This is a genomic window from Modestobacter sp. L9-4 (assembly GCF_019112525.1).
Taxonomy (GTDB): Bacteria; Actinomycetota; Actinomycetes; order Mycobacteriales; family Geodermatophilaceae; genus Modestobacter.
The window spans coordinates 1,309,992-1,424,227 of sequence record NZ_CP077800.1 but is presented as its reverse complement, the minus strand read 5'-3'; the positions used below and the strand labels follow the sequence as shown (position 1 = coordinate 1,424,227).

Genomic DNA, 114,236 nt, shown 5'->3' with positions numbered 1-114,236 from the left:
GTCCCGACCGCCGGCAGGAAGGCGTGACCGTGAGCGTGCAGCCCGAACCGACCCCCGTGACGGCGGGCTCCTCCAGCGCGCTGGGCACGGCGTCCGCGACGCCGGCCGAGCCGGCGCTGGTGCCCCCGCCGCCGCGCACCCCGGGGTGGCGCGGCTCGCGTCCCTGGGCCGTCGTGCGCGCACTCCGGCCGCGGCAGTGGGTCAAGAACGTGCTCGTGCTGGCTGCGCCGCTGGCCGCCGGTGAGGTGTTCCACTGGGCCGTCCTGCGCCCGACGATCGTGGCCTTCCTGCTGTTCTGCGTCTGCGCCTCCGGCGTCTACCTGGTCAACGACTCGATCGACGTCGAGGAGGACCGCCGGCACCCGCGCAAGCGGTTCCGCCCCATCGCCGCCGGCCTGGTGCCCCGCCCCCTGGCGGTCGGCCTGGCCCTGGTGCTGTTCGCGTTCGCGCTGACCACCGCGGCGCTGGCCACCCGTCCGGCCCTGGCCGGCGTGCTGGGCGCCTACGTGGTCATCCAGCTGGCCTACTGCCTGTTCCTGAAGAACCAGCCGGTCATCGACCTGGCCGTGGTGGCCTCGGGCTTCCTGCTGCGCGGCATCGCCGGTGGTGTCGCCGCCGGCCTGCTGCTGTCGCAGTGGTTCCTGCTCGTGGCCGCGTTCGGCTCGCTGTTCATGGTGGCCGGCAAGCGCTACTCGGAGCTGATCGTCGTCGGCGACGAGGCGGCCACCCGCAAGACGCTGCGGGAGTACTCCGCCAGCTACCTGCGTTTCGTGTGGAGCCTGTCGGCCGGCGTGGCCTGCACCGCCTACAGCCTGTGGGCGTTCGAGATGGCCGAGACCCAGGACGACGTGCCCTGGGCGACCATCTCGATCGCCCCGTTCGTTCTCGCGATCCTGCGCTACGCGCGGGACGTGGACAAGGGCGCCGCCGGCGCCCCGGAGGAGATCGTCATGCACGACCGTGTCCTGTTGGTCCTCGGTGCCCTGTGGGTGCTGACCGTCGGAGTGGGTGTCTTCAGTGCCTGAGCTCGCAACCGTGTCCACCGCGCGCCCCGAGGCGCCGGTGGTCCCGCTGGTCGGCTGGGGCCGCACCGCACCGACCCGGGCCGCCCTGACCCCGGTCACGAACGACGACGACGTCCGCGCCGCGGTGCTCGCCGCCGGTGGCCGCGGGGTCGTCGCGCGCGGGCTGGCCCGCAGCTACGGCGACGCCGCGCAGAACGCCGGCGGCACCGTCCTGGACATGACCGCCGCCGCGCGGGTGCTGCACGCCGACCTGGCGACCGGTCTCATCGACGTCGAGGCGGGCATCTCCCTCGACGAGCTGATGAACCAGTTCGTGCCCCAGGGCTTCTTCGTGCCGGTGACCCCCGGCACCCGCCTGGTGACCGTGGGCGGGGCCATCGCCGCCGACATCCACGGCAAGAACCACCACGTCGCGGGCAGCTTCGGCCAGCACGTGCGGTGGATCGACCTGCTCACCGCCGACGGCCAGGTGCACCGGATCAGCCCCGAGTCCGACGCCGACCTGTTCTGGGCGACCGTCGGCGGCATGGGCCTGACCGGCGTCATCCTGCGGGCCCAGGTGCAGATGAAGGCGATCGAGTCCTCCCGCTGCCTGGTCGACACCGACCGCACCGAGAACCTCGACCAGCTGATGACGCTGCTCACCGAGACCGACCACCTGTACGAGTACTCGGTGGCCTGGATCGACACCCTCGCCAAGGGCAAGCGGATGGGCCGCTCGGTCGTCACCCGCGGCCGGTTCGCCAAGCTCGACGAGCTGCCGGCCAAGCGCCGCACCGACCCGCTGAAGTACCACGGCTCGGTCAAGGCCTCCGTCCCCGACGTCTTCCCGCCCGGCCTGCTCAACCTGGCCACGGTCGCCGCCTTCAACGAGCTCTGGTACCGCAAGGCACCGAAGCAGAAGCGGGACCAGCTGCAGAGCATCCCGACCTTCTTCCACCCGCTGGACGCCGTCGGTGGCTGGAACCGCATCTACGGGCCCAAGGGCTTCGTGCAGTACCAGGTCACCGTGCCCTTCGGGCAGGAGGAGGCCATGCGCGAGGTGCTCGACCGGCTCAGCTCCTTCGGGACGGCGTCCTTCCTCGCCGTGCTCAAGCGCTTCGGCCCGGGCAACCCCGGCATGCTGTCCTACCCCTCGCCGGGCTGGACGCTGGCGCTGGACATCCCGGTGATGAAGGGGCTGGCCGGCCTGCTGGACTCCCTGGACGAGGTGGTCATCGCCGCCGAGGGCCGCACCTACCTGGCCAAGGACTCCCGGGTGCGCCCGGAGACCTTCGAGAAGATGTACGACCGGCTCGGCGACTTCCGCGCCGTGCGCAGGCGGGTCGACCCCGACGGCGTCTTCACGTCCGACCTGGCCAGGAGGCTCGCACTGTGATCGACGCACTCGGTTCGCCCAGCTCGCTGCTGCTCGTCGGCGGCACGTCCGACATCGCCGTCGCGACGGCCCGCCGCTACCTCGGTGAGCGGCCGCTGCGGATCGTCCTCGCGGCCCGGGACACCCCGCGCCGGGCCGTCGTGGCCGCCGAGCTCGAGACCGCCGGCGGTCAGGTCCAGGTCGTCGACTTCGACGCCGCCGACCCCGCGTCGCCGGCGCGGATGGTCGCCGAGGCGACCGCCGCGGGTGACATCGACGTCGCCGTGGTCGCCTTCGGCCTGCTCGGCGACGCCGACCAGCTGCGCAGTGACGCCACCGCGGTGGCCGAGCTGGCCCAGGTGAACTACGTCGCGCCCACGGTGGTCGGCACGGAGCTGGCCAACCAGATGCGCCGGCAGGGCCACGGGGTGATCGTCGCGCTGTCCTCGGTCGCCGGTGAGCGGCCGCGGGCCTCGAACTTCGTCTACGGCTCGACCAAGGCCGGGCTCGACGCGTTCTACTCCGGCCTGGCCGACTCCCTCGTGGGCACCGGGGTGTCCGTCCTCGTCGTCCGCCCGGGGTTCGTCAAGTCCAAGATGACCGAGGGCATGGACGACGCCCCGCTGGCCACCACGCCCGAGGCCGTCGCCGAGGCGATCGTGGGCGGCATCCGCAAGGGCCGGCACACGGTCTGGGTGCCCGGCGCCATGCGCTGGGTGATGAGCGGCCTGCGGCACACGCCGCGCGCGGTGTTCCGCCGCCTGCCCATCTGAGTCCCGCACCACCGCCGACGGCCGGTGGCCCACCCGAGAGGGGGGCCACCGGCCGTTTCGCGTACCCCCTGCGCGGCCGGCTCGCCGACGGGCTGGGGCAGCACGGCCGAGCGCCCGCCCGGTGGTCGGCCACCGGACGGGCGCTCGGCCCGGGCACGTGAGGCGGCAGCGGGCCGCCCCTGCTCAGTTGATGCAGGAGGTGTCCGCAGCGGTGCGCGGCTGCTCCACCGGGACGGCGCTCGCGGCGGGTGCGGCGGGGGCGGCGACGGCCTGGCCGACCGCGGTGAAGTCCGAGCCCAGCACCAGCTGCAGGGTGCCGGCGGTGACGTCGTCGTCCGGCTGCACCGACGCACCGGGTACCGCTGCCGCCAGCACGGCGGCCAGCGCCTCGTCGCCGGGGGCGTGCCGGATCTCGGTGGTCGTGTAGGTCGTCGAGTCGGCATTGCCGGTGTCGGCGACCACGAACCCGGCCTTCTCCAGGCCCTTCGCGGCCTTCGCGGCCAGCCCGGAGGTGCCCGAGCCGTTGCGGACGTCGACCGACACCTCCGCCGGGGTCACCGCAGGGGCGGCCGGCGCCGCAGGGGCGGCGGCGGGGGCTGCGGCCGGGGCGGCCGGGGCGGCCGGCTCGGCGGACAGCGCGGCGAAGAACGAGTGCAGCGTGCCGGTGTCGGCCAGCCGGACGATCGACCCGGCCTTCGGGTCGTCCACGGAGCCCAGGTTCGGCACCGTCTGGAACCCGATGCTGCCGGCGGTCACCGACTGCATCTGCTGGGCCAGCTTCATCAGGTCCAGACCCTGGTCGACCGTCAGCGCCTCGGACACCGCCCCGACGAGCTCGCGCTGCTTGCCGAGGTCGCGGACGACGTCGTCGGAGAGCATCTTCCGCATCACGCCGGCCAGGAACACCTGCTGGCGCCGGATCCGGTCGAAGTCGGTGCTGGTGTTCCCGATGTTGTGCCGCTGCCGGACGAACTTCAGCGCGTCGGCGCCGCTGATCGTCTGCGGGCCGGCGGGGAAGAACGCGCCGGACCACTGGCGGTCGTCGACGGCCTGGCAGAGGTTGACCTCGACCCCGCCGACGACGCTGCTCAGCTCGAAGAAGCCGAGCAGGTCGACCTCGGCGTAGTGGTCGATGTGCAGTCCGGTGAGCCCGCTGATCGTCTGGACGAGCAGCTGAGCGCCCTGGGCGGACTTCGCCTCCTCGGAGGCGTCGGCCGGGGCGTTCTGCCTGCCGTAGGCGTAGGCGGCGTTCAGCTTGTTCTTGCCGTACCCGGGGACGTCCACGTAGGAGTCGCGCGGGAACGAGACGAACGAGGCCGCGGACCCGTCCGCGGGGACGTGCACCAGGATCATGGTGTCGGTGTTCGTGCCGGAGTCCTTCCCGGCGCTGAGCTCGTCGAGCTGGTCCTGGGAGAGCGCGGCGCGGCTGTCGTTGCCGACCAGGAGCAGGTTCATCGCCGCGCCGGTGGTCACGGTCTGCTCGTTGCCGGTCCCGGGGATCGCGTCGGTGCGGTTGACCGAGGCCTCGGCCACCTGGCCCAGGTACCAGCCCCAGCCGCTGGTCGCCAGCACGGTCAGGGAGAGCAGGCCGGCGAGGACCCGTCCGGTCCAGGTCAGCCCGCGCTTGCCCGCGGTGGCGTCCTGACCGGGGCGGGGCGCCCGCGGGTCGAGCCGGGGCGGGAGCGCCGGGCGTGCCTCGGCGTCGTCGTGCTGCTTCATGTCCTGGTCCCTCACGTCGAGGTGCCGACGTCGGTCTGCTGACCCGGTGGTCAGTCGTCCAGCGGCGTGATCGAACTCGACGCTACGTCGCGGTCCGGTCCCGGGCAGTCACCTCGGGACCGGGTCGTCCACCGTGTCCGACCCGGTCGGCACACCGGTCGCACCAGTCCCACGCGACCGTCCCGCGCGCCGGTGACGGCCGCCGCGGACGCTGCGCCGGTCGTCGCCGGCAGGCCGTGGGACGGCGGAGACCCGACCCCGTCCGCACCACCGGGAACACCCGCCCCGGGAGCTGCCGGGAGCCCGCCGGAACCGCGACCGGTGTCAGGTCGTGTCTCTACAGTGCAGGCGGGTCGGGCGATCGCCAGGCCGGAGGGGAACAGGGATGAGCACTCACACCAGCACGTGGACGGCGGCGTCCGGGGCAGAGGAGCCCACCGGGGCGACGCGCGTCCCGGCCGTCGCGGACGGCGCCGGCACCGACGTCGGCACCGCGGGCCCGCGCAGCGGGCGGGGGCGCTGGCTGGCCGGTGCGCTCGCGGTCCTGGTCCTGGCCGGTCTGGTGAGTGCCGCGGTGCAGGCGATCGCCTCCCGGCTGCCCATCCCCACCGACACCAACATCCCGCGGGCGCTGATCACCTGGTCCTCGGTGGCGGCCGTGGGCCTGCTCGCGGTCCTGTTCTCCTCCTCCCGGCTGCCGGCCTGGGCCCGGCACGGGGCGGTCGTGGCGCTGCTGTCGGCCCTGGGCACCGCCACGGTCGCCATCCAGCTGCACGGCACGTACTACTACCTGCAGGGCCTGAGCATCGACCAGTCCTTCCGCACCCAGTACCTGACGCGGCTGACCGACAGCGCCGTCCCGGCGGACATGAACTACGCCGACATCGCGCCGTTCTACCCCTCGGGCTGGTTCTGGCCGGCCGGCCGGCTGGCCGCGCTGACCGACATGCCGGGCTGGATGGCCTACAAGCCCGCCGCGCTGTTCACCCTCGGTGTGGTGCCGGCCTTCGCCTACTGGCTGTGGGCGCGGCTGGCCACCCCGCGCATCGCGCTGTGCGTCGGACTGGTCACCGTCGCCGCCGGGCTGGCCGAGGGCGTCGTCGAGCCCTACTCGTGGGCCGTGGCCGCAGTGCTGCCGGCGATGGCCGTGCTGTTCTGGCGGTCGGTCGCCCCGGGCCGCACCCGTGACATCGCCCAGCTGGTGGGCGTCGGGGTCCTGCTCGGCGGGGCGCTGTGCCTCTACACGCTCTACGCCGCCTACGGCGCGATGTCCCTGGTCGTGCTCGCCGCCGTGGGCAGCTGGCTGGCCGGCGCGGGCCGGCGGAAGGCGGCGTTCCGCGCGGCGTTCGTGAGCCTCGTCGTCGTCGCGGTCCCCTCCGCGCTCATCGCCCTGGTGGTCTGGACGCCCTACCTGCTGTCGGTGCTCACCGACGGCGGCGGGGCCAACGTGGCCGCCCGCTTCCTCCCGCCGGACTCCGCGGCCTGGCCCGACCCGATGCTCGACGTCACCGCCTGGGGCGCGCTGCTCGCGGTCGGCTTCGGCTACGCGATCTGGCGGCTGGTCTCCGGCTCCGGCCACGACCGCGCGTACCTCGTGCCCCTGGCCGTCCTGGTGGCCTGCTGCTACGCCTGGTACGCCCTGTCGACGGCGGCCATCGCCGTGGGCACGACGCTGCTGGCCTTCCGCATGGAGACCGTCCTGATGGTCACCCTGGGCACCGCCGGCATCTTCGCGCTGCGCCGCGGCTGGCAGCTGCTCAACCGGCGGATGGCCGCCCGGCCGGGTGCGTCCGTGCCGCGCATCGGGGTCGTCGCGGGCGTGGCGACCACGATCGTCGCGGTCACCGTCCTGCAGCAGAACAGCGACCACCTCGACCCGTTGATCGAGACCGCCTACAGCGACTCCTACCCCAGCGGGCCCAACGCCCGCGGCGTCGTCGACGACACCCGCGACGAGCGCTGGTCCGACGCGCTGGCCGCCAGCATCGACGAGCGCACCGGCCGGCCCGAGGACGACGTCGTCCTGCTCACCACCAACTACGCGATGCTGTCGGTGCGGCCCTACTGGGGCTTCCAGCAGAGCACGCCGCACTACGCGAACCCGCTGTCGGACTACATCGAGCGCTCGCAGTTCATCACCGACCTGGCCGCCTCCGACGACGCGGCGGAGTTCGAGCAGCGGCTGGACAGCTCCCCGTGGGACGCCCCGACGGCCTTCGTGCTGCGCACCGAGGACGACGGCATGCACATGACGCTGCGGGGCGACGTCTTCCCGAAGTCGGTGAACGTCTCCTTCGACGACGTCGTGTTCGACCCGGACCTGTTCGAGGGCTGGTCGAGCGAGGAGGTCGGTCCCTACACCGTCTACGTGCGCGACGGGAGCTGACCGCGGCACCACCCCGGGCCGGGCCTGCTCGGCTTGAGGTGGTGCTGGTGGTGCCGATGATGCGGGACGGGGGCGTGCGGGCTCGCCGCACCCACCGTGCACCCCATCGGAGGACCCTCCCGTGCGCCACCTGCCCGTCCGGCCCTCCCTGGTCCGCCGCTGCCTCGTGGGGTCCCTCGCCGCCACCGCGGTGACCGGCACGTTCCTGGTCCCGTCCGCCTCCGCGGCGCCCCTGCCGGCGCCCGGGCCGGTGGCCACCTCCAGCGAGGTCGTCGCGCTGGGCTCGGTGGTCACGCCGGCGCCCGACGCCGCGGTGCGGTCGGGCACCACCGACCCGGTGGCCGGGGTGGCGGCCGGCACGCCGACGCTCACCGTCACCCGCACCGACGTCGACCCCTTCTCCCTGGTCGGGGTCACCTGGGCGCTGGACCCGGCGGTCACCGACACGGTCGTGTCGGTGCGGGTCCAGGACGACGGGGGAGCCTGGGGCAGCTGGACCGAGGTCACCGCCGAGACCGCCGACCAGCAGGCGGGCGCCCGACCCGGTGCCGTCCTGCGCGGTGGCACCAGCCCGCTGTGGACCGGCCCGAGCACCGGCGTGGACGTGGAGCTGGTGACCCGCTCCGGTGCCCGGCCGACCGACGTCCGGCTCGACCTGGTCGACCCGGGCAGCAGCCCGGCGGACGACGCGCCGGCCGCCCCGGCCATCGGGGCCTCCGCGCAGGCGGCCGTGCCGATGCCGCCGGTCTACTCCCGCGCGCAGTGGGGTGCCGACGAGAGCATCCGCACCTGGGGCCCGCAGTACGCGACGACGCTGAAGGCCGCGACGCTGCACCACACGGCGGACTCCAACGACTACACCGCCGACCAGGTGCCGGCGATCATGCGGTCGATCTACCGCTACCACACGGTGAGCCTGGGCTGGGGCGACATCGGCTACAACGTCATCGTCGACAAGTTCGGCCGGTCGTGGGAGGGCCGCTACGGCGGGCTCTCCACCACGGTCATGGGCGCGCACGCCGGTGGCTTCAACACCGCGACCTTCGGGGTGTCGATGCTGGGCAACTACGACACGGCGCCGGTGCCCCAGGCGACCGTCGACGCGGTGGCCGCGGTCATCGCCTGGAAGTTCTCCCTGTTCGGCGTCGACCCGCGCGGCACGACCCAGCTGACCTCCAGCGGCGGCGGCACGTCGCGCTACGCCTCGGGGGTCCGGGTCACGCTGCCCACGGTCTTCGGGCACCGCGACGTCGGCGACACGGTCTGCCCCGGGCGGTACGGGTACGCCCGGCTGGCCGAGATCCGCACCCAGGTGAGCAGCCGGATGGCCAGCCCCGTGCGCGCCCGCTACGACGCGGACGCCGCACTGCGGGCGAGGCTGGGTGCCCCCACCGGCGGGGAGCAGACCAGCGGCGGGGTGACCTGGCAGGTCTACGCGAACGGCCGGCTCTACTGGTCGGCCACCACCGGGGCGCACGCCGTGTGGGGCGACGTCCTCAGCCGCTACCTCGCGCTGGGCGGACCGGGCGTGCTCGGCGCCCCGGTGACCGACCACACGGACACCCCGCGCGGGGACGGCGCCTACGCCCACTTCCAGAACGGCTCGGTCTACTGGTCGCCGGCCACCGGCTCCCGGTGGGTGCGGGGCATGGTCATGGACCGCTGGTCGGTGCTGGGCCGCGAGCAGGGGGTGCTCGGCTTCCCGACGTCGGAGGAGGCGCCGGCCGCCGACGGGGGCTCCTTCCAGACCTTCCAGGGCGGGATGGTCTTCTGGTCACCGGCGACCGGGGCCCACGAGGTGCACGGCTGGGTGCTGGACAGGTGGTCGGCGCTGGGCCGTGAGCGTGGCTGGCTGGGCTACCCCGTCACCGACGAGGTCCGCACCGCCGACGGCGCCCACAGCTCCTTCGTCAACGGCGACGTCTACTCCACGGCCGAGACCGGCCCGGTCACCATCCGCGGTGCGATCAGCGCGCAGTGGCGGGCGCTGGGCGCCGGGAGCTCCGCGCTGGGCCGTCCGCTGACCGACGAGCAGCCGGCCGGCGACGGGGTGGGGGCGTTCTCGTCCTTCGCCGGCGGGGTCCTGTACTGGTCGCCGGTAACGGGTGCGCACGCGGTCACCGGGGTCCTGGCCCAGCAGTGGCAGGCGCGCGGCGGTGTCGGCTCGCGCCTCGGGTACCCGACCGCGGAGGTCCGGGCGCTGGCCGGCGGCGGCGAGCAGGCCGCGTTCCAGGGCGGGCAGCTGTTCCGGGCCCCCGGGGCCGTCACGGCCGCCGAGGTGCGCGGTGCCATCGGGGCCTCCTGGGCGGCCCAGGGCGGACCGGCGTCCCTGCTCGGGTGGCCGGTGACCGACGAGCAGCCCTCGCCGGACGGCGCCGGGGTGTCCCAGACCTACGAGCGCGGTGTCGGCTACTGGTCCCCGGCCACCGGGGTCACCCAGGTGTTGGGGGCGATCGAGGACCACTGGACGGCGCTGGGCGGGCTCGCCGGCCCGGGCGCACCGATCGGTGGGGAGGAGGCCCTGCCCGACGGTGTCGGCCGGCGCAGCGTCTTCACCTCGGGCACGGCCGTCTACTGGTCCCCGGCCAGTGGCGCGTGGTCGGTGCGCGGCGCGGTCCGCGCCGCCTGGGACGCGCAGGGGGGCGAGCGCGGCCTGCTCGGGTACCCGACGTCGGACGAGACGCCGCTGCCGTCCGGTCGTGGCGTGCGGAGCACGTTCCAGCGCGGCGACGTCTACTGGTCCGCGGCCACCGGGGCCCGCGAGGTGCACGGGGTGATCCGGTCCCGCTACCTGGAGGCGGGCGGGCCCTCCTCGTCGCTGGGCCTGCCCGTCAGCGACGAGCAGCAGGTGCCCGGCGGGGCGCGCAGCGACTTCGAGGGCGGCTCGATCACCTTCACCACCGGCACCGGGGTCACCACCCTCACCGTGCGCTGACCCCTGTCCCGCCCGGCTCGTCGTCACAGGCCGACGCGCCGGGCCGGGCGCGGGCCTGCGGGTGACCCGTGGGTAGCGTTCTGCCCATGACTGCCACGTCCGCGCCGAACCCCCGCTCCTGGGGCGCCGCCTTCGGGGACCTGGCCGCCGGCTGGGGCCAGCGCACCCTGTGGGGACACCTGGGCTGGCAGGACATCCGCCAGCGGTACCGCCGGTCCGTGCTGGGCCCGCTCTGGATCTCCATCACGATGGCGGTCACCGCGATCGCGCTGGGCATCCTGTACGCCGGGCTGTTCGACACCGACATCGACGTCCTGCTGCCCCACCTGCTCGTGGGCTTCATCGTCTGGAACTTCATCTCCGGCTGCATCAACGAGGGCGCGGAGGTCTTCACCTCCAACGTCGGCCTGATCACCCACCTGCCGGCGCCGCTGAGCGTGCACCTGTACCGGCTGGTGTGGCGGCAGTCGCTGTTCTTCCTGCACAACGCCGTCGTCTACGTGCTGATGCTCTTCTTCTTCCCGCAGCAGCTGCACTGGACGACGTTGCTGGTGCTCCCGGCCTTCGCGCTGCTGGCCGTCAACGGCGCGTGGGTGGCGCTGCTGCTCGGCATCGTCAGCACCCGGTTCCGCGACCTGGTGCCGATCACCCAGTCGATCATGCAGCTGGCGTTCTTCATGACGCCGATCGTCTGGATCTACCAGGACCTCATCGACAGCCCGAACCCCAAGATCGCCGAGCGGGCGAGGCTCGCCGAGCTCAACCCGTTCCTGCACTTCCTGGAGATCGTCCGGGCACCGCTGCTGGGCGCGGACCAGCAGCTGCACCACTGGATCGTCGTCCTGGTCATCACCGTCGTCGGCTGGGCGGTCACGCTCGTGTTCCTCCGCCGCTTCCGGTCCCGAATCGCTTACTGGGTGTGAACGTGTCCCGAGAGAACGTCACGGTCGGCATCACGACCACCAACGCCTGCGTCGACTTCCCGATCTTCGACGCCAAGAGCCGGTCGCTGAAGAAGACGGTCATGGGGGTCGTCGGCGGCAACATCGCCAGCGAGGCCCGGGTGCCGATCATCGAGGCGCTGCGCGACATCACCCTCGAGCTCGGCCACGGCGCCCGCGTCGGGCTGGTCGGCCACAACGGCGCCGGGAAGTCCACGCTGCTGCGGCTGCTGTCGGGCATCTACGAGCCCACCCGAGGGTCGGCGGTCATCAACGGCCGGGTCGCGCCGGTGTTCGACCTCGGCGTCGGCATGGACCCGGAGGTCTCGGGCCTGGAGAACATCATCATCCGCGGGCTCTTCCTGGGGATGACGCGCAAGCAGATGGAGACCCGCATCGACGACATCGCGGACTTCACCGAGCTCGGTGACTTCCTGCGGATGCCGCTGCGCACGTACTCCACCGGCATGCGGGTGCGCCTGGCGCTCGGCGTGGTCACCAGCATCGACCCGGAGATCCTGCTGCTCGACGAGGGCATCGGCGCCGTCGACGCCGCGTTCCTGGAGAAGTCCCGCAAGCGGCTGTCGGAGCTGGTCGACCGCGCCGGGCTGCTGGTGTTCGCCTCGCACTCCGACGAGTTCCTCCGCGAGCTGTGCGACACCGCGATCTGGATGGAGCACGGCCGCATCCGGCAGCAGGGCGAGCTGGAAGAGGTCCTGGCGGCCTACAAGGCGACCACCGCGTGAGCGCCGCCGGCCAGTCGGTGGTCGCGGTCATCGTGACCCGGCACCGTCGTGAGCTGCTGGCGCTCAGCCTGGCCGCGATCGCCGCCCAGACCCGCCCGGTCGACCACGTGATCGTGGTCGACAACGGCCCCGACGACCCGGCCGAGGACGTCGTCCGCGCCTCGGGGCTCGACGCCACCTACCTGCCCAGCCACCGCAACCTCGGTGGGGCCGGGGGCTTCGCCCTGGGCATGCTGGCGGCCCTGGCCCGCGGCGCGGACTGGGTCTGGTGCGCCGACGACGACGGCCGCCCCGCCGACGACCGGGTGCTGGCCACCCTGCTGGACTGCGCCGAGCGGCACGGGCTGGCCGAGGTCTCCCCGCTGGTCACCGACCAGGCCGACCCCGACCGGCTGGCCTTCCCGCTGCGACGCGGGCTGCGGTGGCGCCGGTACCGCAGCGACTTCGCCGGCATCGAGCTGCTGCCGAGCTACGCGTCGCTGTTCAACGGCGCGCTCTTCCGCGCCGAGGCGCTCGACGCGGTCGGGGTGCCCGACTACCGGCTGTTCTTCCGGGGCGACGAGACCGAGGTGCACCGGCGGCTGCTGCGCGCCGGTCTGCCGTTCGGCACCTGCACCGCCGCCGCCTATCTCCACCCCGAGGGGACGACGGAGTTCGAGCCGATCCTCGGCGGGCGGCTGTCGGCGCAGTACCCGGCCAACGACGTCAAGCGGTTCTTCACCTACCGCAACCGCGGCTACCTGATGGCCCAGCCGGGCATGCGCTGGCTGCTGCCGCTGGAGCTGGTGCGCTTCAGCTGGTTCTTCCTGGTCACCCGGCGGGACCGCGCGGGCTGGCAGGAGTGGCTGCGGCTGACCCGTGCCGGCCGGCGGGAGCGGTTCACCCGCGGCTGACCGCCCACCGGCACGACGACGACGAAGGCCCCCGTCCGCAACGGACGGGGGCCTTCGTCGTCGTGCTGCCGGCCCCGGTGCCCCACCGCGGGCGGTGGGGCACCGGGGTCCTCCTTCAGACCTGGCGCGAGCCCCAGTCGCGGAACGCCTCGCCCCAGCGCTCGACCGAGGTGAGCTCACCCGCCCCGGCCTGGTAGCGCTCCTGCAGCTGCGGCCACTCGCGGTAGATCCGGCGCAGCAGCTGCGCCGAGGTCGCGGACAGCTCGCGGAAGGCCTGCGGGTCGCGCTGGCGGAAGGTGACGCCACGACCGTCGGCGGTGCCGACGGTGGCGCTGTCGAGCCGGGCCAGGAGGAACCAGCGGGCGTCCTGGAAGGCCAGGTTCAGCTGCGGCACCTCCTTGTGCTCGGGGTCCACCGAGGAGACGTTGTTGGCGATCGCCTTCACCAACGTGGAGCCGATCTGGGTCGGCGTCACCGGGATCCGGCGGAACCGCAGCGCCTCGGCGGTGCTCATCGAGGGCAGCGGCAGGTCCGCCGAGGAGGGCAGCACGCGGCCGTCGGCGTGGGTGTTGCGCTTCTCCCGCGCTCTGCCCACCGAGCCGGCCATGCCCGCGAACAGCTCCGAGGGCCCGGCGAGGAAGTCGCGGTAGGCCATCTGGTGCAGCTCGACCGTCGAGTACTGCAGGTTGATCAGGAACCGGATATCGGTCTTGATCATCTGCGGGAAGAGCTTGCCGCCGTGCTTGTACGGGGAGTGCAGCGCCGCGGCGATGAGCCGGTTGCGGATGTGGAAGTACGCCTGCCAGTCGCTGGCGTCGTCCTTGTCGCCCCACGACAGGTGCCAGATCGCGGTGGCCGGCAGGGACACCGTCGCAAAGCCGGCGGCGAAGGCGCGCAGGCCGTACTCGGCGTCGTCCCACTTGATGAAGACCGGCAGCGGCATGCCGATCTCCTCGAACACCGTCCGGGGGATCAGGCACATCCACCAGCCGTTGTAGTCGACGTCGATGCGCCGGTGCAGCTCGGGGGACTCCCGCAGCGAGCGTCGGCCGAAGTCGTGGTTGTAGTCGGTGTGCGGGGCGTTGCGCCAGAAGAAGTTCGACCGGTCGACGATCTCACCCATGCTGTGCAGCACCGAGCGGTCCTGCAGGGCCAGCATCTGCCCGCCCACCAGCATCGGCTTGCTCGTGTAGCTGGCGAAGGCACGCGCCCGCAGGATGCTGTCCGGCTCGAGCTGGATGTCGTCGTCGAGCAGGATGTGGTGGGTCACGTCGCTGTTGGTGAACGACTCGAACATCGTGCGGGCGAACCCGCCGCTGCCGCCCAAGTTGGGCTGCTCGACGATCCGCAGCCGGTCGCCCAGGGCCTCGGCGACCGCCGGGTACAGCGGGGTGTCGGTGACGTGGTTGTTGCCCTGGTCGGCGACGGTGACCAGGTGCAGCAGGTCGCGCACCGTCTCGTCCTCGACCAGCGCGGTCAGCGCGGCCACGGCGTCGACGGGGCGGTTGTAGGTGCAGATGCCGATGCCGAGCTTGGGCTCCTGCTCCGGCGCCTGCGGCGCGTACCAGCCGGCGCTGCGCACGGTGGTGGCGTCCTCGGTGGTGACGTCGAACCAGTACCAGCCGCCGTCGATGAACGGCATCAGGTCCAGCTCGAACTCCAGCGTGCGCTCGCTGGCGCCGTCGTGCGTGGCGCCGGTGACGTGCATGGACTCGCCGTCGGCCTTGGACCGGTAGACGTCGATGCGGCAGGTGCCGGCGACGGTCACCTGCAGCACGATCGTCTTCAGCACCGTCCAGCGCCGCCAGTAGCTGGCCGGGAAGGCGTTGAAGTACGTGGCGAAGGACAGCTCCGAGCCGGCCGGCACCTCGGCGCTGAACCGGTCGCGGGCCTTCACGCGCTCGGCGGAGTTGACCTCGTCGAGGTAGAGGCTGCGGACCCTGAGCTGGTCGGCCGGCCGCGGCATGAGGATGCGCTGCACCAGCTCGACCGCCTTGCCGGGGGTGAGGTCCTCGGCGGCGGGCTCGCTGACGACCTCGAGGGAGACGGGGGCGTCGGCGGTGTCGGTGGGGTCTGTGGTGGTCGTCATGGCCTCGTCAGTCCTCCAGGCGGCCGTCGAGCGCGCCACCCTGGTCGAAGAAGGGTCGGATCCGGTTGTCGAACATGGTCAGCGCGGAGCCGATCGCCATGTGCATGTCGAGGTACTTGTAGGTGCCCAGCCGGCCACCGAAGAGCACCCGCTTCTCGGTCGCCTCCCGGGCGGCGAGCTCCCGGTAGGTCTCGAGCTTGGCCCGGTCCTCGGGGGTGTTGATGGGGTAGTACGGCTCGTCACCGGGCTCGGCGAAGCGCGAGTACTCGCGCACCACGACCGTCTTGTCGGTGGGGTAGTCGCGCTCGGGGTGGAAGTGCCGGAACTCGTGGATCCGGGTGTAGGGCACGTCCTCGTCGGCGTAGTTCATCACCGAGGTGCCCTGAAAGTCACCGATCGGCAGGACCTCGGTCTCGAAGTCCAGGGTCCGCCAGCCCAGCTCGCCGGCCGAGTAGTCGAAGTACTTGTCGATGGGGCCGGTGAAGATGGTCGGGACGTCGGTGGGCAGGGAGTCCCGGACGTCGAAGTAGTCGGTCGACAGCCGCACCTCGATGTTCGGGTGCGTGGCCATCGTCGTCAGCCAGGCGGTGTACCCGTTGACCGGCAGGCCCTCGTAGGTGTCGTTGAAGTACCGGTTGTCGAAGGTGTAGCGCACCGGGAGCCGGGCGATGACGGCCGCGGGCAGGTCGGTGGGGTCGGTCTGCCACTGCTTCTTCGTGTACGCCCGGATGAACGCCTCGTAGAGGGGGCGGCCGATCAGCGAGATCGCCTTCTCCTCGAGGTTGGCCGCCGACGCGGTGTCGATCTCCCCGGCCTGCTCGGCGACGAGGGCCCGGGCCTCGGCGGGGGAGAAGCTCTTGCCGAAGTACTGGCAGATCGTGGCCAGGTTGATCGGCAGCGAGTAGGTCTGGCCGTCGTAGATCGAGAAGACCTTGTGCTGGTACTTCGTGAACTCGGTGAACTGGTTGACGTACTCCCAGACCCGGGTGTTGGACGTGTGGAAGAGGTGGGCGCCGTAGCGGTGGATCTCGATGCCGGTCTCGGGCTCGGGCTCGGAGTACGCGTTGCCACCGAGGTGGTCGCGCCGGTCGATGACCAGGACCCGCTTGTCCAGCTGGCTGGCCACCCGCTCCGCGACCGTGAGGCCGAAGAAACCGGAGCCGACGACGACGAGGTCAGGGCGTGCGGAAGTCACGGACGGCGACGTTACCCGGCGCGACGTCCCGACCACGACCGCAGCCCGCGTGGCGTGCGGGTGTGGTGACCCGTTCCGTCACAACCACCCCAGGGGCCACGGACCGGCCCCGCAGGAGGCGCGCCGACCGGCCGCGCGGGTGGCGTCGGGCGGGTCGCGTCAGGGGGTGAGCGTGCGCAGCTGGAAGCTGCCGGGGCCGCGCCACGGCGAGTCCGCCGGCCACGCCCCCGCGGTCGCGGGGACGTGCAGCCAGACGAGCGCGCGGGTCGGGACGGCGGCCGGCACCACGTCGTGGTTGGCGAAGTTGGCCTGCAGCAGCAGCCGCATCACCGGGCCCGCGGCGGCACGCCGCTCGGCGATCAGCGGCTCCAGCCGTCCGGGGTCGGAGAAGCTGTCGACGATGTCGCACCGGCACCAGTAGGCCAGCGTGCCGATCTCACCCGGGCTGGAGACGACCTGTCCGGCCACCAGCGGGGCGATGGCCTCCCCGGTGCTGCGGTACTCCGCCGCGGTCGCCCAGTTGGTCATGACCGGGGCGACGTCCCAGGGCAGTGGGCGGGCCAGCGCCGTCCCGAGGTCGGCGACCACCAGCAGGACGCCGGCGACCAGCGGCGCGAGGGCGGGCAGCCGGCGGGCAGCGGGCGCCGGGGCGGCCGGCCGCCCACGGCCGGTGGTGCCGGCGGCGACCGCGGCCACCAGGGTCAGCGCGCCGACCGAGGGGGCGTAGTACCAGTGGTAGGGCGGCGGGCTCAGCAGCGTGTACGCCAGGAAGTGCAGGACGCCGGCGACCCCGAGCGCGGCCGGCACGCCGAGGCCGGCGAAGCGGGGCCGCTGCCAGGCCCGGCGCGCCGCCCACCAGCCCAGGGCGGCGACCCCGGCCAGCGCCGGCAGCGCCGTGAGCACCGCGGCGACCGGGTACTCCCGCAGGTAGAGGTAGGGGCCGTTGCCGAAGTGCCACTTGCCCCAGCCGGCGCTGGCCACCGTCTTGAGCACCAGCGTGTCGGGCACGAGGGCACCGAGCACCCACCAGCTGAACAGGTACCAGGGGGCGGCCGCGAGCACGGCGACCAGCAGCGACCGCCCGGCCCGGCGGCGCACCCCGGGCAGCGCGAGGAGCACCAGCGGGAAGAGCAGCAGGTCGACCCGGGTGAGCAGCAGTGCCGCGGTCAGCAGGCCGAGCAGCACCGGCCGTTCCTCGACGGCGGCGACGGCCAGCCACACCAGCAGGGTCACCGCCAGCGTCATCTCCATGCCGACGACCGAGAGCATCAGCGGGGACAGCACCAGCAGCGCCAGGCCCAGCGCGGTGGTCACGCCGGTCAGCTGCAGCCGCCGGGCCAGCCGGGACAGCCCCCCGCCCAGCGCCGCGGTGAGCAGCACCGAGGTCAGGCCCAGCCCCCACACCGGGTCGCGGACGACGAACGCCGCCGCGCCCAGCAGCAGCACGTTGAGCGGGGAGGTCGCGCTGTTCGCCGTCCGGTACGGGGTGAGGCCCCAGTGCAGGTGCTCGGCGAGGTTCCGGGCGTAGGACAGCGTGATGTAGGCGTCGTCGATGAGGCTGTAGCGCACCAGCAGGAACACCAGCGCGGCCAGCACCCCGCCGAGTGCGGCCCACCCGGCGTCGCGCCGCCGGTCGTCCGGGCCGGCGGCCGGGGGCGGGGCGGCGGGTGTCCGTGCGTGTGCGCCGGTCGCCGCAGCGGGGTCAGCCGACACGGTCGAGGTACAGCGTGGCGGGGCCGGTGGCGGGGGAGGTCGTCGGCCAGGAGGGGACGCCGGCGGGCACCTCGCCCTGGGTCCAGACCAGCCGGTACTGGGCGGGCCGGGGCTGCTGGTCGCGGTCGAGGTGGGCGAAGTTGACCGACAGCAGGAACCGGCCGACCGGGCCCGACCGGTCGATCCGCTGGTCGATGAGCTCCAGGGTGCGGCCGGGGTCGGAGAACGCGTCCACCATCGAGCAGTCGCAGCCGAAGGCCAGCGTGCCGATCTCCGGCGGGGCGATCACGGTGTCGGGCCCGACCAGCCGGCCCACCTCGGCGCCGATGTCGCGGTACTGCGCGGGCTCGGCCCAGTTGCCGAAGTACACCGGGTGCGTCCAGGGCAGCGACCGGCCGTCGAGGGTGAGGAAGGCCAGCGCCGCCACCACCAGCGCCGTCCCGAGCGCGACCGCACCCTGCCGCCGGCCGGCCGGCAGCTGCTGGCGGAGCAGCAGCGCCAGGCCGAGGACCCCGGTGACCCCGAGCGCGACCGTCGAGGGGGCGTAGTACCACTGGTAGGGCGGCACGCCCAGCAGCGCGTAGGCCAGGTGGTAGGCCACCCCGCCCAGGCCCAGCCCGGCCAGCGGCCACAGGTGCGCGGGCAGCCGGCGCCGGACGCCGGAGGCCAGCAGCGCGACGACGGTGACCAGACCGACCAGCGCCGGGACGAGCGCCACCCACAGCGGCAGGGCGCCGCGCGGGCCCCACAGCGTCCACAGCCCGTTGGCGAAGGTCTGGTCGCCGAAGGACCTCTGCAGCGTCTTGATCGCGAAGGTGCTCGGGATCGCGGAGCCGAAGTGGAACCAGCTGAAGACGTACCAGGGGCCGGCCGTCCCCGCGGCCACCGCGAGGGTGACCCAGGGGCGGCGGCGCAGCGCCGGGGTGCACAGCAGCACCACGGCGGCCACGACGGCCAGGTCCAGCCGGGTCAGCACCAGCAGCCCGGTGAGCAGCCCGGCGCCCACCCGGGCACCGCGCACCGCCTGGGCGAGCAGCCCGGTGAGCAGCGCCGCGACCGGCAGCACCTCCAGCCCCACCGAGGAGCTCACGAAGGGGTTGGCCAGGACGACGGCCAGCGCCGCCAGCGACCAGGCGGGGGAGACCCCGACCCGCCGGGCCGTCTGGGCCGCCCACACGGCCAGCGCGGCGCAGGCGGCGACGCTGAGCACGCCGAAGCCGGCGACCGGGCGCACCTCGCCGGTGACCAGCCGCACCAGTGCGGTGCCCAGCGCCAGCAGCAGCACGTTGAGCGGGGAGGTGGCGGCGTTGGACTCCTCGGTGGGGATGAGCCCCCAGTGCAGGTCGGTCGCGACGTTCCGGGCGTAGTCCAGCGTGATGTAGGCGTCGTCGATGAGCCCGCGGTGGGCGGCCAGCACCAGCAGCAGGCCGAGCAGTGCGCCGGGCAGGCCCCAGGCGAGGTCGGCGGGCAGTCGGCGCCGCGCCGGGCGGTCGGCGTCGGGGGTGCCCGGCCGAACGTCGGTGGGCAGGGCGGCCATGCGGGTCTCCCCTCCGGGGCGGTGGGCGGGCGGTGGACGCGGGCCGGACCCGCGGCCGCGGAACCGGGAGCCGGAGCGGCATCGCCGTGACCGGGCCTCTAGGGTCGGCGACGTGGCAGTCACGGTACCGACTCAGCCGCTCCGCGTCGTGGCGGTGACCTACTCGCCCGGCACCTCCCTCGACGGGTTCGTCGAGTCGCTGGCCGAGGCCACCGCCGCGCCCACCGAGGTGGTCCTGGCCGACAACGGCTCGACCGACGGCGCACCGGAGCGGGTCACCGCGGCGCACGCCCACGTCCGGCTGCTGCGCACCGGCGGGAACATCGGCTACGGCGCAGCCGTCAACGCCGGGCTCGCCGACGCGACCGAGGGGTGGGCCCTGGTGGCCAACCCCGACGTCCGGTTCACCCCCGGCTCGGTCGACGAGCTGCTGGCCGCCGCGGCACGGTGGCCACGCGCGGCGACGCTCGGCCCGGCGATCCTGACCCCCGAGGGCGAGCTGTACCCCTCCGCCCGCGACCTGCCCCGGCTGTCCACGGGCATCGGGCACGCCGTGCTCGGCTGGGCCTGGCCGGCCAACCCCTGGACGGCGCGGTACCGCCGCGAGCGCGAGGCCCCCCGCGAGCGCCCGGCCGGGTGGCTGTCGGGCTCCTGCTTCCTGGTCGACCTGGCCGCCTTCCACGCCGTCGGCGGCTTCGACCCCGGCTACTTCATGTACTTCGAGGACGTCGACCTCGCCGCCCGGCTGGGCCGCCGCGGGCACCTCGCCGTCTACGTCCCCTCGGCGGTCGTGGTGCACGAGGGCGGGCACGCCACCCGCCGCGAGCCGCACCGCATGCAGCGGGCCCACCACACCAGCGCGCTGCGCTACCTGTCCGCGCAGCACCCCGGGCCGGTGAACGCACCCCTGCGGGGGGTGCTGCGTGTCGGTCTGGGGCTGCGCATGGTGATCTCGTACGTCAGCGGCCGGGTGGCCGCCGGTGCCCGCTCCCAGCGCGGCGCCGACGAGCTGGACTGAAGGAGGCACGGCTGTGCGGCACGCGGTGATCATGGCGGGCGGTTCGGGTACTCGGCTGTGGCCGCTGTCCCGGCAGGCACGTCCCAAGCAGCTCCTGGACGTCGTCGCCGACGAGGCGGGTGCGCACAGCCTGCTCGCCGAGGCGTTCACCCGGCTGGAGGCGGTCCTGCCGGCCGAGCAGATCTGGGTCTGCACCGCGGCGCGCTACGCCGACGCCGTCCGGGCCGCGCTGCCCCGGCTGCGCCCGGACCGGCTGGTGCTCGAGCCGGTGGCGCGGGACACCGCCAACGCGGTGGGGCTGGCCGCCGCGCTGGTGGCCGACGTCGACCCCGACGCGGAGCTCGCGGTGGTCAGCGCTGACCACGTCATCCGCCCGGTGGCCGAGTTCGCCGCCGCGCTCAACACCGCCTACGACGTCCTCGCCGTCCGCCCGCGGGCGCTGGTCACCCTCGGGGTGACCCCGACCTCGCCGGCGACCGGTTTCGGCTACGTGCAGAAGGGCGCCCCCACCGAGGTGCCGGGGGCCGCCGAGGCGGCCTCGTTCCGGGAGAAGCCGGACCGCGCCACCGCCGAGGCCTACCTGGCCAGCGGCGAGTACGTGTGGAACTCCGGCATGTTCGTGTGGCGGGCGCAGACGGTGCTCGACGCCCTCGCCGAGCACCTGCCGGCGTCCGCGGCCGGGCTGGACCGGATCGTCGCCGCCCCCGCCGGCCCCGAGCGGGACGCCGTGCTGGCCGAGGTCTTCCCGACGCTGCCGAAGATCAGCGTCGACTACGCCGTGCTCGAGCCGGCCGCCGCCGAGGCCGGCCGGGTCGTGGTCGTCGACCTCGACGTCGACTGGCTCGACGTCGGCTCCTGGCCGGCGCTGGCGCACACGCTGGTCACCGACGAGGCCGGCAACGCCACCCGCGGCCTGACCGTGCTGCTGGACAGCGCCGGCAACGTGGTGCTCTCCGACGACCCCGAGCACGTCATCGCCCTGGTCGGTGTCCGCGACAGCGTCGTGGTGCACACCGCGGACGTGACGATGGTCTGCCCGGTCGCCGACGCCGAGCGGGTCAAGGCGCTGCTCGCCGAGGTCGAGGCGCAGTTCGGGCCGCGGTTCGCCTGACAGCGCCCCCGGCTCCCGGCGCGACCCTGGAGCCGGGCCGCTTGGGCGGGTTACCTTGGCCGGCATGAAGGACCTCGCTGTCGCCGCTGTCGTCACCGGTGGGGCCTCCGGGCTCGGCGCCGCCACCACCCGCGCGCTCACCGCCGCCGGGGTGGCGGTCACGGTGCTGGACCTGCAGGAGGAGCTGGGCACCGCGCTGGCCGCCGAGCTCGGGGGCGACACGACGTTCGTGCGCACCGACGTCACCGACGAGGCGTCGGTGCAGGCGGCGGTCGACGAGGCGTCCGGCAAGGGCCGGCCGCTGCGGATCGCGGTGAACTGCGCCGGCATCGCCTGGGTGGGGCGCACGCTCACCCGCGACGGGGCGCCGCACGAGCTGCCCGACTTCACCCGCACCGTGATGGTCAACCTGGTCGGCACCTTCAACGTGCTGCGGCTGGCCGCCGCGGCGATGGCCCGCACCGAGCCCTCCGCCGACGGCTCGCGCGGCATCGTCCTCAACACCGCCTCGGTGGCCGCCTACGAGGGCCAGATCGGCCAGGTCGCCTACGCCGCCAGCAAGGGCGGCGTCGTGGGCCTCACCCTGCCCGCCGCGCGGGACCTGTCCTCGGTCGGCGTCCGGGTCTGCACCATCGCCCCCGGCCTGGTCGACACCCCGATGGTCGCCGGGCTGCCGGAGGCCGCGCAGCAGAGCCTGGCCGCCGGCATCCCGTTCCCGAAGCGGCTGGCCCGCCCTGAGGACTACGCCGAGCTCGCGCTGGACGTCATCCGGCACGACTACCTCAACGGCGAGGTGATCCGGATGGACGGCGCCCTCCGGATGGCGCCCAAGTGAGCTCCGCGACCCAGCTCGGTCACGACGCCGTCTTCACCCCGGACTGGCCGATCGACGTGCGGCGGATCCTGTCCCGGGACCGGCGCGGCACGAGCGACCCGACGCTGCGGATGGCCGAGGACGGCGTCTGGCGGACGACGAGCACCCCCGACGGCCCGGCCACGGTGCGGCTGTCCGGCGGCGCCACCGCGGTGCGGGTGCAGGCCTGGGGGCCGGGCGCGGACTGGGCCGGGGCGACCGCGGCCCGCTGGCTCGGCGCCGAGGACTGCGTCGACGGCTTCGACGCCGCGGCCCACCCGCTGGTCGAGCGGCTGCACCGCAGCAGCCCGTGGCTGCGGCTGGGCAGCACCGGGCGGGTGTGGGACGCAGCTCTGCCCGCCGTCCTGGAGCAGAAGGTCACCGGCATCGAGGCGCACCGCACCTGGCGGGAGCTGCTCCGGCTGGCCGGCGAGCCGGCACCCGGCCCCGCGCCGGAGGGGATGCGGGTGCTGCCCTCCCCGGAGCGGGTGCTGGCCGTCACCGACTGGCAGTGGCACGCCTGCGGCCTGGACGGCGCCCGGCGACGCGCGCTGCGGGCGGTCGCCTCGGCGGCCTCCCGGCTGGAGGTCACGGAGATGCGCGACCACGAGGAGGACTGCGCGCTGCTGCGCCGCCGGCTGCAGTCGGTGCCCGGCATCGGGGTGTGGACCGCCGCCGAGGTCGTGCAGCGCGCGCTCGGCTGCCCGGACGAGGTCAGCGTCGGCGACTACCACCTGAAGAACCTGGTCGGCTGGTCGCTGGCCGGCCGCAAGACCGACGACGCCGGCATGCTGGAGCTGCTCGAGCCCTGGCGCGGTCACCGCCAGCGCGTCGTCCGGCTGCTCGGCATCGGCGGCAGCATGCCCCCCAAGCGCGGCCCGCGGATGGCCCCGACGAACTACCGGGGCTTCTGACCCACGACGCGAGGACCGCTGGTCAGCGACCAGCTGGCCAGCAGGTCCAGCGCCTCGCGGGAGGCCGTGCCGGCCGGTGCGGAGTAGACGAACAGCGCCTGGTCGGGGTCGCCGGGCAACGTGAGCGTCTCGTAGTCGACGGTCAGCTCGCCGACCACGGGGTGCCGCAGCCGCTTCTGGCCGTGCGTGCGCTGGTGCACCCGGTGCTCGGCCCACCAGCGCCGGAAGTCCGGGCTGGCCGCCGACAGCTCGTCGACCAGCTCCGCCGCCGCGCGGTCGCCGGGGTCGGTGCCGACGTCCAGCCGCAGGTTCTCCACCACCGCCCGCGCCTGCACGTCCCAGTCCACGAACAGCGCCCGGGCGGCCTCGGTGCAGAACACCCACCGGGCGTAGTTCCGCTCCCGCGCCGGCAGCCGGTCGAGGTCGGGGAGCAGCGCGTGCGCCATCCGGTTGGCGGCCAGCACGTCGGTGCGCCGGCCCAGCAGCAGCGCCGGCTGCCCGTCCATTGCCTCCATCAGCTGGCGCAGCCCCGGCCGTGCCCGCTGCGGGGTGGCGGCCCGAGGCGCGCCGCGTCCTGCAGGTGCGCCGACCAGGTGGCCCAGGTGCGCGCGGCCGGCCGGGCCGAGGTCCAGCGCGCGGGCGACGGCGTCGAGCACGCCGTCCGAGGGGGTGATCCGCCGGCCCTGCTCCAGCCGGGTGTACCAGTCGGTCGACACCCCGGCGAGCAGCGCGACCTCCTCGCGGCGCAGCCCGGGGACCCGCCGCACGCGCCCGTCGGCCGGCAGTCCGGCGCGCGCGGGGTCGACCGCGCCCCGCGCCCGGCGGAGGAAGTCGGCGAGCTCCTGGTTGGCGGCGGTCACCCCCTCATCGTGGCAGGAGGACGCCCCCGCAACCTGGGTCGCTGAGTCCCAGGCGGGCGCGGACCAGGGTGCGCAGGGCCAGCTGTGCGGCCCCGGCGACCCCGGCGCGGCCGGAGGGTGGTGGGCATCCGGTCCACCACTCGCGAGGAGCTCCCCATGTCCACCTGGTTCGTCACCGGCACGTCCCGCGGCCTCGGCCTCTCCCTCGTCCGCCAGCTGCTCGAGCGCGGCGAGGACGTCACCGCCACCACCCGCTCGACCGAGCGCCTCACCGCCGCCCTGGGCGACGTCGACACCTCCCGGCTGCTCGCCATCGCCGTCGACCTGACCGACGAGCAGGCCGTGGACGACGCCGTCCGGGCCACCACCGAGCGGTTCGGGGGTCTGGACGTCGTGGTCAACAACGCCGGCTACGGGTTCCTGGCCGCCGTCGAGGAGGTCACCGACGCCGAGGCGCGGGAGATGTTCGACGTCCAGGTGTTCGGGGTGTGGAACGTGCTGCGGGCGGTCCTGCCGCTGTTCCGCGCGACCCGCAGCGGGCACGTCGTCAACGTCTCCTCGATCCTGGGCCTGACCACGTTCCCCGGCTGGGGCCTGTACTGCGCCGGCAAGTACGCCCTCGAGGGCCTCACCGGGTCCCTCGCCGCCGAGGTCGCCGACCACGGCATCCGGGTCAACCTGGTGGAGCCGGGCTACCTGCGCACGGACTTCCTCACGTCCCGTTCGCTGGGCCTGCCGTCTGCGACGCGCAGCGGCTACGAGGCGGTCCGCGAGATGACCACGGCGCACCAGGCGATGCCCGGCACCCAGCTGGGCGACCCGGTGCGGGCGGCTGCGGCGATCATCGCCGTCGTGGAGTCCGGCGACGCCCCGCTGCACCAGCTGCTGGGCTCGGACTCCCACGGGCTGGCCCAGGCGGCCGTCCAGGCGCTGATCGCCGAGTTCGCGGCCGGCCGGGAGCTGGCGCTCACGACCGACGTCGTCCCGGCCTGACCGCGTCGGACGGCGGCCGCGCGGCCGCCGTCCGGTGCCTCAGGGCTCGCGGAGCAGCACCACGTGGCCGTGGCCCGGGTTGAGGTCCACGGGCCAGGCGGGTGCCCCGGGCGGGGGCACCTGCGGGTCGGGGAGGTAGACGAGGCGTCCGACGAGGGGGACGGGCGCCCGGTCGGCGTCCCGGTGCCGGTGGTCGACGTCGAGCAGCCCCTGCAGCCACGGTGGGCTCGACGCGCGGAACGCCGCGAGGTCGGGTCCCAGCAGCGCCGGGTCGGCGAACCCGTCGACGAGGCAGTCGCAGCTGTGCGCGAGGTGGCCCAGCTCGCCGAACGCGGCGACCCGGTGCACCCGGCCGTCCGGGGTGGTCAGCAGCCGGCGCAGGTCCGCGCCCATGGCCTCGTAGGCGGCGCTGGACATCCAGTTGCTCTGCACCGGGGCCACCCGCCAGGGCACGGCGGCGCGGTCCCCGGGCGCGAGGCTGCCCTGCGCCGGGTGGGCGAGGTCCACGTAGCCGGCGGGCAGCAGGAGCGCGGTGCACGCCAGGGCGACGACCGGCCGGGTCCAGGACCACCCGGTGGCGGTGAGCGCGCCGAGCAGGGCGACGACGGTGAGCGTCCCGGTGGCGATGACGAAGCCGAAGTACCAGTGGTAGGGCGGGACGCCGATGAACGCCAGCGTCGCCCAGTGCGCCGGGCCGGCGAGGCCGAGGGCGGTCCACGGCAGCAGCCGGAGCTCCCGGGCCCGGACGGCGAGCGCGACGAGGCCCAGCGTCGCGACCGCGCCCGCGGCCATCGGCCCCCACGCGGCGAGGACGACGAGACGGCTGTCGAACTGCGCCCACCACCCCCAGCCGTTGCCGACGTCGTAGCTGCTCCACGCCTCCTGCCCGGACTTGATGGCCAGCGTGTCCGGCAGCACCGAGCCCAGGTGCGTCCAGCTCCACCACGACCAGGGCAGCACCACCGCGAGCGCGACGCCGACCGCCACGTGCAGCCGGCGCAGCACCGCGGGGGAGAGCAGCGTGAGGACCACCAGCGCGACCGCGGTGTCCATCCGGGTCAGCAGGAGCAGCCCCGCGGCCAGCCCGTAGAGCGCCGGACGGCGGGCCGCCGCCGCGGCCACGAGGCAGGTGGAGAGCACGACGAGGAACTGGGTCTCCAGCCCCGTCGTGGACAGGACCAGGGGGTTCGCCACGACCAGGACCGCGCCGACCGGGCCCACCCACGACGGGAGACCGGTGTGCCGGGCCGCGGACCGCAGCGCGAGGGCGGCGCTCACGACCATCGTGACGTGCAGCAGCCCCAGCGCGGCGCCGGTGTCCCGGACGACCACCGTGGTCGCGGCCAGGAGCAGCACCCACGCGGGGGAGGTGGCCGCGTTGGACGGGACGTCGGACAGCAGGCCCCACGTGCCGTGCAGCGCCACGTTCTGGGCGTAGGAGAGCGTGATGTAGGCGTCGTCGACGAGCGCCGGGCGGGCCAGCAGCCAGGTCGCGGTCCCGGCGAGCGCGACCACGGCGACCAGGACGGCGTCGGCCCGGGACATCCGCGGGCGGGGCAGGAGCGGCCGGGCCGGCGCTGCCGCGAGTGTGGCCATCAGGCCGGGCCCGTCCCGGTCCGTCGTCCGGCGGTGGGCGGTGTCGTCCGCCGGGGTCGTCGTCTGGTCACGCCCGGGACCTCCTGCGGTGCCGCGCCGGCGCGGCCCCGGCGGTCACCGGTGGAGCGGGCGGTCCGGTGACCGTCAGGAGGAGGACACCGTCCCCGTCCGGATCCGTCAAGGGGTCGGCGTCCCGCGGGCGCGTCCGGGCGCCCGCGGGAGGGGTCAGCCGGCGAGCAGGCCGAGCAGGTAGTCGCCGTAGCCGCTCTTGGCCAGCGGCTCCGCGGCGGCGCGCAGGCCGTCGTCGTCCAGCCAGCCGTTGCGCCAGGCGACCTCCTCGATGCAGCCGATCTTCAGGCCCTGCCGCTCCTCGACCACGGAGACGAACTCGGTGGCCTGCCGCAGCGAGGTGAACGTGCCGGTGTCCAGCCAGGCGGTGCCCCGGTCCAGGACGGTGACGGTCAACCGGTCCTGGCGCAGGTAGTGCTCGTTGACCGCGGTGATCTCCAGCTCGCCCCGCGCGCTGGGGGTGATGCCGCGGGCGACGTCGACCACGTCGGGGCCGAAGAAGTAGAGACCCGGCACGGCGTAGGAGCTCTTGGGCACCTCGGGCTTCTCCTCGATGGAGAGCACCCGGCCGGTGTCGTCGAACTCCACGACGCCGTAGGCCCGCGGGTTGGCCACGTGGTAGGCGAACACGTGCCCGCCGTCGGGCTCGGGCAGCCGGGACAGCGCGGTGCCCAGGCCCGCGCCGTAGAAGATGTTGTCGCCCAGCACCAGGGCGGCGGCCTGCCCGCCGAGGAAGTCCGCGCCGATGAGGAACGCCTGCGCCAGGCCCTCGGGCCGGGGCTGCACCGCGTACTCGATCCGCATCCCCAGCCGGCTGCCGTCGCCCAGCAGGCGGGCGAAGGCGTCGCGGTCCTCGGGGGTCGTGATGACCAGCACCTCGCGGATCCCCGCCATCATCAGCGTGGACAGCGGGTAGTAGATCATCGGCTTGTCGTAGACGGGCATGAGCTGCTTGCTGACGCCGAGGGTGATCGGCCACAGACGACTGCCGGTCCCACCGGCCAGGATGATCCCGCGCATGGGGTGAACCTAGAGCCAGCAGCCCCCGGCATGCAGTGGTGCTCACCCCGGCGGATGACGGGCGTCCGCGACGTCCCCTGACGGTGCGGCTTCCTCGCTACGGTTCCCTCATGCGCGTCCTCGTCACCGGCGGTGCCGGCTTCATCGGATCCCACTACGTCCGGACCATGCTGTCCGGTGGCTACCCGGGCTTCGAGGACGCCGAGGTGACGGTCTTCGACAAGCTCACCTACGCCGGCAACCTGGCCAACCTCGCCCCGATCGCGGAGAACCCGCGGTACCGGTTCGTCCACGGCGACATCTGCTCACCCGCCGACCTCGACGCCGCGCTGCCCGGGCACGACGTGGTGGTCAACTTCGCCGCCGAGTCCCACGTCGACCGCTCCATCGGTGGTGCCGCCGCCGACTTCGTGCTGACCAACGTCCTCGGGGCCCAGCAGGTGTTCGAGGCCTGCCTGCGCCACCGCGTCCGCCGGGTCGTGCACGTCTCCACCGACGAGGTCTACGGCTCCATCGACACCGGCTCCTGGACCGAGGACCACGTCCTGGAGCCCAACTCCCCGTACTCCGCGGCCAAGGCCGGCAGCGACCTGCTCGCCCGCGCCTACGCGAAGACCTACGGGCTGGACATCTCCATCACCCGGTGCAGCAACAACTACGGGCCGTACCACTTCCCCGAGAAGGTCATCCCGCTGTTCGTCACCAACCTGCTCGACGGGCACACGGTGCCCCTCTACGGCGAGGGCGCCAACGTGCGCGACTGGCTGTTCGTCGACGACCACTGCCGCGGCATCCAGCTGGTGCTGGAGCAGGGTGCGGCGGGGGAGTTCTACAACATCGGCGGCGGGCGCGAGCTGTCCAACCGCGAGCTCACCGAGAAGCTGCTGGAGGCCACCGGCCGCGACTGGTCCTCCGTCGAGCACATCGTCGACCCCCGCGGCGGTGGCCACGACCTGCGCTACTCCGTCGACTACTCCAAGACCGCCGCGCTCGGCTACGCCCCGCGGATGGCCTTCGAGGACGGCCTGGCGCTGACCGTGCAGTGGTACCGGGACAACCGCGCCTGGTGGGAGCCGCTCAAGGCCGCCGCCGCCACCGCCCGGGCATGAGCGCCCCGACCGCCTGGCTCGTCACCGGCGCCACCGGCCAGCTCGGCACCGACCTGCAGGCGCTGCTCGCCGGTGCCGACGTCACCGCCCTGGGCCGCCGTGAGCTCGACCTGACCGACGAGGCGCAGGTGCGCGGGGTCGTCGGCGCCTGGCGGGACGACGCGCTGGCCCGTGGCGCCCACCCGGTGGTGCTCAACGCCGCCGCGTACACCGCGGTCGACGCCGCCGAGACCGACGAGGCCACGGCCGAGCTGGTCAACGGCCGCGCCCCCGGCTGGCTGGCGCAGGAGCTGGCCGGCCGCGGCCGGCTGGTGCACGTCTCCACCGACTACGTCTTCGCCGGCGACGCGACCCGTCCCTACCGGACCGACGACGAGCCGGCCCCGCGGACGGCGTACGGGCGCACCAAGCTCACCGGCGAGCAGGCCGTCGCCGCCGTCGGCGGCGACGCCGTGGTCGTGCGGACCGCCTGGGTCTACGCCGCGCACGGGAGGAACTTCGTCCGCACCATGCTGCGGCTGGAGCGCGAGCACGACACGGTGTCGGTCGTCGACGACCAGACCGGCAGCCCCACCTGGTCGCACGACCTCGCCCGCGGGCTCGTCGAGGTCGCCCTGTCCCCGACCCGTGGCGTCCTGCACGCCACGAACGACGGCGCCACCACCTGGCACGGGCTGGCCCAGGCGGTGTTCGCCGGTGTCGGCGCCGACCGGGACCGGGTCCTGCCCGTCCCGACGTCGGCCTACCCGACCCCGGCCCCCCGGCCGGCGTACTCCGTGCTGGACGGCTCGGGGTGGACCGCCGCCGGGCTCACCCCGCTGGGGGCCTGGGAGCCGGCGTTGGCGACCTGCCTGTCCCAGCTCGGCGTCCTGGCCACCTGACGCCCTCGCCGGGCCCCGTCCGGGCCCGGGCCCCGTCCGGGCCCGGGCCCCGTCCGGGCCCGGGCCGGGGCCGGTCAGGCCTGGGTGCGCTGTTCGGCGTAGCGGGCGGCGCACTGCTCCATCGTGGGCAGCAGTCCCTGCTCGCGCGCCTGCTCGAGGGTGGGGGCGGCGAGGTCCTTGGCCGACAGCTCGAACTCCACGTCGCCCGGCCAGGGCAGGTCCAGCGCCGGGTCCAGCGGGTGGACGCCGAACTCCCGGCCGGGGGAGTACCCGGTGGAGACCAGGTAGGTCACCGAGCTGGAGTCGGCGAGGGAGACGAACGCGTGCCCCAGACCCTCGGACAGGTAGACCGCCCGCGGCTGCTCGCTGTCGAGCACCACCGCGTCGTGCACACCGAACGTCGGGGAGCCGACCCGGACGTCGACGACGACGTCGAGGACCTTCCCGGCCGGGCAGTAGACGTACTTGGCCTGCCCCGGCGGCACCAGCGCGAAGTGCACACCGCGCAGCACGCCGCGGGCGGAGACGCTGTGGTTGGCCTGCGCCAGGGGCAGCGCGTGCCCGGTGGCCTCGGCGAGCACGTCGGCGCGGTACCACTCGGTGAACCGGCCCCGGGCGTCGCCGTGCGGCACCAGGTCCAGGACGTAGCTGTCGGGCACGGCGAGCTCACGGATCTCCACGCACCGACGCTATCGACCGCGACCGCACCCGGACAGCCGGACCCACCCCTCAGGGAGGAGGGGCGCCGAGCCGCAGCCGGCCGGCCAGCGAGCTGCCACCGAGGGTGCCGGCGGGCTGCCAGCGGGTGGCCCACCCCTCGGCCTGCAGCTGCACCAGCGCCGCGCCGACGACCGCACCGAGGGAAAGCGCCGCGGCCGGGGTCACCGGCTCGGCCAGGTGCACGTCGACCACGTCGCCGTCGCCGCCGTCCTCGCCCGGGCCGTAGCGCAGGACGACGTCGAACTCCGGCAGCGCGGCGACCGCCACCCGGAACGCCTCGGCGACCGCGCCCGCGGCGCCCGCCCGCCGGGTCAGCGCGGGTGCGGGGCTGCGGCTGCCCACCAGGTCGCGGGTGCCGGTGGCGAACAGGTCGCCGGGGCCGAGCCGGACCAGCGGGCGGGTGCCGGTGTCCGGGGTCGGCGCGGCCATCGCCAGGCCGCGCACGACGGCGGCCGGGACGCCGTCGAGCTTGCCCTTCACCAGGTCGGCCGCGGCGGCCAGCTCGTCGACCACGGCCACCTGGGTGGTCTCCAGCACGTTGCCGTGGGAGTCGACGCGGCCCCGGTGGTCGACCAGCGCCGGGAGCCCCGCCGCACCGATGGCCACGTCGGCGACGCCGTCCCGCCAGGGGCGACCGAAGGTGTCGCTGACGACGACGGCGACGGTCACGCCGAGCAGCTCGCCCAGCCGTGCGCGCAGCCGGCGGGCGGAGGCGTCGGCGTCGGCGGGCAGCAGCACGAGCGTGTCGGAGGCGACGTTGGAGGCGTCGATGCCGGCGGCGGCGACCACCCAGCCGTGCCGGGTCTCCACGATCCGCAGCGGGCCGCGGCGGGCCACCACCCGCACGGTCTCGTCGGTGATCGCCTGCTGGCGGACGGTCTCGCGGTCCGTGCCCGGCCCGACGTGCACCAGGTTGCCCTCGACCTTGGCCACGACCTTCGAGGTCACCACCAGGACGTCGCCGTCGGCCAGCCACGGCGCGGCCGCGGCGAGCGCGGCGGCGAGGTCGTCGCCGGGGGCGAACTCCGGCAGCCCCGGCACCGGGTGCACCGAGATGCCGGCCGGTGCCGTCATCAGCGTGCGGACCCGGCGAGCGCGGCGTCCAGGGCGGCCTGGGCCAGCGCCCGGGTGGCGTCGGGGTCGCTCATCAGCAGCGGCACCGACCGGACGTCGACACCAGGGACGTCGGCGGTGTCACCGGTGTGCACCAGCCACGCGTCCAGCACGCCGCCGGCCGAGCGGGCGCCGTAGTGCCGGCCCACGCCCTCGGCGCTGACCTCGACCCCGACGACCGGCAGGCACCGGTCGGCCATGCCGCGCAGCGGCGCGTCGGACACGATGGGGGACACGCCCACGACCCGCCCGGCGGCAGCCCGCACCGCGTCGCGGATGCCCGGCACCCCCAGGACGGTGCCGATCGACACCACGGGGTTGGACGGGGCGAACAGGACGGCGTCGGCGGTGGTGAGCGCCTCGACCACGCCGGGGCCGGGCCGGGCGTCGTCCACCCCGACCTGGACGAAGCGCTGCGCGTCGAGCGCGGCGCGGTGCCGCACCCACCACTCCTGGAAGTGGACCGTGCGCTCGCCGCCCGCAGGGTCGGCCACCACGACGTGGGTCTCCACCCGCTGGTCGCTCATCGGCAGCAGCCGGACGCCGGGCTGCCAGCGCTGCGCCAGGGTCGCGGTGACCTCCGACAGCGGGTGGCCGGACCTCAGCATCCGGGTGCGCACGAGGTGCGTGGCCAGGTCACGGTCACCGAGGCCGAACCAGGTGGGCTCGGCACCGTAGGCGGCCAGCTGCTCCTTGACCGTCCAGGTCTCCCCGCGCTGGCCCCAGCCGCGCTCCTCGTCGATCCCGTCACCGAGCGTGTACATCACGGTGTCCAGGTCCGGGCAGATCCGCAGCCCGTGCATCGTCACGTCGTCGCCGGTGTTCACCACGGCGGTGACGTCGGCGTCGGGGGCGGCGTCGAGCAGGCCACGGAGGAAGCGGGCGCCACCGACGCCACCTGCCAGTACGACGATGTGCACACCGCCATGGTGCCTGATCGTCAGAAGTGCACCGGGCACCCGGCCAGTGCACAGGTGAACTGCACGAACCGGGCAGCTGGGCATGGCAGATGGTGGCCAGCGGGACGGCGTGTCGCGGTGGCTGGTGACCACTGACGGACGCCGGGGGACGGGTGTGACCTGTGAGTCCCGGCGATACACCGGTCCGACTTGACCTCGACTCAACGACACGCGTGTAATTCCGATGTTGTCATCAGGCGCTGGCCGCTCGGGATCCGCCCGGGGACGCACGCCGTGACGGAGCGAGAGGGGACGCAACGTGATGGCCGAGGTCTCTTGGTTGAGCGAGCACCAGTCCACGACGACGCCCGCGCCGGCTGCGGACGCACTGCGCACGGCCGGCGTGCTCGACGTCGGCCAGGACGCCGACGAGCAGGGCTGGCAGGAGCGCGCGCTGTGCGCCGAGACCGACCCGGAGGCGTTCTTCCCGGAGAAGGGCGGCTCCACCCGCGAGGCCAAGAAGATCTGCACCGGCTGCGAGGTCCGGGCCGAGTGCCTGGAGTACGCGCTCGGCAACGACGAGCGCTTCGGCATCTGGGGCGGCCTGTCCGAGCGTGAGCGCCGCCGGCTGCGCCGCCGCGCCTGAGGAAGGACCCTCCTGCCCCCCACCCGCTCACAGGCTCGCGGGCGGGCCCCTGCAGGAGGGCCGCTGGACCGTCACCGCTGACGGTCGATCGACCCGGTCCCCCTCGGGTGTGGTCGACTGGGCGGTGTGCTGACCCGCGAAGCCGTCGGGCGTGCCCGGGTGGTCGCCGAGATCCGCGCCGCCGCGCCGCTCATGGCCGACCTCGCCGCCCCGGTGCCCGCGCGTGGGCCGTGGCTGACCGCCGCCCTGAACGTCCTGCCGACCGGGCCGCTGGCCAGGGTCCGCCCCTGCGCGGTGGTCGTCGCCCGCCACGCCGGTGACCGGCCCGACGCCGCCGCCCTGCTGGCCCTGCGCCGCCGCGGTGCGACCACCGCCGTCACCCTGCTCGGCGCCGAGCCGGGACCGCTGCCCGAGGGCCGGCCGCCCGCGCGGCTCCTGGCCCGCGACCCCGAGGCCGCCACCGCCCTGGCCGACGGTCTGGTCGACCTGCTGGACGGGCTCCGCGGCCCCTGGACGCTGCGGCTGTCCGGCCTGCCGCTGGGGGACCCCACGCTGGCCGCGCTGGGGGCGGTGATGCTGGACTCCCAGTTCGCCACCAGCCGCAGCCGCCGCCTCGTCGACGAGCTGGACACCGTGGCCGACGTCCGCCGCACCACCGACCCGGCCGAGCTGGAGCGGGCGCTGCCGGCCGTGCTGGCCGGGGTGCCCGACCACCAGCGTCTGTTCGTCCGCACCGCGGCCCGGCTGCACGCCGCGATCGGCCAGCTCGAGCTGGCCGTCGTCGCCGGCCCGTCCCCGGACCGGCCGGCCGCCGTCCTGCTCACGCTGCTGGACCGCGGCCCCGCCGGTGTGGACCGCTGGCCGTGGTGGGGGAGCAGCGACGTCGGCGGGCTCCGCCGGGAGCTCGCCTCCCCGTCGGTGACGCTGACCGCCTCGGCCGGGCTGGTGCGGCTGGGCCGGCGCTCGGGCGTCAGCCGGGGAACTGCAGCCGGTTGACCCCGGGCTCGGGCATCGACGGCGCGCTGTCGAGCCCGATCCGCACCACCCCGGCCGCCGCGACCGCGTCCCCGTCGCGCGGGCCGTCGGGCGCCATGGCGGCGGTGAGCTGGTAGGCCCGCCCGGTGTAGACCGGCGGGCTGCCGTTGGGCCGGGTGTAGGTGGCGAACAGCCCGACCAGCTCCACCCGGTCGCCGTCGCGGGACACCTGCAGGCCGGGGTCGGTGAGGTCGGCGTACTCGGTGAGCGTCGGGACGCAGTTGGCCTGCGTGGGGTCGGCCGGCGGCTCGGGGGTGAGGCAGTTGAAGGTCGGCAGCCGCACGTGCGCCAGCGCGCGCCGGCCGTCGGTGGAGACGCTGACGCCGGGGTAGGTGACGGTCAGCCCGACCGCCCGCTGCTCGAGCACCACGCCCTGGAAGGTCGCCGTGGCCGCGATCCCGGAGCTCCCCAGCGGCACCGACGTGAGCGCGAGCGACCCGGCGGTGGTCGCGCTGCTGTCCGCCGGTGCCTGCGTGGTGGGCGCGGCCGGGTCCAGTCCCGGGGTCGCCGGCCCGGACGGTGCGACGAGCGTGGACTCGGCTCCTGACGTGGCCGGCGCTCCTGACGAGGCCTGGGTCCCCGACGTGGCCGCCGCCCCGGGCGTGGGCTGGGCGGCAGGCGTGGTCGCCACCGCGGCGTCCGCGGCCGGGGAGGTGCCGGCGGAGCCACCGACGAAGGCGACCACCACCGCGGCGACCAGCAGCACGACCGCGGCGGTGAGGCCCGCCGTGCCGCCCGGACCCGGCGTGGTGCCCGGCCCGGCTGCGCCGTCGTGCCCCGTGGGCCCGGCGGCGTCCCCGGCAGCGGTCGACCCGGTGCGGGGCGCCTCGGCGACGGCCGGCCCGTCGACGGCCGCCCCGTCGGCCGGCGCCGGTCCGGCCGGCGGCAGCGTGGTGGGCCCGGCGTCCCAGCCGGGTGGCTGGTCGAGGAAGCCCGGCAGGTCGTCGACCGGGAAGCCGGTCACCGCGGCCGGGGCCTCGGGGCGCGGCTCGACCGCCGGGGGAGGTGCCGCGGCACGGCGGGCACGCACGGCGCGGCGCGCGCGCAGCACGCCGCCGAGGAGGACGCCCAGCAGCAGCGCCAGGGCCAGGCCCACCAGGACGCCGACGGTGATCCAGGTGCCCGGTTGTGCGTCCGCTGCAGTGCCCATGTCGCCGCCCAGCATGGCAGCGCACCGCCGGTCGCCTCCACGGACCGCCGCCACCGGACCGGTCGCGGTGGCCCGGTCACCTACAGTCCTGTCCGCACCCGGCTCACCTGGAGGACTCTTCGTGGCTGCAACGGACCCGGCCCGGACGGACCGCCGCGGGCTCATCGACCAGCTGGTCCGGTTCGCCGCCGTCGGCGGGTTCAGCGCGGTGGTCGACTACTGCGTCTACACGCTGATGCTGCACCTGGGCCTGCCCACCTGGGGTGCCCGCGCGATCAGCTTCGTCGTCGGCACCACCACCGCCTACGCGCTCAACCGGCGGTGGGCCTTCCAGGTCGAGGGCGGCCGGCGGCGGGCCGCGGGCTTCGCGATGCTCTACAGCGTGACGTTCTTCGTCATCCTCGGCGTCAACGCCCTGGCCCTGGCGGTGCTGCCGGAGTCCAGCTGGGAGGTCACCCTCGCCTGGGCGATCTCCCAGGGCTTCGGTACGGCGTGCAACTTCGTCATGCTGCGCTGGGTCGTCTTCCGGGAGTGAGCCGCCGGGCTCAGATGGGGTCGATCTCCTCCGGGTCACGGCCCAGCAGCACCGCCACCTGGTCGACGACGACGTCGCGCACCAGGTCGGCGAGGTCGTCGCGGTCGGCGGCCCGGATCTCCAGCGGGCGCCGGTAGACCACGATCCGGGCCGGGTGCTCCTGCCCGCCCTCGCGGTGCGCCGGCAGCACCCGCGCCAGCGGCACGCTGCTGTCGTCGAGCACGTCGGAGTCCAGCACCACGTCGTCCGGGCTGCTGTGGTCGACCCACGGCACGTCCTCGACGGCGAACTCGACACCGGCGAGCTCCCGCTCCCAGCGCCGCTCGAGGTCCTCGACGGCGTCCAGGACGAGGTCGTCGAACTGCTCGGCCCGGCTGCGGGACAGCGGCACGGTCGGGGGGACGAGGCGGCCGCGCAGGCCGCGGCCGTGGCGGTCGCGCCGGGCGCGTGCAGGGGGATGGTCCATCGCGGTGCGCAGCCTACGTCGCCGGACCGGCCGGCCGGGCGGGGAACGCGCCCCGCCGGTCGGTCGTCACCGGGGCAGCCGGCGCCAGACCGCCCGCGGCAGCAGCCGCATGACCGCGAACAGCCAGCGCAGCGAACCGGGCACCCAGACGACCTGGCGGCCGGCGTCCAGGGCGCGCACCGTCGCCTCGGCCACCTGGGCCGGCGTGCTGGACAGGGGAGCGGGGCTCATGCCCTGGGTCATCCGGCCGACCACGAAGCCCGGGCGAACCAGCAGCAGCCGCACGCCGCTGCCGTGCAGGGCGTCGCCGAGGCCGCTGGCGAAGCCGTCGAGACCGGCCTTGGCCGACCCGTAGACGTAGTTGGCCCGGCGGACCCGCACCCCGGCGACGGAGGAGAACGCCACGATCGCCCCGGTGCCCTGCGCGCGCATCAGCCCGGCCAGGTGGGTCAGCACCGACACCTGCGCCACGTAGTCGGTGTGCACCACCGTTACCGCGTGCGCGGCGTCGCGCTCGGCGCGGGCCTGGTCGCCCAGCACGCCGAAGGCCACCACCGCCACGGTCACCGGCGCCATCCGCCACGCCTCCGCCAGCACCTCGGCGTGCCGGGCGACGTCGTCGGCGTCGAACTCCAGCCGCTGCACCTCCACCGCCCCGGCAGCCCGCAGCCGCGCCTCCTCGGCGGCCAGCGACCCGCTGTCGCGGGCGGCCAGCACCACGCGGGAGACGTTGCCCCGCACCAGCCGCTCGGCCAGCTCCAGGCCGATCTCACTGCGCCCGCCCAGCAGCAGGAGCGTCTCTGTCGACTGCGTCATCGCGCTGCCCCTCCGTCGTCCCTCGTCCAGGACTGGTCGGGGACAGTCTGTGCCAGCCGGGAACGGTGGTGTCACTGGTGCCAGCTGCGACGTCCGTCTGGTGTCGGTGCTGACCGGACCGGCACTGCGGGATTACTGTGCTGGACGTGAGGAACCGGTGGTGAGGCAGTCACGGCGCTGCTCGCGTAGCGGCTGCGCGCAACCGGCAGCGGCGACCCTGACGTACGTGTACGCGGAGTCGACGGCCGTGGTCGGTCCGCTGGCGACGTACTCGGAGCCGCACAGCTACGACCTGTGCGAGTTCCACGCCGAGCGGCTGACCGTGCCGCGCGGCTGGGAGGTCGTCCGGCACGAGATCGACACCGAGGACTCCGGGCCCACCGGCGACGACCTGCTCGCGCTGGCCGACGCCGTGCGTGAGGCCGCCCGCCCCGAGCCCCCGCGGGACCCCGCCGACGACGGCAGCGGCACCCGCCGCGGGCACCTGCGCATCCTCCCGAACCTGCCCTGACGGCCCCGCCCGGGTGAACGTCCGGGCGCGCGGGCGGTGGGATCGGCGGGGTCCTCATAGACTCCCCCCGTGGCGGACCTGACATCGATCATCAAGGCCTACGACGTCCGGGGCCTGGTCCCGCAGCAGTGGGACGAGGGCGTGGCCCGGGCCATCGGCGCCGCGTTCGCGGAGTTCGTGCACGCCGAGACCGGCGCGACCTCCGTGGTCACCGCGCACGACATGCGCGAGTCCTCCGTGCCGCTGTCGCGGGCCTTCGCCGAGGGCGTGCTGTCCCGCGGCGTGGACGTCGTGGAGGCCGGGCTCGGCTCCACCGACATGCTCTACTTCGCGGCCGGCTCGCTGGAGATGCCCGGGGCGATGTTCACCGCCAGCCACAACCCGGCCCAGTACAACGGCATCAAGCTCTGCCGGGCCGGTGCGGCGCCGATCGGCCAGGACTCCGGCCTGGTGCAGATCCGCGAGGTCGCCGAGCAGCTCGTCGACGGCGCGGCGGTCTTCGAGCGCGAGGTGACGACGCCGGGCACGGTGAGCAGCCGCGACCTCGTCGCCGAGTACGCCACCTACCTGCGCGGGCTGGTCGACCTCTCCGGCATCCGCCCGCTCAAGGTCGTCGTCGACGCCGGCAACGGCATGGGCGGGTTCACCGTCCCGGTCGTGCTCGACGGGCTGCCGCTGGACGTCGTGCCGATGTACTTCGAGCTCGACGGCTCCTTCCCCAACCACGAGGCCAACCCGCTGGACCCGGCCAACCTCGTCGACCTGCAGGCCGGGGTCGTGGAGCACGGCGCCGACATCGGGCTGGCCTTCGACGGCGACGCCGACCGCTGCTTCATCATCGACGAGCGCGGGGAGCCGGTGAGCCCCTCGGCGATCACCGCCCTGGTCGCCGTCCGCGAGCTGGCCAAGGGCACCGGGACGACGATCATCCACAACCTGATCACCTCCCGCGCCGTGCCCGAGATCGTCCGCGAGCACGGCGGCGAGCCGGTCCGCACCCGCGTCGGCCACTCGTTCATCAAGGCCGAGATGGCCCGCACCGACGCCGTCTTCGGTGGCGAGCACTCGGCGCACTACTACTTCCGCGACTTCTGGCGCGCCGACACCGGCATGCTGGCCGCGATGCACGTGCTGGCCGCCCTCGGCGAGCAGCCCCGCACGCTGTCGGAGATCAGCGCCCAGTACGAGCGCTACGCCGCCTCCGGCGAGATCAACTCCACCGTCGCCGACGCCGCCGGGCGGGTCGCCGCGGTGCGGGAGACCTTCGGCCAGCAGGACGGCGTCACCTTCGACGAGCTCGACGGGCTGACCGTCTCCCTGTCCGACGGGTCCTGGTTCAACCTGCGGGCCAGCAACACCGAGCCGCTGCTGCGGCTCAACGTCGAGGCCCCGGACGCCGCCCGGATGGCCGAGGTGCGCGACGAGGTCCTCGCGCTGGTGCGGGCATGACCGCCGCGAGCGAGGCCACGCTGGGCATCGACCCGGCGCTGCTGGAGATCCTGGCCTGCCCCGACACCCACCACAGCCCGCTGACGGTGGACGTCGAGGCGTCCGAGCTGGTCTGCCCGACGTGCCGGCGGGCCTTCCCGGTGCGCGACGGCATCCCGGTGCTCCTGCTCGACGAGGCGCGGCAGCGCCCGGCATGACCTCGCCCGAGCTGGCCGAGGAGGTCCTCGACGACCTGGACCTGTTGCGCGCCCGCGACCCGCGCGGCCTGCTCCCGGCCGTCGCCGGGGCCGGGGCGCAGGTCCGGGAGACCACCCGGCTGACCGAGGAGGCCGGGCTGTCCCGGGTCACCGCCTCGGGCCGGCCCCGCGGGCTGGTCGTCGTCGGCCGCCGCGAGGGTGCGGTGGCCGGTGAGCTGCTGCGCGCCCTGCTCGGCCCGGCCAGCCCGGTGACCGTCGACGTCGTGCCCGGTCCCGACCTGCCGGTGTGGATGGGCCCCTCGGACATCGCGGTGATCGCCACCCGCACCGGGGCCGGCCGCTACGCCGTCACCCCGGCCTACGAGGCGGCCCGCCGCGGGGTGGCCGTGGTCGGCATCGGCGCCGAGGACGCGCCGCTGCACGCCGCCTGCGCCAGCTCCCGCGCGCCCTACGTCGCGCTGCCCCCGACCCGGGTCCGGCACGCCACGCTGTGGTCGCTGCTCACCCCGATGCTGCTGCTGGCCACCGAGCTGGGCCTGGTCAGCGCCGAGGTGGCCGACACCGAGCAGGTCGCCGCGGCGCTGGACGAGGTCGCCACCGAGTGCGGCCCGGCCCGCGAGTCCTTCGTCAACCCGGCGAAGACGCTGGCGCTGGAGCTGCTGGACGCCCTGCCCGTCATCGCCGCGGAGGGCCCGCTCGCCGGGGCCGCCGCCGGCCGGGTCGCCGACCAGCTGGCCACTCTCGCCGGGCTGCCGGCGACCGGGTTCCGGCTGCCCGACCAGCGGGTGTCGCTGCGCACCGTGCTCGCCGGCCCGCTGGCGCCGGCCGGCGGTCAGGACGACTTCTTCCGCGACCGCACCGACGACGTGGGCCGCCGGCTCCAGCTGGTCACCGTCCGCGACGAGCACGCCGCCGCGCGCGACGGCGACGAGCGGGAGCCGCGCTCGGCCGGGGAGGCGATGGGCGAGGCACTGCGGATCGCCGAGGCGCACAACGTCCCGGTCAGCGCCCTGGCCTCCACCGACCCCGGTCAGCAGCCCCGGCTGGCGCGGCTCGCCCGCCAGCTCGCCGTCGCCGACTTCGGTGCGGTCTACCTCGCACTCGCGCTCGACCACGAGAGGGCCCTGCAGCCATGACCGAGAGCTCGACGGCCGGCGCCTCCGGCGCCCACCCCGCCACCGCCGGACCCGGCACGGGCGGCCCCGGTCAGGCCGGTGGGGAGCACGGCGGTGGGGAGCACGGCGGTGGTGGGCACGGCGGCGGGACGACGGCGATCATCGCCGCGCTCGGCGCCAACCTCGGCATCGCGCTGGCGAAGTTCATCGCCTTCCTGATCACCGGCGCCTCGTCGATGCTGGCCGAGGCGATCCACTCGGTGGCGGACTCGGGCAACCAGGTGCTGCTGCTGGTCGGCGGCAAGCGCTCGAAGCGGGCCGCGACCCCCGAGCACCCCTTCGGCTTCGGCCGGGACCGCTACATCTACAGCTTCATCGTCGCGATCGTGCTCTTCAGCGTCGGTGGCTGCTTCGCCATCTACGAGGGCGTGCACAAGGTCCGCGAGGAGGGCGAGGTCGAGTCGCAGACGGTGGCGATCATCGTGCTGCTGGTGGCGATGGCGCTGGAGGGCTTCTCGCTGCGCACCGCGCTCAAGGAGACCAACGCCGTCCGCAAGCCGGGGGAGAGCTACTGGGCCTTCATCCGGCACGCCCGGGCACCCGAGCTGCCCGTCGTCCTGCTCGAGGACAGCGCCGCGCTCACCGGCCTGGTGCTGGCCCTCATCGGCGTGACGCTGTCGGCGATCACCGGCGAGACCCTCTACGACGGGCTGGGCACCATCGCCATCGGCCTGCTGCTGGTCGCCGTCGCGGCTGTCCTGGCGGTCGAGACCAAGAGCCTGCTCGTCGGGGAGTCCGCGACCCCGGACGCGCAGCGGCAGATCGTGGCCGCGCTCGTCGACGGGCAGTCGGTCCAGTCGGTGATCCACATGCGCACCCAGCACCTCGGTCCCGAGGAGCTGCTGGTGGCCGCCAAGATCGCCGTCCGGCACGACGACACCGCCGCCGCGGTGGCCGCCGCCATCGACGCGGCCGAGCAGCGGGTGCGGGCCGCGGTGCCCATCGCCCGGGTCATCTACCTCGAGCCCGACATCCGGCGTTCGGAGCCCGCGGCGCGCTGAGGCGTCACCCGGTCGGGCGGCACCGGGCCGACCGGGGCCGCCCGGTGGGCCCTGGCCGGTATCGTCCCCGCCGATGTGGCAGATGACGAACGCCGTGCGGCACTACCCGTGGGGTTCCCGCACGGTCATCCCCGAGCTGCTCGGCGAGCCGTCGCCGGCTGACCAGCCGTACGCGGAGCTGTGGATGGGGGCGCACCCGGGGCAGCCCAGCGTCCTGTCCGACGGCCGCTCGCTGGACGCGGCGATCGCCGAGGAGCCCGAGCAGATGCTCGGCGAGAGCGTCCGGCACCGCTTCGGCGACCGGCTGCCCTTCCTGATGAAGGTGCTGGCCGCGGACCTGCCGCTGTCGCTGCAGGCGCACCCGACCACGGCGCAGGCGCAGGTCGGCTTCGCCGCCGAGGAGGCCGCCGGGGTCCCCCTGGACGACCCGACGCGCACCTTCAAGGACCCCTACCACAAGCCGGAGATCCTCCTGGCGATCACGCCGGTCGAGGCGCTGTGCGGCTTCCGCCCGCTCGCGGAGTCGCTGCACTGCCTGGCCAAGCTGCAGCTCGCCGAGCTCATGCCGACCATCGCCGCGCTGGCCAACGGCGGTCTGCAGGCCGCGATCCCGCAGCTGCTGGCCCTGTCGGAGCGCCGGCGGGACTCCCTGGTCACCGCGGTGGCCGCCAAGGCCGCGAGCTTCGTCGCCGCGCACGACCCGGAGTTCATCAACACCTACCGGTGGGCGGCCTCGCTGGCCGAGACCTACCCCGGCGACCCCGGCGTGGTCATCTCGCTGATGTGCAACCACCTCACCCTCAAGCCCGGTGAGGCGGTCTTCCTGCCCGCCGGCAACCTGCACGCCTACCTCAGCGGGGCGGGGGTGGAGGTCATGGCCAGCTCGGACAACGTGCTGCGCGGTGGCCTCACCAGCAAGCACGTCGACCTGGCGGCGCTGATCGAGGTGCTCGACTTCACCGACGGCCGGGTGCCGGTCATCCACCCGGTGCTCGGCCCCGGCGGCCTGCGGTACCCGACGCCGGTGCGCGACTTCGACCTCACCCGCGCGCAGGTCGACGTCGACCCGGGCGTGCTGACCACCGCCGGCCCCCAGGTGGTGCTGTGCACCGAGGGCACGGCCGTGCTGTCCGGGCCCGACGGGGAGGTCGTGCTCCGGCAGGGCGAGTCGGCGTTCGTGCCCGCCGGGCAGCCGGTCACCGCCGGGGGCCCCGCCGTCCTGTACCGGGCCACCACCTCCGCCGCCTGACGGAGGCCCCCTGTGCCCGTCGGCAGGGGGGCGCCGACCCCGGCTCGACGGGATGAGGCGGCCCGGGGAGGCGCAGCGGTAGCCTGGGGGACGGCTCGAGCCCCGCCGAAGCCTCGGCATGCTCGCTCAGAGATCAACGACCGCCTGCGCCCACCGCGGCCGGGCCGGACACTGGAGCGACATGACCACCCCCACCCGTGTGCTCACCTCCGACGACTTCAAGGTCGCCGACCTCTCCCTCGCCGGCTTCGGCCGCAAGGAGATCGCCCTCGCCGAGCACGAGATGCCCGGCCTGATGGCGCTGCGCGAGGAGTACGGCGACGCCCAGCCGCTCGCCGGCGCGCGCGTCGCCGGCTCGCTGCACATGACCATCCAGACCGCCGTGCTGATCGAGACGCTCACCGCGCTCGGCGCCGACGTCCGCTGGGTGAGCTGCAACATCTTCTCCACCCAGGACCACGCCGCCGCGGCGATCGTCGTCGGCGACGGCACCGCCGAGGAGCCCACCGGCGTCCCCGTCTTCGCCTGGAAGGGCGAGACGCTGCCGGAGTACTGGTGGTGCACCCAGCGGATGTTCGAGTTCCGCGACTCCGCCGGTGAGGTCGTCGGCCCGAACATGATCCTGGACGACGGCGGCGACGCCACCCTGCTGGTCCACCTGGGCACCCGCTTCGAGGCCGACGGCGCCGTCCCGGACACCACCGAGGCCGACTCCGAGGAGTACGGCGTCATCCTCGACACGCTGCGCAGCACCATCGCCGAGGACGACTCGTACTGGACCCGCATCGGCCAGGGCATCAAGGGAGTCACCGAGGAGACCACCACCGGCGTCATGCGGCTCTACGAGCTCGCCCGCGACGGCCGGCTGCTCTTCCCCGCGATCAACGTCAACGACTCGGTCACCAAGAGCAAGTTCGACAACCTCTACGGCGTCCGGCACTCCCTCATCGACGGGATCAACCGCGGCACCGACGTGATGATCGGTGGCAAGGTCGCCGTCGTCTGCGGCTACGGCGACGTCGGCAAGGGCTCCGCGGACTCGCTGCGCGGCCAGGGCGCCCGGGTCATCGTCACCGAGATCGACCCGATCAACGCCCTGCAGGCGGCGATGCACGGCTACGAGGTCACCACGCTGGACGAGGTGATCGGCAAGGCCGACATCATCATCACCACGACCGGCAACAAGGACATCATCACCGCCGAGCAGCTCGGTCAGACCAAGCACCAGGCGATCATCGGCAACATCGGCCACTTCGACAACGAGATCGACATGGCCGGTCTCGCCCGCACCCCGGGCATCGTGAAGACGAACATCAAGCCGCAGGTCGACGAGTGGCGGTTCGCCGACGGCCACACGATCATCGTGCTGAGCGAGGGCCGGCTGCTGAACCTGGGCAACGCCACCGGCCACCCCAGCTTCGTGATGAGCGCGTCGTTCTCCAACCAGACGCTGGCCCAGATCGAGCTGTGGACCAACCGCGCCGCCTACGAGGGCAAGACCCCCGGCGTCACCGTGCTGCCCAAGAAGCTCGACGAGCACGTGGCCCGGCTCCACCTCGACGCGCTCGGCGTGAAGCTGACCGAGCTCACCAAGGTGCAGGCCGACTACATCGGCGTCCCGGTCGAGGGTCCCTACAAGAGCGAGCACTACCGCTACTGAAAGGACCCCCGTGCCCCCCACCGCGAGCGAGCTCGCGGCGGGACCCTGCACGGGGGCCTGACCCTCGCAGGACCCGCCACACGCTCCGCGCGCGGTGGGTCCCTGCGAGGGGGCCGTTCCATCCGGTCGAGTCGTCCGTGGTCGGGCCCCAGGGGGCCCGACCACGGACCGCCCGGGGAGATCTCCGGGCGGGGCGGACCCGTTCCCGGCGGTGGTCACGCACAATGGCGGCGTGCCCCCCTCTGCTCCGTCGTCCGGCGCCAGCCGCGGCCGTGTCCTCGTCGTCGACGACGACGCCGCCCTCGCCGAGATGCTCGGCATCGTGCTGCGCCGTGAGGGCTACGAGCCCGCGTTCGTCTCCGACGGCGCCCGGGCGGTGGCCACCTTCCAGCAGCTGCGCCCCGACCTGGTGCTGCTGGACCTGATGCTGCCCGGCCGCAACGGCCTGCAGATCTGCGCCGACATCCGCACCCAGTCGACCGTGCCGATCGTGATGCTCACCGCGAAGACCGACACGATCGACGTCGTCCAGGGGCTGGAGGCCGGCGCCGACGACTACGTCACCAAGCCGTTCAAGCCCGTCGAGCTGGTGGCCCGGGTGCGCGCCCAGCTGCGCCGCGGCGACACCGGCCAGGCCGAGAGCCTCTCGATCGGCGACGTGCAGATCGACGTCCCCGCGCACCAGGTCGTGCGGGACGGCGCCCCGATCGCGCTGACCCCCCTGGAGTTCGACCTGCTGGTCGCCCTGGCCCGCAAGCCGCGGCAGGTGTTCACCCGCGAGCTGCTGCTCGAGCAGGTCTGGGGCTACCGGCACGCCGCCGACACCCGGCTGGTCAACGTGCACGTGCAGCGGCTGCGGGCCAAGGTCGAGCGCGACCCGGAGAAGCCCGAGGTCGTGCTGACCGTCCGCGGTGTGGGCTACAAGGCAGGCCCGCCGTGACCGGCGCCCGTCGCGGGGTCCCCGCGCTCCGGTGAGCACCACCACCGGGCCGCCGGCGGTCGACCGGGAACCCCAGCCCGCCGCCGCGCCTCCGCCGCCTCGCCGCCGGCCCGCCCAGCTGGGCCGGGGGCTCCGTCGGCGTGTCCGCCGGTTCCGCCGCCGGGCGACCGTGCGCATCGGCCGGGGTGCCCGCCGTGTGGTGCACGCCTGGCGCGCGTCGCTGCAGCTGCGGGTCGGGGCGATCACCATGCTGGTCGCCGCCGTGGTGGTGGTGATCGTGAGCATGGTGCTGTTCACCCAGATCCGGGAGCAGCTGCTGCGGGTCAAGCAGCAGGCCGCCGTCGACCAGTCGCTGGCCGGGGTCGTCTACGCCCAGACCGAGGTCAGCGGCATCGCCACCGGCGACTCGGCCAGCGTGCGCTCGACCCTGGCGCGCACCGTCGAGGGCCTGCAGCGCCGCGGCGGGGCGGCCGGCGACTTCGACGTGGTCATGATCTACCGGTCCGGGGAGGACGAGCGGCCCGCGGTCAGCCGCCGCGGCATCGAGCCCGCCCTGCCCGCGGACCTGGAGGCCCAGGTGGCCGCCGGGTCGCAGGCCTACCGCTACGCCCGGGTCCCCGACCCGAGCGGTGAGCCGGTGCCCACGCTCATCGTCGGCGCGCCGGTGCCCACCGACCCCGGCGGTGGCGACAGCGTCGAGGTCTACTTCGCCTTCCCGCTGGACCAGGAGCAGGCGAACCTGTCCGGCATCCGCAGCACGGTGGCGGTCACCAGCGCCGTCCTGGTGCTGTTCGTCGCCGGCATCGGCGTGCTGGTCACCCGGCTCGTCGTCGACCCGGTGCGGCGCGCCGCCGGCAGCGCCCAGCGGCTGGCCGAGGGCCACCTGGAGGAACGGCTCGCGGTGCGCGGGGAGGACGACCTGGCCCGGCTGGCCACCAGCTTCAACGCCATGGCCGAGGGGCTGCAGCAGCAGATCACGCAGCTGGAGGCGCTGTCGCAGCTGCAGCAGCGCTTCACCTCCGACGTCTCGCACGAGCTGCGCACGCCGCTGACCACCGTGCAGATGGCCGCCGCGGTGCTGCACGACGCCCGCGAGGAGTTCGACCCGGCGGTCGCCCGCTCCGCCGAGCTGCTGCAGGCCGAGCTCAACCGCTTCGAGGCCCTGCTCACCGACCTGCTGGAGATCAGCCGCTACGACGCGGGTGCGGCGACCCTGGAGCCCGAGCCGCAGGAGCTGGGCCCGCTGGTGCAGCGGGTCGTGACCGGGATGGCGTCGCTGGCCGAGCGGCACGAGTGCGCGCTGCTGGTCAGCCTGCCGCCGCGCTCGGTCATCGCCGAGGTCGACGGACGCCGGGTCGAGCGGGTGCTGCGCAACCTGGTCGGCAACGCCATCGAGCACGGCCGCGGCGAGCCGGTCGAGATCACCCTGGCCGCCTCCCGGTCGGCGGCGGCGATCACGGTCCGCGACCACGGGGTGGGGCTGACCTCCGAGGACGCCCAGCACGTCTTCGACCGGTTCTGGCGCGCCGACCCCTCCCGGGTGCGCACCGTGGGGGGGAGTGGACTGGGCCTGTCGATCAGCCTGGAGGACGCGCGGCTGCACGGCGGCTGGCTGCAGGTGTGGGGGCTGCCCGGGCAGGGCGCGCAGTTCCGGCTCACGCTGCCGCTGGTCGCGGGTGCGGAGCTCACCAGCTCGCCGCTGCCGCTGCGCCCGCCGATGCTGCGCCGGGAGCAGGCGTGAGCGCCCGCGCGGCCCGTGCGGTGCTCGTCGGGCTGCTCGCCGCCCTGCTGCCGGCCTGCAGCACGGTGCCCAGCAGCTCGCCGGTCACCCAGATCACCCAGGTCGCCGAGCCGCCGGCCGACGCGGTGGGCATCGAGCCGCAGGCGCCGGAGCCGGGGGCCACCCCCGAGGAGGTCGTGCGCGGGTTCATCGACGCCAACGCCAGCACCGCCCGCAACCACCCGGTCGCCCGCCAGTACCTCAGCACCGACGCCGCGACCAGCTGGTCCGACAGCGACGGGGTGACCGTGATCAGCGGCGACTACGCGCCGGTGCAGGCGCAGGAGGGCACCGTGCAGGTCACGGCCGAGGCGGTCGGCACCATCGACGAGCGCGGCATCTTCGCCGTCGGCTCGGAGGACGTCTACGCCCGCAACTTCACCCTGACCGACGAGTCGGGGGAGTGGCGGATCACCAACCCGCCCGACGGCCTGCTGATGCTCGAGCCGGACTTCACCCGCACCTACGAGCAGATCGCCCTGTACTTCCTCGACCCCACCGGCACCCGCGTCGTCCCCGACCCGCGCTACCTGGTGGACGGCGAGGCGCAGCCCAACGCCGTGGTGGAGCGGCTGCTGTCCGGTCCGTCGCCGGCGGTGAGCGCCGGGGTGGTCAACCCGCTCAACGGGGCCAGCCTGCGCAGCACCGTGGCCGTCGCCGGGCAGACCGCGACCGTCGACCTCACCTTCCCGGCCGGCACCGAGGACGGCACCGTCGCCTCGGCCGCCGGGCAGCTGGTCTGGTCGCTGCAGCAGGAGCAGCTGGGCCTGCAGACGGTCGAGGTGCTGCGCGACGGCCAGCCGCTGGGCCTGCCCGGGCTCCCCGACCGGCAGACGAGGGCCGACCTGCCGGCCCTCGACCCCGACGCCGCCCCGCCCAACGCGGTGGGGCACTACCTGCACGACGGCGGCCTGCGCCGGGCCTCCGACGGCTCGCCGTCCCCGGGTCCGGCCGGCACGAACACCTACGGCCTGTCGTCGGCGGCGGTGTCGGTCGACCCGCGCACCGGGCAGCTCGCCCTGATGGCGGGGGTGTCGACGACGAACTCGCCCACGGGGGCGCCGGCGACGCTGTTCGCCGGCCCGTACGACGGTGACCTCGCCTGGGTGCTCGACGGCAGCAGCTTCACCGCGCCCACCACCCCCGGCACCCGGTCGGAGGTCTGGACGGTCCGCAACGGCACCGACGTCGTCCGGCTGCCGGCCGGGGGGTCGCCGCAGACGGTGAGCGCGCCCACGCTGGCGGGGCTGGGCCGGGCGACGACCTTCCAGCTGTCCCCGGACGGCGTCCGGGCCGCGGTGGTCATCGAGGGCACCGACGGCACGCAGCTCTACGTGGGCACGGTGGTCCGCGACGACGACGCCGTGAGCGTCCGCGACCTGCGCGCGGTGGCCCCCTCGGTGCGGCAGGTCGTCGACGTGGCGTGGCGCAACGCCGGGCTGCTCATGGTGCTGGCCGGTGACCCCAGCGAGCAGAAGACCGTGCCCTACACCGTGGGCGTCGACGGCTTCGGGCTCACCCCGGTGCTGACCAACGGCCTGCCCGAGCAGGCCACCGCGCTGGCGGCGGCGCCCGGCCGGCAGCCGCTGGCCGTCTCCAAGGGCACCCTCTGGCAGCTGGCCGGGGGCACCTGGGTCACCCTCGTCCGCGGTGCGCCCCCGCTGGACGGTGCGGCGCCCTTCTACCCGATGTGATCCGGCGGCGCCGGCCGCCGTCCCCGTCTCCCGGCCCGGTCCCCAGCCGTTCGCCGGCCCGGGCCCTGCGGCCGTGTGCCGGGCAGGGTGGACGGCGTGCGACCGGCCAGGACGACGGACGACGGCCCGCCGGGGCTGCTGCGGGCCGGGGGACGGGCGCTGTCGGACCTGGTGCTGCCGCGGGTGTGCGCCGGCTGCACCCGCCCCGGTGCGGTGCTGTGTGCGGCGTGCCGCAGCCGGCTGGCCCGGCCCCGGCTGGCCGAGCCGCGCCGCCACCCGCCCGGCTTCCCGCCGACGGTGGCCGCCGGCGCCTACGCCGGACCGGTGCGCCCGGCCGTGCTGGCCTTCAAAGAGCACGGCCGCGCCGAGCTGGGCGCACCGCTGGGCACCGCGCTGGCCCTGGCGGTGGTCGCCGTGCTCGCCGCAGTACCGGCTCCCGCGGGCCCGGTCGTGCTGGTGCCGGTGCCCACCGCCCCGGCGGCCGTGCGGCGTCGCGGGCGCGACCAGGTGCGCGAGCTGGCCGCCCACGCCGTCACCGAGCTGACCGCCGCCGGACTGGCGGCGACGGTGGTGCCGCTGCTGGGCCGGGCCGGGCGCACCCGCGACTCCGCGGGCCTGGACGCCGCAGCCCGGCGGGCCAACCTCGCCGGCCGGTTCCACCGGCTGCCCGTGCCGCTGCCACCGGGGAGCCGGCTGGTGCTGGTCGACGACGTCGCCACCAGCGGGGCCACGCTCACCGAGGCGGCCCGGGCCCTGGCCGCCGGGGCACCCGCCGGGCCGGCCGAGGCGGTGCTCGCCGCGGTCGTCGCGGCCACCGAGCGCCGGGTCGTGCGGCCGGCTCCGCGCCGCTCACCTGCGACCTTCACCGTGCGGGGGTGAACCGGACGAGGTCGGTCGCTCCTCCCGGTGTCGGGACGGCCGCGGGACGGCTAGCGTGAGAGAGATCACCCGCTCGACCGGGAGGTCAGATGGAGATCGTGGTCCGAGGACGCAACGTCGAGGTGCCCGAGCACTTCCGCCAGAAGGTGGAGGACAAGGTCGGCCAGCTCGAACGCTTCGACAGCAAGGTCATCCGCATCGACGTCGAGTTGCTGCACGAGAAGAACCCACGCCAGTCCGCGAACTGCCAGCGCGTGGAGATCACCCTGCGCGGCAAGGGCCCGGTGGCCCGCGCGGAGGCGTGTGCGCCGGACTTCTACGCGGCCCTGGAGCTCGCGGCCGGCAAGCTGGAGAACCGGATGCGGCGGGCCAACGACCGCCGCCGGGTCCACCACGGCCGGCACACCCCGCCCAGCGTGCGGGTCGGGGGAGTCCCGGCCGACGTCACCCCGGTGGACGCCACCGCCCCGGTCGGCGACGCCGCCGGTCCCTCGGGCACCCCTGAGCCGGCGACCGTCGGCGAGCCGTCACAGTCGATCGAGGCCGCCCTGGTCGACGGTCCGCTGGTGACCGACCTCGACGAGCACCTGCCCGGGCAGATCGTGCGCGAGAAGGTGCACCAGGCCACGCCCATGCACGTGGACCAGGCGCTCTACGAGATGGAGCTCGTCGGGCACGACTTCTTCCTGTTCCTGTGCGCCGACACCGGCCAGCCCTCGGTCGTCTACCGACGGCACGCCTTCGACTACGGGCTGATCCGGCTCGGGGCCTCCGTCGGCTCGCCCGACGGCGCCGCGGCGCCCGAGCGCGAACCCGCGCACGCCTGACCCCAGCACACCCGGCGAGCCGTCCTCCGCACCGCGGAGGGCGGCTCGCCGCACGTCCGGGTCCTGCCGGTGCGGCGGCTCGGACGCCCGGGCCCTGCTGCGGCGGCCCGCCGCCCGCCCGGGCCCTGCTGTGGTGGTGAGATCTGCGATCTCGTGGCCTCCGGGCCCGGGACGCCACGAGATCGCAGATCTCGCGCGGTCCGTGCCCGAGGCAGGGTCCGGCCGCCTGGCCGAGGCAGGGTCCGGCCGCCTGGCCGAGGCGGGGTCCGGCCGCCTGGCCGAGGCGGGTCCAGCCGCCTGGCCGACCGGTGGGCCGCTGCCCGACACGGCCCACCGGTCGCTGCGGTGGCCAGACCCCTGGGCGTCAGTCGCCGGGGAGGCGGGAGAACAGGGCCGCGTCGGCGCGGCGGCCGTCGCGGTAGTGCAGGTAGGAGCGCAGCACGCCCTCGCGGGCGAACCCGGCCCGGACGGCGACCGCCTGCGAGCCGGTGTTCGCCACGTCGGCCACCAGGTACACCCGCGGCGCCCCCAGCCCGATCGCCCAGTCGGCCAGGGCGTGTGCGGCCTCGGCGGCGTACCCGTGCCCACGGGCCTGGGGGGCGATCCAGTAGCCGACCTCCGGGCCGATCGGGTGCTGGCCGATCCGCTGGACGCCGCTGGCGCCGACCAGCACGCCGTCGGCCTCGATCGCGACGGTCAGCCCGGTGCCCTCACGGCGCTGGGTGGGCGCCTCGCCGGTGACGAACGCGGCGGCGTCCTCCCGGGTGTAGGGGACGCCGACCGCGGCGATCCACCGCGGGATCTCCGGGTCCTGGCAGGCGGTGAACACCGCGTCGACGTCGTCCGGGCGGAAGGGCCGCAGCACGAGTCGCTCGGTGCGCACGGTCTCGGTGGTCAGGTCGATGCCGCTCAGGTCCATGCCGCTCACTCCTCGGTCGCCGGGCCCCGGTGACGTTCCGCGTTGCCCAGCACCCTGTCCACCGAGATCTCCAGCACCACCCGCGCCGGGTTCTCGCGGGGCTGCCGGTAGCGGGCGGCGTAGCGGGCCTCGGCGTCGGCGACCGACGCGGCGTCGTCCCGCACCACCGCCGTCCCCTCCAGCGTCGTCCAGCAGGCGCCGTCGACCTGGCAGACCGCCACGCGGGACTGCCCGTCGCGCACGTGCCGGGCCTTGGCCGTGGTGCCCGAGGTGATCACCCGGGCGGTGCCGGTCGCCGGGTCCAGGGTCACCCCGACCGGGACGACGTGCGGGCTGCCGTCGGCGCGGAGCGTGGTGAGCGTGGCCAGGTGACGTTCGGTGAAGAAGGCCACCAGCCCGGGCCCGAGGAGGGGTGCGGGGGAGTCTGCGGTGGAGGACACGCTTCCCGACGGTACGGAGCGGGCGCGCCCGGGTAGGGAGATCCGTCGCCGCGTGGACCAGTTCACGGGTTCGCCGCCTACGCTGGTGCCGTGGTGTTCAACAAGATCCTGCGTGCCGGTGAGGGCAAGATCCTCCGACGGCTGTCCAAGATCGCCGACGCGGTCGACCTCCACGAGGCCGACACCGCCGCGCTGACCGACGCCGAGCTGCGCGCCAAGACCGACGAGTTCAAGGAGCGGTACGCCGACGGCGAGAGCCTCGACCTGCTGCTGCCCGAGGCGTTCTCCGTCGTCCGCGAGGCGGCCGGCCGCACGCTGGGCCAGCGGCACTACCCGGTGCAGATGATGGGTGGCGCCGCGCTCCACCTCGGCAACATCGCCGAGATGAAGACCGGTGAGGGCAAGACGCTCACCGGTGTGCTGGCCGCCTACCTCAACGCCCTGCCGGGCGAGGGCGTGCACATCGTCACGACCAACGACTACCTGGCCGCCCGTGACGCCGAGACCATGGGGCGCATCCACCGCTTCCTCGGCCTCACCGTCGGCACGATCGTGTCCGGCCAGCAGCCGGCTGAGCGGCGCGAGCAGTACGCCTGCGACATCACCTACGGCACGAACAACGAGTTCGGCTTCGACTACCTGCGCGACAACATGGCCTGGGCCAAGGGCGACCTGGTGCAGCGCGGGCACGCCTACGCGATCGTCGACGAGGTCGACTCGATCCTCATCGACGAGGCCCGCACCCCGCTGATCATCAGCGGCCCGGCCGAGACCAGTGCCAAGTGGTACGGCGAGTTCGCCCGCATCGCCCCGCTGATGAAGCGCGACCGGCACTACGAGGTCGAGGAGGCCAAGCGCACGGTCGCCGTCTCCGAGGAGGGCGTGGAGTTCGTCGAGGACCAGCTGGGCATCGACAACCTCTACGAGGCGGTCAACACCCCGCTGATCGGCTACCTGAACAACGCCCTGAAGGCCAAGGAGCTGTTCAAGAAGGACCAGCAGTACATCGTCACCAACGGCGAGGTCCTCATCGTCGACGAGTTCACCGGCCGCGTGCTGGCCGGGCGCCGCTACAACGAGGGCATGCACCAGGCCATCGAGGCCAAGGAGCGCGTGGAGATCAAGGACGAGAACCAGACCCTCGCCACGATCACGCTGCAGAACTACTTCCGGCTCTACGACAAGCTCTCGGGCATGACCGGCACGGCCCAGACCGAGGCCGCCGAGCTCAACCAGACCTACAAGCTGGGCGTGGTGCCGATCCCCACGAACCGGCCGATGGTCCGCGAGGACCGCGCCGACGTCATCTACAAGACGGAGAAGGCGAAGTTCACCGCGGTCGTCGACGACATCGCCGAGCGCCACGAGGCCGGCCAGCCGGTCCTGGTGGGCACCGCGAGCGTCGAGAAGTCCGAGGAGCTGGCGAAGTACCTGCTCAAGCGCGGGATCCCGCACGAGGTGCTCAACGCGAAGAACCACGCGCGTGAGGCCTCGATCATCGCCATGGCCGGTCGGCTGGGCGCGGTCACCGTGGCCACCAACATGGCCGGTCGCGGTACCGACATCCAGCTCGGCGGCAACTCCGAGTTCATCGCCGACGAGCAGCTGCGCGCCAAGGGCCTCTCGCCCGCGGAGACGCCGGAGGAGTACGAGGCGGCCTGGGACGACGCGGTCGCCGCCGCCAAGTCGCAGGTCAAGGCCGAGCACGACCAGGTGGCCGAGGTCGGCGGGCTGTACGTGCTCGGCACCGAGCGGCACGAGAGCCGGCGCATCGACAACCAGCTGCGTGGCCGCTCCGGCCGTCAGGGCGACCCGGGTGAGTCCCGGTTCTACCTGTCGCTGGGCGACGACCTGATGCGGCGCTTCAACGGCCCGATGCTCGAGTCGATGATGAACACCCTCCGCGTGCCGGAGGACCAGCCGATCGAGTCCAAGATGGTCAGCCGGGCGATCCGGTCGGCCCAGACCCAGGTCGAGCAGCAGAACTTCGAGGTCCGCAAGGACGTCCTGAAGTACGACGAGGTGCTCAACCGCCAGCGCACCGTCATCTACGACGAGCGCCGGAAGGTCCTCGACGGTGAGGACCTGCACGTGCAGGTGCAGACGATGGTCGACGACGTCGTCACCGCCTACGTCAGCGGCGCGACCGAGACCGGGTACGCCGAGGACTGGGACCTCGACCAGCTGTGGACCGGCCTCAAGGCGCTGTACCCCGTGGGCCTGGACCAGCAGGAGATGCTGGACCGGATCGCCGACGGCGACCAGTCCGCGCTGAGCGCCGACGACCTCAAGACCGAGCTGCTCGCCGACGTCCACCGGGCCTACGACTCCCGTGAGGAGGCCCTCGGCTCGGAGGTCATGCGCGAGCTGGAGCGGCGCGTGCTGCTGAGCGTGCTGGACCGCAAGTGGCGCGAGCACCTCTACGAGATGGACTACCTGCGGGCCGGCATCCACCTGCGCGCGATGGCCAACCGCGACCCGGTCGTGGAGTACCAGCGCGAGGGCTTCGACATGTTCAACGCGATGCTCGACGGCATCAAGGAGGAGTCCGTCGGATTCCTGTTCAACCTCGAGGTCAAGAGCCAGGCGCAGCAGGAGGCGGAGGCCGCCGAGAAGCAGGCAGCGGCCGAGGCCGAGGCGCTCGTCCGCGCGCAGGCCGGTACCCAGGCCGTGCTCGCCCGCCAGGCTGCCGCCCAGGCGGCTGCTGCCCAGGCCGCTGCTGCCCAGGCCGCCGCGGCGCAGGCCGCGGTGACCGCCGCGCCGGTCGAGGCCCCGTCCTCCAACGGCAACGGGACGGCGCCGGCCGCCGAGGCCCCGGCTGCCGCCGAGGCGCCCGCTGCTCCTGCGCCGTCGAGCAACGGCAACGGCGCCGGGACGACGACGAGCTCGGCGCGGCGCACCCGCAAGCCCGCGCCGGCCACCGCCACGGTGACCGCCGAGCCGGAGACCTCGGGCACGGGCACCGGCCCCGACCTCGGGGTCAAGGGGCTGGGGGCGCCGAAGCAGGAGTCGCTGAGCTACAGCGCTCCCAGCCTGGACGCCTCGCCCAAGGAGTCGGGTCCGGCCAAGGCCGCGAAGTCGGTGACCGTGACCGGCACCAAGGACACCCCGCGCAACGCGCCCTGCCCCTGCGGCTCGGGCAAGAAGTTCAAGCAGTGCCACGGCGTCGCGGGCGCGTGATGCCCTGACGTCCCAGGACGCCCCGTCGACCACCCGGTCGGCGGGGCGTCCTGCTGTCCGGGGTCGGACCGGCCCCGCGAGGGGTGGGCGGAGGGAGTCCTCCGTCAGCCGATCTGCAGAGCAGTGCAGCGCCAGCGGCCGTCGATGCCCTCCAGCCGGGCGGCGACGGCGTGCGCCCGCCCGCCCCGCCGGGCCACCGCGCTGACCTCGGCCACCCCGTCGACCGGCTCGCACACCCGGACCGAGCTGATCAGCAGCGGGGCCGTCCCCTCGGTGCACCAGCGCGGCCGACGGCCCGCGGAGAGCGCGCTGAACAGCGGTGGGCTGACCAGGGCCTGCAGCTGACCGAGCGACCGCCGTCCGGCGAAGGCCTCCAGGGTGAGCGTCACGAGCCGGCGGCCAGCCGCCTGGGCGTCGGGCAGCTCGGCCCGCCGGGACCAGACGGGGCCGAAGTCCGCGGTGTCCTCCGCGCGCAGCTCCGCCTGGTCCATCCGGGGGCGCGGGCCGGGTACGGGCGTGGGCCGGGCGGTGCGCCGGCCGGGCACCAGCAGGCGCACCGGTGTCGTCTCGTCCTCCAGCGGCGGCCCGGGCGTGGGGACGACGACCAGCCGCAGCCGGCGGTGGGCCGGGTCGGCAGCGCGGCCCGGCGACGGGGCGAGGTGCGGGGATGCGGTCATGGCGGCTCTCCTGGGGACGGTGCGGTCGGTCGGCGGGCGGGTGCGGTCAAACGGGTGGGCGGAGGACCTGACCGGGCAGCAGCAGGTCGGGGTCGGCGCCCAGGACGTCGGTGTTCGCCTGCCACCAGGCGTGCACGGCACGGGCGACCTCGGGGGCGGGGACCGCGGTGCCGGGGTGCTGCTCGGCGAGCCAGGCCTCGGCGATGTCCCACAGGCAGTCGCCGCGGACGACGACGTGCTCCCCGGCTGCGAGCGCAGGCCAGTCGAGGTCGGCCGCAGGAGCGGTGGGCGGCCCGGCCGCAGGGCCGGACTGCCCGGCTGCAGGGGCCGGCGGCCCGGCCGCGGGGGTGGACTGCCCGGTCGCGGCCGCGGCGTCGGCGTCGGCGGCCGGGGCGGTCGCGGGCCAGTCGAGCCGGACGCCGGGAGCGGTCTCGCTCGCGGTGGCGACGGCGATCGACGGGCTGAGCACCGCCGGCAGCACGGTCGGGCCCACAGCGCTCAGCCCCACACCGATCGCGAGGGCTGCTGCCCGTCGGGCGCCGGCGGGCAGCACGCCCCGGAGCAGGACGGCGGCGACCTGTCCGGCCCACCCGGGGACGGTGGAGGCGGCGGTCAGCAGCAGCCCGAGAGCACCCCACGCCCAGCAGAGCCAGGCGAGTGCGCCGACGCCGACGACGACGAGCGCGTCGGCACCGGCGGTGTCCACCAGGCCCTGCGGGTCGCTCAGCGCGGCGCGCAGCTCCGCCGGCGCGGGCCCGAGCACCAGCAGCGCCCAGGCGACCAGCCCCATGACCGCGTTCGTCGCGGCCCACCGTCGTACCGACACGGCACCTCCCCGTTTGTTGCGGCCAACAGAACACCACGAACGCACGCAAACGCAACCAAACGCAAAGACTTGTGGACGAGCTAGCCTGCCGACATGCGCTGGGAGCAGCTCTTCACCGACCTCGAGGCACAGTTCGCGGAGCAGGAGGCAGCTGACGCACGCCTCGAGGCGCCGTCGCGCGCGCGGGCCGAGCACGGACAGGTGCGACTGGCCGACCGGCTGCGGGGCGCGCGGGGCGGTCAGGTGTCGCTGCGCTGCCCGGGGGTGGGGGAGCTCGCCGGGCGGGTGGTCGACGTCGGCGTCGACTGGGTGCTGCTCGCCGAGGCCGGCGAGCGCGAGCTGCTGGTCGCCCAGAGGGCCGTCGCCGCGGTCGCCGGGCTGACCGCGGTGACCGCGCCGGCGGGGGAGGAGAGCGCGGTCGACCGGCACCTGGACCTGCGCCGGGCGCTGCGGGGCCTGGCCCGGGACCGGGCGGCGGTGCAGTGCCTGCTGGGCGACGGCGGGGTGCTCACCGGCACCATCGACCGCGTGGGTGCGGACTTCGTCGAGCTGGCCGAGCACCCGCTGGACGCGCCCCGCCGCCGGGGCGCGGTGACCGGGGTGCGGGCGATCGCGCTGCCGGCCGTGGTGGCCGTGCGCACGGCCTGAGCCAGGCCGCCCCGGGGCCGGGGACCGTGATCCAGCGGACCGGGGACCGTGCACCAGCGGGCCGCCGGCCCAGGGGCCGGCGTGTCAAGAGGCCGGCGGGTCAGTGGGTCTGCGGGTCAGTGGGTCGTCGGGTCAGGGGGCCTGCGGGTCACCGGGCCGCGGGGTGTCAGGCCGGCGTGCGGGCGGTCAGCGGGTGGAGTCGGCGTCCACGTCGTCGCGGACCGGCTCCTCGGTGGCGAGGGTGCCGCTGGCCTCGGCGTACTTCTGCTGGATGAAGCGCTCCAGCTCGTCCTTCTCCACCCGCCACTGGCCGCGGCCACCGACCTGGATCGCCCGCAGCTCCCGGCGGCGCACCATCGCGTAGGCCTGCGACCAGGACACGTTGAGGATCTCCGCGACGTCGTCGAGGGTGTGGAACCGCTGGGTGGCCATGGGGTGGTCTTCTCCCGTCGAAGGTGCCCCGCCAGTGTGGCAGCCGGGTGACATGGCCCTCCGGCGTCCACCCGAAGGTGTGGACAACGGCTGCACGGGCCCTGCCGGCTCGGTCATGATCGCCGTCCGCGACCGTCCGCGGGTCAGGTCGACAGGCGAGGGATCCGATCGATGAGCGTGCCCACCGCGGCGGCGACAGCCGCCCGCACCGACGCCGTCCCGGGCGGGCCGGCACCGCGACGGGTCCGCCCACCCCGGTGGCTGGACCTGCGGCTGGTGCTCGGCGTCCTGCTCGTGCTGGGCTCGGTGCTGATCGGCGCGCGGGTGGTGAGCTCCGCGGACGCCACGGTGCCGGTCTGGTCGGCGGCCGGTGACCTGGCCGCGGGCACGGTGCTGGCCGAGGACGACCTCGTCGCGGTCTCCGTGCGGCTCGACGACGTCGCCGGCTCCTACCTGGCCACCAGTACGCGGCCGGGCGGACGGGTGCTGGCCCGCGCGGTGCGCGCCGGTGAGCTGCTGCCCCGCTCGGTGCTCGAGGAGTCCTCGGGCCAGGTCCAGCTGGCGCTGCCCGTGCAGGCCGGCTACGTCCCGCCCGCGCTGGCCCGCGGCCAGCTGATCGACGTCTACGCCGTCGCCGACCCCGCCGTCGGCGCCGACGCCGCCACCGGTGGGGACGTCGACCTGGTCCTCTCCGGGGCGCCCGTGCAGGCGGTGACCGGCCGGGGTGAGGGCGTCCTGTCGACGTCCTCGACCACCCTGCAGGTGGTGGTGGCCGTCGGTGCGCAGGAGACGCCTCGGGTGCTCGCCGCGATCGGCGGCCGGGGTCTGGTGGTCGTCGTCCGCAGTTCCGTCGACTCCGCCCCGGCCGGGCCCGCCCTGGCCCCGGCCGGGCCCGCCGCGGGTGCCGCACCGGCCGGGCCGACCGGCTGATGGCGCTGCAGGTCTTCACCGCCGTCACCGGGGCGGCCTGGGAGTCCGAGCTGGTGGGCGCCCTGGACCGCGAGGACCACGGCGTCACCGTCGTCCGCCGGTGCGTCGACGTCGGCGACCTGCTGGCGGCCGCCACGACCGGCACCGGCCAGGCGGTGCTGCTCTCGGCCGAGCTCCGCCGGCTCGACGGCGCCGCGGTCGCCCGGCTCACCGCCGCCGGCATCGCCGTCGTCGGGCTGGTCGAGCCGGGGGACACCCGCGCCACCGACCGGCTGCGCCAGTGGGGCGTCGGGCGGGTGCTGTCCGCCGACGCCGACCCCGAGACGATCGCCCGCGCGCTGCGCGAGGCCGTGACCGGCGAGCTCACGGCCGGGCACGAGGTCGGCGACCCGCGCGCCGCCCTGCCGGTGCTCGGGCTGCCGCCTGCCGAGTCGGCCCGCCCGGCCGGCCGTGGCCGGGTGGTCGCGGTGTGGGGCCCGACCGGGGCGCCGGGCCGGACGACGGTCGCGGTCGCCCTGGCCGACGAGGCCGCCCGCCTGGACGTGTCGACGCTGCTGGTCGACGCCGACGTGTACGGGGGCGTCGTCGCCCAGGTGCTCGGCCTGCTCGACGAGTCCCCGGGCCTGGTCGCCGCCACCCGGCAGGCCTCGGCTGGCACGCTCGACCTCGCCGCCCTGGCCCGGCTGGCGTGGGCCGTCACCCCGCAGCTGCGGGTGCTCACCGGGCTGGCCCGTGCCGACCGGTGGCCGGAACTGCGCCCCTCCGGCGTGGAGGTCGTGCTCGAGGAGGCCCGCCGGCTCGCCGCCCTCACCGTCGTCGACTGCGGGTTCGCGGTGGAGGAGGACGAGGAGCTGTCCTTCGACACCGCCGCGCCCCGCCGCAACGGGGCGACCCTCGCCGTCCTCGCCGCCGCCGACGAGGTGCTCTGCGTCAGCGGGGCCGACCCGGTCGCCCTGCAGCGCACCGTCCGCGCACTGGGCGAGCTGCGCGACGTGCTGCCCGACGTCGAGCCGCTCGTGGTGGTCAACCAGGTGCGGCGCGGCCCGGTCCCCGGTGACCCGCAGCGCGAGATCACCGCGGCGCTCGACCGGTTCACCGGCCGGCAGGTGCACGCCTTCCTGCCCGCCGACCGTCGGGCCACCGACGCCGCACTCGCCGCCGGCCGGACGCTGGCCGAGGCCGCGCCCGGGTCGCCGCTGCGGGCCGCGCTCCGCACGCTGGCCGCCGGGCTGGCCGGGGTGCCCGCCCCCGCCGGCCGCCGCGGACGCCGCCGGGCCTGACCGCTGGGCCGGACACCCCCGGGGGAGAGGAGCTGGTCATCGCCCGTAGCGTGAGGGCCCCGGCGGTGAGGAGGGTCACGGTGGTCGATCGGCTGACCGCGTTGGATGCGTCCTTCCTGTACCTGGAAGAGCCCGGCACCCCGATGCACGTCGGCGCCGTCCTGGTGCTGGACCGCCCGTCCGGCGAGTTCGACCTCGAGACGCTCGTCGAGCTGGTGCGTGCACGCCTGCCGCTGGTGCCGCGGTACCGGCAGAAGGTGGTCGAGGTGCCCGGGCACCTGGCCAACCCCGCCTGGGTCGACGACCCCGACTTCGACCTCGGCTACCACGTGCGTCGGTCGGCGCTGCCTCGGCCCGGCACCGAGGAGCAGCTGCTGGACCTGGTCGCCCGGCTGACCGCCCGGCCGCTGGACCGCAGCCGTCCGCTCTGGGAGATGTACCTCGTGGAGGGGTTGGCCGGCGACCGCACCGCCGTCGTCACCAAGACCCACCCGGCGCTGGTCGACGGACTGGGCGCGATCGACATCGCCCAGGTCATCCTCGACCCCGACCCCGCGGCGGGCACCACCCCGCTGCCCGCGGCCGACCCGTGGCTGCCGCGCCGCCCGCCGGGTGCAGCGGCGCTGGTCTGGGAGGCCGTCGAGGACTACCTGCGGCGCCCCTCCGACGTGCTGGAGACCGCGCGCACCGCCGTCGGCGACGTGCGGGCGACGGCGGTGCGCTGGGCCGGGGTGGCCGGTGGGCTGGCCGCGGCGCTGGCCCGGACGGCGGTCTCGCCGGCACCGGCCAGCTCCCTGAACGCCCCGATCGGCCGTCAGCGGCGGGTCGCGGTCGCCCGGGCGACCCTCGACGACCTGCGGGTCGTGCGGGCCGCGCACGGCGGCACGGTCAACGACGTGCTGCTCACCGTCATCACCGGCGCACTGCGCGAGTGGCTGCTGTCCCGGGGCGAGCCGGTCGTCAGCAGCACGACGGTGCGCGCGCTCGTGCCGGTGTCGGTGCGCGGTGAGGACGACGCCGCGGCGGGGGAGGTGCGGTCGTTCCTGGTCGACCTCCCCGTCGGCGAGCCCAACCCCCGGGTGCGGCTGACCCGGATCAGCTACGCCATGCGCGGCGTCGCGCCCAGCGGGCAGTCGGTCGGGGCGGGGACACTCAGCGCGCTGTCGGGCTTCGCGCCGCCCACGCTGCACGCCCTCGGCGCGCGGGCGGCCAGCGGGCTGTCCCGGCGGCTGTTCAACCTGGTGGTGATCAACGTGCCCGGCCCGCAGGTCCCGCTGTACGCCGGCGGTGCCCGGATGGCCGAGGTGTTCCCCGTCGTGCCGCTGGTGCGCGGGCAGGGCCTGGCGATCGGGCTGACCAGCTACGACGGGACGGTGTACGTGGGCCTCAACGGCGACCGCGACAGCGTCAGCGACGTCGACGTGCTGGCCGACCTGATCGAGCAGGAGGTCGGCCAGCTGGTCGAGGCGGCCACCGCCTGATGGAGGACCCCTCCGCAGAGGCTCTGCGCAGGGGGCGGGTCGACGCGCGGCAGGGCGCGGGAGGGTCGCCTGGGAAGATCGCCGGGCCGGTGACGTTGGTGTCGCTGTCACACGACTGAGGAGGCGAACCGGGGTGCGCGTGTACCTGCCGGCCACGACGACCGTGCTGCAGCGGTTGCTGGACGAGGGCCGGCTGACCGGCCCGCTCACCGTCTTCACGGTCACTCCGCAGCTGCGGGAGGCCTACGAGCTCAGCGAGGACGACGAGGAGCTCGAGTACGCCGCCCTCATCGCCGCGGCGCGGGCCAGCCTGCGCCTGATGGACGTCGACCCGGGTGCGGCCCGGCGCCGCGTGGTGCTGGCCGCCGACGTCCCGGAGTCGACGATCACCCCGATCGTCGACGAGGGTGCGGACCCGGGCGCTGCGCGCACCACCGCCGACGTCGGCCGGTCCGACATCGCCAGCGCGCACATCGACGTCGCCGAGGCCGAGGACGACGTGCGGGCCGCGGTGGGCGTGGTGCTGGAGGCCGACCTCGGCAGCACCGACGCCCAGTTCGTCGTCGACCAGGCCGAGGGCCACGAGCTGGCCTGGTACGCCACGCAGGAGATCGGCCCCGCACTCGAGCTGCTCTGACCCCGGCGGGACACCCGCCCGCTCTGCTCCGCCGGCGGGCGCACCTCCCGTCTCCCCGGAGGCGGGCTCACCGCTCGCCCGCCTCCGTCCGGTGGCGGGCGACCTGGACCCGCGTCGCGCCGCGGGCGTCCACCAGCCAGCCCGAGCCCGGCCGGGCCGGGAGCGGGGTGCGGGGCACCCGCAGCCCGAGCAGCTCGGCGTCACCGACCGCTGGGCGGAGCAGCAGGGCGGTGCGGCTGCGCCGCAGGCCGACCGCAGCCCCCCGGAACGAGGCGGCGAGCTCCGCGGCCGTGCCGGAGGCCAGCACCAGCAGCTGACCACCCGCGGCGCCCAGCACGTCGGCGACGTCGTCGGGCAGGGCCGGCAGGTCGTCGGCGAGTACGACCGCACGCCGGCCGTCCTGCGCGGCGACCCAGGCGCGCAACCCCGCGGCGTCGCTGCGGGAGATGCCGCCGTCACCGGCGTCGCGCGGGGCCACCAGCGCGACCACCGGGACACCGGCCGCCCGGCAGTGCCGGCCGAGGGCCTGCAGCGTGGCGGACCGCCCGCTGCCCGGCGGGCCGACGACCAGCAGCCCGCCGGTCCGGGAGACGTCGATCTCGACGGGTCCGCCGTCGTCACCACCGGGCCCCAGGAGCAGCGCCAGCCCGCCCGCGGTGCCGTCGTCGACCGGGGGCAGGGGCAGCTCGGGGTCGGCGGGCAGCTCCACGACCCGGAGCGTCGAGGTGGCGGCAGGCCGGGCGCAGGGGTCCACCGGCAGCCGGGGCAGGGCCAGCTGACACTCGACGGCGTCCTCACCCAGCAGCGCCCGGCCGGGTGGGCGGCGACCCGGGACGGCGCGGGCCGCGATCCCGGCCACCGCGTAGTCGGCGCGGTCGGGCAGCGGCAGCACCAGCCGGCTGCGCACGGCGGAGGCCAGCCGGCTGCCCGGGACCGCCCGCTCGGCGGTGAGCACGACGGTCAGCCCCACCGCCGCGCCGTCGCGCACCAGCCGCAGCAGGCCGCCCGCACCGGCCGCCGGGTCGGCCTCCTCCAGCTGGGCCGTCAGGCTCTCCCAGCCGTCGACGAGCAGCAGCAGGAGCGGCTCCTCGCCCGTCGCGCCGGCCCGGCGGCGGTCGACCTCGGCGACCAGCCGGGCCACCAGCCGCACGCTGCGGTGCGCGTCGTCCCGGCCGACGGTGGTGCCCGCGTGCGGGAGGCCGGCGACCAGGGCCTGGACCGCGCCGCCGCCGTGGTCCAGGGCGTGCACCTGGAGCCGGGCCGGGGGCAGCTGGTGCACCGCCTCGCCGACGACCGTCTGCAGGGCGGTGCTGCGCCCGCTGCGGGGGCCGCCGACGAGCAGCCAGCCTCCGCCCGCGGCCAGGTCGAGCTCCAGCGGGGACTGCAGCTGCGCATCGGGGGAGTCCTGCAGCCCGATCCGCAGCACGGTCGCGGGCGTCCCCGCCGTCGTGGGGTCCAGTGCGGTGGCCGGCAACCGGTCGGGCAGCGGTGGCAGCCACGGCCGGTCGGGCGCAGCGGTGCCGTCGGCCCGCGCCCGGTCGCCCACGGCGCGGACCAGCCGCTGCAGGTCGGTCGGCCCGGTCACCGCACCGGGCGTCCGGGGCAGGGTGGGCACCGCGGGCCACGGACGGCGGGTGACCGAGACGGGTGCGCCCGCCGCGTCGGCCCCGGTCGACACCCGCGCCACCTGGAGCAGGACCGGGGCGCCGTTGCCGGCGCGCAGGTAGGCCCGGCCCGGTCGGTCGGGGGGCAGCGCGGCGGGCAGCGTGCTGCCGAGCACGTCGCGGGCGTCGCCCTCGTCGGTGGTGCGCAGGCAGATCCGCAGCGAGCAGTTGGCCCGGATCTCGGGGCTGACCACGCCGGCGGGACGCTGGGTGGCCAGCACCAGGTGGACGCCGAGCGAGCGGCCGCGCTGGGCGATGCCGACGAGACCGGTGACGAACCCGGGCAGCTCCTCGGCGAGCGTCGCGAACTCGTCGACGACGATCACCAGCCGGCCGGCGGGGACCTCGGCCGGCACCTGGTCGAGGTCGCGCGCGCCGTGCTCGGCGAGCAGCCGTTCGCGCCGCGTGAGCTCCGCGGACAACGAGCGCAACGCCCGCGCCGTGGACTGCGGGTCCAGGTCGGTCAGCACGCCGACGGTGTGCGGCAGGGCGGCGGCCTCGCCGAAGGCCGCGCCGCCCTTGTAGTCGACCAGCAGGAAGCTGCAGCGGTCCGGCGGGTGGTGCAGCGCGAGGCTGGCCACCAGTGTCTGCAGCAGCTCGGACTTCCCCGACCCGGTGGTGCCGGCGACCAGGGCATGCGGCCCGTCGGCGACCAGGTCGATCGACAGCGGTCCCTGGTCGGTGGCGCCCAGGACCGCGGTGAGGCGGGCCCGCGTGCGGGACCAGCTCCCACCGGTGCGCTCGGCCCCCGCGGCCAGCGACAGCCCGTCGGCGGGCAGGTCGAGCAGCCGTGCGGCGTCGGGCAGTCCGCCGGCGCGCACCGGCCCGGCCAGTGCGGCGAGGTCGCGGGCGAGCCGCTCGGCGGTGCCCTCGGTCGTGGCGTCCAGGGTGAGCAGCTGTTCCTGGTCCGCGCAGGGCATGCGCAGTCGTGCCGTGGTGCCGGTCTCGCCGGTCACCTGGAGCCGGGCCAGGGCGGGGAGGGCCAGCCCGGGCTCGGTGTCGGCGAGGTCGAGACGCAGGACGCCGGGCGCGCCGGCCACCGCCGCCGCGGTCGGCTGGTCGAGGGGGCCGTCGAGCAGCACGAGCGTGTGCGGTCCGCCGCCGCCCCCGGGCCCGAGGAGCTCGGGGAGCGGTGACGTCGCGTCGGTCCGGCTGGCGACCAGGTGCGGCAGCCACCGGGCCCACCGCCAGTCCACCGCCTCCCGGGACCCGCAGAGCAGCACGATGCGCAGGTCGGACGGGGGGACCAGGACCGCGAGCTGGCACACGAGCGCGCGGGCGGCGGCGAGGGCGACCGGCCGCGGCCCGACGATCCCCAGACCGCCGGTGCCGGCCAGCGGCACGGTGACGGGCACGTGCCCGGTCCGCGCCGGCGCCCGAGAGCCGTCGGGGTCGATCCGGGTCACAGCCGTCGTGCCGGGGCCGGTGCCGAGGCGGGTCAGCAGGACCTCGTCCCCGCCGCGGGACCACAGCGGGCTGGACCGCCGGCGGGCCGCAGCGGTCAGCCGCGCCGGGTCCGGGTGCGCCTCGTCCCGGGCGGCGAGGTCGGCGGCCACCGCGGCGTCGAGCTCGGCGTGCGCACCGGCCAGCGCGGCCGCGTGCTCGGCGACGTCGCGACGGCGGGCGCGGCGTCCGGACAGCCGGTCGGAGGACCAGGTCGCCACCGCGACCACCGGGCTGAGCAGGGCGAAGAACAGGAAGTGCGGCGCCGACAGCAGCCAGGCCATCAGCACGCCGCCGACCGCGGGCAGCAGGACGGCCACCCAGCCCAGGCGCCGGCGCGGGACCTCGGGCGGCGGGGCCGGCAGGCGCACCTCACCGGCGCCCGTCGGCCCCGGCACGGCTCGCAGCGGCCGCACGAGGACCCGGCCGCCGGGAGCGGGGGAGCACTGCAGGGTCGCGCCCCGGGGCCCGGTCAGCCGCAGTGCGCTCGCGCCGAGCCGCAGCGTGGCGCCGACCGGCCACTCCCGGAGCTCTGCCGTCAGCCGGACCGGCCCGCCCGGCCCGGCGGTCAGCGACGACCCGTTGGACGAGCCGAGGTCGGCCACCCGCACCCGTCCCTCGGCCACCGAGACGACCGCGTGCCGACGGGAGACGTCCGGGTCGGCGAGCGGCAGCGCGCACCCGGCGCCGCGCCCCAGCACCAGGTCGCCCTGCTCCAGCGGGAGCGCTCGCCCGGCGTCCGGGCCGCCCACCACGTGCAGCTCCAGGGCGCCGGACCCGGTGCTGGGGCTGGGGCGCGGCCCGGGACGCCCCAGCCCCAGCACGGCACCGTGGCGCAGCGGGGCGGCGGTCAGCGGGGTGTCGACCGGCAGGGCGCCCGACCCCGACCACAGCAGTGCGCCCGGCGCCCCCAGCTGGTGCCCGAGCGGGCCGAGCACGTCGGCGAGCGAGGCGTCGTCCGGTGCCCGGACGTCGACGTCGACGGCTCCCCCGAGCCCGTGCACGGTCCAGGTCCGGACGGCGGGCTCCCGGTCGGGTGGGGTCACGGCCGGTGCCGCGGGCAGGAGGAACGCACGCAGGGATGCTGCCGCCGCCCGGCCCGCCGTGGGGGCCCTGCGCCGGATCTGTGGACGGGGGCCCGGGCTGTGGACAGCGCCGGCCCGGTGAGCCGGGGCCGCCCTACCTTCTGAGCCCACCGGGACGTGCCCGGACCAGAGGAGGAGCCATGAAGGTCGACATCGCGACGCTCAACACGATGGCCGGGCAGTGCCAGGCGGAGGCCGCGGACACCACCGCCCGGCACGCCACGCTGTCGGCGGGGATCAACAGCTCGGTGCTGGAGGGCTGGACCGACAGCCAGGCCGCGGTGCAGTTCAGCGAGCTGTACGAGAAGTGGCGGCTGTCCAGCCAGGGGGTCAGCGACGCGCTGACCGGCATGGGTCAGCTGCTGAACAACGTCGCCTCGGCCTACCAGCAGCACGAGAGCGAGATGGCGGCCCGGATCGGCGCGCTGCTCTGACCCTCCGCCGGGGAGACCGGGTCAGCCCGGGAGCGGGCTCGTCGGAGATGCGGTGCCGGCTCCCCGGCGGTGTGCTCCGACGAGCCGCTCCCACGGCAGGATCGAGACGATCGCGATGCAGTGCGGCAGGAAGATGATCGTCACGCCGGCGAAGACCATCACGTGGAAGCCGAGCAGGAAGACCACGAGGGCGATCCGGGCCCGGTCGCGGCGGACCAGCAGCATCAGCGGGGTCAGCGCCTCGAACGCCAGCATCAGCCACTGGGATGCGGGCAGCAGCCACGGCACGTCCAGCGTCCAGTTCGACAGCGGGGTGCCGCGGCGGATCACCGCCCAGGTCAGCGTGGCGCCGGTGGCCCAGTTCCAGCCGCCGAAGCGCATCTTGGCCCAGAAGGCCAGGAAGTAGGTGAGCATCACCGCCACCAGCACGCAGGCCATCGCCCAGCCGGCGGCCTCCGAGGAGCGCCGGTCCCGGACGTGCGCCCGGCCGATGGTGGGCAGCACGGCCAGGGCGACCAGGAAGGCGAACCGGTCGTGGTCCACCTTCCCGTAGCTCATCGCGATGACCATCCACTCGAAGTAGAGGGCGAAGACGGTCAGCCCCAGCACGCGCGGGGCGCGGCCGGTCGCGGCGGCGAGGGCGGTGAGCACCAGCGCCCACTGCACGACGAGCACGACCGTGTGCGTCGGGGTGGGCAGGTGCAGCAGGCGGGCGACCAGCATCGGCTGGTACCAGGCGGTCGGCACGTCGGCGTGCGCGCGCACGAACGTCGTGGTGGCGAACACGTCGATCGGGATGAACAGGTAGGCGATGACCCGGTAGACCGCGATCCGGGCCAGCGGCACGGGGCGGAAGAACCAGCGGTCGCGGGCGGGGGCGGCCGTCGGGCTCGCCACGGCGGTGCTCATCCCGCCTCGACGGGGGAGCTGACCACGACGTGGTCGGTGAAGGCGCCGGTCTGCACACCGTCGCGCAGCTCGAAGTCCCGTTGGACCACGTCGACCCGCACCAGCGGTTCGGCCGAGGGGTTGCGCTGCACGTAGGCCTCGCCGAGCTCTCCGAGCAGCTCGGGGTGGTCGATGACCCGGCCGAGCTGCCCCTCGAACTCCGCCCGGCGCAGCCCCACCTCACCGCCGGACATCGGCACCTCGGTGCCGTCGGCGGTCAGCCCGACCACCCGGGTCGAGCCGACCGGGGCGTCGTTGCCGGCGCGGCCGGCGTACATCAGGAACGGGCCGACGGGGAAGTCGTCGTCGGAGCCCCACGCCGTGCCGGCCAGGGTCAGGGCCAGCACGACGCCGGCGACGGCCAGCCGCCACGCGCGGGCGGCACGGGGCAGCCGGACGACCTCGACCTGCTCCGTCGGGTCGGGAGCGGACAGCAGCTGCACGCGGGCATCGTAGGTTCGCCGCCTGTCCGCACGGGGTGACCGGCGGCGCGGACCCGGCCCACCGGCCCCATCCGCCGCACCAGCGCGGTCAGGAGCGGGGGAGGACGTCCCAGCCCGAGAGCGCGGTGACCACCCCGGGCGCCATGTCCAGCGCAGCGAGCCCGGTGGTGTCGACGAACGCCGCATCGTCCGCGTCGTCACCGGCGACCGGCTGCTGACCGGGGTCGGCGAGCGTGCACAGCCAGTCGGTGACCAGGAAGACCACGCCGTCCCCGTCGATGCGCACCGCGCCCAGCGGCCGCACCGGCCGCACCGCCAGCCCGGTCTCCTCGGCCAGCTCCCGGACGACGGCCTGCTCCTGGGTCTCCCCGGCCTCCATCCGCCCACCGGGCACCGACCACAGCCCGGCACTGGGAGCGTGCCCGCGGCGGATCAGCAGCAGCCGGCCCTGCGCGTCGTGCACCACCGCGCCCACGCACGGCACCTCGGGCCTGGCGTCGTCCGGAGCCGGTTCGTCCACGCCCGCAGGCTACGGCCGCCGCCCCCGGCACCCGCCCCCGTGGCGCGGGCAGCGTCGCGGTGCCCGATGCTTGACGCGGCGCCAGCAGAACAGGACGGTGAGCGGCCATGAGCGTGTCCCCGGTGTGCCCGCGGTGCGGGGAGGTCCTGCAGGTCCGCCCCGGTTCGACGGGTGAGGGCTGGTGTCACGTGCACGCCGCCGTCACCCCGCTGCACCACACCGCCGTCCTCGCCCACGACGCGATCAGCGCCGTCTGCGCCGACGCGCGCGTCCCGGCCTGGGTGCCCGACCCGCTGCCCGGCGGCTGGGCGGTCACCGGGCTCGCGTGGGGCGGTGAGCCCGGCGCCCGGGCGATCGTCGTCGCCCTCGCCGGCCCCGGGCCCGTGGGCGGCCCGGCCGAGATGGTGCTCGTCGCCGAGGAGCCGGGCACCGGCCTGGGCTGCGGCTACGCCGGGCTGCCCGGCGTCGACCCCGGTGACCTGGTGTCCGGGCCCTCCCACGCCGGGATCGAGGCCTCCGGCCAGCGGGCGCCGCTGTGGGCGGTGCCGACCGTCGACGACCGGGCCGCCTACGTGGGGGAGGCCCAGGGCGTGTGGCTGTGGCTGGTCACGTGGCCCGCGTCGGCGGCCTGGCTGCTGGCCGAGGACCTGTCCCTGCTCGACCTGCGCGACCGGGTGTACCCCGATCTGCCGCTGGGACCTCCGACCGACCGGCTGCTGCCCGGCCGTTGAGCAGCTGGACGACGGGCGGCGACCAGCGGATTCGTCGTCCCTCCCCGGCGTGGCGGCTGGTGCTCGCGGCGGGACGGCTGTTACTCATGGGGCGCGGTCCCGCTGGCCGTCGTGGTGACCTGCTGTCGGCGCGCCGACGTGGGCCGCCTGGCCGCCTGAGGAAGGACGCGCACGTGCTGAAGAAGGTGCTCACCTGGCTGGCCGTCGCCTTCGTGGTCTTCTACGTCATCCAGCGCCCCGAGGACGCCGCCGGCATCGTGCGCAGCGCGGGCTCGGCCCTCGGTGACGCGGCCGCCTCGCTGTCGGCCTTCGTGGGCTCGCTCGTCTAGCCGGTCGTGTCCGGCCCGCGCACCCGCAGGCCCCGCTGGGGCAAGGACGCCGAGAAGTACCTGCTCTCGGACGAGCCGCCCGTCATCGCCACCCGCCGGCACCCGGCGGTGCTCGCCCGGCCGCTGATCCGCGGCGTCCCCGCGCTGGCCGTCGGGGTCTGGGTCCTGCAGCTGGACCCCACCAACCGGGTCTCGGCCGTCGTCGGCCTGGTCGTCGTCCTCGGCGCGCTGGGCTACCTGGCCCTGCACGTCGCCGAGTGGTGGGTGCGGCACTTCCTGGTCACCCGGCGCCGCGTGCTGCTGACGTCGGGCGTGATCATCCGCACCGTGGCGGTCATGCCGCTGCGCCGGATCACCGACCTGACCTGGAAGGAGACCTTCTGGGGACAGATCCTCGGCTACGGCACCTTCCGGTTCGAGTCCGCCGGGCAGTCCCAGGGGCTGGACGTCATCGACTACATGCCGCACGCCAACGCCCTCTACAAGCGGCTGTCGGAGCTGATGTTCGGCACCGACCAGACCACCAACCCGGTCAGCTCCGACGAGGACGCCGACGGCTCGCTGGCCGCCGACGACCGCGGTGAGCCCGACGCACCCGAGCAGCTGATGCCCCGGCCGCTGACGAACGGACGCCGGCACGACACCGCGCCGATCCCGCGGCTGCGGCCCACCCGCTTCCCCGACCCGCAGGACGAGTGACCGGTCGGCGGCCGGGGACGGGCGTGCGGCAGGCTGGGGGCGTGCGCATCGACCTGCACACCCACTCCTCGGTGTCCGACGGCACCGAGAGCCCCGCCGAGCTCGTCGCCACCGCGGCCGCTGCGGGGCTGGACGTCGTCGCCCTCACCGACCACGACACCACCGCCGGCTGGGCTGCCGCGGCCGCCGCCCGCCCGCCCGGGCTGACCGTCGTCCCGGGCATGGAGCTGTCCTGCGCCTGGACGGGAGTCGAGGGGCCGCCGGTCGCCGTCCACCTGCTGGCCTACCTCTTCGACCCCGACCACCCCGCCTTCGCCGCCGAGCGCGCCCGGCTGCGGGCCGAGCGGCTCAGCCGCGGCGAGCGGATCGTGCGTGCGCTGGCCGCCGACGGCCACCCGGTGGTGTGGGAGGAGGTGCTGGCCCGCAGCGCCGGCGGGGTGGTGGGCCGCCCGCACGTGGCCCGCGCGCTCGTCGAGGCCGGCGTCGTCGGCTCGGTCGACGAGGCCTTCGCCAGCCTGCTGCACCACCGCAGCCCGTACTACGCGGCCAAGGCCGACACCGAGGTTCTCGACGGCATCGCGCTGGTGCGTGCGGCCGGCGGCGTGCCGGTGTTCGCCCACGGGCTGGCCACCTCGCGCGGCCGGGTCGTCGACGACGCCGCGATCGAGGCGATGGCCGCCGGCGGGCTGCTCGGCCTGGAGGTCGACCACCCCGACCACACCCCCGACCAGCGGGCGCACCTGCGGGTGCTCGCCGACCGGCTGGGGTTGCTGTGCACCGGGTCCAGCGACTACCACGGCACCAACAAGAGGACGCCGATCGCGGCCTGCACGACCGCGCCCGACCAGTACGCCGCACTGCTCGCCGCCGGCACCGGCACGACCGTGCTGACCGACTGAGACCGTCGTACCCGCGGGTTACCGTGGCGGCCGTGGTGGGTGACCAGCTGGAGATGCCGGGCATGCCCAAGCGGCTGTTCTCCTGCACCCCCAGCAAGCTGGCCACGTTCGCGGACTGCCCGCGCCGCTACCGCTTCGCCTACCTGACCCAGCCCCGCCCGCCCCGCGGCCCGGCCTGGGCGCACAACACGGTGGGCGCCGCGGTGCACGCCGCCCTGCGCTCGTGGTGGGACCTCCCGGTCGAGAAGCGCACGGCGTCCGCGGCCCGCCAGCTGCTCTACAGCGGCTGGTCACCGGCCGGGTTCCGCGACGGCGAGCAGGCGCAGACCTGGCGGGCCAAGGCGGCCGGGTGGCTCACCGACTACGTCGCCGAGCTCGACCCGACCGACGAGCCGGCCGGCACCGAGCGCACGGTCGGGGCCACCACCGGGGCGCTGGCGCTGTCCGGCCGCGTCGACCGCATCGACCGGCGCGGCGACGAGCTGGTGGTCGTCGACTACAAGACCGGCCGCACGCCGAGCACCGAGGACGACGCCCGGAGCTCCCCGGCGCTGGCGCTGTACGTGCTGGGTGTCCGGCGCACGCTGCGCCGTGCCTGCAGCCGGGTCGAGCTGCACCACCTGCCCTCGGGCACGGTCGCGGCCTTCGAGCACACCGAGCGCTCGCTGGCCAACCACGTGCGCCGGGCCGAGGACATCGCGCACGACATCACCACCGCGACCGAGGCCCTGGAGGGCGGCGCCGACGTGGACGCCGCCTTCCCGCCGGTGCCCGGGCAGCAGTGCAGCTGGTGCGACTTCCGGTCCAGCTGCCCGACCGGCCAGGCGGCAGCACCGGCCCGGGAGACGTGGAGCTTCCTGCCCACCGAGCCGGCCCCGGCCGACTGAGCCGCTAGGCCGGCGGCGCGCTGGCCGAGGCCACCGGGACGTCGGTGTACCGCGCCGTCAGCACCTCCAGCAGGTGGCCGTCGGGCCCGCGGAAGTACAGCCGCCGTCCGCTGCCGTCGAGGTCCACCGCCCCGACCTCGTGCGGACGGCGCCCGGCTGGGTCGGCGGTGTACAGCGTCCCGTCCGCGTCGAAGCGCGCTCGCACCCGGTCGAAGTGCTCGTCGTCGACCAGGAAGGCCAGGTGCAGCGGCTCGGGCCGCGGCGCGGCGGCGAAGTTGAGGACGAGGTGGTCGTCGAGCTGGACGCTGGAGAAGAAGCCGTTGAGCCACGGCTCGCGCAGCTCCAGCAGGTCGACGAACCAGGCGACGGCGGCGTCCCGGACGGACACCGGGACGATCATGTGGTGCAGGGCAGTGGGCACGGGGACTCCTGGACGAGAGAGGACCCGGCAGCGGGATCGCGGCCGGGAGAGCGCTGCTCCCTCATCGGGCGGGCTGCGGGCCCGCGCCGGCATCAGGTGCCGGCCGGGCACCCGATCCGTGCGCGGCGATGAGCCGACCCGGCAGTCATGGCGGGCACCGTAGCGGCCGGTGACCGGGTGGCGCCAGGGTCAGCCGCCGGTCGCGCCGCGGACGGCGAGGGAGACCGCCAGTGCCAGCATCACCACCGCGATCACCGCGTCCAGCACCCGCCAGGCGGCCGGGCGGGCGAACACCGGCCGCAGCAGCCGGGCGCCGAACCCCAGGCCGGTGAACCACAGCGCGCTGGCCACCGCCGCACCGACGCCGAAGGCCCACCGGCGGTCGCCGTAGGTGCTCGACAGCGAGCCGAGCAGCACCACGGTGTCCAGGTAGACGTGCGGGTTGAGCCAGGTCAGCGCGAGCGCCGTGGTCACCGCGACCGTGGCGCTGGTGCGGTTGCCGGCGGCGTCGGTGAGCAGGGCGCCGGGCCGCAGCGCCCGCCGGGCGGCCATCAGCCCGTAGACCAGCAGGAACGCCGCGCCGGCGAAGCAGACGACGGTCAGCACGCCCGGCGCCCGGGTGACCAGAGCCCCGGCGCCGCTCACGCCGGCCGCGATCAGCACGACGTCGGACAGCAGGCAGACGGCGACGACCGCGGTCACGTGCTCGACGCGCAGCCCCTGCCGCAGCACGAACGCGTTCTGGGCACCGATGGCGACGATCAGCGACAGGCCCAGCCCGAGTCCGGCGGCGGCGGCGAGCAGGGCGTTCGACATGCCGCTCACGCTAGGAGCCGGGTGGCCGTGACTCCAGCTGTCTTTCCTGATGCACCTGAAGCGCCTCTAATGGCCGGGTGGACCTCGACCTCGCCCAGCTGCGCGCGTTCGACGCGACGGTCACCGCCGGCACCCTCGACGGGGCGGCCCGCGCGCTGCACGTGACGCCGAGTGCGATCAGCCAGCGGCTCAAGGCGCTGGAGGCGGCGACCGGACGGGTCCTGCTGGTGCGCAGCAGGCCGGTGCAGGTGACCGAGTCCGGGCAGCCCGTGCTGCGGCTGGCCCGCCAGGTCGCGCTGCTGGCCGCCGACGCCGCCCGCGAGCTCGCGCCCGAGGACGGCGACCGGCCGGTCACCCTGCCCATCGCGCTCAACGCCGACTCGATGGCCACCTGGGTGCTGCCGGCGCTCGCCCCGCTGGCCGACGAGCTGGCCTTCGACCTGCACGTGCAGGACCAGGAGCACACCGCCGCCCTGCTGCGCGAGGGCCGGGTGACCGCCGCGGTGACCGCCGACGACGTCCCGGTGCCCGGCTGCACGGTGACGCGGCTGGGCGGCATGCGCTACCGGCCGATGGCCACCCCGGCGTTCACCGACCGGTGGTTCGGCGACGGCGTGACCGCCGAGGCGCTGTCGCGGGCACCGGTGGTCGTGTTCGACCGCACCGACGACCTGCAGCACGGCTACCTGCGCTCGCGCGGCGTCGACCCGCAGGCCCCGCCGCTGCACCACGTGCCGGCCTCGGTCGACTACATCACCGCGGTCACCCTCGGCTTCGGCTGGGGGATGGTGCCGCGCCAGCAGGAGCCGCCCGGCGCACTCGTCGAGCTCGACCCGGCCAGGGGCGTCGACGTCGTCCTGCACTGGCAGCAGTGGCGGCTGCGCTCGCCGTCCCTCGACCGGGTCGCCGCCGCTGTCCTGACCGCCGCCCGACGGCACCTCGACCAGCTCGCCTGACGCGGGGGCGTGCGGCGGCCGCCACTGCCAGACTCGGCAGGTGGAGGCACAGCGGCAACAGGGTCACGGACTGCGCTTCGACTGGGGCCTCGCCGGCGCCACTGCGATCGCCCGACGGGCCGACGTCGCGGTGGTGGTCGACGTGCTCTCCTTCACCACCACCTTGACGGTCGCCGTCGACGCCGGCGTCGCCGTGCTGCCCTTCCGGTGGGACGACGCCCGGGCCGTCGAGCACGCGCGTACGAGGGACGCGGTCCTGGCGGTCGGTCGCTCTCGGGCCCGCCCCGGCGAGATCAGCCTCTCGCCCGCGACGCTCCGGCGTCCCCGGCTGCCGGAGCGGCTGGTGCTCCCGTCGCCGAACGGGTCGACGATCGCGCAGCGCCTGAGCGAGGGACGTGGGAGCTGTGTGGGCGCGAGCCTGCGGAACGCCGAGGCCGTCGCGACCTGGATCGCCGACCGTCACGACCCGGCACGGACGACGGTCGCCGTGGTGGCTGCGGGCGAGCAGTGGCCCGACGGCGGGCTCCGCCCTGCAGTGGAGGACGCCTGGGGCGCTGGAGCCGTGATCGACCACCTCGCCCGTGCCGGCTGGGACGAGGTGTCACCCGAGGCGGTCAGCGCCCGCGCTGCCTGGCGCGCCGTCGCAGACGACGTCGGGAACAGCTTGCTGGCCTGCGTCAGCGGTCAGGAACTGGTCCGGGCCGGTTTCCGCGGCGACGTGGACATCGCCGCGGAGGCCGGCACCAGCCGGTGTGTGCCGGTCCTCCAGGGCGATGTGTTCGTCGACGGTGCCTGAGCGGTGGGCCCTCAGGCGCTGAGCGGCTCGGGCTCCGCGACCCGCACGCGGGCGGCCCGCACGATCGGGGACTCCCGCACCCGGGACGGCACCGCCAGCGTCGCCTGCCGGAACGCCCGGAGCCCCGCCGTCGCAGCCGCGTCGGTGAGCCCGAACCCCGGCAGGCCGTAGAGCCTGCGGGCCCACTGCGGGAGGGTCGCGGCACCCAGCGAGGCCAGCGTCGCCCACGCCGGGCGGGCCGGGGTGAGCAGCTGCACCCAGCCGGGCATCGGCGGGACGAGGATGAACCTCGAGGCGGTGCGGGCGGCCGGGGTGACCGCGAGCCGGTCCTGCACGCGGGCGAAGTAGGCGGCCAGCTCGGCCTCGGTGCGCGGGACGTCGGCCTCGTCGCAGCCCACCAGCACCGCGGCGACGACCTGCTCCTCGACGTAACGGTCGGCCTCGGCGTCGGTGAGCGGCACCCCGGCGCGGCGGGCGGTGGACAGCAGCGAGTCGACCTCGCAGTTGTGCACCCACAGCAGCAGGTCGGCGTCGTCCACGTTGAAGTGCCGGCCGGTGGTCTCCTCGACGCCGGACTTCCCGCGGTGCAGCCCGCGGACCCGGCGCACCTGGCGCAGCGCGTCCCGGCGGGTGCCGAAGGTGAGCGTGGCGACGTACTCCGCGGTGCGGGTCAGCCGCGCCCACGGCTCGGTCTCGAAGGCGACGGAGAACTGGTGGACGCCGTCCATCGCCACCGGGTGCAGCGCCTGCAGCAGCAACGCGCGGATGCCGCCGACGGAGAAGGCCGGGTCGCTGTGGATCCGCCAGCTGATGCTGTCGGGGCCGAAGAACCCCAGCAGGTCCTCCTCGGGCGTGAAGTCCTTGATGGAGGGGGTCGGCCTCATGACTGTGCTCCCACGGTCTGCTCGTCGTGCGCGGCCGCAGCCGGCGTGCCCGTCCAGAAGGACAGCAGCACGGCGACGGTGTCGTCGGGGTTCTCGATGGCGGGGGAGTGCCGGGACCGGGCGATGACCTCGTGCCGGGCCCCCAACCGGGCGGCCATGTCCGTCTGCGCGGCCGGCGTCCAGGCGTTGTCGGCGACGCCGTGCGCCACCAGCACCGGGACGCCGGTGGCGGTGAGCTCGGCGACCCGGTCGGGCTCGGTGAGCAGCGCCTCGGCCATGCCGCGCAACCCCGCCTCGCTGCTGGTGCGCAGCACCTGGGTCTGGAATGCGGCGGTCGCCGGCGGGATGGTCGCCCGCACCGGGTCGTCGGCCTCCATCTCGGCCAGCGTGCGGACCACCAGGTCGACACCGCCGACGTCGAGCAGCGGGGCCAGGTGGCCGATCAGCTGCGCCCGCGGTCCGGTCAGCTCGGCCGGGCCGCTGTCGAGCAGCGTGAGGGAGTCGAAGAGCCCCGGCTCGGCGATCACCGCCGCGCGGGACACCAGCCCGCCGAGGCTGTGGCCCAGCAGGTGCAGCGGTCCGCTGCCCTCGGCGCGCAGCCGGCGGCCCACGGCGACGACGTCGGTGGCCAGCTCGGGCACCGAGTAGCGCGCGGGGTCCTCGGGGCCGGTGGACTCGTGCTGCCCACGCTGGTCGATCGCCACGGCGCGCAGCCCGGCGGCGCGCACCGGGTCCAGCAGCGGGGCGAAGTCCTCCTTGCTGCCGGTGAAGCCGGGCACCAGGAGGACGGTCGGGCCGGCCCCGCCGGTGTCCAGCGCCGCGAGCTCCCCGGCCGGTCCCTCGAGGGTCACCCGGGTGGCCGCGTGGGTCGTCAGCTGCCCGTCCGGGGCCGCCGCGCTGTCGAGGTCGTCGGTGCCGAGGGTGGCTGGGGCTGAGCCGCCGGGGGAGACCATGCCCCGAGTGTGCCCCGCCGTCCGGTCGTGCGCCGCCGACCTCCTCGAGGAGTGGACGGCGCCCTTCCCCTAGCGGTAGGCGCGGACCTCGGTGGTGGTGTCGTAGACGACGACCGGGCCCACGAGCGCGGTGCGCCCACCGGCCGGCACGTCGGCGACCCGGGAGCGGCTCTGCTCGGCGCCGTCGGCGAGCGTGCGCCGCACGAAGGCGCCGTCCTCGGGGACGGTGACCACGCCCGCGTCGTCGGGGGAGAGCGCGGGCAGCCCGAGCGCGGGCACCTGCCAGCGCGGCTGCCCGGTGCCGCTGTCGAGGGCGTAGAGGGTGCCGCGCGCCCACAGCAGCGCGACGTCGTCGGTGCCGGTCTGCAGCAGCGGCTCGTCGAGCGGGTCGGTGCCGGCCGGCAGCGAGAGCTGGGTCAGCGTCGTCCCGTCGGTGGGCGAGAGCACCAGCACGCGGTCGCCGAGGACGACGTCGACGAGCTCGTCGGCGCCGGCCAGCCGGGCGGTGTCGGCGCCGGTGTCGAGGTCGCGGGTCCACACCACGTCGCCGCTGAAGCCGTCGAGCAGCTGCACCTGCAGGGCGCCCAGGCAGCGCTGCAGCACGACCACCCCGGCGGTGCCCACCGTGGAGCCCACGACCCGGCAGTCGGCACCGGCGTCGTGGTGCCAGCGCAGGGTGTTGCCGGTCGGGTCGAGGGTGTCCAGGCCGGTGGAGCTGCTGGCCAGCACGATCCGCTCGGTGCTGGTGAGCTCGACCTCCGGGCCGAAGGGGACGGTGCGGTACCAGTCGCGCACCCCGGTCGCGGCGACCAGGGCGACTGCCTCGTCGCAGCGGCCGGTGCCGCGGAAGACCGCCACCACGTTGCCGTCGACCGCGGTCGCGTCGCACAGCGTCGCGTCGGACCGGCGGTAGTGCCACGCCTCGGCGCCGGTGGCCGGGTCGACCATGGCCAGCCCGTGCTCGTCGGTGACCAGCACCCGGTCGCTCTGCGCGGGCGGACCGGGGTCGGGCGCGAGCGGGGCCGACCAGGCCTGCGTCAGCTCACCGGCCGGCGCGGTGGCCGGGACGGCGGGCGCGGCGCCGGCGGTGGTGCTGGACGTCGCCGCGGCGTCGGAGGTGCGCCACAGCAGCACGGCGACGGCGGCCACCACGAGGGTGACCGCCGTCCAGACCCAGATCCGCAGCGGCGGGAGCCGCCGGCGGGACTCGTCGTGCGGGGACGGCTCGCCTCCAGGTGCCCGCTCCGGGCGGAGCGGGGCGTGGGGGGAGGGCGAGCCGTCCATCAGGCGGTGGGCTGCTCGCCGCCGGTGCTGCCGCCCTTGCCGCCACGCCCACCCCGACGGCGGCGCCGCGGGCGGGTGTCGCCGGTGGCGCCCTCGGCGGCGCCGTCCGCCGTCTCGCCACCGGTCGCCGGTGCACCGGGCTCGGCCATCGCAGCGGCACCCGCCGCAGCGGCGCCGCTGCCCCGGGTGCGCTGCCGCGGGCGGCTCTTGCGCGGGCCGGGAGCGGTCTCGTCCTCGCCCAGGGCGCCGTCCCGGTTGCCGGGGCCGCTGTCGCGGCCCGGGCCGGAGTGGTCGCCGGAACGCCCGGCGGGCTTCTGCCGCTTGCCGGTCTCGCCGAGGTCCTCGAGGGTCTCGGCACCCAGGCCCTCGCGGGTGCGCTGGGCGCGGGGGAGCCGGCCGGTCGCCGTCGTCGGCACGTCGAGGTCGGTGTAGACCCACGGCGAGGTGGAGTAGGTCTCCGGCGGGTCGGCGAAGGGCAGGTCCAGCGCCTTGTTGATCAGCTGCCAGCGCGGGATGTCGTCCCAGTCGACGAGGGTGACGGCGACGCCGGTGCTCCCCGCGCGGCCGGTGCGGCCGATCCGGTGCACGTAGGTCTTCTCGTCCTCGGGGCACTGGTAGTTCACGACGTGGCTGACGCCGGTGACGTCGATGCCGCGGGCGGCGACGTCGGTGGCGACCAGGACGTCGACCTTGCCGGCGCGGAAGGCGCGCAGCGCCTGCTCGCGGGCGCCCTGGCCGAGGTCGCCGTGCACGGCCGCGGCGGCGAAACCGCGCTCGACCAGGTCGTCGGCGACCTTCTGCGCGGTGCGCTTGGTGCGGCAGAAGACCATGACCAGGCCGCGGTCGCGGGCCTGGAGCACCCGGGACAGCAGCTCGGGCTTGTCCAGGTTGTGCGCCCGGTAGATGAACTGGGTGGTCTGCGGGACCGTCGAGCCCTCGTCGTTGCCGTGCGCCCGGATGTGCGTGGGCTGGTTCATGAACGACCGGGACAGCGTGACGATCGGGCCGGGCATCGTCGCGGAGAACAGCATCGTCTGCCGCTTGTCCGGGACCATCGCCAGCACGCGCTCGATGTCGGGCAGGAAGCCCAGGTCGAGCATCTCGTCGGCCTCGTCGAGGACCAGGACGCGCACCTTGCCCAGGATCAGGTCGCCGCGCTGCGCGAGGTCCAGCAGCCGGCCCGGGGTGCCGACGACGACCTCGACGCCGGCCTGCAGCGAGGCGATCTGCGGCTCGAACGCGCGGCCGCCGTAGATGGCCTGGACGCGGATGCCGCGCTTGGCGCCGGCGGCGCCGAGGTCGCGGGAGACCTGCACGCACAGCTCACGGGTGGGGACGACGACCAGCGCCTGGGGCACGCCGTCGCCCCCCTCGGTCGGGGGCACGACGCGCTGCAGCATCGGGATGCCGAAGCCCAGCGTCTTGCCGGTGCCGGTGCGGGCCTGACCGATGAGGTCGTTGCCGGACAGCGCCAGCGGGAGGGTGAGCTCCTGGATGGCGAAGGTGCGGGTGATCCCGACCTCGGCCAGCGCGGCCACGATGTCGGGGTGGACGTCGAAGTCGCTGAACAGCGGGCTGTCGGGGGCGACGGGTGCACCGCCCAGCTCACCGACCTGCTCCACGAGCTCCTCGGGTGCGGGCGCGCCGGTCTCGGCGTGCTCCAGCTCGGGGGCCGGCAGGTCGGCGACGGGGGTGGTCTCGACGGGTGTGTTCTCGGTGGAGGTCAGTGCTCTCGCCTCGGTCTGGTGGGGGACCAGGAGCGCTCGGCGGTGCCTGGAGTCAGGCGTTGCCCAGCGGCGCTCGCCGGTCCCGGGGGTCGGTTCCGGGATGTTCGATCCAAGCGCCGACGCGGCCAGCAGACCGGGCGTCAGGTGCGGACTGCCCGGGAGACGGCCCTCGTCGGGCCGGTCTCGAGGTGAGATCCAGCGGTCATCAGCGCACAGGGGGGTTGCACGTGCAGGTGTGGACCCGAGGGCCCGACCGGCCCATCGTAGCCTGGGGACGCCGCCGACCTGGTGGGAACGCGGCGCCGACGCCCGGGCGGGACGCCCGGCGCAGGACGAGGGGGAGCGCATGGCCGACGTCGAGGTGCACCCCGACCAGGGGGCCGTGGTGGAGCTGCTGGGCGTGCTCGCCTACGCGGAGCTGACGGCCTTCGACCGCCTGGCCGAGGACGCGCGGCTGGCCCCGACCCTCGACGGGCGCGCGGCGCTGGCCCGGATGGCCGCCGCCGAGATCGCCCACCACGAGCGGCTGGCCGCGCGGCTGCGCGAGCTGGGCGTGGACGTGATCGCGGCGATGACGCCGTTCGTGGCCGCCCTCGACGCCTTCCACGACGGCACCCACGCCAGCACCTGGCTGGAGGGGCTGGTCAAGGCCTACGTCGGCGACGGCCTGGCCGCCGACTTCCACCGCGAGATCGCCGTCTTCCTGCCCCCGCCCGACCGGGCGCTGGTCGAGGAGGTGCTCGCCGACAGCGGGCACGCCGACTTCGCCGTCCGGGAGGTGCGGGCCGCGATCGCCGCCGACCCCACCCTCGCCGGCCGGCTGTCGCTGTGGGCCCGCCGGCTGGTGGGGGAGGCGCTCACCCAGTCGCAGGCAGTGCTGGTCGAGCACGACCAGCTCGCCGACCTGATCATCACCGGGACCGGCGACCTGGCCGGCGTCGGTGCCCTGCTGCAGCGGATCACCCGGGCGCACACCGCCCGCATGGCCGCCCTCGGCCTCAACCCCTGAGACGGCGACAGGGCGCCACCGCGGTGCGGTGACGCCCTGTCCGGTCCCGGTGCACGAGCACCGGGACGTCGTTCAGCCGGCGATGAAGCCCACCCGGCGGGAGTCCGCCTCGGCGATCTCCACATAGGCGATCCGGTCGGTCGGGACGACGACCCGGCGACCGCGCTCGTCGACCAGCGTGAGCAAGCCGTCCTTGGCGGTCATGGCCGCGGACACCTCGGCCGCGATCTCGTCCGGCGTCTTGGGGCTGTCGATGACCAGCTCGCGCGGGGAGTGTTGGACACCGATCTTCACTTCCACTGCTGGATGCCTCCTCTGGTCGGACTGCTGGTCACCCACGCTAGTCCAGGCCCGCACGGCGAGCCGGTCCGAAGGGTGCGCCGACAGCGAACGGACGGCGCCCGCGGGCTCAGTCGGCGTCGTCGCGGCGGGGGAAGCCGGAGATGCCGCGCCAGGCCAGCGCCGACATCAGCGCCACGGCCTCGTCGCGGGACACCGTGCCCTTGCCGGCCAGCCACCAGCGCGCGCTGGTCTCGGCCAGCCCGGTGAGCCCCGCCGACAGCAGCAGCGCCCGCTCGCGGTCGGTACCGGTGTCCTCGGCGATCACCTCCGCGATCGCCTCGATGCTGGCCCGCGACCCGCGGTCGACGACGCGGCGCACCTCGGCGTCGTTGCGCAGGTCGGACTCGAACACCAGCCGGAACGCCTCGCCGTCGGCGTCGATGAAGTCGAAGTAGGCGCCCACCGCGGCGTCGACGCGCGCCCGGTTGTCCTCGGTGGCGGCCATCGCCTGGCGCACCCGCTCGGTGAGCTCGTCGACCTGCTCCTCCAGCAGCGCCAGGTACAGCTCCCGCTTGCCGGGGAAGTGCTGGTAGAGCACCGGCTTGCTCACCCCGGCGCGGACGGCGATGTCGTCCATCGCCGCGGCGTGGAAGCCCTGGGCGACGAAGACGTCCTGCGCGGCGCGCAGCAGCTGCACTCGCCGGGCGTCCCGGGGGAGGCGGACGGCGCGGCGCGGCGCCGGCGCTGCGGTCACGGGTCGGCTGGGCTGCATGGCGAGCGCGATGCTACCGGCGGGCCCGGCTCCCGGCGGCGGTGCAGCGGTGGTCGCCGCGGCGGTGTCCTACCGTCGGGGGCGTGACCGACGCCCGGCTCTCCGACGTCCCGCTGCCCCGGCTCGGCGCGCACCTCCCGCCGTGGCCCGGCGCCATGGTGCCGGTCACCGACGGCGAGGTCCTCGTGCGGCACACGCCCTGGCGCGGACCGGTGCCGGCCGACGGCGCACCGGACGCCGACCCGCCCGCCGACGCCCCGCGCGAGCGTGCGCTGTACGTCCACGGCCTGGGCGGTGCGGCCACGAACTGGACCGACTTCGCCGGCCTGCTCGCCGTCCGCTTCGACGGCTGGGCGCTGGACCTCCCCGGCTTCGGTCAGTCGCCGCCACCGCGGCGCTACTCGGTCCAGGGGCACGTGCAGGCCGTCGTCGACGTCCTGGAGTGGATCGTCGCCCGGCCCGGCCCCGGGCAGGGCGATCCGGTGCACCTGGCCGGCAACTCCCTCGGCGGCCTGGTGACCGTGCTCGTCGCCGCACGCCGGCCCGACCTCGTCGCCACCCTCACCCTGGTCTCCGCCGCGATGCCGGTCTACCGGGTGCCGGCGGCGCTGGACCGGGCGGTCGCGCTGGTCCTGCTGCCCGGCGTCCCCGCCCTGGCCTCCCGCCGGCTGGCCGCGGTCAGTCCCGAGCAGCGGGTCCGCGGGCTGCTGCAGGTGTGCTTCGGCGACCCGTCGCGGGTGCCGCCCGAGCGGGTCGCCGAGGCGGTCGAGGAGGCCCGCCGCCGGGACGAGCAGCCGTGGGCGGGGCAGGCGCTCACCCGCAGCCTCCGCGGGCTGATGACGTCCTACCTGCGGGTCGGCCGGGCCAACGCCTGGCGGCTGGCGGCCGGCGTGCGGGCGCCCTCGCTGGTCGTCTGGGGCGACCGCGACCGGCTCGTCGACCCCCGGCTGGCCCCGCGGCTGGCCGGCGTCCTGCCCGACTCCCGGCTGCAGGTGCAGGCCGGGGTCGGCCACCTGGCGATGCTGGAGGCGCCCGAGCCCACTGCGCGGGCGGTGCTGGCGCTCGCGGAGGACGTCGCTGCCCGCCGGTCCCCGCGTGGTGCCGACCGGTCCGCCGCCGGGCAGGCCTGAGCCCGGGCACACCCGGCGCAGGTCCGCCGCGCGGACAGGGGACCGTGAGAGCCTTGCGGCCGTGACCAGCCCCGGGCCGCACGCCGACCGGGGACCCGGCGGGCAGCCCGGACCGGGACGCCGTCCGGCCGACGGGGCGCACGCTCCGGGACGTCGGCCGCAGCTCCCCGTGCCGCCGGAGGACCGGGGCCCCCGCCGCGCCCCGGGGCCGGTGACCGGTCCGCTGGTCGCGCGCCGGGACCCGCTGCGTCCCGGTCCCGCCCCGGTGCCGCGACGGCACGCCGGCCCGCCCGCGCGAGGACGGCTGCGCCGGTTCGTGCGCCGGCACGGGTGGCGCGCCTACGCCCTCCCGCTGCTGGTCGTGGCCACCGTCGTCGTCCTGGTGGACATGATCGGCGGCCGCGGGGCCGGCGACCCGGGCGGTGCGCCGCCGGAGGCCGCGCCCGCCGCCGTGTCCAGCCCGGCAGGCGGGCCCGCCGGCGACAGCGGGGCGCCGGTGCCCGACGCGCAGGGGGAGGGGTCACCGACCCAGCTGCCGCCCCCGGCGCCGGCCACCTACGTGGAGAAGGGTGCCGGGACGCTGAGCGTCGTCGACGGCACCTCGGCGGTCTCCGGCACCGGTCCGCTGGAGCGGTTCGTCGTGGAGGTCGAGGACGGCATCGGCGTCGACGGCGCCCAGTTCGCCGAGGCGGTCACCGCCACCCTGGGCGACGCCCGCTCCTGGGGCTCGGGCGGTCAGCTGTCCTTCCAGCGGGTCGGCGCCGCGGAGGCGGCGTCCGGTGACTACGACTTCCGGGTCAGCCTGGTCAGCCCCGGCAGCATGGAGACCTACTGCCCCGGTGTCGGCACCGGTGGCTACACCTCCTGCCGGTACGGCGAGCGCGCGGTGATCAACCTGGCCCGCTGGGAGACCGCCGTCCCGGACTACGACGGCGACATCGCCACCTACCGGCTCTACGTGGTCAACCACGAGGTCGGCCACGCCCTGGGGCACGGCCACGAGCAGTGCCCGGGCCCGGGTCTGCCCGCCCCGGTGATGCAGCAGCAGACGCTCGGTCTGCAGGGGTGCGCGAAGAACGCCTGGCCGTTCCCCTAGCGCGCGGCCGCCACCCTGGCGGCGGGATCCAGCGGATCGAGATCGTCCGTCACGCATCTGCTCACGACCGTTGACAACCTGTGATGACAACCACAGGATCCACCCAGGGAGATCGTTGCTCCTGCCAATCACCGGCAGGGGCGGCGACCCGCGCGTCCGCGACCGGGGCAGGCGGCAGTGCCGTCGCCGCGGGGGCGCGCCAGGCACGAGACAACAGAGAGGTTGTCGCACATGGAGTCCTCCACCCCCACCCGGCGCCGCCACCGGTGGCGACGGCTCGCCGCGGTCCCCGCAGCGCTGGTCGCAGCGGGCGTCGTCGTCACGTTCGCCCCCGCCCCGGCCGCCACCGCGGCCCCCACGCCCCGGCCGGTCACGCCCATCTCGGTGGTCTCCGGCCAGGCCCGGTTCGAGATCCTGTCCCCGACGCTGGTGCGCACCGAGTTCGCCGGTGACTCGCGCTTCATCGACGCGCCCACCTTCAACGCCATCGGCCGGAACAGCTTCCAGCAGACCGCCGTCCGCAAGGTCACCAAGGACGGCTGGATGACCCTGGACACCGGGGCGATGACGCTCCGCTACAAGGTCGGCTCCGGCCGGTTCACCGACGACAACCTCACGATCCAGCTCCGCACTGGCAAGCAGGACGTGACCGGCGCCCCGTGGGCGGGCAAGGAGCTCGCCTCCTGCGACGTCGGCGTCCTCTGCGAGGCCGAGGACCTCACGCTCGACAGCGTGGGCGTCGCCGCCGACCACTCCGGCTACACCGGCACCGGGTTCGCCGCCGGCTTCGAGGGCACCTCGACGTCGCTGTCGTTCGCGACCACCGTCGCGAAGGCCGGCCCGCACCAGCTCGGCCTCCGCTACGCCAACGGGCTCGGTGACGCGCGCACGCTGACGCTCACCGTGGACGGCGCGTCCCCCCGGCAGCTGACGCTGCCCCCGACCGGGAACTGGGACACCTGGGCGGTCCTGCCGGTCGACCTCGACCTCACCGCGGGCCAGCACACCCTGGCGCTCACGCACCGCTCGGCCGACACCGGGCAGGTCAACGTCGACAGCCTGGCGCTGGTGACCCCCGGCACCGCCTACCCGGCCGCCACCGTCGTCTGCGACTTCGACGCCCTCTGCGAGGCCGAGGACCTGGCGCTCTCGGGCCGGATGCACACGGCCACCGACCACTCCGGTTACACCGGCCGGGGCTTCGCCGCCGGCTACGAGGGCGTGGGCGACTCCGCCACCTTCTCCGTCGACGCGCCCGCCGCGGGCGACTACGACCTCACCGCCCGGTACGCCCGCGGCTTCGCCGAGGCCACCGGGGTCTCCGTCGCCGTCACCGGCGGCGCGACCACCCCGTTCGCCCTGCCCTCCACCGGCAGCTGGGACACCTGGGGCACCGCCTCGGTGCGGGTCCACCTCGCCGCCGGCACCAACCAGGTGAGCCTCCTCCGGACGGACTCCGACGCCGGCAACGTGAACGTCGACAGCCTCACGGTCGGCCCCATCGGCTCCGGCCTGGGCACGCCGGCCGGGACGGCGGCCGCGGACTGCGCCTTCGGCACGATCTGCGAGGCCGAGTCCGGCGCACTGTCCGCCGGCGCCCGCCCGGCCGCCGACCACAACGGGTACTCGGGCACCGGCTTCACCGCCGGCCTCGACGTCAGCGGCGCGGCCGAGACCGTGCACGTCGTCGGGGTGCCGAAGGCCGGCACCTACGCCCTGCAGCTCCGCTACGCCGACGCCCTGGCCACGGCCGGTTCGGTGACGGTCCAGGCCGGCACCGGCCCGGCGACGCCCGTCGCGCTGCCCCCGACCAGCAGCTGGGACAGCTGGCGGACGCTCAGCACGCCCGTCGTGCTGGCCGCCGGCGACAACGACGTCCGGCTCAGCTGCCCGGCGGGCTCCGGCTGCGGCGCCAACCTCGACACCGTCGCGGTGACCGCCACCACGGCACCGCTGCTCGCGCCGCACGCCGCCCTCGGTGGCTACCGCCGCAGCCTGGACGGCATCGACGGGCGCAACGGCAACCCGACCCTCAACCCCGGCCTGCTCTACCAGGACGGGTGGTCGCTGCTGGACGACACGACCTCGGCCCTCTACGACCAGGCGACCCGGAAGACCACCCCGCGCCCCACGCACGGTGCCGGCGGCTACCAGGACGGCTACGTCTTCGGCTACGGCCAGGACTACCAGAAGGCACTGGGTGAGCTCGCGACCCTGACCGGGCCGTCGATGCTGCTGCCGCGCTGGACCTACGGCGTCTGGTACTCCGAGTACCTCGACCGCACCGCGGCCGACTTCCAGGACAAGGTCCTGCCGGCGTTCCGGGCCAACAACGTGCCGCTGGACTCCCTCGTCGTCGACACCGACTTCAAGGCCGTCAACACCTGGAACGGCTGGGAGTTCGACCAGGTCAAGTTCCCCGACCCCAAGGGCTTCTTCGACTGGGCGAAGGCGCAGGGGCTGCACACCAGCCTGAACGTGCACCCGAGCATCGACGCGAAGGACCCGCAGCTGGCCCAGGCCCTGGCCACGTCGAAGAACAAGCTGACCAAGCGCACCAGCGGCTGCTCCGGCGGTGCCCAGGTCTGCTACACGTTCGACTTCGGCGACCCCGACCAGCTCAAGGCCTACCTGCAGCTGCACGACCAGATGCAGGCAGCCGGCCCCGACGTCTGGTGGCTCGACTGGTGCTGCGACTCCAGCGAGTCCAACCTCGAGGGCGTCACCGGTGACGCGTGGATCAACCAGGCCTACGCCGACTACAGCGACTCCCGGCTCGGCCGCGGGTTCGCCTTCTCCCGCGCCTTCGGCTCGCTGCAGGCCGGCGGCTACGGCAACGCGACGCCGCTGCCCACCGGTCCCTGGGCGGACAAGCGCACCACGCTGCCCTTCACCGGTGACACGACGTCCACCTGGGACATGCTCGCCGCCGAGGTCGGCTTCACGTCCGGGCAGTCCGCTGCCACGGGCCTGTCGCCGATCAGCCACGACATCGGTGGGCACAACGGGGGTCAGTACGGGCTGAAGGGCTCCGAGACCGTCGACGGCCAGACGACGGACAAGCTGCCCGACGACCTGTACGCCCGGTGGGTGCAGTTCGGCACCTTCCAGCCCATCGACCGGCTTCACAGCAACCACGGCGACCGGCTGCCCTGGCAGTACCCGGGTGCCGGTGGCGAGTCCGCCGCCGACGCCCTGCGTCTGCGTGAGGCCCTCGTGCCCTACACGTACACGCTGGCCCGGCAGGCGGAGACCACCGGCGTCCCCGTCGTCCGTGCGCCCTACCTGCAGTACCCGGGGGAGCAGGAGGCCTACGCGACCGCCGGCACCGAGTACCTGTACGGCTCCGACGTCCTCGTGGCGCCGGTGGTGAAGCCGGGTACGACGGCCACCACGCGGGTCTGGTTCCCGCCGAACAGCACGTGGACCGACTGGTTCACGGGCAAGACCTACGCCGGTGGCACCACCGCCGACGTGGTCTCCGGGCTGGACACGATGCCGGTGTTCGTGAAGTCCGGGGGCATCGTGGCCACCCGGACCAACGACGTCGCCAACGACGCGCAGAACCCGCTCACCGAGCTGACCGTCACGGTCGGGTCGATGACCGACGCGGCGAAGGCCAAGGCGGAGTTCCAGCTGTTCGAGGACGACGGCACCACCGACGACCGCACGCAGAGCCGGACCACCGCGATCCGCTCGTCGGTCGACGGCAAGCGGTCGATCGTCCACGTGTCGGCGCCGCAGGGCCGGTACACCGGTGCGGTGACGGAGCGGGCGGTCACCGTGCGCTTCCTCGACGCGCACCAGCCGACCTCGGTGATGCTCAACGGCGCCACGATGGCCCCGAACACGTGGACGTTCGACGCGACGACCCACGTGCTCACGGTCACCACGCCCAAGCGACCGGTCACCCACCCGATGGAGATCGCCTATCGCTGACGGGTTCTCACGACCGGCGGGCCGGGGACATCGGCCCGCCGGTCGTGGGTCCGTCCGACCACGGGCGGACCCACGTGACCCCGGGCGGTGCGAGCCTGCCCGCCCGGGGAATCACGGCCACGTGTCACGCTGTTGCGCAGTCCAGGACCCCGGCCTCTGGAGCCGGTCAGCCCTGTCACCGCAGCAGTGTGAGGAGCGCGCCGTGCAGTTGCCACCCCTGGTGGAGCCCGCCGCGGACCTGTCGATCGACGAGGTCCGCCGCTACAGCCGCCACCTGATCATCCCCGACGTCGGGATGGACGGGCAGAAGCGCCTGAAGAACGCCAAGGTGCTCGCCGTCGGCGCCGGCGGACTCGGGTCGCCCGTGCTCATGTACCTGGCCGCGGCCGGTGTGGGCACCCTGGGCATCGTCGAGTTCGACACCGTCGACGAGTCCAACCTGCAGCGCCAGATCATCCACGGGCAGTCCGACGTCGGCCGGTCCAAGGCCGAGAGCGCGCGGGACTCCATCAAGGAGATCAACCCGAACGTCGACGTCCGGCTGCACGAGACGCGGCTGGACAGCGAGAACGTGCTGGACATCTTCCGCGAGTACGACCTGATCGTGGACGGCACCGACAACTTCGCCACCCGGTACCTGGTCAACGACGCCGCGGTGCTGTTGGACAAGCCGTACGTGTGGGGCTCGATCTACCGGTTCGACGGCCAGGTGTCGGTCTTCTGGAACGAGCACGGGCCGAACTACCGCGACCTCTACCCGGTCCCGCCGCCGCCCGGCATGGTGCCCTCCTGCGCCGAGGGCGGTGTCCTGGGCGTGCTGTGCGCGACCGTCGGTGCCATCCAGGCCACCGAGGCGATCAAGCTCATCACCGGCATCGGCGACACGCTGCTGGGCCGGCTGATGGTCTACGACGCCCTGGAGATGACCTTCCGCGAGATCAAGGTGCGCAAGGACCCCGAGGGTGAGCCGATCACCGGCCTCATCGACTACGAGGCCTTCTGCGGCGTCGTGTCCGAGGAGGCCCAGCTGGCCGCCGCCGGCTCGACGATCACCGTCGACGAGCTCAAGGACATGATGGACGCCGGCAAGGACTTCGAGCTGATCGACGTCCGGGAGCCCAACGAGTACGAGATCGTCTCGATCCCGGGCGCGAAGCTGATCCCGAAGGACGAGATCCTCTCCGGCCGGGCGCTGTCGCAGCTGCCGAACGACCGCCCGATCGTGCTGCACTGCAAGACCGGCGTGCGCTCGGCCGAGGCGCTGGCCGCGGTCAAGGCCGCGGGCTTCAAGGACGCCGTGCACGTGCAGGGCGGCGTGACCGCCTGGGCCACGCGCATCGACAAGGCGCTCCCGACCTACTGACGTCCGGCCCCGTCCCAGGGCCCCGCGGCGCGCGAAGCGTGTCGCGGGGTGGGACGGGGTCCTTCGTCTGTCCGGAGTGGGGCCCTCGTGCTGTCTACTGGGGCCATGCCCGAGCCCTCGCCGACCGACCTGTTGATGAGCTACCAGCGGGCCCAGGCGCAGTTCACCGACCGGGTGGACGCGGTCGAGGCGGCCGAGTGGGACGCGCAGGCGCTGCCCGAGTGGAGCGTCGCCGACCTGGTCGCGCACCTGACCAGCGAGCAGCTGTGGGTGCCCCCGCTGCTGGCCGGCGAGCCGCTGGAGGACGCCGCCGCGCGCATCCCCACCGACACCGAGGAGCTGTTGGCCGGCGACCCGCTGGGGTCGTGGGAGGCCGCCGCCGACGCCGCGCTCACCGCCTGGGCGCAGCCCGGCGCGCTGGACCGCACCGTGCACCTGTACTCCGGTCCGGCCGAGGCCGCCGACTACCTGGCGGAGATGACCGCCGACCTGACCGTGCACGCCTGGGACCTCGCCCAGGCCCTGGGCCGGGACACCCAGCTGGACCCGGAGCTGGTGGCCGCCGCCTTCCGCTACGCCGAGCGCAACCTCGCCGACGACGGCGTGCCCGGCATCTTCGCGCCCCCGCTCGACGTGCCCCAGGGGGCGGACCTGCAGACCCGGCTGCTCGCCCGCTTCGGCCGCCGCGCCTGAGCCGGTGGACCGCGACGCCGCGGACGTCGACGAGGCCGTCTACGACGTGGTCGAGTCGATCCCGCCGGGCCGGGTGAGCACCTACGGCGCGGTCGGCCGGCTGGTCGGGGTGGGGCCGCGCCGGGTCGCCCGGGCGCTGTCCGCCGGTGGCGCCGTCGTGCCCTGGCACCGGGTGGTGCGCGCCGACGGGACGGCGGCGGAGCCGGTGCGGGTGCGACAGCTGGAGCTGCTGGCGGGTGAGGGCGTGCCGCTGCGGGGGCAGCGGGTGGACCTGGCCGCGGTCGGCTGGCCCGACTGACCGGTTCTGTCGGTCCCGCGTGGTCTCATCGACCCGTGCGTGGGGGAGCAGCGACGGCGGAGCAGGCGCCGGTCTACCGGCTGGTGCAGCCGGAGGTCGTGCCGGTGGTGCGGCCGCGGCTCGACCCGACCCAGCAGGCCGTCGTCGACCACCGCGGCGGCCCGCTGCTGGTGCTGGCGGGTCCTGGCACCGGCAAGACCACCACGATCGTCGAGGCGGTCGCCGCGCGGATCGACGCCGGCATCGACCCCGAGCGGCTGCTGGTGCTCACCTTCAGCCGCAAGGCCGCCGCCGAGCTGCGCACCCGGATCACCGCCCGGGTCGGCCGCACCATCCGCGAGCCGGTCGCCCGCACCTTCCACTCCTACGCATTCGGCGTGCTGCGCCGGGCCGCCGTGCTGCGCGGGGACCCGCCGCCCCGGCTGCTCACCTCCGCCGAGCAGGACGCCGTCGTGGCCGACCTGCTGCGGGGTGACGCCGACGCCGAGGGTGTGGTCCGCTGGCCGGCCGAGCTGACCGAGGCGCTGGCGATGCCCGGGTTCCGCGAGGAGCTGCGCGAGCTGCTGCTGCGCGCCACCGAGCGCGGCATCGACAGCGACCGGCTCGCCGCCTGGGGCCGCGAGCGCGGGCTGCCGCACTGGGAGGCCGCGGCGGACTTCCTGCGCCAGTACCAGGACGTCTCGTACTTCACGACGATCGCCCGCGGCGGGGCCTCCGGCTACGACCCGGCCGAGCTGGTGCGCACCGCGATCGACGAGCTGCGCGAGGACCCGGAGCTGCTGCGCGTGGAGCGCGAGCGGGCGAGCTGGCTGTTCGTCGACGAGTACCAGGACACCGACCCGGCCCAGGTGGAGCTGGTCGAGCTGCTGGCCGGCGGGGGCGGTGACCTCGTCGTCGTCGGCGACCCCGACCAGGCGATCTACGCCTTCCGTGGCGCCGAGCCCCGCGGGATCATCGACTTCCCGACCACCTTCCGGCACCGTGACGGCCGCCCGGCCGACCGGCTCTCGCTCGGGGTGTGCCGCCGCTCGGGCGCCGAGCTGCTGGCGGTCAGCCGCCGGGTCGCCGAGGGGCTGCCCGGCCCGTGGGAGCACCGCCGGCTGCAGCCCGGTGCGGGCATCGAGCCCGGCTCCGCGGAGGTGCACGTCTTCGACTCCCCGTCGATGGAGGCGGCCTTCATCGCCGACACGATGCGCCGCGCACACCTGCTCGACGGGGTTCCGTGGTCGGAGATGGCGGTGGTGGTCCGGTCGGCGTCGGCGTCGCTGGCCCCGGTCCGGCGGGCCCTGACCCAGGCCGGGGTGCCGGTGGCGGTCTCCGCCGACGACGTGGCGCTCGCCGGGCAGCCGGCCGTCCAGCCGTTGCTGGCCGCGCTGTCGGCGCTGCTGCCGCGTGCCGGTGCCGTCGCGGCGGTCGAGGACGGCGCGTTCGCCGCCGACCACCCGGCCGAGGCGGGCCTGGACGAGGCGGGTGCCGAGGCGCTGCTGGCCTCCCCGCTGGGTGGGGCCACCGTGCTGGACCTGCGGCGGTTGCGCCGGGCCGTGCGCCGGGCGATGGCCGTGCGCGGCGAGGACTCCGCCCTCCGCGGCGCCCCGCTGGCCGCGGTGCTCGACGACGCCACGCTGCTCGACGCGCTGCCCGAGCACCTGGCGCGCCCGGCGCTGCGGGTGGCCCGGGTGCTCTCCGCCGGCCGGCTCTCGCTGTTGTCCGAGGGCACCGCCGAGGACGTGCTGTGGGCGATGTGGCAGGCCAGTGGCCTGGCCAACCGCTGGGCGCGGGCGAGTGCGGCCGGTGGCCCCACCGGCGCCGTGGCCGACCGGGACCTCGACGCCGTCGTCTCGCTGTTCGACGCCGCGGCCGGCTTCGTCGACCGGCTGCCGCACGCCACGGTCGCCGCGTTCGTGGAGCACCTGTCGGCCCAGGAGCTGCCCGGTGACAGCGGTGCCGCCCGCGGTCAGGGCGAGCAGACGGTCCGGCTGCTCACCGCACACGCGGCCAAGGGCCTGGAGTGGGACCTCGTCTGCGTGGCCGGCGTGCAGGAGGGCGTGTGGCCCGACCTGCGCAGCCGGGCCAGCCTGCTGGGTGCCGAGGACCTCGTCGACGCGGCCAACGGCACCGACGCGGCCACGCTGGACCACCGCACGCTCGCCCTGGCCGAGGAGCGCCGGTTGTTCTACGTCGCCTGCACCCGCGCCCGGCGCCGGATGCTCGTCACCGCCATCGACGGCTCGCTGGAGGGCGGCGACGCCGGCGCGACCGCCTCCCGGTTCCTCGACCTCATCGCCCCGCCGCCGGCCGACGGCGACGGCATCCGGCCGCACACACCGCTGCCCCGGCAGCTCACCCTGCCCGCGCTGGTGGCCGAGCTGCGTCGGCACCTCACCGACCCGCACACCGACCCGGCGCGCCGGTCGAGCGCGGCGGCGGTGCTCCGCAGGCTCGGCGAGGAGCGGGTGGCCGGTGCCGCGCCGTCCAGCTGGTGGGGGCTGGCGCCGCTGTCCGACGACGCACCGCTGGTCGACCCGGCCGAGGTCGTGCCGGTGCGCCCGTCCGCGATCGACACGTTCCAGCGCTGCCCGCTGCGGTGGGTGCTGGGCGCGGTCGGCGCCGAGGCCGCACCCGAGGCCACCCGCACCGTCGGCTCGGCGGTGCACGACGTGGCCCAGCAGGTCGCCGAGGGGCTGGCGCCCACCGACGCCCCCGCCGTGCTGGACGCCGAGCTCGACGGGCTGGACCTGGGGCCGGGCTGGTTCGACCAGCGGCAGCGCGAGCGCGCCCAGGAGATGCTGACCAAGTTCCTGGCCTGGCACGCCCGCGGCGACCGCGAGCTGGTCGCCGCCGAGGAGGACTTCGACGTCACCGTCGGGCGGGCCCGGCTGCGCGGCCAGGTCGACCGGCTCGAGCGCGACGGCGAGGGGCGGCTGGTGGTCGTCGACCTGAAGACCGGCAAGACCGCGCCGCGCGACGTCGAGGAGCACGGGCAGCTGGCCGCCTACCAGGTCGCCGTCGCCGAGGGGGCGTTCGCCGACCACGGCAGCACCACCGGCGGTGCGGCGCTGCTGCAGGTCGGCGGCTCGCAGAAGGCCGCCAAGGAGCACGTGCAGGCACCGCTGCCGGCCGACGTCGACGCCCGCGAGACCTGGGCCGGCGAGCTGATCGCCACCGTGGGCGAGGGGATGGGCGGCGCGGAGTTCGCCGCCCGCACCGACACCGACTGCGAGCGCTGCTCCTTCCGCCGCAGCTGCCCCATGCAGGAGTCCGGCCGGCAGGTGACCCGGTGACCGGGCTCGCGAGGTCGCCCAGGTGCACCGCACGCCGCGGCACGAGGTCGACGGGCGCCGGCGGGGGGTCGTCGTGACGCAACTGTCCTTCGACCTGCCGGGGATGGAGCCGGTCGTGGTGCCGCTGGTGCCGCGGCTGCTCACCCCGGCCGAGGTCGCCACCCGCTGCGGGCTGAGCTACGCACCCTCACCCGAGCAGGCCGGCGTCGTGCAGGCCCCGGTCGACCGGCCGCTGGTCGTGGTCGCCGGCGCCGGGTCGGGCAAGACCGAGACGATGGCCGCCCGGGTCGCCTGGCTGGTCGCCAACCAGCTGGTCGCCCCCGAGGCCGTGCTCGGTCTGACCTTCACCCGTAAGGCCGCCAGTGAGCTCAACGCCCGGGTGCGGCTGCGGCTGGGCGCGCTGGCCGAGCACCCCGACACCGACCCCGCGCTGCGCGAGCGGCTGGCCGTCGCGGCGCCCACGGTGGCGACGTACCACGGGTACGCGGCGTCCATCGTCGCCGAGCACGGGCTGCGGATCGGCGTCGAACCCGGCTCGGGCGTGCTCGGCCCGGCCATGTGCTGGGGGCAGGCGGCCACCGCGGTCGCCAACCACACCGGCGACATGAGCGACGTCGCCCTCGGCCTGGTCACCACCACCGAGGACGTGCTGCAGCTGGCCGCCGAGCTGGGGGAGCACGACGTCACCCCGGCGGCGCTGCGCGCCTGGACCGCGCGGTTCGAGGCCCAGCTGCGCAGCTACCCCGACGCCGGGCGCAAGAAGGGCCCGTATGCCGACGTCCTCAAGATGGTCCAGCGGCAGCGGGCCCGGGTCGCGCTGCTGCCGATGGTCGAGGCCTTCGCCGCCCGCAAGCGCGCCGCCGGGGCCATCGACTACGCCGACCAGGTCTCGCTGGCCGCCCGGGTCGCGGTCTCCTCCGCCGAGGTCGGCCGACGCGAGCGCGCCCGGTGGCGGGTGGTGCTGCTCGACGAGTACCAGGACACCAGCGTCGGCCAGCTGCGCATGCTCGAGGCGCTGTTCGGCGGCCCGGGCGGGCACCCGGTGCTGGCCGTCGGCGACCCGCGGCAGTCGATCTACGGCTGGCGCGGAGCCTCGGCGGGCACCATCGAGCGGTTCGACCGCACGTTCCCGGGCACGCCCGAGCGCCCGGCCGAGCGGCTGACGCTGTCCACCAGCTGGCGCAACGACCGGGCCGTGCTGACCATGGCCAACGCCGTCGCCGGGATGCTGCCCGAGCCGGTCGTGCCGCTGCCCGACCTGGAGGCGGCGCCGACCGCCGGTCCCGGTGAGGTGCACGTCGGCCTCTACGAGACGGTGGCCGAGGAGACCCAGGCGCTGGCCGACCGGCTGGAGCAGAGCTGGAAGGGCACCGGCGACGGGTCGAGGCGCCCGACCATCGCCGTCCTGGTCCGGCGCCGGGCGCAGCTGCCCGGGATCGCCGCGGCGCTGCGTGAGCGGGGGCTGCCGGTCGAGGTCGTGGGCCTGGGCGGGCTGCTCGACGTCCCCGAGGTCTCCGACGTCGTCGCGACGCTGCGGGTGCTGGTCGACCCCAGCGCCGGCGACGCGCTGGGCCGGCTGCTCACCGGCGCCCGCTGGCGGATCGGCCCGCGCGACCTGGCCGCCCTGGAGGCGCGCTCGCGCTCGCTGGTGCGCGAGCGCTCGTCGTCGCCCGAGCCGGTCGAGGACGCGACGCCGCCCGAGCCGGGTGCACCCGCCGCCCCGACCCCGCCCCGCGAGCGCGGCAGCATCATCGAGGCCCTCGACGACCTCGGCCGGGCCGAGGCCTACTCGACCGAGGGGCACCGGCGGTTGCGCCGGCTGGCCAACGAGCTCACCTCGCTGCGCTCCCGGCTGGGGGAGTCGCTGCCCGACCTGGTCGACGAGGTCGTGCGCAGCCTGGGTCTGGAGACCGAGCTGGCCAGCCACCCCGACGTCACCCCGGGCGGGGCCCGCACGCATCTGGACGCCCTGCACGAGGTGGCCGCGGAGTTCAGCGAGCTGGCCGAGCTGCCCTCGCTGCCGGCCTTCCTCGGCTACCTCGCCGACGCCGAGGTGCGTGAGCGGGGGCTGGAGCCCGGCGAGGTCGCGGTGAACCCCGAGGCGGTCCAGCTGCTCACCGGGCACTCGGCCAAGGGCCTGGAGTGGGACGTCGTCGCCGTGCCCGGGATGACGGTCGGGCAGTTCCCGGCCAAGGGCGACGCGTCCGACTCCTGGATCAAGGACCCCGGCGCCGTCCCGGTCGACCTGCGGGCCACCGACCGCGCCGAGCTGCCGCAGCTGCACCTGCCCGTGCCCGGCTCCGGTGACCAGGCCGCGGTGCGGGACGCGCTGGAGGAGTACGTCGAGGAGTGGAAGGACTTCGGCCTCGCCGAGGAGATCCGGCTCGGCTACGTCGCGGTCACCCGGGCCAAGCACCTGCTGCTGTGCTCGGGCAGCTGGTGGCGCGACGGCAAGACCGCCAACGGCCCGTCCGCGCTGCTGCTGACATTGAAGGACGCCTGCGACGACGGGGCCGGGGTGGTCGACGCCTGGGCGCCCCCGCCCGCGGACGACGCGGAGAACCCCGCGCTGGCCGAGTGGCCGGTGGGCGTCTGGCCGGCCGACCCGCTGTCCTCGGGACGCCGCCGGGCGCTCACCGCGGCCGCCGAGCTGGTGGCCGCCACCGAGCCGCACCCCCTCACCGCCGACGCCCTCGGTGCCACCGACGACCCTCTGGTCGCCGACTGGCTCCGGGACGCCGACCTGCTGCTGCGCGAGCGCGCCGAGCACAGCCGCGGCACCGTCGACGTACCGCTGCCCTCGCACCTGTCGGTGTCCGCGCTGGTCGCGCTGCGCCGCGACCCGGCCGAGCTGGCCCGCCGGCTGCGCCGCCCGATGCCCGCGGCCCCCGCGCCGCTCGCCCGCCGCGGTACGGCCTTCCACGCCTGGCTGGAGGAGCGGTTCGGCGTCTCCCGGCTGATCGACCTGGACGAGCTGCCCGGCAGCGGCGACGCCGCCGCGGCGCCGGACGCGGCCCTGACCGCGCTGCAGCAGGCGTTCCTGGCCAGCGAGTGGGCCGACCGGCAGCCGGTCGACGTCGAGGCGCCGTTCGAGACGCCGCTGGGGCCGCTCACGCTGCGCGGCCGCATCGACGCCGTCTACGCGACCCCCGACGGCGGCTTCGAGGTCATCGACTGGAAGACCGGACCCGTGCCCGGCGCCGCCGAGCTCGCCGCGGCCGGGGTGCAGCTGGCCGCCTACCGGCTGGGCTGGTCCCGGCTCATCGGGGTGCCGGTCGAGCGGGTCAGCGCCGGCTTCCACCACGTCGCTGCTAACCGGACGCTGCGCCCCGTCGACCTCCTCGACGAGGCCGGCCTGCTGGCACTGGTGGCCGGCGCGTGACATCTGCGTTCTCGGGGGCTCCCGGCCCAGGTCCCCACGAGATCGCAGATGTCGCGCGTACGACGGTCGTGCGCGACGCGCGTGCAGCTGACCTGCCGGCGGTCGTGGCGCTGTACGCCGACGACGAGCTGGGCTCGACCCGCGAGCAGCCGGGCGAGCCGCTGGTCGAGGAGTACCGGCGGGCCTTCGCGGCGATCACCGACGACCCGCGCACCAGGCTGGTGGTCGCCGAGGTGGACGGTGAGGTGGTCGGGACGCTCCAGCTGTCGTTCCTCCCGCACCTGGTGCGACGAGGCGGCGAGCGTGCGCAGGTCGAGGCGGTGCGGGTGGCGTCGTCCCAGCGGGGGAGCGGGCTCGGGCGCGAGTTGCTGACCTGGGCGGTCGACCGGGCGCGGGATCGCGGCTGCGTGCTGGTGCAGCTGACCACCGACGCGACCCGCTCGGACGCCCGCCGCTTCTACGAGTCCCTCGGCTTCACCGCCAGCCACGTCGGCATGAAGCTCACGCTCTGAAGAGCCAGCAGCCGGCTCCGTGGACTCGTGCGCTGGGCGCTGCCGCGGGAGCGCTGCCCGGCCGTCGGCGCGTGAGCCGGTCGCGCTATCGGGACCGCGTGGTCCGCCCCGGCGCCCGGCCGAGGATGGCCCGCCGCAGCGTCAGCCCGAGGTAGGCGGTCCCGGCGGGACCGGGGCGGGACCGGCCGTCCGGCGTCCAGCCACGCCGCCGGTAGAACGCCAGCGCCCGACTGTTGCCACTCCACACCTCCAGGGCGCCGTGGTCCTCGGGACCCGACGAGAGCCGCTCGGTGAACGCGGCGTGCAGTTGCGAGCCGATCCCGCCCGACCACGAACCGGGCAGGACGTAGAGGGCGTGCAGCTCGAGCACCGCTTCGTCGTTCGACGTGGAGTCAAGCGGTGGGCCCAGGGACAGGAGGCCCACCACCTGCCCATCCGTCACCGCACAGTGCACCGTCGCACGTGCGGGGTCGGCCAGCAGGAGCTGCCAGGTCTCCAGCCGCTCGGGGGCCGCCTCGGTCGGGAGCTGCCACGGCTCTCCCTCCCCGGCGTAGTACGCGCGGCGGGCCGTCTCGTGGACGAGGGCGATGGCCGCAGCGTCCTCAGGTCGGCCGATCCGGATCACCTGTACATCCTGACCGGGGGACCGGCCGAGTCGCAGGCCGCCGGACGCGAGGCTCACGCCGTCCACGGCCGGCGCCTCCTCAGCGGGAGAGCTGCAGCGTCCAGTGCTCGTCGGTGACGGCGGTGCCGAAGCTGGTGCTGGGACTGCTGTCGGTGAGCACGAAGCCGGTCTTCCGGTAGATGTGCCGGGCGGCCTCGAGCGCCGAGACGGTCCACAGCGTCATCGACCGGTAGCCCGCCTCCTGGGCGAACGCGACGGCCCGGCGGACCAGCTGTTCGCCGAGTCGCTGCCCGCGCGCGGCGGGGTCGATCAGCAGCACGCGCAGCTGCGCGACCCCCGCCTGCGGCGACGGGACCACGAGCACCGACCCGACCCGGCGGCCGTCGAGCTCGGCGATCCAGCCGGCCTTCCCGGTGGGGTCGCCGGTGCCGAAGTCGGTCACGATCCCGGCGACGAGCGGCTCGAAGGTCCGGTCGAAGTGCTGGTCGGCGGCGTACAGCTCGGCATGGCGTTGCACGATCCAGCCGAGGTCACCCGGCTGGCCGATCTGGCGGACGGTGGCGGTCACGGTCGGTGCGCTCATGGGACCAAGGTACTGAAACAAGTGTTTCAGTTCGATACCCTGCCGCTGTGGATGTCCTGGACGACGGCGGATCTGCCCGCAGGCGCGAGCTCCTGGACGCCGCCTACGACTACGTGCTGACCCACGGTCTGCGCGACCTGTCGCTGCGGCCGCTGGCCGCCGCCATCGGCTCCAGTCCGCGCGTGCTGCTGTTCCTGTTCGGCAGCAAGGAGCAGCTCGTCGCCGAGGTCCTCGCGCGGGTACGCGCCGACGAGCTGGCCTTGCTCACCGAGCTCGACCCGGCGGCGACGCTGGCCGAGGCGGCCGTGACCATCTGGGCCTGGCTGCGGGAGCCGCGGCGGCGCGGGCTGCTGGTGCTCTGGCACGAGGCCTACGGTCGTTCGATCGCCGACCCGGACGGGCCCGGCGGCCGCTTCGCCGCCGAGTCGGTCGGCGTGGTGCTGGCCGCCCTCGCCCGCACGCAGCCCGCCGACGTCCGGGACTCCGCCGACGGCCTGGCCCAGCGGACGGCGGTCATGGCCACGCTCCGTGGTGCGGTCCTCGACCTGCTAGCCACCGACGACGCCGACCGCCTCACCGCGGCCGTCGAGCACGCGGCCCGGTCGTGGTGACCCCGACCGGGGTCCCTCGCCGGCGAGCAGGTGGCCCGACATCCCGAGGCGGGGCGTGGACGCCGGCGTCGGGTCCCGGCGCTGCGACGGTGTGCGCTGACGCGGGGCGACGGCGTCGACGGTCCGGCCTCAGTGCACACCGTCGGGGTCAGGCCGAGGCGATCCGGTCGAGTACGGCTCGGGCCAGCGCCTCGGGGGCCTGCTCGGGCACCCAGTGGGTGATGCCGGGCAGCTCGACGAAGCGGTAGTCGGCGGTGACCTGGTCCGCGCACGCCTCCGCCGCGATCCGGCCGACGGCGACGTCCTCGTCGCTCCACACGTACGTCGTCGGCACGTCGACCGGGTCGACGCGGGTGCCGTCCATCGCCCGGTACCAGTTGAGCGCGGCGGTCAGCGCGCCCGGCGCGGACAGCTGCGCGACGTAGACGTCGACCGCCTCCGCCGGCACCCCGGGTGCCTCGAGCACGCGGCGCAGCCGGCGGGCGTCGTCGGCCAGCAGCGCGGCCTCCGCCTCGCCCTCCTGGCGGAAGAGCCGGATGTAGGCCGACCGCTCCTTCTGCTCCGGGTCGGCCTTCATCGCCAGGGTCATGGCGGTCGGGTGCGGTACCGAGACGGCGGTCAGCGTGCGCACCCGGTCGGGGTGCCAGGCGGCCAGCGCCCAGGCGACGAAGGCGCCCCAGTCGTGGCCGACGACGTGGGTGACCGGGACGTCGAGGGCGGTCATCAGGTCCGCGGTGACCTGCACCAGCGACGGCAGCGAGTAGGCCTCGACCTCGTCCGGACGCGCGCCGGGGGAGTAGCCCAGCTGGTCGGGGGCGTAGGTGCGCAGCCCGGCCTCGGCCAGCAGCGGCGTCACCGCCGACCAGCTCAGCGACGTCTCCGGGAAGCCGTGCAGCAGCAGCACCGGCGGGCCGTCGTCCGGGCCGTCGGTCCGTACGTCGAACGTGAGGTCCCCGACGTCCACCTGCAGCATCCCGACGGCCATGCACGCAACCTAGCTCCCGCGGCGTGAGACGGCCGGGACGGCGGGATAGCGTGCAGGACGTGAGCAGCTCCGCGGAACGCGACTTCGTCACCGCCCACCTCGACGACCTGCACGCCGACCTCGACGCCTGGCTGCGGATCCCGTCGATCTCCGCCGATCCGGCGCACGCCGGCGACGTCGCCGCCAGCGCCGAGTGGCTGGCCGCGGCGCTGCGCCGCACCGGCTTCCCGACCGTGGAGATCTGGCAGACCCAGGGCGCCCCGGCGGTCTACGCCGAGTGGCCGTCGGCGGACGCCGACGCCCCGGTCGCGCTCGTCTACGGCCACCACGACGTGCAGCCGGTCGACCCGCTGGAGCTGTGGGAGCACCCGCCGTTCGAGCCCACCGTCGTCGAGACCCCGGCCGGCCCCGAGCTGCACGCCCGCGGCGCGATCGACGACAAGGGCAACGTCGCCTTCCACCTGCTCGGCATGCGCGCCCACCTGGCCGCCACCGGCCGCGACACCCCCGCCGTCACCGTGAAGCTGATCGTGGAGGGCGAGGAGGAGTCCGGTTCGCCGTACTTCGCCGACCTGCTGCGCGAGCACGCCGACCGGCTGGCCTGCGACGTCATCGTGGTCAGCGACACCGGCATGGCCGCCGCCGACGTCCCGAGTGCGGTCACCGCGATGCGCGGGCTGGCCGACGCCGAGATCACCCTCCGCGGCCCGGCCGTCGACCTGCACTCCGGCTCCTTCGGCGGCGCCGTCCCCAACCCGCTGCACGCCATGGCCGAGCTGGTCGCCAGCCTGCACGACGAGTCGGGGCGGGTCACCCTGCCCGGCTTCTACGACAAGGTGCGCCCGTTGTCGGACCGCGAGCGCGAGCTGATGGGCCGGGTGCCCTTCGATGAGGCCGCCTGGCTCGCCGGCCCGGCCGCGTCCCGCGTCGCCACCGGCGAGGCCGGGTTCAGCACGCTGGAGCGGGTCGGCGCCCGCCCGACCGCCGAGGTCAACGGCATGTGGGGCGGCTACACCGGCCCGGGCCACAAGACGATCGTCCCGGCACAGGCGCACGCCAAGATCACCTTCCGGCTCGTCGCCGACCAGGTGCCGGCCGACCTCGCCGAGCAGGTGCGCGCCTGGGTGCAGGCCAATGTGCCCGAGGGCATCGAGGCCGACGTGCACGTGCCCGCCGGCGGCGTCGCCCCGTGCGCCAGCGACCTCGACCACCCGGCGATGGACGCCCTCCTGCGCTCCATCGGCCAGGCCTTCGACACCGACGCCGACCAGGTGCTCTTCACCCGCGAGGGCGGCAGCGGCCCGGAGGCCGACCTGGCCGGCATCCTCGGCTCGCCGCTGCTGTTCCTCGGCGCCGGGCTGCCCACCGACCGCATCCACTCGCCGAACGAGCGGGTGCTGCTGCCGATGCTCTACCGCGGCGCCGAGGCCACCGCGCACCTGTGGCGCGAGCTCGCCGGCGTCCGCTTCGCCGGCTGACCTGCGCCCTACAGTGCAGGCATGACCGGACCGGGCACCACCCCGCCGCCGGGGTGGTACCCGGACCCGGACGGCGGCGCCGGCCTGGTGCGCTGGTGGAACGGGTCGGTGTGGTCGGACGTGACCACCCCCGCCGGGCCGGGCGTCACCGTGGGCCGGTCGTTCGAGCCCGCGGGTGCGGCGCACACCGAGCCCGCCCCCGCGTGGGACGCGTGGGGCACCCCCGAGCCGGCCCGGCCCCGCCGGAGGGCGTCCACCGGACTGCTCGTCGCGCTGGGGGCGTCCGGGCTCGCGCTGGTGCTGCTCCTGGTAGCCGTGCTCGTCAGCACCTCCGGCGACAGTGACGGTGGCGACGAGGACCCCGTGCCCCGTGCCGTCCCGAGCGCACCCGGCAACCCGTTCCCGCCCGGCACGGTGCGCGTGTTCGACCAGGAGGCAGGGATCTCCTACCCGTGGCTCGGGGACGGCTGGTCCGAGTGGGACCGGGAGCCGCAGATCGAGACGACGTCCACCGCGGGCCAGTACCTCGTGACCCAGGAGGACGCCCCGGGAGCCGAGTTCATCGCCCAGTGCACCTCCGGCCCGCTGTCCGCCGGCTACGGGTGGGGCAGTGGCTCCGGCACGCTGCAGGGGACCGTGGAGGCCGTCGCCGACCAGGTGCGCACCCGCTACTACCCGGTCCCCAACGAGCGGAAGGTGCTCCGCAGCGAGGCCCGCACGGTGGACGGCGTCGACGCCTGGCTCTACGAGTTCGACCTCAGCTGGGACGTCGCCGGTTACGACGCCACCGGTGAGCGCGCCGCCCTGCTGCTCATCGACGTCGGCAAGCCCGCACCGGCGCTGCTGTACCTGTCGATCCCGAACACCCACGCCGAGCTCTACGGCACCATCGACCGCGTCCTGGACGACGTCGACCTCCTCTGACGACCGAGGCCGTCACCAACCGCAGTTCCAGGTCCTCAGGTCGTCCCACCCGATGACGCTCACCTCCGAGGAGTCCGAGGCCGCACTCAGCCGATCGGGACGACGGACCAGCAGGTGGCCGGGCTGCAGCCGGCCGACCTCCTCGCCGGTGAAGGTCACCCAGCTGGTGACGTCACCCCTGGACCGCGTGGCCCACAGCCCGTACACCGCATCGCGGTCCAGCCCGGGAGGGGTGTCGTCGGACCTCCATCTCCCGGACATCGTGTCGAGACGCCAGCTCTCGGTCCCGGTCAACGGCTCGTCACGACGCCAGGAACGCACCAGGACCTCCGGGTCGTGGGTGTACAGGTCGACCTGCGCGACGTCGTCGTCACAGACCTTCGCCACCGCGACGAGGTCTCCGCCGTCGTCCAGCCCGATGCCCACGACCGCGTCCATGGCCGGGCCGCAGGCCACCAGCGCGGGGCTGGCCGCCAGCACGGTCAGGAGCAGTCCGACACGTCGCACCGACGGAGAGTCGCACGACCAGCGCCCCGCGGTGGCCGCAGCGAGGCCTCGTGCTGACATGCGTCGTCCGGACGGGTGGCGGGGCCGTCCCGGCGACCGGCGTGTCGGAGGGCGCGGTTAGGGTCGGGAACGTGACATCTGATGGGCCCGACCTGACCCTGCGCCACCCGGTGGAGCGGTTCACGCTCGACAACGGGCTGCGGGTGGTGCTCGCGCCGGACCGCAGCGTCCCCGTCGTCGCCGTCAGCGTCTACTACGACGTCGGCATGCGGTCCGAGCCGGTGGGCCGCACCGGGTTCGCCCACCTCTTCGAGCACATGATGTTCCAGGGCTCGGCGAACGTGCCGAAGATGGAGCACGCCCGGCTCGTGCAGGCCGCCGGTGGCACCTTCAACGGGTCGACCCACCAGGACTACACGAACTACTTCCAGGCGCTGCCCTCCGAGGCGCTGGAGCGCGCGATCTTCCTGGAGGCCGACCGGATGGCGGCCCCGGCGATCACCGAGGAGAACCTCCGCAACCAGATCGACGTGGTGAAGGAGGAGATCCGGGTCAACGTGCTCAACCGGCCCTACGGCGCCTTCCCCTGGCTGCAGCTGCCGCCGATCGCCTTCGAGAGCTTCGCCAACACCCACGACGGCTACGGCTCCTTCGTCGACCTGGAGTCCTCCACCGTCGAGGACGCGACCGACTTCTTCTCCCGCTACTACGCCCCGGCCAACGCGGTGCTGTGCATCGGCGGCGACCTGGACCCGGCCGAGGCCGAGGTGCTCGTCCGCCGCTGGTTCGACGCCGTCCCCGCCCGGCCGGCGCCGCCCGCGCCGGTGGTGGGGGAGCCCTCGCCGACGGCAGCACGCCGCGGCGTCGTCGAGGACCCGCTCGCCCCGCTGCCCGCGGTGGCCCTCGGCTGGCGGGTGCCCGACCCGGTGGGCGACCTCGACACCTACCTCGGCACCGTGCTGCTCACCGAGCTGCTCAGCGAGGGCGACGCCTCCCGCCTGGAGCGCCGGCTGCTGCACACCGACCGGGTCGCGGTCGGCCAGAGCAGCTACCTGGGCCTGTTCGGTGACCCCTTCGACGTCCGCGACGCCACGCTGCTGGTCACCGAGGTGCACCACTCCGCCGACGTGCCGGTCGACCGCGTGCTGACCGCCGTCCACGAGGAGGTCGACCGGGTCGCCACCGACGGCGTCGAGCCGGCCGAGCTGGCCCGCGTGCAGGCCCGCATCGAGGCCCAGCTGCTGCAGCAGGCCGACTCCGTGCTGGGCCGCACGCTCGCCTTCGCCTCCGCCGAGCTGGTCCACGGCCGCGCCGAGCTGGCCGGTGAGCTGGCCGGCCGGCTGGCCCGGGTCACCCCCGAGCAGGTGCGGGCCGCGGCCGCCGGGCTCTCGCCCGACACCGCCGCCGTCCTGGAGCTGCGCGCGACCGGGGGCTCGAAGTGACCGGGCTCGCCAGCTCGCCCATGTGCACAGCAGTGCCGCGAACGCGGCAGACGAGCGTCCGCGAGGAGAGCAAGTGAGTGCACCGGTGCTGGACATGTCGCTGGTCCCGCCGCTGGGCGAGCCCCGCCCGGCCCTGGTCCCCGAGGTCCACGAGACCACGTTGCCCAACGGGCTGCGGCTGGTCGTCGTCCCGCGTCCGGGGGTCCCGCTGATCGAGCTGCGGCTGCGGGTCCCCTTCGCCGCCACCGCCCGCACGGCCGCCGCGCACACCGCCCGCGCCTCGGTGCTCACCGGCGCGGTGCTCATGGGCACGGCCGCGCACGACCAGCTCGAGATCGCCCAGCTGCTGCAGGCGCACGGCGGCGAGATGTCGGTCTCCGACGACGCCGACCGGCTGCTGTTCTCCACGACCATGCTGCCCACCGGCCTCGGCCCCGTGCTCGGCGTGCTGTCCGAGCTGCTCACGTCGGCCACCTACCCCGGCGGGGAGGTCCAGGCCGAGCGCGACCGGGTGGTCGAGCGGATCGAGATCGCCCGGTCCCAGCCGCGCACCATCGCCGGCACCGCGCTGGCCACCCGCCGCTACGGCGCCCACCCCTACGGCCAGCAGCTGCCCTCGGCGGCCCTGGTCGCCGCCGTCACCCCCGCCGCGCTGCGCAAGCTGCACCGCGAGCGCGTCCGCCCGGCCGGCAGCACGCTGGTGCTCGTCGGGGACGTCGACCCGGCCGCGGCGCTCGACCTCGTCGGCACCGCGCTGGCCGGCTGGGCCACCGAGGGCACCGCCGTCACCGCGCCGCCGGTGTCCGCCGCGCCCGCCCAGCCGCTGCAGCTGGTGCACCGGCCCGGCGCTGTCCAGTCCAACCTGCGACTGGGTGGTCAGGCCCCGGGGCGCACCGACCCGCAGCTGCCCGCCCTCCGGCTGGCCAGCATGGTCTTCGGCGGCTACTTCTCCTCCCGCCTGGTGGAGAACATCCGCGAGCGCCGGGGCTACACCTACAGCCCGCGCAGCGGTGTCGAGCACCTGCTCGCCGGCTCCTCGGTCACCGTCGAGGCCGACGTCGCCACCGCCGTCACCGGGCCGGCGCTGATGGAGACGGTCTACGAGCTCGGCCGGATGGCGCTCACCCCGGTCACCGAGGCCGAGCTCGACTCCGCCCGCCGCTACCTGCTGGGCACCATGGCCCTCGGCACGGCGACCCACGGTGGCATGGCCAGCACCCTCTCCGCGCTGTTCGGCGCCGGGCTGTCCGCCGACTGGCTGGCCGAGCACCAGCGGGCGCTGCTCACCGTCGGCATCGACGAGGTCACCGAGGCCTCGCGGCGCTGGCTGGCGCCCTCCGCGCTGACCGCCGTCGTGGTCGGTGACGCCGACCTGGTCGCCGACCAGCTGCGCGTGCTCGGGCCGGTCGAGGTCAGCGCACCCGCCGTCGAAGCGCAGTCGTGACCGTCCCCGACGGCGGCAGCACGACGGCCGACAACCCGCCGCCGCCCACTCGCGGCGAGTGGCCCGACGACAGCCGGGCCGGTGCGGTCACCGACGTCCCGCTGCTGTCCCGCACCGCGCACGACCGCGGGCACCTCGAGCGGCTGCTGCCCGACCCCGCCCGGGGCCGGCCGGTGCAGGTGCTGCTGGTCGACGACCAGCGCAACGTGCCGGTGCACGAGGGACCGCAGGGTCCCGAGCTGGTCTACGAGGAGCGCTCGGCCTACCCCGAGGGCGCGATCTATCTCGGTGAGGCCGACGGGGTGCCCTACGCGGCCCTGCGCGCGCCCCGCCCCGACACCGTCGGCGGGCGGCCGGTCGACAGCTGGACCGGGCTGCGTCAGGTGGGTGCCCAGCTGGGCGACCTCGACGCCGGCCTGCTGTCCCAGGCCATCGGGATCATCGAGTGGCACGAGCGCAACCGGTTCTCCCCGATCACCGGTGCCCCGACCACGGTCGTGCGCGCCGGCTGGGCGCAGCACGACCCGGAGAGCGGACGCGAGGTCTTCCCGCGCACCGACCCCGCGGTGATCATGCTCGTGCACGACGGCGGCGACCGGTGCGTGCTCGGCCGGCAGGCCGCGTGGCCGGCCGGCCGGTTCTCCATCCTGGCCGGGTTCGTCGAGCCGGGGGAGTCCGCCGAGGCCGCGGTCGCCCGCGAGGTCGCCGAGGAGGTGGGCATCGGGGTCACCGACGTCCGCTACGTCTCCAGCCAGCCGTGGCCGTTCCCGCAGTCGCTGATGCTCGGCTACGTCGCCCGCGCCACCGACCTGGAGCTGCAGGTCGACGACGACGAGATCGAGGAGGCGCGCTGGTTCACCCGCGACGAGCTGCGCTCCGGCACCGGTCCGCAGGCGCTCCCGCCGAACGTCTCCATCGCCCGGCACATCATCGACCGCTGGGTGGCCGGCGAGTTCTCCTGACGGACGGCCCCCGTGCCCCCAGCCCCCGCACGAGGGCCGGGGGTCACGGGGTGAGGCGGCCCTGCAGGACGAGGGCCGGGCGGTCGGCGTGGTCGGCGAGCACCACCGCGTCGGCCAGGGACACCGGGTCCACCTCGTCGTCGTAGCGGTCGAAGGCCGGCAGCTCCCACGCGCGGTCGGCCGGCACCCGCCGACGCCGGGCCGCGGGGGAGAGCCGCAGGTGCACCACGACGTCGAAGGCCAGCCCGAGGCCCTGCAGCAGCGACCCGGGCACCAGCAGGACGCCGCCGTCGGGGGCCGGCCGGCGCGGCAGGCGGGCGGCGCGGTCCCGCTCCAGGTCCCACAGCGCGGGCAGGTACTCACCCGACCCGCCCGGGCCGCAGCGGTCGAGCACCTCGCGGGACAGCGCCCCGCTGTCCAGCCAGTCGCTGTAGCGGGCGTCAGGGTCGGTGCGCCCGTGCTCCAGCCGCAGCGACGCCGGGCGGTAGAAGCCCTCCGCCGGGACGACGACCGACGGGCGGCTCAGGCTCGGCAGCCGTTCGGCGAGCGCGTCGGCCAGCACCCGCGGACCGGTCACGCCCGGGCTCCCGGGCAGGTCGGGGCCGTCGAGGGCGACCCGGAGCGCCCTGGCACCGGGCTCCGGCGGGACGCCGGCGAGCAGGCCGGCGAGGCGGTCGGCGAGCGCGGCCGGGGAGAGCGGGAGCGGGGAGGTCAGCTCGGTGTCCCCGGGACGGCGTCCTCGTCACCGGGACGGGTCGGTGCGCCCTGGCCCGGGGTGTGCGGCTCACCGGGCCGGACGGCGACGGCGGGGCGCAGCGGCAGGCCGTCGAGCACCTCACCGGCCAGCTCGGTGGCCGGTCGGCCCTGGGACCGGGCCCGACCGCGCAGCTCCTCGAAGGCGGCGCGCGGGGTGGTGCCGTGCCGCTCGGCGAGCACGCCGATCGCCCGCTCGATGGAGACCCGGGCGGCGAGGGCGTGCTCGAGCTGGTTGACGGTGCGGCGCAGGGTGGCGATCTCGGCATCGCGGGGGTCGGTGCCCTCGTCCGGTGCCGGTCCGGCCTGACCGGGACGGTCCGCCGACCGGGCGGCGCGCCGGCTGGCCCGGTCCGGCTCGGGACCCGCACCCAGCTCGCTGGCGAGCAGGTCGGCCAGGGTCATCGCCTCGACCAGGGGCACGCCGTCGACGACGGGGTCCCGGTGCGCGACGTCACGGTCGCCACCCAGGACGGCCCACCCACGGGTGGTGCGCACCACGAGTGCGGCCGGGGCACCCGCGGGTCCGGTGAGGACCTCGGGCGGGAAGAGCACCGGGACGGCCGGGTGCACGGACGGCTCGTCGGCCGGTCCGTCGCCGCAGCCCTCGGGAGGGCGGGGGTCGCCCGCCGAGGGCCGCGGACCGAGGATCACGCGCTGGGGGACGCCGCGAGCTGGGCCTTCACCTGGTCGATGCTCGGGTTGGTGAGCGCGGTGCCGTCGGTGAACACCAGCGTGGGCACCGTCTGGTTGCCCCCGTTGGCGGCCATCACGACGTCGGCCGCACCCTCGACCTCCTCGATGTTCACCTCGGCGAACTCGATGCCCTCGCGCTGCATCAGCTTCTTCAGCCGCATGCAGTAGCCGCACCAGTTCGTCGTGTACATCGTCACCGCGGCTGCCGGAGCGCTCATCTGGTGGATCCTCCCTCGTCGTGTCCCGCGCAGGACACCCGGGTGGGGTGCGCCCGCGTGCGGGGGTCTGCCGCTCGCAGAACGTCGCCACCCTGGGGATGCTTCCCCCGCCCGTCGGCCCCGGCTGGGAGGATCGTCACGTGGGGACGACAGAGGTGGCAGGCGCGCGTCAGGGCACCGGGGGAGCGGCGGGAGCGGACGCCGTCCTGGCCGGGCTGGACGAACAGCAGCGGGCCGCCGCGGAGGCCGTGCGGGGGCCGGTGTGCATCCTCGCCGGCGCCGGCACGGGCAAGACCCGCACCATCACCCACCGGATCGCCTACGGCGTGCACCTGGGGGAGTACGTGGCCGAGCAGGTGCTCGCGGTGACCTTCACCGCGCGCGCCGCCGGCGAGCTGCGCGGCCGGTTGTCGGCGCTCGGCGTGGGCGGGGTGCAGGCCCGCACCTTCCACGCCGCGGCGATGCGCCAGCTGCGGTACTTCGCCCCGCGGGTGCTCGGCGGCCCGATGCCCGAGCTCATCGAGAACAAGCTGCGGGTCGTCGCCGGGGCGGCCACCCGCAACCGGCTCACCACCGACCGCTCCAGCCTGCGCGACCTGGCCAGCGAGATCGAGTGGGCGAAGACCACCCTGGCCACCCCGGAGGACTACCCGGCCCGCGCGGCTGCCGCCGGCCGCGACCTGCCCTTCGACGCCGCGGCGGTGGCGGCGGTCTACCAGAGCTACGAGGAGGCGAAGTCCCGCGACGGCGCGCTGGACTTCGAGGACCTGCTGCTGGTCACCGCCTACGCCATCGAGGAGCACCCGGCCGTCGCCCGTGAGGTGCGCGCCCAGTACCGGCACTTCGTCGTCGACGAGTACCAGGACGTCAACCCGCTCCAGCAGCGGCTGCTCGACGCCTGGCTCGGTGGCCGCGCCGAGGTGTGCGTGGTCGGCGACCCCAACCAGACGATCTACTCCTTCACCGGCGCGGACCCCGAGTACCTGTTGGGCTTCGCCGACCGCTACGGCGACGCCGAGGTGGTCAAGCTCGAGCGCGACTACCGGTCCACCCCGCAGGTGGTCGGCCTGGCCAACAAGCTCATCGGCCAGGCGCCGCCGCGCAAGGGCCTGCCCGGGCTGCGGCTGCTGGGTCAGCGCGCCGAGGGCCCCGCACCCCGCTTCGTGGAGCACGACGACGAGCCGGCCGAGGCCGCCTCGGTGGCCCGGGCCTGCCGCGAGCTCATCGACAGTGGGCTTCCGGCCAGCGAGATCGCGGTGCTGTTCCGGATCAACGCCCAGTCCCAGGTCTACGAGTCCGCGCTGGCCGACCTGGGCGTGCCCTACGTGCTCAAGGGCGGCGAGCGGTTCTTCGAGCGGCCCGAGGTGCGCGAGGCGGTGGTGCTGCTCCGTGGCGCGGCCGCCGGCGGCAACGACCCCGGCGCCCTGGTGCCCGCGATCCGCGACGTCCTGGCCTCGACCGGCTGGGCCGAGCACCGGCCCCCGCCCGGCGGCGTCGCCCGCGACCGGTGGCAGTCGCTGTCGGCCCTCGTCGACCTGGCCGTCGACCTGGTCTCCGAGCAGCCCACGCTCGACCTCGCCGGCTTCGTCGCCCACCTGGCCGAGCGGGCCAACGCCCAGCACGCGCCGACCGTGCAGGGGGTCACCCTGGCCTCGATGCACGCCGCGAAGGGGCTGGAGTGGGACGCCGTCTTCGTGGTCGGCCTGGTCGACGGCGTGCTGCCGATCGCCCAGTCGCAGTCGCGCCCGGAGGCGGTGGAGGAGGAGCGGCGGCTGCTCTACGTCGCGGTGACCCGCGCCCGCGAGCAGCTCACGCTCTCCTGGTCGCTGGCCCGCAGCCCCGGTGGACGGCGGTCCCGCCCGCGCAGCCGGTTCCTCGACGGCCTGGCCCCCGACGCCGCGGCCACCCCGCGCCGCCCGGTGAAGCGGGCCAAGGTGGTGCTCGAGGGCGAGGCGGGCGAGCTGTTCGAGCGGCTGCGCGCCTGGCGGAGCAGCGCGGCGCAGGAGGCCTCGGTGCCCGCCTACGTCGTCTTCACCGACGCGACGCTGCAGTCGATCGCCGAGGCCCGGCCGGCGACGCTCGCCGAGCTGTCCGGACTGCCCGGGGTGGGCAGCCGCAAGCTCGACCTCTACGGCGCCGGGGTGCTCGCGGCCATCGAGGGCTGAGGGCCGCCTGACCTGCGGGAACGCCCGACCGCAGGATCCGTCCGTAATTCGGTTGACCCGTTCCCGGCGGGTCCCCTAGCCTTCGCTGCAGCACCTGGGGGTGACCCAGGACGCAGCCGCTCCACCGCACCGACCACGCACCGCCAGCACCCGAGACCGGCCGAGAGGCCGGGCTCCGTCCCGGAAGGAGGGGCCCCGTGAACAGCACCGACACGACGACCGTCGGCACCACCGTGACCTCTCCGGCTGCCGACGTCTGCGCTGCGTCCACGGTCGTCCTCGCGATGGCCGGCGCCGGTGCCCCGGCCACCACCACCGGTCTGCCGTTCGCCGGCATGGCCGTGCGGCTCCGTGGGTCGAAGACCGGCTGGGCCGAGTTCGGCGCCACCGGTGTCCTGACCGGCGCCCTGCCCGTCCAGATCGATGCCGAGCGCCTGCCTGCCGGCTACGCCCAGCAGAACAGCACCACCCCGGGTGACCTGCCTCCCGGAGCCCACCCGAGCTGACACAGCTCGGCTGGACCTCCTCGAGGCCGCGGATCCCGGACACCGGGAACCGCGGCCTTCGTCTTTCCAGGCCTGTCCGCGGCTCCTCCCGACCACACCGGTCGGCGGGCCCCCGCCACCGGACGCACAGACCGAGGAAGAGGAGGAGAGACCGTGCAGACCACGATCGATCCCGCGACGTCCAGCCGTCGGCCCGGGCTCGACCGCACGCACGTGTCCACCCCGGGCCCGGCGGCGCAGGTCGTGCGCCGGGTGCTGCCCTGCCGGGTCACCGACCCCGAGTTGTGGTTCGCCGAGAGCCCGGACCAGCTCGAGCAGGCCAAGCGGCTGTGCGTCGGGTGCCCGGTGCAGGAGGCCTGCCTCGCCGGGGCCCTCGACCGGGCCGAGCCCTGGGGCGTCTGGGGCGGCGAGATCTTCGACCGGGGGGTCGTCATCGCCCGCAAGCGGCCCCGGGGCCGCCCGCCGAAGGTCCGCACCGAGGCCGCCGCGTGAGGCAGCAGCCACACGCACCCCGCCGCCCCGCCGTCCGCCGCCCCCGCGGCGGGCGGCACGTCACCCGGTGCCGGTCCACCCGTTGCCAGTCCACCTGGGCGCCGCACCACGGCGTCCCGCACCACGAGGAACCGACATGTACCTGATCGACCAGGAACTGGTCCGCAGTCAGCAGTCCGATCGCATGGCCGAGGCCGACCGGGCCTCCCGCGCCCGTCGGGTGGTCAGCGCCCGGCGCTGGGCCCGGCGTGCCGAGCAGGCGTCCCAGCGCGCTGCCCGCGCGAGCTCCGCCGTCTGGTGACGGCGGCAGTTCCTGGCCGGGGGTCCGCAGGCCCCCGGCCGGGAACGGCCCGCCCCGCAGCGACGGCGCGTCAGCCGGCGAAGCCGGGCAGCCACTCCTCGCAGACACCCCGGTAGGGCGCCTCGGCGTCGAGCTGGCAGAGCACGCCGATCGACCCGATCGTGACCCGGTGGATCAGCAGGTACGCGGGCGGCAGGTTCAGCTGGCGGCCCAGCCGGCTCGCGTCGCTGCGCGGGTCGCCGATCCGCATCGCCTGCTCCTGCATCCACGCCCGGGTGAACTGGAAGGACGGCGTGGACAGCGGTGCCAGGAACGGCAGGATGAAGTCGAGCACGCCCTGGGCGTCGACCTCGACGTCCTGGCGCACGAAGCCCTCGGCCCGCAGGTCGGTCAGCACGTCGTCGGCCCGGCCGTCGAGGGCCCAGCGCACCAGCCGGCCGATCGGCTCGGGCAGCCCGTCGGGCAGCCGGGCGGTGGCGCCGAAGTCGATGACCCCGAGCCGGCCGTCGGGCATCAGCCGGAAGTTGCCCGGGTGCGGGTCGGCGTGCAGCAGCCCGGCCCGCCTCGGGCCGGAGAAGTGCAGCACGGCCATCAGCAGGCCGGCGCGGTCACGCTGCTCCCGGGTGCCCTCGGCGGTGATCCGCGACAGCGGCGTGCCCTCGAGCCACTCGGAGACGATCACCTTCGGCGCGCTGGCCACGATCCGCGGCACGACGATCTGCTCGTCGTCGGCGTACGCGGCGGCGAAGGCGCGCTGCGCGTCGGCCTCCAGGCCGTAGTCCAGCTCCTCCTCGGCGCGCGCCTTCAGCTCGGCGATGAGCGGCTTGACCTCCATGCCGGGGAACATCGCGGCGAAGAGACGGGCGAAGCGGGCCAGCTGGTTGAGGTCGGCCATGAGCGCGGGACCGGCGCCGGGGTACTGGATCTTCACCGCGACGTCCCGGCCGTCCCGCCACGTGGCGCGGTGGACCTGCCCGATGCTGGCCGCGGCCGCAGGGGTGTCGTCGAAGTCGCGGAACCGCTCGCGCCAGCGGGAGCCCAGTTGCTGGCCCAGCACGGCGTGCACGGTGCGCACCGGCATCGGCGGGGCGGCCTCCTGCAGCTTGACCAGCGCCTGGCGGTAGGGCCCGGCCATCTCCTCGGGCACGGCGGCCTCGAAGATCGACAGCTGCTGGCCCAGCTTCATGGCCCCGCCCTTGAGCTGGCCCAGGACGGCGAACAGCTGCTCGGCGGCCTTCTCCTGCAGCTCGGCGTTCACCTCGTCGGCCGGCCGGCCCGACAGTCGCTTGCCGATGCCCAGTGTGGCCCGGCCGGCGGCCCCGAGCGGCAGTGCGGCCAGCTTGGCCGTTCGGGACACCGCCCCTCGTGGGATGTCGCGCCCCGTGTCACTCACTCCCACAGTGTCCCCTCTCCCGGTCGACCGCGCCCCGGCCGAGGTCCGCGCCCGTCCCGGTGGGCCTCAGCCGCCGGCTGCGGCGAGCCGGGCTGCGGCGCCGCAGACGCAGTCCGGGTGCGGCGGCCAGCGGCGCACGCGGGGGAGCAGGTCCGGTGGGCGCAGCTCCAGCGTCGCGCCGACGGTGCCCGGTTCGTCGTCGCCGTCCAGCAGCGCCAGCACCTGCACCGCGGCCGTCAGAGCCGTGAGCAGGCAGGTGACGGTGGCGCCGGTGGGCGCGTCGGGGTCGGCGGCGAGCTGGGCGGCCAGCCGCGGCCAGGCCGGGTCGTCGTCGCGGCGCCGGGCGTCGGCGCAGCGCAGGCAGCTGCTCGTCGTGCCGGGCAGCACGAGGGGGCCGACGACGCCGGTGCCCTCGCGGACGGTGGCGACCAGGTGCGGCGTGCCCGCGCGCTGCAGCGCCGCCGACAGCGGGTCGGCCGCTGCCCACGGCCGGCAGAGGACGACCAGGTCCGGTGCCCGTCCCGGCGGCAGCGGCCGCAGGTCGGTGAGC

At 75.3% G+C, this 114,236-nt stretch carries 105 protein-coding genes (2 of these 105 cut by a window edge); 65 read left to right on the top strand and 40 right to left on the bottom strand.

What is annotated here, in order from left to right; translation table 11 throughout:
* The 4 genes in view from KUM42_RS06590 to KUM42_RS06575 are tightly spaced (at most 10 nt apart) and all read left to right on the top strand, a layout consistent with a single transcriptional unit that may run on beyond the window.
* Positions 1 to 27, top strand: partial view of a phosphatase PAP2 family protein gene (locus KUM42_RS06590; protein ID WP_237495994.1) — the 3' portion only. It extends 522 nt beyond the left edge of the window; only the last 27 of its 549 coding nucleotides appear in the window; its start codon lies off the left edge, out of view; its stop codon occupies positions 25 to 27.
* Between the two features lie 2 nt (positions 28 to 29).
* Positions 30 to 1,025 (top strand): decaprenyl-phosphate phosphoribosyltransferase, encoded by a 996-nt coding sequence (locus KUM42_RS06585; RefSeq protein WP_237495993.1) that lies wholly within the window; start codon positions 30 to 32, stop codon positions 1,023 to 1,025.
* 10 nt (positions 1,026 to 1,035) lie between these two features.
* Positions 1,036 to 2,403 (top strand): FAD-binding oxidoreductase, encoded by a 1,368-nt coding sequence (locus KUM42_RS06580; RefSeq protein WP_237495992.1) that lies wholly within the window; start codon positions 1,036 to 1,038, stop codon positions 2,401 to 2,403.
* Positions 2,400 to 3,155, top strand: a complete 756-nt coding sequence (locus KUM42_RS06575) for a decaprenylphospho-beta-D-erythro-pentofuranosid-2-ulose 2-reductase (RefSeq protein ID WP_237495991.1) — start codon at positions 2,400 to 2,402, stop codon at positions 3,153 to 3,155. Before KUM42_RS06580 ends, KUM42_RS06575 begins: the two co-directional genes overlap by 4 nt.
* 183 nt (positions 3,156 to 3,338) lie before the next feature.
* On the opposite strand, the gene KUM42_RS06570 is transcribed toward KUM42_RS06575, so the two are convergent.
* A complete protein-coding gene (locus tag KUM42_RS06570; RefSeq protein ID WP_237495990.1) occupies positions 3,339 to 4,874 on the bottom strand; it encodes an LCP family protein in 1,536 nt (511 codons plus the stop codon).
* Positions 4,875 to 5,259: 385 nt separating this feature from the next.
* Between KUM42_RS06570 and KUM42_RS06565 the strand changes: the two genes are divergently transcribed.
* The 5 genes from KUM42_RS06565 (at position 5,260) to KUM42_RS06545 (ending at position 12,775) form a co-directional block, all read left to right on the top strand.
* Complete coding sequence (locus KUM42_RS06565; RefSeq protein ID WP_237495989.1) at positions 5,260 to 7,260, top strand: arabinofuranosyltransferase; 2,001 nt, start codon at positions 5,260 to 5,262, stop codon at positions 7,258 to 7,260.
* Between the two features lie 121 nt (positions 7,261 to 7,381).
* The gene (locus KUM42_RS06560; protein WP_237495988.1) at positions 7,382 to 10,195 is read left to right on the top strand and encodes an N-acetylmuramoyl-L-alanine amidase; all 2,814 of its coding nucleotides are present in this window, start codon (positions 7,382 to 7,384) and stop codon (positions 10,193 to 10,195) included.
* An 86-nt stretch (positions 10,196 to 10,281) separates the two neighbouring features.
* Entirely contained in the window at positions 10,282 to 11,118 is an 837-nt protein-coding gene (locus tag KUM42_RS06555; protein ID WP_237495987.1) for an ABC transporter permease, read from the top strand.
* 2 nt (positions 11,119 to 11,120) lie between these two features.
* Positions 11,121 to 11,882 (top strand): ABC transporter ATP-binding protein, encoded by a 762-nt coding sequence (locus tag KUM42_RS06550; RefSeq protein ID WP_237495986.1) that lies wholly within the window; start codon positions 11,121 to 11,123, stop codon positions 11,880 to 11,882.
* Positions 11,879 to 12,775: a glycosyltransferase gene (locus tag KUM42_RS06545; RefSeq protein WP_237495985.1), complete on the top strand. Its 897-nt coding sequence runs from the start codon at positions 11,879 to 11,881 to the stop codon at positions 12,773 to 12,775. The genes KUM42_RS06550 and KUM42_RS06545 overlap by 4 nt, the downstream gene beginning before the upstream one ends.
* Before the next feature lie 115 nt (positions 12,776 to 12,890).
* Here KUM42_RS06545 and KUM42_RS06540 read toward each other — a convergent pair whose 3' ends face one another.
* The 4 genes from KUM42_RS06540 to KUM42_RS06525 form a co-directional block, all read right to left on the bottom strand.
* The gene (locus tag KUM42_RS06540; RefSeq protein ID WP_237495984.1) at positions 12,891 to 14,864 is read right to left on the bottom strand and encodes a glycosyltransferase; all 1,974 of its coding nucleotides are present in this window, start codon (positions 14,862 to 14,864) and stop codon (positions 12,891 to 12,893) included.
* A 7-nt stretch (positions 14,865 to 14,871) separates the two neighbouring features.
* Positions 14,872 to 16,059 carry a UDP-galactopyranose mutase gene (glf, locus tag KUM42_RS06535; protein ID WP_237495983.1) on the bottom strand — a complete coding sequence of 396 codons (1,188 nt, stop codon included), beginning with the start codon at positions 16,057 to 16,059 and terminating at the stop codon, positions 14,872 to 14,874.
* Between the two features lie 159 nt (positions 16,060 to 16,218).
* Positions 16,219 to 17,772, bottom strand: a complete 1,554-nt coding sequence (locus KUM42_RS06530; RefSeq protein ID WP_237495982.1) for a hypothetical protein — start codon at positions 17,770 to 17,772, stop codon at positions 16,219 to 16,221.
* Entirely contained in the window at positions 17,762 to 19,309 is a 1,548-nt protein-coding gene (locus KUM42_RS06525; RefSeq protein WP_237495981.1) for a hypothetical protein, read from the bottom strand. Before KUM42_RS06525 ends, KUM42_RS06530 begins: the two co-directional genes overlap by 11 nt.
* 112 nt (positions 19,310 to 19,421) lie before the next feature.
* On the opposite strand from KUM42_RS06525, the gene KUM42_RS06520 reads away from it, so the two are divergent.
* From KUM42_RS06520 to KUM42_RS06505, 4 genes are all read left to right on the top strand, one after another.
* Complete coding sequence (locus KUM42_RS06520) at positions 19,422 to 20,327, top strand: glycosyltransferase family 2 protein (protein ID WP_237495980.1); 906 nt, start codon at positions 19,422 to 19,424, stop codon at positions 20,325 to 20,327.
* 13 nt (positions 20,328 to 20,340) lie between these two features.
* A complete protein-coding gene (locus KUM42_RS06515; protein WP_237495979.1) occupies positions 20,341 to 21,438 on the top strand; it encodes a mannose-1-phosphate guanylyltransferase in 1,098 nt (365 codons plus the stop codon).
* 64 nt (positions 21,439 to 21,502) lie between these two features.
* A complete protein-coding gene (locus KUM42_RS06510; protein ID WP_237495978.1) occupies positions 21,503 to 22,273 on the top strand; it encodes an SDR family NAD(P)-dependent oxidoreductase in 771 nt (256 codons plus the stop codon).
* Complete coding sequence (locus KUM42_RS06505) at positions 22,270 to 23,205, top strand: DNA-3-methyladenine glycosylase (RefSeq protein WP_237495977.1); 936 nt, start codon at positions 22,270 to 22,272, stop codon at positions 23,203 to 23,205. The genes KUM42_RS06510 and KUM42_RS06505 overlap by 4 nt, the downstream gene beginning before the upstream one ends.
* On the opposite strand, the gene KUM42_RS06500 is transcribed toward KUM42_RS06505, so the two are convergent.
* Positions 23,190 to 24,065, bottom strand: coding sequence for a helix-turn-helix domain-containing protein (locus KUM42_RS06500; protein ID WP_237495976.1), 876 nt, complete (start codon positions 24,063 to 24,065; stop codon positions 23,190 to 23,192). The two genes, KUM42_RS06505 and KUM42_RS06500, sit on opposite strands and share 16 nt — an antisense overlap.
* 156 nt (positions 24,066 to 24,221) lie before the next feature.
* On the opposite strand from KUM42_RS06500, the gene KUM42_RS06495 reads away from it, so the two are divergent.
* The gene (locus KUM42_RS06495; protein WP_237495975.1) at positions 24,222 to 25,058 is read left to right on the top strand and encodes an SDR family NAD(P)-dependent oxidoreductase; all 837 of its coding nucleotides are present in this window, start codon (positions 24,222 to 24,224) and stop codon (positions 25,056 to 25,058) included.
* A 39-nt stretch (positions 25,059 to 25,097) separates the two neighbouring features.
* On the opposite strand, the gene KUM42_RS06490 is transcribed toward KUM42_RS06495, so the two are convergent.
* Together KUM42_RS06490 and rfbA are read right to left on the bottom strand one after the other, a co-directional pair.
* The gene (locus KUM42_RS06490) at positions 25,098 to 26,654 is read right to left on the bottom strand and encodes a hypothetical protein (RefSeq protein WP_237495974.1); all 1,557 of its coding nucleotides are present in this window, start codon (positions 26,652 to 26,654) and stop codon (positions 25,098 to 25,100) included.
* A gap of 225 nt (positions 26,655 to 26,879) precedes the next feature.
* A complete protein-coding gene (rfbA, locus tag KUM42_RS06485) occupies positions 26,880 to 27,743 on the bottom strand; it encodes a glucose-1-phosphate thymidylyltransferase RfbA (RefSeq protein ID WP_237495973.1) in 864 nt (287 codons plus the stop codon).
* Positions 27,744 to 27,853: 110 nt separating this feature from the next.
* On the opposite strand from rfbA, the gene rfbB reads away from it, so the two are divergent.
* The gene (gene rfbB, locus KUM42_RS06480; protein WP_237495972.1) at positions 27,854 to 28,852 is read left to right on the top strand and encodes a dTDP-glucose 4,6-dehydratase; all 999 of its coding nucleotides are present in this window, start codon (positions 27,854 to 27,856) and stop codon (positions 28,850 to 28,852) included.
* Positions 28,849 to 29,733: a dTDP-4-dehydrorhamnose reductase gene (gene rfbD, locus KUM42_RS06475; RefSeq protein ID WP_237495971.1), complete on the top strand. Its 885-nt coding sequence runs from the start codon at positions 28,849 to 28,851 to the stop codon at positions 29,731 to 29,733. Before rfbB ends, rfbD begins: the two co-directional genes overlap by 4 nt.
* Before the next feature lie 74 nt (positions 29,734 to 29,807).
* Here rfbD and KUM42_RS06470 read toward each other — a convergent pair whose 3' ends face one another.
* The 3 genes from KUM42_RS06470 to cofD are packed head-to-tail and all read right to left on the bottom strand — an operon-like array spanning position 29,808 to position 32,486.
* Entirely contained in the window at positions 29,808 to 30,413 is a 606-nt protein-coding gene (locus tag KUM42_RS06470; RefSeq protein WP_237495970.1) for a dTDP-4-dehydrorhamnose 3,5-epimerase family protein, read from the bottom strand.
* Between the two features lie 49 nt (positions 30,414 to 30,462).
* Entirely contained in the window at positions 30,463 to 31,527 is a 1,065-nt protein-coding gene (locus KUM42_RS06465; RefSeq protein WP_237495969.1) for a coenzyme F420-0:L-glutamate ligase, read from the bottom strand.
* The gene (gene cofD, locus KUM42_RS06460) at positions 31,527 to 32,486 is read right to left on the bottom strand and encodes a 2-phospho-L-lactate transferase (RefSeq protein WP_237495968.1); all 960 of its coding nucleotides are present in this window, start codon (positions 32,484 to 32,486) and stop codon (positions 31,527 to 31,529) included. The genes KUM42_RS06465 and cofD overlap by 1 nt, the downstream gene beginning before the upstream one ends.
* Positions 32,487 to 32,787: 301 nt before the next feature.
* On the opposite strand from cofD, the gene KUM42_RS06455 reads away from it, so the two are divergent.
* Both KUM42_RS06455 and KUM42_RS06450 read left to right on the top strand, forming a co-directional pair.
* Positions 32,788 to 33,111 (top strand): WhiB family transcriptional regulator, encoded by a 324-nt coding sequence (locus KUM42_RS06455; RefSeq protein WP_237495967.1) that lies wholly within the window; start codon positions 32,788 to 32,790, stop codon positions 33,109 to 33,111.
* A gap of 126 nt (positions 33,112 to 33,237) precedes the next feature.
* Positions 33,238 to 34,107 (top strand): hypothetical protein, encoded by an 870-nt coding sequence (locus tag KUM42_RS06450; RefSeq protein ID WP_237495966.1) that lies wholly within the window; start codon positions 33,238 to 33,240, stop codon positions 34,105 to 34,107.
* Here the strand turns inward: KUM42_RS06450 and KUM42_RS06445 are convergent.
* Positions 34,082 to 35,296: a hypothetical protein gene (locus tag KUM42_RS06445; protein ID WP_237495965.1), complete on the bottom strand. Its 1,215-nt coding sequence runs from the start codon at positions 35,294 to 35,296 to the stop codon at positions 34,082 to 34,084. The genes KUM42_RS06450 and KUM42_RS06445 overlap by 26 nt on opposite strands.
* 121 nt (positions 35,297 to 35,417) lie before the next feature.
* Between KUM42_RS06445 and KUM42_RS06440 the strand changes: the two genes are divergently transcribed.
* A complete protein-coding gene (locus KUM42_RS06440; protein WP_237495964.1) occupies positions 35,418 to 35,831 on the top strand; it encodes a GtrA family protein in 414 nt (137 codons plus the stop codon).
* Positions 35,832 to 35,841: 10 nt separating this feature from the next.
* On the opposite strand, the gene KUM42_RS06435 is transcribed toward KUM42_RS06440, so the two are convergent.
* Entirely contained in the window at positions 35,842 to 36,297 is a 456-nt protein-coding gene (locus KUM42_RS06435; RefSeq protein WP_237495963.1) for a metallopeptidase family protein, read from the bottom strand.
* A 66-nt stretch (positions 36,298 to 36,363) separates the two neighbouring features.
* Positions 36,364 to 37,113 carry a decaprenylphospho-beta-D-erythro-pentofuranosid-2-ulose 2-reductase gene (locus KUM42_RS06430; protein WP_237495962.1) on the bottom strand — a complete coding sequence of 250 codons (750 nt, stop codon included), beginning with the start codon at positions 37,111 to 37,113 and terminating at the stop codon, positions 36,364 to 36,366.
* Positions 37,114 to 37,213: 100 nt separating this feature from the next.
* Here KUM42_RS06430 and KUM42_RS06425 point away from each other — a divergent pair, with 100 nt between their 5' ends.
* The 12 genes from KUM42_RS06425 (at position 37,214) to hpf (ending at position 50,475) form a co-directional block, all read left to right on the top strand.
* Positions 37,214 to 37,624, top strand: coding sequence for a DUF3499 domain-containing protein (locus tag KUM42_RS06425; protein ID WP_370629340.1), 411 nt, complete (start codon positions 37,214 to 37,216; stop codon positions 37,622 to 37,624).
* A gap of 69 nt (positions 37,625 to 37,693) precedes the next feature.
* Entirely contained in the window at positions 37,694 to 39,073 is a 1,380-nt protein-coding gene (locus KUM42_RS06420; protein ID WP_237495960.1) for a phosphomannomutase/phosphoglucomutase, read from the top strand.
* Positions 39,070 to 39,270, top strand: a complete 201-nt coding sequence (locus tag KUM42_RS06415; protein WP_237495959.1) for a Trm112 family protein — start codon at positions 39,070 to 39,072, stop codon at positions 39,268 to 39,270. The genes KUM42_RS06420 and KUM42_RS06415 overlap by 4 nt, the downstream gene beginning before the upstream one ends.
* Positions 39,267 to 40,406, top strand: a complete 1,140-nt coding sequence (locus KUM42_RS06410; protein WP_237495958.1) for an SIS domain-containing protein — start codon at positions 39,267 to 39,269, stop codon at positions 40,404 to 40,406. Before KUM42_RS06415 ends, KUM42_RS06410 begins: the two co-directional genes overlap by 4 nt.
* On the top strand, positions 40,403 to 41,446 hold the full coding sequence (locus KUM42_RS06405) for a cation diffusion facilitator family transporter (protein ID WP_237495957.1): 1,044 nt from the start codon (positions 40,403 to 40,405) through the stop codon (positions 41,444 to 41,446). Before KUM42_RS06410 ends, KUM42_RS06405 begins: the two co-directional genes overlap by 4 nt.
* Positions 41,447 to 41,519: 73 nt before the next feature.
* Positions 41,520 to 42,695 carry a mannose-6-phosphate isomerase, class I gene (manA, locus tag KUM42_RS06400; protein ID WP_237495956.1) on the top strand — a complete coding sequence of 392 codons (1,176 nt, stop codon included), beginning with the start codon at positions 41,520 to 41,522 and terminating at the stop codon, positions 42,693 to 42,695.
* A gap of 181 nt (positions 42,696 to 42,876) precedes the next feature.
* Complete coding sequence (gene ahcY, locus KUM42_RS06395) at positions 42,877 to 44,355, top strand: adenosylhomocysteinase (RefSeq protein WP_237495955.1); 1,479 nt, start codon at positions 42,877 to 42,879, stop codon at positions 44,353 to 44,355.
* Positions 44,356 to 44,587: 232 nt separating this feature from the next.
* On the top strand, positions 44,588 to 45,295 hold the full coding sequence (gene mtrA, locus KUM42_RS06390; RefSeq protein ID WP_255557555.1) for an MtrAB system response regulator MtrA: 708 nt from the start codon (positions 44,588 to 44,590) through the stop codon (positions 45,293 to 45,295).
* 31 nt (positions 45,296 to 45,326) lie between these two features.
* Positions 45,327 to 47,036, top strand: a complete 1,710-nt coding sequence (gene mtrB / locus KUM42_RS06380; RefSeq protein ID WP_304610754.1) for an MtrAB system histidine kinase MtrB — start codon at positions 45,327 to 45,329, stop codon at positions 47,034 to 47,036.
* On the top strand, positions 47,033 to 48,769 hold the full coding sequence (locus tag KUM42_RS06375) for an LpqB family beta-propeller domain-containing protein (RefSeq protein WP_237495954.1): 1,737 nt from the start codon (positions 47,033 to 47,035) through the stop codon (positions 48,767 to 48,769). Before mtrB ends, KUM42_RS06375 begins: the two co-directional genes overlap by 4 nt.
* 96 nt (positions 48,770 to 48,865) lie before the next feature.
* Positions 48,866 to 49,648, top strand: a complete 783-nt coding sequence (locus KUM42_RS06370; protein ID WP_237495953.1) for a ComF family protein — start codon at positions 48,866 to 48,868, stop codon at positions 49,646 to 49,648.
* 89 nt (positions 49,649 to 49,737) lie between these two features.
* Entirely contained in the window at positions 49,738 to 50,475 is a 738-nt protein-coding gene (gene hpf, locus KUM42_RS06365; RefSeq protein ID WP_237495952.1) for a ribosome hibernation-promoting factor, HPF/YfiA family, read from the top strand.
* Between the two features lie 364 nt (positions 50,476 to 50,839).
* Here the strand turns inward: hpf and KUM42_RS06360 are convergent, their stop codons facing one another.
* Positions 50,840 to 51,394 (bottom strand): GNAT family N-acetyltransferase, encoded by a 555-nt coding sequence (locus tag KUM42_RS06360; RefSeq protein WP_237495951.1) that lies wholly within the window; start codon positions 51,392 to 51,394, stop codon positions 50,840 to 50,842.
* A gap of 5 nt (positions 51,395 to 51,399) precedes the next feature.
* Positions 51,400 to 51,834, bottom strand: a complete 435-nt coding sequence (locus KUM42_RS06355; protein WP_237495950.1) for a pyridoxamine 5'-phosphate oxidase family protein — start codon at positions 51,832 to 51,834, stop codon at positions 51,400 to 51,402.
* Positions 51,835 to 51,924: 90 nt separating this feature from the next.
* On the opposite strand from KUM42_RS06355, the gene secA reads away from it, so the two are divergent.
* A complete protein-coding gene (gene secA, locus KUM42_RS06350; protein WP_237495949.1) occupies positions 51,925 to 55,014 on the top strand; it encodes a preprotein translocase subunit SecA in 3,090 nt (1,029 codons plus the stop codon).
* Between the two features lie 104 nt (positions 55,015 to 55,118).
* On the opposite strand, the gene KUM42_RS06345 is transcribed toward secA, so the two are convergent.
* Both KUM42_RS06345 and KUM42_RS06340 read right to left on the bottom strand, forming a co-directional pair.
* Positions 55,119 to 55,691, bottom strand: coding sequence for an Rv3235 family protein (locus KUM42_RS06345; RefSeq protein ID WP_237495948.1), 573 nt, complete (start codon positions 55,689 to 55,691; stop codon positions 55,119 to 55,121).
* A 46-nt stretch (positions 55,692 to 55,737) separates the two neighbouring features.
* A complete protein-coding gene (locus KUM42_RS06340) occupies positions 55,738 to 56,517 on the bottom strand; it encodes a LysM peptidoglycan-binding domain-containing protein (RefSeq protein WP_237495947.1) in 780 nt (259 codons plus the stop codon).
* Between the two features lie 93 nt (positions 56,518 to 56,610).
* On the opposite strand from KUM42_RS06340, the gene KUM42_RS06335 reads away from it, so the two are divergent.
* Positions 56,611 to 57,165 carry a hypothetical protein gene (locus tag KUM42_RS06335; protein ID WP_237495946.1) on the top strand — a complete coding sequence of 185 codons (555 nt, stop codon included), beginning with the start codon at positions 56,611 to 56,613 and terminating at the stop codon, positions 57,163 to 57,165.
* Between the two features lie 186 nt (positions 57,166 to 57,351).
* On the opposite strand, the gene KUM42_RS06330 is transcribed toward KUM42_RS06335, so the two are convergent.
* On the bottom strand, positions 57,352 to 57,597 hold the full coding sequence (locus KUM42_RS06330) for a helix-turn-helix domain-containing protein (RefSeq protein WP_237495945.1): 246 nt from the start codon (positions 57,595 to 57,597) through the stop codon (positions 57,352 to 57,354).
* Positions 57,598 to 57,768: 171 nt separating this feature from the next.
* Here KUM42_RS06330 and KUM42_RS06325 point away from each other — a divergent pair, with 171 nt between their 5' ends.
* From KUM42_RS06325 to KUM42_RS06310, 4 genes are all read left to right on the top strand, one after another.
* A complete protein-coding gene (locus KUM42_RS06325) occupies positions 57,769 to 58,527 on the top strand; it encodes an SAF domain-containing protein (RefSeq protein WP_237495944.1) in 759 nt (252 codons plus the stop codon).
* A complete protein-coding gene (locus KUM42_RS06320; protein ID WP_237495943.1) occupies positions 58,527 to 59,807 on the top strand; it encodes a chromosome partitioning protein in 1,281 nt (426 codons plus the stop codon). Before KUM42_RS06325 ends, KUM42_RS06320 begins: the two co-directional genes overlap by 1 nt.
* A gap of 80 nt (positions 59,808 to 59,887) precedes the next feature.
* Entirely contained in the window at positions 59,888 to 61,288 is a 1,401-nt protein-coding gene (locus KUM42_RS06315) for a wax ester/triacylglycerol synthase family O-acyltransferase (protein WP_237495941.1), read from the top strand.
* A gap of 133 nt (positions 61,289 to 61,421) precedes the next feature.
* A complete protein-coding gene (locus tag KUM42_RS06310) occupies positions 61,422 to 61,925 on the top strand; it encodes a hypothetical protein (protein ID WP_237495939.1) in 504 nt (167 codons plus the stop codon).
* 67 nt (positions 61,926 to 61,992) lie between these two features.
* On the opposite strand, the gene KUM42_RS06305 is transcribed toward KUM42_RS06310, so the two are convergent.
* On the bottom strand, positions 61,993 to 66,078 hold the full coding sequence (locus tag KUM42_RS06305) for an FtsK/SpoIIIE domain-containing protein (protein ID WP_237495938.1): 4,086 nt from the start codon (positions 66,076 to 66,078) through the stop codon (positions 61,993 to 61,995).
* Between the two features lie 179 nt (positions 66,079 to 66,257).
* On the opposite strand from KUM42_RS06305, the gene KUM42_RS06300 reads away from it, so the two are divergent.
* Positions 66,258 to 66,551, top strand: a complete 294-nt coding sequence (locus KUM42_RS06300; RefSeq protein ID WP_237495935.1) for a WXG100 family type VII secretion target — start codon at positions 66,258 to 66,260, stop codon at positions 66,549 to 66,551.
* A gap of 21 nt (positions 66,552 to 66,572) precedes the next feature.
* Here KUM42_RS06300 and KUM42_RS06295 read toward each other — a convergent pair whose 3' ends face one another.
* The 3 genes from KUM42_RS06295 to KUM42_RS06285 form a co-directional block, all read right to left on the bottom strand.
* Positions 66,573 to 67,460 (bottom strand): MFS transporter permease, encoded by an 888-nt coding sequence (locus tag KUM42_RS06295; protein WP_237495933.1) that lies wholly within the window; start codon positions 67,458 to 67,460, stop codon positions 66,573 to 66,575.
* Positions 67,457 to 67,942, bottom strand: coding sequence for a hypothetical protein (locus tag KUM42_RS06290; RefSeq protein ID WP_237495931.1), 486 nt, complete (start codon positions 67,940 to 67,942; stop codon positions 67,457 to 67,459). Before KUM42_RS06290 ends, KUM42_RS06295 begins: the two co-directional genes overlap by 4 nt.
* A gap of 88 nt (positions 67,943 to 68,030) precedes the next feature.
* On the bottom strand, positions 68,031 to 68,462 hold the full coding sequence (locus KUM42_RS06285) for an NUDIX domain-containing protein (RefSeq protein ID WP_237495929.1): 432 nt from the start codon (positions 68,460 to 68,462) through the stop codon (positions 68,031 to 68,033).
* A gap of 107 nt (positions 68,463 to 68,569) precedes the next feature.
* Between KUM42_RS06285 and KUM42_RS06280 the strand changes: the two genes are divergently transcribed.
* From KUM42_RS06280 to KUM42_RS06260, 5 genes are all read left to right on the top strand, one after another.
* Positions 68,570 to 69,193 (top strand): DUF6758 family protein, encoded by a 624-nt coding sequence (locus KUM42_RS06280; protein WP_237495927.1) that lies wholly within the window; start codon positions 68,570 to 68,572, stop codon positions 69,191 to 69,193.
* A 173-nt stretch (positions 69,194 to 69,366) separates the two neighbouring features.
* On the top strand, positions 69,367 to 69,522 hold the full coding sequence (locus KUM42_RS06275; protein WP_170311073.1) for a hypothetical protein: 156 nt from the start codon (positions 69,367 to 69,369) through the stop codon (positions 69,520 to 69,522).
* Between the two features lie 6 nt (positions 69,523 to 69,528).
* Positions 69,529 to 70,221 carry a PH domain-containing protein gene (locus KUM42_RS06270; protein ID WP_237495925.1) on the top strand — a complete coding sequence of 231 codons (693 nt, stop codon included), beginning with the start codon at positions 69,529 to 69,531 and terminating at the stop codon, positions 70,219 to 70,221.
* Between the two features lie 41 nt (positions 70,222 to 70,262).
* Positions 70,263 to 71,120, top strand: a complete 858-nt coding sequence (locus KUM42_RS06265; RefSeq protein WP_237495923.1) for a PHP domain-containing protein — start codon at positions 70,263 to 70,265, stop codon at positions 71,118 to 71,120.
* 32 nt (positions 71,121 to 71,152) lie between these two features.
* Positions 71,153 to 72,007, top strand: coding sequence for a PD-(D/E)XK nuclease family protein (locus KUM42_RS06260; protein ID WP_237495921.1), 855 nt, complete (start codon positions 71,153 to 71,155; stop codon positions 72,005 to 72,007).
* Between the two features lie 4 nt (positions 72,008 to 72,011).
* On the opposite strand, the gene KUM42_RS06255 is transcribed toward KUM42_RS06260, so the two are convergent.
* Together KUM42_RS06255 and KUM42_RS06250 are read right to left on the bottom strand one after the other, a co-directional pair.
* Positions 72,012 to 72,428: a hypothetical protein gene (locus KUM42_RS06255; protein WP_237495919.1), complete on the bottom strand. Its 417-nt coding sequence runs from the start codon at positions 72,426 to 72,428 to the stop codon at positions 72,012 to 72,014.
* A 189-nt stretch (positions 72,429 to 72,617) separates the two neighbouring features.
* The gene (locus KUM42_RS06250) at positions 72,618 to 73,244 is read right to left on the bottom strand and encodes a LysE/ArgO family amino acid transporter (RefSeq protein ID WP_237495918.1); all 627 of its coding nucleotides are present in this window, start codon (positions 73,242 to 73,244) and stop codon (positions 72,618 to 72,620) included.
* Positions 73,245 to 73,321: 77 nt separating this feature from the next.
* Between KUM42_RS06250 and KUM42_RS06245 the strand changes: the two genes are divergently transcribed.
* Positions 73,322 to 74,200 (top strand): LysR family transcriptional regulator ArgP, encoded by an 879-nt coding sequence (locus KUM42_RS06245; protein WP_237495916.1) that lies wholly within the window; start codon positions 73,322 to 73,324, stop codon positions 74,198 to 74,200.
* 40 nt (positions 74,201 to 74,240) lie between these two features.
* Entirely contained in the window at positions 74,241 to 74,996 is a 756-nt protein-coding gene (locus tag KUM42_RS06240) for a 2-phosphosulfolactate phosphatase (protein WP_237495913.1), read from the top strand.
* An 11-nt stretch (positions 74,997 to 75,007) separates the two neighbouring features.
* Here the strand turns inward: KUM42_RS06240 and KUM42_RS06235 are convergent, their stop codons facing one another.
* The 4 genes from KUM42_RS06235 to KUM42_RS06220 all read right to left on the bottom strand — a co-directional run bounded on the left by KUM42_RS06235 (position 75,008) and on the right by KUM42_RS06220 (position 79,739).
* Positions 75,008 to 75,880 (bottom strand): oxygenase MpaB family protein, encoded by an 873-nt coding sequence (locus KUM42_RS06235; protein ID WP_237495911.1) that lies wholly within the window; start codon positions 75,878 to 75,880, stop codon positions 75,008 to 75,010.
* Complete coding sequence (locus KUM42_RS06230) at positions 75,877 to 76,833, bottom strand: alpha/beta fold hydrolase (protein ID WP_237495910.1); 957 nt, start codon at positions 76,831 to 76,833, stop codon at positions 75,877 to 75,879. Before KUM42_RS06230 ends, KUM42_RS06235 begins: the two co-directional genes overlap by 4 nt.
* A gap of 69 nt (positions 76,834 to 76,902) precedes the next feature.
* Positions 76,903 to 78,117: a PQQ-binding-like beta-propeller repeat protein gene (locus KUM42_RS06225; protein WP_237495909.1), complete on the bottom strand. Its 1,215-nt coding sequence runs from the start codon at positions 78,115 to 78,117 to the stop codon at positions 76,903 to 76,905.
* A complete protein-coding gene (locus tag KUM42_RS06220; protein ID WP_237495907.1) occupies positions 78,117 to 79,739 on the bottom strand; it encodes a DEAD/DEAH box helicase in 1,623 nt (540 codons plus the stop codon). Before KUM42_RS06220 ends, KUM42_RS06225 begins: the two co-directional genes overlap by 1 nt.
* Positions 79,740 to 80,190: 451 nt before the next feature.
* On the opposite strand from KUM42_RS06220, the gene KUM42_RS06215 reads away from it, so the two are divergent.
* Positions 80,191 to 80,853 carry a ferritin-like fold-containing protein gene (locus KUM42_RS06215; RefSeq protein ID WP_237495905.1) on the top strand — a complete coding sequence of 221 codons (663 nt, stop codon included), beginning with the start codon at positions 80,191 to 80,193 and terminating at the stop codon, positions 80,851 to 80,853.
* 72 nt (positions 80,854 to 80,925) lie between these two features.
* On the opposite strand, the gene KUM42_RS06210 is transcribed toward KUM42_RS06215, so the two are convergent.
* Entirely contained in the window at positions 80,926 to 81,153 is a 228-nt protein-coding gene (locus tag KUM42_RS06210; RefSeq protein WP_304610752.1) for a DUF3107 domain-containing protein, read from the bottom strand.
* A gap of 109 nt (positions 81,154 to 81,262) precedes the next feature.
* Entirely contained in the window at positions 81,263 to 81,889 is a 627-nt protein-coding gene (locus tag KUM42_RS06205) for a TetR/AcrR family transcriptional regulator (protein WP_237495901.1), read from the bottom strand.
* A 101-nt stretch (positions 81,890 to 81,990) separates the two neighbouring features.
* Here KUM42_RS06205 and KUM42_RS06200 point away from each other — a divergent pair, with 101 nt between their 5' ends.
* The 9 genes from KUM42_RS06200 (at position 81,991) to KUM42_RS06160 (ending at position 97,601) form a co-directional block, all read left to right on the top strand.
* On the top strand, positions 81,991 to 83,037 hold the full coding sequence (locus KUM42_RS06200; RefSeq protein WP_237495899.1) for an alpha/beta fold hydrolase: 1,047 nt from the start codon (positions 81,991 to 81,993) through the stop codon (positions 83,035 to 83,037).
* A 316-nt stretch (positions 83,038 to 83,353) separates the two neighbouring features.
* Entirely contained in the window at positions 83,354 to 84,133 is a 780-nt protein-coding gene (locus KUM42_RS06195; protein WP_237495897.1) for a DUF3152 domain-containing protein, read from the top strand.
* A gap of 231 nt (positions 84,134 to 84,364) precedes the next feature.
* Complete coding sequence (locus KUM42_RS06190) at positions 84,365 to 88,072, top strand: TIM-barrel domain-containing protein (protein ID WP_237495895.1); 3,708 nt, start codon at positions 84,365 to 84,367, stop codon at positions 88,070 to 88,072.
* 202 nt (positions 88,073 to 88,274) lie between these two features.
* On the top strand, positions 88,275 to 89,435 hold the full coding sequence (gene moeZ, locus KUM42_RS06185; protein ID WP_237495893.1) for an adenylyltransferase/sulfurtransferase MoeZ: 1,161 nt from the start codon (positions 88,275 to 88,277) through the stop codon (positions 89,433 to 89,435).
* A gap of 105 nt (positions 89,436 to 89,540) precedes the next feature.
* Complete coding sequence (locus KUM42_RS06180) at positions 89,541 to 90,128, top strand: TIGR03086 family metal-binding protein (RefSeq protein ID WP_237495891.1); 588 nt, start codon at positions 89,541 to 89,543, stop codon at positions 90,126 to 90,128.
* A gap of 4 nt (positions 90,129 to 90,132) precedes the next feature.
* Complete coding sequence (locus tag KUM42_RS06175) at positions 90,133 to 90,426, top strand: MGMT family protein (protein WP_237495889.1); 294 nt, start codon at positions 90,133 to 90,135, stop codon at positions 90,424 to 90,426.
* Between the two features lie 35 nt (positions 90,427 to 90,461).
* On the top strand, positions 90,462 to 93,707 hold the full coding sequence (locus tag KUM42_RS06170; RefSeq protein WP_237495888.1) for an ATP-dependent DNA helicase: 3,246 nt from the start codon (positions 90,462 to 90,464) through the stop codon (positions 93,705 to 93,707).
* Positions 93,708 to 93,780: 73 nt separating this feature from the next.
* A complete protein-coding gene (locus tag KUM42_RS06165) occupies positions 93,781 to 97,089 on the top strand; it encodes an ATP-dependent DNA helicase (RefSeq protein WP_237495885.1) in 3,309 nt (1,102 codons plus the stop codon).
* A gap of 68 nt (positions 97,090 to 97,157) precedes the next feature.
* Positions 97,158 to 97,601 carry a GNAT family N-acetyltransferase gene (locus KUM42_RS06160; protein ID WP_237495883.1) on the top strand — a complete coding sequence of 148 codons (444 nt, stop codon included), beginning with the start codon at positions 97,158 to 97,160 and terminating at the stop codon, positions 97,599 to 97,601.
* Positions 97,602 to 97,686: 85 nt separating this feature from the next.
* Here the strand turns inward: KUM42_RS06160 and KUM42_RS06155 are convergent, their stop codons facing one another.
* Entirely contained in the window at positions 97,687 to 98,292 is a 606-nt protein-coding gene (locus KUM42_RS06155; RefSeq protein WP_237495882.1) for a GNAT family N-acetyltransferase, read from the bottom strand.
* Between the two features lie 13 nt (positions 98,293 to 98,305).
* Positions 98,306 to 98,809 carry a GNAT family N-acetyltransferase gene (locus KUM42_RS06150; RefSeq protein WP_237495880.1) on the bottom strand — a complete coding sequence of 168 codons (504 nt, stop codon included), beginning with the start codon at positions 98,807 to 98,809 and terminating at the stop codon, positions 98,306 to 98,308.
* A 47-nt stretch (positions 98,810 to 98,856) separates the two neighbouring features.
* On the opposite strand from KUM42_RS06150, the gene KUM42_RS06145 reads away from it, so the two are divergent.
* The gene (locus tag KUM42_RS06145) at positions 98,857 to 99,420 is read left to right on the top strand and encodes a TetR/AcrR family transcriptional regulator (RefSeq protein WP_237495877.1); all 564 of its coding nucleotides are present in this window, start codon (positions 98,857 to 98,859) and stop codon (positions 99,418 to 99,420) included.
* A 148-nt stretch (positions 99,421 to 99,568) separates the two neighbouring features.
* Here KUM42_RS06145 and KUM42_RS06140 read toward each other — a convergent pair whose 3' ends face one another.
* A complete protein-coding gene (locus tag KUM42_RS06140) occupies positions 99,569 to 100,405 on the bottom strand; it encodes an alpha/beta fold hydrolase (protein ID WP_237495876.1) in 837 nt (278 codons plus the stop codon).
* A 59-nt stretch (positions 100,406 to 100,464) separates the two neighbouring features.
* Here KUM42_RS06140 and KUM42_RS06135 point away from each other — a divergent pair, with 59 nt between their 5' ends.
* Together KUM42_RS06135 and KUM42_RS06130 are read left to right on the top strand one after the other, a co-directional pair.
* Complete coding sequence (locus KUM42_RS06135) at positions 100,465 to 101,883, top strand: dipeptidase (protein ID WP_237495874.1); 1,419 nt, start codon at positions 100,465 to 100,467, stop codon at positions 101,881 to 101,883.
* A gap of 21 nt (positions 101,884 to 101,904) precedes the next feature.
* Positions 101,905 to 102,807, top strand: coding sequence for a DUF2510 domain-containing protein (locus KUM42_RS06130; RefSeq protein ID WP_237495872.1), 903 nt, complete (start codon positions 101,905 to 101,907; stop codon positions 102,805 to 102,807).
* Positions 102,808 to 102,819: 12 nt separating this feature from the next.
* On the opposite strand, the gene KUM42_RS06125 is transcribed toward KUM42_RS06130, so the two are convergent.
* On the bottom strand, positions 102,820 to 103,314 hold the full coding sequence (locus tag KUM42_RS06125) for a hypothetical protein (RefSeq protein WP_237495870.1): 495 nt from the start codon (positions 103,312 to 103,314) through the stop codon (positions 102,820 to 102,822).
* A gap of 131 nt (positions 103,315 to 103,445) precedes the next feature.
* Between KUM42_RS06125 and KUM42_RS06120 the strand changes: the two genes are divergently transcribed.
* From KUM42_RS06120 to nudC, 3 genes are all read left to right on the top strand, one after another.
* On the top strand, positions 103,446 to 104,756 hold the full coding sequence (locus tag KUM42_RS06120; protein WP_237495866.1) for a pitrilysin family protein: 1,311 nt from the start codon (positions 103,446 to 103,448) through the stop codon (positions 104,754 to 104,756).
* 73 nt (positions 104,757 to 104,829) lie between these two features.
* Entirely contained in the window at positions 104,830 to 106,200 is a 1,371-nt protein-coding gene (locus KUM42_RS06115) for a pitrilysin family protein (RefSeq protein WP_237495864.1), read from the top strand.
* Entirely contained in the window at positions 106,197 to 107,162 is a 966-nt protein-coding gene (gene nudC / locus KUM42_RS06110; RefSeq protein ID WP_237495862.1) for an NAD(+) diphosphatase, read from the top strand. Before KUM42_RS06115 ends, nudC begins: the two co-directional genes overlap by 4 nt.
* Positions 107,163 to 107,205: 43 nt before the next feature.
* Here nudC and KUM42_RS06105 read toward each other — a convergent pair whose 3' ends face one another.
* The 3 genes from KUM42_RS06105 to KUM42_RS06095 form a co-directional block, all read right to left on the bottom strand.
* Positions 107,206 to 107,739, bottom strand: coding sequence for a uridine kinase (locus KUM42_RS06105; RefSeq protein WP_237495860.1), 534 nt, complete (start codon positions 107,737 to 107,739; stop codon positions 107,206 to 107,208).
* A gap of 134 nt (positions 107,740 to 107,873) precedes the next feature.
* Positions 107,874 to 108,488: an ANTAR domain-containing protein gene (locus tag KUM42_RS06100; protein WP_237495858.1), complete on the bottom strand. Its 615-nt coding sequence runs from the start codon at positions 108,486 to 108,488 to the stop codon at positions 107,874 to 107,876.
* A 77-nt stretch (positions 108,489 to 108,565) separates the two neighbouring features.
* Positions 108,566 to 108,829, bottom strand: coding sequence for a mycoredoxin (locus KUM42_RS06095; RefSeq protein WP_237495854.1), 264 nt, complete (start codon positions 108,827 to 108,829; stop codon positions 108,566 to 108,568).
* Positions 108,830 to 108,984: 155 nt separating this feature from the next.
* Here KUM42_RS06095 and KUM42_RS06090 point away from each other — a divergent pair, with 155 nt between their 5' ends.
* From KUM42_RS06090 to KUM42_RS06075, 4 genes are all read left to right on the top strand, one after another.
* Positions 108,985 to 110,994: an ATP-dependent DNA helicase UvrD2 gene (locus KUM42_RS06090; protein ID WP_304610751.1), complete on the top strand. Its 2,010-nt coding sequence runs from the start codon at positions 108,985 to 108,987 to the stop codon at positions 110,992 to 110,994.
* A gap of 197 nt (positions 110,995 to 111,191) precedes the next feature.
* The gene (locus KUM42_RS06085; RefSeq protein WP_237495852.1) at positions 111,192 to 111,500 is read left to right on the top strand and encodes a hypothetical protein; all 309 of its coding nucleotides are present in this window, start codon (positions 111,192 to 111,194) and stop codon (positions 111,498 to 111,500) included.
* A gap of 213 nt (positions 111,501 to 111,713) precedes the next feature.
* On the top strand, positions 111,714 to 111,992 hold the full coding sequence (locus KUM42_RS06080; protein WP_237496646.1) for a WhiB family transcriptional regulator: 279 nt from the start codon (positions 111,714 to 111,716) through the stop codon (positions 111,990 to 111,992).
* Between the two features lie 136 nt (positions 111,993 to 112,128).
* Positions 112,129 to 112,293 (top strand): hypothetical protein, encoded by a 165-nt coding sequence (locus tag KUM42_RS06075; RefSeq protein ID WP_237495850.1) that lies wholly within the window; start codon positions 112,129 to 112,131, stop codon positions 112,291 to 112,293.
* Positions 112,294 to 112,363: 70 nt separating this feature from the next.
* On the opposite strand, the gene KUM42_RS06070 is transcribed toward KUM42_RS06075, so the two are convergent.
* Both KUM42_RS06070 and KUM42_RS06065 read right to left on the bottom strand, forming a co-directional pair.
* Entirely contained in the window at positions 112,364 to 113,650 is a 1,287-nt protein-coding gene (locus KUM42_RS06070; RefSeq protein WP_237495848.1) for an AarF/ABC1/UbiB kinase family protein, read from the bottom strand.
* Positions 113,651 to 113,752: 102 nt separating this feature from the next.
* Positions 113,753 to 114,236: the 3' portion of a ThiF family adenylyltransferase gene (locus KUM42_RS06065; RefSeq protein ID WP_237495846.1), read on the bottom strand. 587 nt of this gene lie beyond the right edge of the window; the window shows 484 of its 1,071 coding nt (coding positions 588-1,071); its start codon lies beyond the right edge, outside the window — the gene reads right to left on this strand; it ends in the stop codon at positions 113,753 to 113,755.

What these genes read in the sequence shown, in the direction of transcription:
- KUM42_RS06570 (WP_237495990.1), bottom strand. Translation starts at nt 4,874, where the DNA reads ATGAAGCAGCACGACGACGCCGAGGCACGCCCGGCGCTCCCGCCCCGG.
- KUM42_RS06565 (WP_237495989.1), top strand. Translation starts at nt 5,260, where the DNA reads ATGAGCACTCACACCAGCACGTGGACGGCGGCGTCCGGGGCAGAGGAG.
- KUM42_RS06555 (WP_237495987.1), top strand. Translation starts at nt 10,282, where the DNA reads ATGACTGCCACGTCCGCGCCGAACCCCCGCTCCTGGGGCGCCGCCTTC.
- KUM42_RS06540 (WP_237495984.1), bottom strand. Translation starts at nt 14,864, where the DNA reads ATGACGACCACCACAGACCCCACCGACACCGCCGACGCCCCCGTCTCC.
- KUM42_RS06525 (WP_237495981.1), bottom strand. Translation starts at nt 19,309, where the DNA reads ATGGCCGCCCTGCCCACCGACGTTCGGCCGGGCACCCCCGACGCCGAC.
- KUM42_RS06510 (WP_237495978.1), top strand. Translation starts at nt 21,503, where the DNA reads ATGAAGGACCTCGCTGTCGCCGCTGTCGTCACCGGTGGGGCCTCCGGG.
- KUM42_RS06495 (WP_237495975.1), top strand. Translation starts at nt 24,222, where the DNA reads ATGTCCACCTGGTTCGTCACCGGCACGTCCCGCGGCCTCGGCCTCTCC.
- KUM42_RS06490 (WP_237495974.1), bottom strand. Translation starts at nt 26,654, where the DNA reads ATGGCCACACTCGCGGCAGCGCCGGCCCGGCCGCTCCTGCCCCGCCCG.
- rfbA (WP_237495973.1), bottom strand. Translation starts at nt 27,743, where the DNA reads ATGCGCGGGATCATCCTGGCCGGTGGGACCGGCAGTCGTCTGTGGCCG.
- rfbB (WP_237495972.1), top strand. Translation starts at nt 27,854, where the DNA reads ATGCGCGTCCTCGTCACCGGCGGTGCCGGCTTCATCGGATCCCACTAC.
- rfbD (WP_237495971.1), top strand. Translation starts at nt 28,849, where the DNA reads ATGAGCGCCCCGACCGCCTGGCTCGTCACCGGCGCCACCGGCCAGCTC.
- KUM42_RS06465 (WP_237495969.1), bottom strand. Translation starts at nt 31,527, where the DNA reads ATGACGGCACCGGCCGGCATCTCGGTGCACCCGGTGCCGGGGCTGCCG.
- KUM42_RS06455 (WP_237495967.1), top strand. Translation starts at nt 32,788, where the DNA reads ATGGCCGAGGTCTCTTGGTTGAGCGAGCACCAGTCCACGACGACGCCC.
- KUM42_RS06445 (WP_237495965.1), bottom strand. Translation starts at nt 35,296, where the DNA reads ATGGGCACTGCAGCGGACGCACAACCGGGCACCTGGATCACCGTCGGC.
- KUM42_RS06435 (WP_237495963.1), bottom strand. Translation starts at nt 36,297, where the DNA reads ATGGACCATCCCCCTGCACGCGCCCGGCGCGACCGCCACGGCCGCGGC.
- KUM42_RS06430 (WP_237495962.1), bottom strand. Translation starts at nt 37,113, where the DNA reads ATGACGCAGTCGACAGAGACGCTCCTGCTGCTGGGCGGGCGCAGTGAG.
- KUM42_RS06415 (WP_237495959.1), top strand. Translation starts at nt 39,070, where the DNA reads ATGACCGCCGCGAGCGAGGCCACGCTGGGCATCGACCCGGCGCTGCTG.
- KUM42_RS06410 (WP_237495958.1), top strand. Translation starts at nt 39,267, where the DNA reads ATGACCTCGCCCGAGCTGGCCGAGGAGGTCCTCGACGACCTGGACCTG.
- KUM42_RS06405 (WP_237495957.1), top strand. Translation starts at nt 40,403, where the DNA reads ATGACCGAGAGCTCGACGGCCGGCGCCTCCGGCGCCCACCCCGCCACC.
- manA (WP_237495956.1), top strand. Translation starts at nt 41,520, where the DNA reads ATGTGGCAGATGACGAACGCCGTGCGGCACTACCCGTGGGGTTCCCGC.
- ahcY (WP_237495955.1), top strand. Translation starts at nt 42,877, where the DNA reads ATGACCACCCCCACCCGTGTGCTCACCTCCGACGACTTCAAGGTCGCC.
- hpf (WP_237495952.1), top strand. Translation starts at nt 49,738, where the DNA reads ATGGAGATCGTGGTCCGAGGACGCAACGTCGAGGTGCCCGAGCACTTC.
- KUM42_RS06360 (WP_237495951.1), bottom strand. Translation starts at nt 51,394, where the DNA reads ATGGACCTGAGCGGCATCGACCTGACCACCGAGACCGTGCGCACCGAG.
- KUM42_RS06345 (WP_237495948.1), bottom strand. Translation starts at nt 55,691, where the DNA reads ATGACCGCATCCCCGCACCTCGCCCCGTCGCCGGGCCGCGCTGCCGAC.
- KUM42_RS06335 (WP_237495946.1), top strand. Translation starts at nt 56,611, where the DNA reads ATGCGCTGGGAGCAGCTCTTCACCGACCTCGAGGCACAGTTCGCGGAG.
- KUM42_RS06330 (WP_237495945.1), bottom strand. Translation starts at nt 57,597, where the DNA reads ATGGCCACCCAGCGGTTCCACACCCTCGACGACGTCGCGGAGATCCTC.
- KUM42_RS06325 (WP_237495944.1), top strand. Translation starts at nt 57,769, where the DNA reads ATGAGCGTGCCCACCGCGGCGGCGACAGCCGCCCGCACCGACGCCGTC.
- KUM42_RS06320 (WP_237495943.1), top strand. Translation starts at nt 58,527, where the DNA reads ATGGCGCTGCAGGTCTTCACCGCCGTCACCGGGGCGGCCTGGGAGTCC.
- KUM42_RS06300 (WP_237495935.1), top strand. Translation starts at nt 66,258, where the DNA reads ATGAAGGTCGACATCGCGACGCTCAACACGATGGCCGGGCAGTGCCAG.
- KUM42_RS06295 (WP_237495933.1), bottom strand. Translation starts at nt 67,460, where the DNA reads ATGAGCACCGCCGTGGCGAGCCCGACGGCCGCCCCCGCCCGCGACCGC.
- KUM42_RS06280 (WP_237495927.1), top strand. Translation starts at nt 68,570, where the DNA reads ATGAGCGTGTCCCCGGTGTGCCCGCGGTGCGGGGAGGTCCTGCAGGTC.
- KUM42_RS06250 (WP_237495918.1), bottom strand. Translation starts at nt 73,244, where the DNA reads ATGTCGAACGCCCTGCTCGCCGCCGCCGCCGGACTCGGGCTGGGCCTG.
- KUM42_RS06235 (WP_237495911.1), bottom strand. Translation starts at nt 75,880, where the DNA reads ATGAGGCCGACCCCCTCCATCAAGGACTTCACGCCCGAGGAGGACCTG.
- KUM42_RS06230 (WP_237495910.1), bottom strand. Translation starts at nt 76,833, where the DNA reads ATGGTCTCCCCCGGCGGCTCAGCCCCAGCCACCCTCGGCACCGACGAC.
- KUM42_RS06225 (WP_237495909.1), bottom strand. Translation starts at nt 78,117, where the DNA reads ATGGACGGCTCGCCCTCCCCCCACGCCCCGCTCCGCCCGGAGCGGGCA.
- KUM42_RS06215 (WP_237495905.1), top strand. Translation starts at nt 80,191, where the DNA reads ATGGCCGACGTCGAGGTGCACCCCGACCAGGGGGCCGTGGTGGAGCTG.
- KUM42_RS06190 (WP_237495895.1), top strand. Translation starts at nt 84,365, where the DNA reads ATGGAGTCCTCCACCCCCACCCGGCGCCGCCACCGGTGGCGACGGCTC.
- KUM42_RS06180 (WP_237495891.1), top strand. Translation starts at nt 89,541, where the DNA reads ATGCCCGAGCCCTCGCCGACCGACCTGTTGATGAGCTACCAGCGGGCC.
- KUM42_RS06150 (WP_237495880.1), bottom strand. Translation starts at nt 98,809, where the DNA reads ATGAGCGCACCGACCGTGACCGCCACCGTCCGCCAGATCGGCCAGCCG.
- KUM42_RS06140 (WP_237495876.1), bottom strand. Translation starts at nt 100,405, where the DNA reads ATGGCCGTCGGGATGCTGCAGGTGGACGTCGGGGACCTCACGTTCGAC.
- KUM42_RS06130 (WP_237495872.1), top strand. Translation starts at nt 101,905, where the DNA reads ATGACCGGACCGGGCACCACCCCGCCGCCGGGGTGGTACCCGGACCCG.
- KUM42_RS06095 (WP_237495854.1), bottom strand. Translation starts at nt 108,829, where the DNA reads ATGAGCGCTCCGGCAGCCGCGGTGACGATGTACACGACGAACTGGTGC.
- KUM42_RS06075 (WP_237495850.1), top strand. Translation starts at nt 112,129, where the DNA reads ATGTACCTGATCGACCAGGAACTGGTCCGCAGTCAGCAGTCCGATCGC.